Genomic DNA, 102,608 nt, shown 5'->3' with positions numbered 1-102,608 from the left:
GTGGCCGTGACGAGGTGGTCCGGCGTCTTGTAGCGGAGCGTGACGCCATCGACCTCCAGAAGAGGCTGACCCGTGTCCATCCATCCTCCCACGCGCCGCGGCTTGGGCCGCTCTCGATGCCACTGCACCGCGCTCTGTTCTTCGCGGCCCGCGTCGTGCCGCGAAGATCTCTGGAACGCACCGCAACCGCGTCCGATCTCGCAGCGACAGGTGACTGCGCGGGCGGAGTCGTGCCTCGGCCAAAACGCGGTCCGGTACCCACCGACATGAAACGCCGCAGCGGTTCTCCTCGATAATACATCATTTATAAGACTGCTGGCAACAGCAGCCTCGTCCATGGGTGGCCGTTCTACGCCTGTCCGCGCGCCGACGTAGATCGCAGGCCGCAAACCGCAGGTTGGCTAAGCTGGCACAGGCCTCCTTTGCCGGAGCGTTCGACCCCGTTCTCCGAAGGTTGCCCGGTTCAGGCCAGGACATCGACTGCATCATGTGATGGCGCATCCTAGATCTGCGCGATCGACAGCGAAAACGTCGCACGACGACTGGCGGGACCAGGAGAATCGGAAGTGACCGATGCATTCCAATCGGCCGCGTCCTACAAAAAACTTGGAAATCTTGCAGATCAGATGATCACAATGATGAGCGAGATCGGCCTTCCAAAGCGCCGCCTCCATGCCGGGCATCTTAGATTCAACACTATACACTAAAACACAATATTTTAACTGAAACACCTTCGGCCGACAGGAAGCGATACGCTCAATCGCCGACACGAAAACAGAGTCCCGATGTCCCGAGGATTTTTCAACGCGATGCCTCCGGGCTGAGAATCAGCTTCGGCGCAGCAACCCGGTTCGCGTCCATATCGGCGAAAGCGGTCGCGCCTTCGGCGAGAGGCCGTTCCTCGACCCAGTCGAGGGAGCCCAGGCGGCCATCCGCGAGGGCACCGATCACGTCGCGGAACTCCTGCATCGTGTAGCAGTAGCTGCCCGACACCACGATCTCCTGAAGCGTGATCTTGCGGACGTCGAGCCCTTCCTCCCCCGGAAGCAGCCCGATATGCACGATCACCGCCCCTGGGCCCGCGATCCGGCTGGCCTCGGCCCGCGTCGCCCGGCTGCCGACGGCATCGAGGACGAGGTCGGCGCCGTTGGGACCCGGGCCGTCGGCATCGCCCGGCGCGTGGCAGCGTGCCGTGGGGAGACCACGCGCGGCCGTGGCGCGCCGCTCGGGATTCGGCTCGATGACGGCGATATCGGCGGCACCCTGCATGGCCAGGATCAGACCGGACCCGAAACCGATCGCCCCGCCGCCCAGAACCACGCATCGCGCCCCCGCCAGAGGGCGGCCGAGAAGCCGCGCGCCCTGGTTGACGGCGTGATAGGCGACGGCGAGCGGCTCGGCGAGGGCGGCGTGGGCGATCGACAGCGTATCCGGGATCGGCACGAGGTTCTTCTCGGGGACGCAGACGTAGTCCGCGAAGGCCCCGGGGCGCGGGGGCATCGAGAGGATCTGCCGGCTCGGGCACAGGTGCGAGCGCCCGGATTCGCAGGCCGGGCAGTGTCCGCAGGTGACCAGCGGATTCACCGCCACGCGCGCGCCGGCCCGCGGACCCGCCGCGACCCGTCCGGCGGCCTCGTGGCCGAGGATCAGCGGGGCTGGGCGCCGGGCATCGTGACCGTGATAGGCGTGCATGTCCGAACCGCAGATCCCGACCGCCTCGACCCGCACCAGCACCTCGTCGGCCCCCGGCACGGGAACCGGCACGTCCTCGAGGATGAGCGCGTTCGGACCGGTGTAGACCAGCGCTTTCATCGTGGAGCCTCGAACAGACGGGCGTTCATTTGGCGGTGAATCCCCCGTCGACCGGCAGCGTCTGCCCGGTGACGTAGGCGGAGGCCTCGGAGGCGAGGAAGACCGTCGCGCCGTAGAGGTCGGTGAGTTCGCCGTTGCGGCCGCAGGCCGTTTGCGCGGCGTTGCGGGCCGCGCGCTCGGCATCGGCGAACACCGCCTGCGTCAGCGGCGTCGGGAAGAAGCCGGGCGCGATCGCGTTGCAGGTCACGCCGCGCGCCGACCACGCCTCCGCGATGGCGCGGGTGAGCTGGACCACCGCCCCCTTGGCGGCCCCGTAGGGCGCGGAGTCCGGAAAGGCCCGGTAGGATTGCAGGGAGGCGACGTTGATGATCCGACCGTATCCGCGCGCCGCCATCCCCGGCGCGAGGGCCTGGGTCAGCAGGAAGGGCGCGCGCACGTGCAGAGCCATGTGCCGGTCGAAGGCCTCCGCCGTCACGGCCGCGAAGGGCTGGCGCAGGTTCATCCCCGCGGCGTTCACGAGGATGTCGACCGGCCGGCCGTCGAGCCGCGCGACGAGGTCGGCGATGGCGTCGGGCTCCGCGAGATCGGCGGCCAGGACCTCGCTGGCGATCGCCTCCGCCCGCAGGTCCTCGGCCGCCGCCGCGAGGTCGGCCTCGCGGCGGGCGGTCAGGATCAGCCCGGCCCCGGCGAGGCCCAGCGCCCGGGCCAGCGCCAGCCCAAGCCCGGAATTGCCCCCCGTCACCAGAGCCGTCCGCCCGGTCAGGTCGAACAGGCGCGTCAGGCGGAAGGTCATGCGGTCACCGCCTCGCCGAGATCGAGGCCGTGGCCGGGGAAATACTTCGCGAGCCGGTGGTCGGCCGTGCGGGCATGGGCCTCCATGCCCTCCAGGCGCGAGATCCGGGCCGTGGCCTGGGCGATGGTCTTGCAGGCCTCCCGGTCCATGCGCTGCCACGTCAGCGGCCGGAGGAACTTGTGCACGGACAACCCGGCGGAATACCGGGCGGCATACTTGGTCGGCAGGATGTGGTTCGGGCCGGAGGTCTTGTCGCCGAAGGCGACCGTGGTCTCCTCGCCGAGGAACAGCGAACCGTAATTGCTGAGCTGCGCGAGCCACCAGTCGAGGTCGGCGGCGTGGACCTCCAGATGCTCGCTCGCGTAGCGGTCGGAGACGGCGACGATCTCCTCCCGGCTCCCGCACACCACCACCTCGCCGTAGTCGCGCCACGCGGCGGCGGCGGCGTCCCGCGCCGTGGGCGGCAAGGCGTCGATCAGCGCCGGCATCCGCGCGATCACGTCGTCCGCGAGGGCGCGCGAGGTGGTGAACAGCCAGGCGGGGCTCTCGTGCCCGTGCTCGGCCTGGCCGACGAGGTCCGAGGCCACGAGCGCCGGGTCGGCGGTCTCGTCGGCGATGATCCCCACCTCGGAGGGACCCGCGAAGACGTCGATCCCGACGCGGCCGAACAGCATCCGCTTGGCCTCGGCCACGTACTTGTTGCCCGGCCCGACGATGATGTCGGCGGGCTTGCCGGTGAACAGGCCGAAGGCCATCGCGGCGATCGCCTGGACGCCGCCCAGCGTCATGATCACGTCGGCGCCGGCCACCTGCATCGCGTAGAGCACGTAGGGGTGGATGCCCGCGCCGCGGAAGGGCGTCGAGCAGGCCACGACCGTCGGGACGCCCGCCGCCTTGGCGGTGGCCACCGACATGTAGGCCGAGGCGATGTGCGCGTAGCGCCCGGTGGGCACGTAGCACCCCGCCACGTTGCAGGGGACGAGCTTCTGGCCGGTGACGAGGCCCGGCACCAGCTCCACCGAGAAGTCCTGGACGCTGTCGCGCTGGGCCTCGGCGAAGCGCCGCACCTGTCCCGCCGCGAAGGCGATGTCCTCTTTGACGCGCTCGGGAATGTCCTTCGTGCGCCGGGCGATCTCCTCGGGGGTCACGACGATCTCGCCGGTCCACCGGTCGAGGGAACGGGCATAGTCCCGCACCGCCTCCTCGCCCCGCGCCTCGATGGCGGCGAGCATCTCCGTCACGACCTGCCGCGCCGCGTCGGTCTCGGTCTCGGGCGTCTTAGTCGCCCGCTTCGCGTAGTCGATCGTCATGATCCCTGCCTCTTCCGGATAGTGCGAATGAATGCAGACGGCGCCTCTCAAGAGAGCGAAGTCTCGGCCCACCCGGGCCCCGGGCGGAGCTCCTGACGGCGCTGCGAGGCGACCGGCCGCGCTCAGTGCGGGGCCGCCACCGCGTCGAACTCCGTGGCGAAGGCCCGGAGCTTCGGATCGGCCGCGACGCGCTTCATGAAGGCGTCGTCGATGTATCCCTTGGCATCGGGCGCCTGCGCGATGGTGCCGACCTCGGCCATGAAGGTGCCGATCCGCGAGAACCAGCCGTCGACCTGCGAGGGGCCATCCGCGCGCGCCATCGCCTTGAGCTGCGCGTCGAGGGCGTAGGTCGGGCGCAGCGCGAATTCCTGGTCGATGGCGTGGTCGGACGCCTCGACGCCGCCCTCCGCGTAGAAGCGCTTGGCCAAGTCGTGCGCCTCCTTCGGATGCGCCTTGGCCCAGCCCCAGCCCCGGAGATAGACGGCGAGGAACTTGGCGACCGCCTCCGGATGGGCCTTGGCGAAGTCGGCGCGGGTGATCAGGGCGCCGGGCACCATGGCGTCGGCGTCGGCCCCGCTGCACAGAACCTGCGCGCTGGCCTTCTCCTCCAGCGTGTAGGTGTTCGGCGCCCAGACGCCGACCACCTCGCCTGCATCGGCGATCATCGCCGAGATGATCTGCGCCTGTCCGAGGTTGACGAAGCGCATCTCGCGCGGGCCGAGGCCCCACTTCCGGAGGCAGGCGCGGGCGGCGAAATCGGCGGTGGAGTTCGTGGTGACGAGGAGCTTCTGTCCGGCGAGCTGCTTGGGATCCTTGAGGATCGCATCGTGTCGCTCGGCGCGCACCATCAGCGCGTTGGTCTTCGATTCGTCGTTGGTGAGGCCGATCGTCAGCAGGCCGAAGCGGGCCGCGCCGAGGATCGCCGGCACGGAACCGGTCCCGCCAACATCCCAGGATCCCGCCTGCGCGGCGGCGACCTGGGGTGCGCCGGCCGGGAAGACCGCGAAGGTGGGCTCGAGGTCGACCTCCTTCCACCAGCCCTTCTGCGTGGCGATGTAGAAGGGCAGCGCCCAGTAGAGCGACGGCTGATAGGACACGCCGATCCGCTCGGGCTCCGCAGCCCGCACCTGGAGGGGCGGCGCGACCGCGGGCGCCAGCGCGAAGGCGCCCGCCAGGAGCCATGCCAGCCGCCGGCCGGCCCGGTACCCGTTCCCTCGAATCTCGGTCATGTCGCCTCTCCCTCGGATCGCGGACCGTCGGCTCATCGGCCGGCCGGCTTCTCTTCGCGCAGCGATTTCCAGATGTGCGTCCGCAGGTGGATGAACGATTCGAGGTCCATCACGTCCTCGATGCGGGCGTGCTCCTCCCAGCGTTCGGTTTCGCGGACCGCCTTGACGTCGATCATCTCCTTGATGCGCCCGGGGCGCCGGGTCATGATCGCGACCCGGTCGGCGAGGTAGACGGCCTCCTCGACCCCGTGGGTGATGAACAGGACGGTGCGCGGGTTCCTGCGCGCGAGGCGGACGAGTTCCTCCTGCATCACCACGCGGGTCTGGGCGTCGAGGGCGCCGAAGGGCTCGTCCATCAGGAGCACTTCGGGCTCGAGGACGTAGGCGCGGGCGATGGCGACGCGCTGCTGCATGCCGCCGGAGAGCTGGTGCGGGTAGGCGTCGGCGTGGCTCGAGAGGCCGATCATGTCGATCGCCGCGGCGACGCGCTCCTGGCGCTCGGCGGAGGGCATGCCCTTGTTGCGGAGCCCGAACGCGATGTTCTGCGCCACGGTCTTCCACGGGAACAGCGCGAACTGCTGGAACACCACGGCGCGGTCGGGCCCCGGCTCGGTGACCGGCTTCCCGCCGACGGTGATCCGGCCGCCGGTCGGGGCTTCGAACCCGGCCACGAGGCGCAGGCAGGTTGTCTTTCCGCAACCCGAGGCGCCGACGATGGCCACGAACTCGCGGTCGGCCACGGTGAGATCGACGCCGTCAAGCGCCTTGACGTGGCTCCCGAAGCTCTTCTCGACCTGCTCGAACCGGATTGCGCTCATCGGATCACCTCAAGCCTATCCGTGATGTCGGCGGAGGCGGGTCTCGAGCGCGCGCAACGCGACGTCGATGACCACGCCGATGAGGCCGATCGCGACCATTCCGACCATCACGGTCGCGGTGGAGACGGCGCCCTGGGCCTGCACCATCATGTAGCCGACCCCCGTCGAGGCCACGATCAGCTCGGCGCCCACCAGGGATTGCCACCCCAGGCCCGCGCTGATGCGCAGGCCGGCGACGATCGAGGGCAGCGCGGCCGGCAGAAGCACCTCGGCGATCATCCGGTGGCCCGGCGTTCCGAGCATCTCGGCGGCTTCCAGCAGGCGCGCGTCGACGTAGCGGGCGCCGCGATAGGCGTTGATCAGGCAGGGCGGGAAGGCCCCCGCGAAGATGATCAGGATCGGGCCGCCGATCCCGGTGCCGAACCAGAGGGCGGCGAAGGGCACCCAGGCGATCGGGGCGATGAAGCGCAGCGCGTCGAAGATCGGCGTGACGATGTCGTCGAGGAGGCGCGACCACCCCATCATCAGGCCGAGGGGCACGCCGACCGCGGCGGCGAGCAGGTAGCCGATCAGGAACCGCTGCAGACTGGAGGCGACGTGGGCGGGGAGCGTGCCCCCCGCGAACGGCCGCTCGGTCAGGGTCGCGAAGCGCTCCGCCACGGCGACCGGTCCGGGAAGGAACAGCGGCGAGACCAGGCCGGACCGGGCGAGGAACGCCCAGAAGCCGAGGAACGCCAGGGTGCCGATGGCGCCGAGGGCCAGGCTGCGGTGCAGCGGCAGGGGCTGGCGGGAGGCGATCATGCCGCCCCCCGCAGCTGCGCCCAGCCGATCGCCCGGCGCTCGGCCATCCCCAGCAGCGCGGTGCTGCCGGCACCGAGCACGCCGACGGCCGCCATGCCGACGAGGATCATCCCTGGGTAGAGGTCCTGCTGCGCGACGTTCAGCACGTAGCCGAGCCCCGCGAGCGAGCCGACGAGCTCGGCCGCGACCAGGGTGGTCCAGCTCGCCTGGAGCGCCAGCCGCAGCCCCGTGAAGATCATCGGCGCCGCCGCCGGCGCCAGCACGTCCCAGACGAAGCGCAGACGCGGCGTGCCGAGCATCTGCGCCGCCTCGACGATCTGCGGCGGCACGCTCCGCACCCCGGCCTGGGTGGTGATCACCGCCGGGGGCAGCGCCGCGATGACGATCACCATCACCTTGGCCCCGTCGCCCAGGCCGAGCCACAGGATGGCGAGGGGGATCCAGGCGAGCGGCGGGATCGGGCGCAGCAGCAGGAAGACGGGGTTGATGAGGGCTTCGGCCGTGCGGTTCCAGCCCATCAGCAGGCCGAGGGGAACGCCGAGCGTCACCGAGACGAGAAAGCCCAAGGCAACGAGCCGCAGCGAATGCAGGACGTGGACGAGGAGCGTCGTGTCGGGATAGCCCCGAACGAAGGCTTGGACCGCCGCCGTTTCCACGTCGCTCGGCGCCGGAAACCGCCCCGCCGAGATCAGGCCGAGGCCGGTGGTCGCGACGTACCAGAAGGCGGCGATGACGACGAGCGTCGCCATGCCGACGCACATGCGGCGGCTGAACTTCACGGCGTTTCCTCGCGCAGCGATGGTCGTCTTGTCGCGACTCACCGCATGAGCATTCAATGAATGCGCTTTCATTGTGCGCGTCGGAGAAGGCTTGTCAACTCTCGGTACGATAGTCACCGCGGTGACGGCCGCACGCGCCGATGTTCTGCGGCGCACGGCTCGGCGCGGGCGTTGCGTTTTCTTGAATGCGCATTCATCACTGCGCGAAACGAGCTTCGGCCGAGAGTGACTTGCCGTGAAACGTCAGCAGCGCGCGACATTGCAGGCGGTTGCCCAACGGGCGGGCGTCTCGCCGGCGACCGCCTCGCGCGCGATGGCCGGCGCCTCGATTGTCCATCCGGACACGATCCGCCGGGTGCGCGCGGCGGCCGAAGCCCTCGGTTACCTGCCCGGTGGCCCGGCCCAGGCCCTGGCATCGGGCCGGACGTACACGATCGGAGCCATCATCCCGACGCTCGATCACTCGATCTTCGCCCGCGCGATCCAGGCCCTGCAGACGACCCTGGCCCGTAACGGCTATCAACTCCTGATCGCCGCACACGAATACTCGGCCGTGGAGGAAGGCGCCCTCGTCCGGTCCATGCTCGGTCGCGGGGTCGACGCCCTGATGCTGGTCGGCGCAGACCATCTTCCCGAGACCTGGGCACTCGTCACCGAAACGCTGATCCCGGTGGTGCTGACGTGGTCGTTCGATGACCGGCTCGACTCGATCGGCTTCGACAACGCGGCGGCCGGCTATCTCGCGGCCCGGCACCTGCTCGCGAAGGGCCACCGCCGCTTCGGCATGGTCTCGGGCTTCACCCAGGCCAACGACCGTGCGCGCCTGCGCATCGACGGCGTGAGGCGAGCCCTCGCGGCGGAGGGACTCGAGCTCTCCAACGCCCGCGTATCGCAGCAGCCCTTCTCTCTCGCCGGCGGCCGGGCGGGCCTCTTGCAACTCTTAGGTCTTGCTGAGACCCCGACGGCCGTGGTGTGCGGGAACGATCTCCTTGCCGTCGGCGTGCTTCTTGAGGCCGAGCAACGCGGCCTGAACGTTCCCCGCGATCTGTCGGTGGTCGGGATCGACAATCTCGAGATCGCGAGCCACATCGCGCCATCCCTGACAACGATCCATCTTCCGACCGCGGAGCTCGGACGGGAAGTCGCCGAGCACCTGCTAGCCCGCCTGCGCGGGGAGCTACGCGCGAGCCGGACGGAGATGCCGATCGAGCTGATTGAGCGTCGTTCGTCCGGACCGCTGTCGACGGCGCATCAATCGGCCCATCCCGTGGCTTCCGCGCGGCGTCAAACCGGTGCGCAGTGACGACGGAGTTCGCTTCCGAAGGCTGCCGTGCCTATGCCGGATCGGGCTTCGACGTCTCTGCCCTCCCGATGCGCCCCTCTTCCGCCTCGTGAATGTACCGCTGCGCGACGAGCCAACCCTTGGAAAGTACGCAGGGCAGCGTGCGGGCAATCAGTACGATCGGTCAGGACGTGACCGCGTGAACCCACCAGTCGACGACGACGCGCAAGGGCTCGGGTTTCGCTGAGCCACGCAAAGCGAAGCACCTCGCAACCAGGACATACGCGGGGATTCCCGCCCCTCCCGGGGTGTTTTCGACCGCGTCCGGGATTGGAGGCCCCGCGCGGTCTGCGGCGCGGCGGCGCCGCACCCGATACGCATCCACGATCGCTCGGGAGGCGTCGGCCGGAACGGCCGAATCATCCGGTTCGACCTGGCTCTACGGTGTCCGATCCAGCAGCCGGATCGGACAAGGGTCACGCAGGCCTTCCGGGGACCGGGCCTCCCTGTCGTTTCGCGCGGCGGGCCGTGACGACGGCATCGATGGCTCTGAGGATCTCGTGCCCGGCATCGATACGGCCGAATGCCTCGGCGATCTCAGTGGCTCGGCGGCGGAAATCTGGCTCGTCGAGCACGCGCGAAATCGACGTGCGCAGGAGGTCGACGGTCGGCATATCCGTCGCGAGATCGATCCCGACTCCCGACCAGCCGATCCGCGCGCCGACTTCAGCCTTGTCCTCGGTTCGACCCGCCGAGACGATCGGCACGCCGGCAGCGAGCGCCTGCGAGACGCTGCCATAGCCGCCATTGGTCACGAGCAGGTCCACCTTGGGCAACAGGGTGTCGAAAGGCAGGAAGCTCGCAACCCGAGCGTTGGGCGGCAGGCTTCCACGAAGGGCGTTGACGGGGCGTCCACCGGTGGTAGCGACGACGAGCAGATCGTCCCGGTCGGCGAGGGCCGCCAGAGCCGGTTCGACCAGCGATCCGAAATCGCCATTGGCGAGTGTGCCCTGCGTCACCAGAACGACGCGTTTGCCCCCGTCGAGTTCATGCCACCAGTCGGGCAGCGGCATTTCGACATGCGGGCTGGGCAGCAGACCGACAAAGCGCAGACCGGGCGGCGGCGTCCCGAAATCATACTCAAAGGGCTGGACCGTCGGCTGAAGGAAGAGGTCCGGCAGTACGACGATCGAGTGCGGGAGCGAGGCCGGCAACGGCGGCAGCCCCAGTCCTGCAAGAAGCAGATCGGTGTGCGCACGCACGGGATTGACGAAGGCCGCGTCGGTACTGGCCTTCAAGGCCGCGTAACGCAGCCGCTCGGCCTCGTCCTTGGCGGGCGGGAGCCCGACTCCTACCGGTGCGTGATCAGGCCGGTCGAGGAAGAGGAAGCTCACGTTCAGGACGGCAATCGGGGGCCGCGGTTGGATGTCCAGGAGCAGGGGCAATACACCGAGGAACAGGCTGCCGGCGATGACGACATCGGGCTGATGCTCCGCAATCAGCCGCCGCAGGCCTGCGGCCTGGCCCGGCATGCCGTTGATGAAGCGTCGCTCAAACTCGTGCCGCCACCGTTCCGGTCCGGGCGGCAAATCGGCATCCAAGTAGGCCGCGGCGCCTCCATCATTGCAGGGCGCGAAACGCAGCCCTGCTGCCTCGATCCGGGCCTGGAAGGTTTCGGCTGTGGTGAACAACACGTCGTCGCCCCGGGCACGCAGTCGGTGACCGATGGCCAGCAGCGGATTGACATGTCCCGTCAGGGCGGACGCTGCGATCAGGATCCTCATCTCGGATCTGCCTCCCTTTGGATGAGACAGACACACCAGCGCGAAGTCATGGACCCTGCCTCGAGTTGTGGCGTCCGCGTTTGGAGAAGACCGAGCGGGAACGCTGATTGCGTCGGCGCAGGCGATCAGACATGTCGGCGACGGCGATGGCACCGAGTGTCATTTCTCGAGCGCCCCCAGCGAGAATTATCGCGAATTGCCAATATGGATGTATTCAGCATCCGGGACAAACCCCTCACGATTTGGCATCCGGACCTGCGCCAGATTTTCTTTCGAAAGAACGAAATCTTCCGGGATGATGGCATTCAGGCTGAGGATATACGCCGTGACCGCATAGGTTTCGTCCGCTGTCAGGCTGCCGGGATCTGGATAGGGCATCGCTCGCCGGATGTAGTCGAACAGGCTTGTGGCGTACGGCCAGAAGCTGCCTACCGTCTTGACCGGCTTCGCAGAGGCGAGCGTACCCTGGCCGCCGACCAGCCGATCCTTGGCTCCCCCCTGCCCACCTGCGCCATGGCAGGCCGCGCAGGTCTGCTCAAAAATCACCTGTCCTCGCGCTGCCGTCCCACCGCCGATCGGCAAACCTCGACCATCGGGCCGGACGTCGATGTCCCAAAGCGCGATCTCTTCCTGGCTCGCCGCGCGACCGAATTCGGCAGCCTGCGTCGACGAAGATGCGGCCGTCACCAGGATGGTGCCGAGAACGAGGTTACGCCAAAACATTGCGCACATGCCCTGCCTCGTCGATGCCCCAGGTTTGCTGAGCGCTATAGTGGAATAGAGCATTCGTGCCGACCTGAGCGATGAAGCTGGCGCGGTCAGGCTGAACGTTGCCCTGCTCGTCCGTCGAGCGGCTCACGATCTTCGTCGGCCGGCCGTCCCACACCCAGTCGTGCTGGAAGCGGGCCTGCGCCTTCGGAAGAACCGGGCCGGTCAGGGCCGCGACGGCCCAGGTGGCGCCGCCATCGGCACTCACCTCCACCCGGGTAATCCGCCCGTGCCCGCTCCAGGCAAGCCCGGTGATCCGGTTGGAGCCGGGTTTGATCCGCATCATCCCGGAGGGCGCGGTGATGACGGAGTTGACGTCCTGCTTGAGTTGGAACTGGCGCGCTTTGCCGTCTGGCCGCAATTGCGTGTAACGCGCCGTTTCCCAACGCGTCATGAAGGGTTGATCGCCGAACTTCAGCCGCCGCAACCACTTGATGTTGAGGTTACCCTCGAAGCCCGGCAGGAACAGCCGAACCGGAAAGCCGTGCGCCGGCCTGAGCGGCTCGCCGTTCTGACCGTAAGCCAAAATCCCTTCGGCGATGATCTCGTCGGTCAGCGGGATGCTGCGCGCAACGGCAGCACCGTCGTCGCCTTCCGCAAGCATCCAAGTGGAGGCGCGGTCCACGCCGACAAGGTCGATCAAGAAGGAGAGCGGGACGCCGGTCCACTCATGCGTGCTGACGAGGCCATGCGTGTTCTGCACGGTGACGGTGTCGGGAGCGGATTTCCAGTTTTCCCATCCGTTACCCGTGCATTCCAGGAATGCGATACGCGAGATCGACGGCATCGCTCGGAGATCTTCCAGCGTTAGTACGAGCGGTTGCTTCACCATGCCGTGGACAAGCACACGGTGCTTGCTCGGGTCGAGATTGGGAACACCGGAGTGGCTGCGTTCGTAGTGAAGGTCCGTCGGGGTGATCGTTCCCACGAACTTGTCGAGCGGCGACTTCGAATTGATCGCGGCGCTCGGGTCCACGTTGCGTTGTCCCGGAGCCGCTTCGGGGATGCGGGCGATTTGCACGTAGGGTGAGCGAGGGCTGTATGCGCCGAGGTCGTCGCCGGGCCCCCGCGGCGGCACGTCCGCCAGCGTGTCGGCCGTCGCGGGAGCCGCGATGACGCCACCGGCCGTTGCGGCCGTTGCGGCCGTCGCGGTCAGGAAGCGTCTTCGTGACAGACGATCCGGGTCGGAGAACCTCTTCAGCATGGCTGCCTCCCTTGGCGTTCACCGCGGCTATCCGGTGGGACCGTGCTCCGGTCATGCTTCGGCCGTTCAGGGGGCGGCGGCCGAAGCTGAGACCGCCTCTGCGATGACCTTGCCGGCTGGCGCCAGACGTTCGGCCATCCCGGCAGGAAGGTCGTGCTTACCGTCGAGGGTCTTCGCCGCGTTGTAGACCACCAAGGCGCGACCACTCTCGTCCTCACGGACGAGAACCCGAAGGGGAAGTTCCAGCGCGAAGTCCGGGGCCGCGAGCATCAACGGCGTTCCGCCTCGCGGATTGCCGAAGACCAGGACAGTGGTCGGCGGCATAGCGAGCCCGACCGATTGAGCCGCAGAACGGTGGTCGATCACGGCAAAGATCGTGAATCCCGTGACTTCCAACGCAGATCGCAGACGCTTGAGCGTCTCTTCAAAGCCGAATGCACTCTGGATGCGGACAGCCTCCACGTCCTGATGTGTCATCTCCGCACCATCGACTTTCATGCGTGTGAGGTAATTAACGATCTTCGGGATGTCGGAGGGATCCACCGGCGCCTTGTAGGCATGGATCATCTTCTCGATCTCAGCCTGCCATTCCGTCCGCGTGAGACGAGGCTGCGTGAGCACCATGCCGGCCGAGTGGCAGGCCAAGCAGTTGCTGTTGATCGCCTCGGCCTCCTGCCCGCCCGGGAACGATCGGTCTCCCATAGGCAGTTCCACCGTCACGGAACGGAACGGCATGGGCTCCGCAGCGGAGGTTGTGGCGAGCCCGGCCAGGACTGTGGCAAGTGGCAGGATGCGCGTCACACCAGCCTCCTAGGTGGCCGTCACGGAAAGGGTTTCGACTTCGCCGCGCATGAAGCCGTTCGGGTTCCAGGTCGGCTCCAGCGGCTGGACCACGCCCTGCGCATTCGTGCAGCGGACCATCAGGCTGAGTTCGCCGACAGCCGGCATGGGCAGCACGACCTCGAAACGCCGGAAGCTGTAGCGACCCTCGTCGGTGCCGAGCCGCGCGGGCAGCCAAGTCCGCCCGCCGTCTCCGGACAGTGTCACGGCCTTGACCCCGCAATCGCCGCCGAAGGCGATGCCACGCAGCGCGAGCGGTGATCCGGCCTCGACGGTGTCGCCCGGCGCCACATTCGTCAGAAAGGCGCGCGGCACCATCCGGCTGATCGGGACGGTTGGATAGCCGGTCTCCCCAGGACGAACGCTGCCTCCGAGCGTGTCCGGGACGCGGTAGGCCGTCTTCATCCAGAATTGCTCGTCCGCCTGATCGAGCACCTCGATGTCGGAGAGCATCTTCACCCAGTAAGTTGAGTACCAGCCCGGCACAACGAGGCGCAGCGGAAAGCCGTTCAGAAGCGGAAGCTGATCGCCGTTCATGGCATAGGCGACCATTATTTCGTCGGTGCGGGCGTGATCGATGTCGAGCGACTTGCGAAAATCCGGGGCTCCCGGGACAACAGGCTCGTCCAGCCCATCGAAGCGCACCTGCGCGGCGCCGGCGCGCACCCCCGCCCGGTCGAGGATGTCCTTGAGCCTCACGCCCGTCCAACGCGCGTTGCCCATCGACCCGTGAGCCCATTGAGCGCCAGGCACCCGAGGCTCGAACAGGCCGCGCGAGTTGCCGGAGCATTGATTGACGGCAACAATTTCAACCTGCGGCAGTCGGGCGATTTCATCGAGCGAGAGCGACAGCGCGCGCTCGACGAGCCCGTACACGCGCAGTCGGAAGGCGGCGGCGTCGATCTCGGTCGGGATCACGGCCCAGTGCCAGCGCACGAAGAAGCGGTCGTTGGGGGTGAGGACGCTGTGATCAAACACCTCCAGCGGCGTCTCCAGCAATGGCGGCCGCGCGCGCTGAAGGATCATAGAGCCTTTACCCGGGAAGGCGGTGGTAAGTGCTCGCTGCCTGGGGTTACTGCGAAATGGAAGCTGGATCTCCGGTGAGGCGGTGGCGTCGATGGGCAGGCCCCCCACGGTCGCAAGGAAACTACCCAGGACGGCGCGACGGCTCAAAAACATGCTTGGGCGCGACATGACGATCGGTTCCCCGAGCTGCAATTTTCCTTGCGATCGAGCTTGGATTTAAAGGCAATACTTGATCGACAATGCGTGGCCTGTATTCGGCTTCCCATACTCGCCCCCGGGTCCGACGCCGGGGGATGGGCCTGCGAGGCGGCGACGGGGCCAAACTACGGACTTGAGCGATCCTGCGCGATCTCCGAGCGGCTCAGCCTGATGACCGAGCGGATCAATCCGGGATACTGTGATCGCTCGGCCTACCCCATAGCGGAAGCTGCCCAAAGCCGATCCCGGCCCACCGCGAAAGGATTTCTTCGGGCTTGCGGTGGGCGACCGGAGTCGAAGGCTTCGTATGATCGGCTTCAGATCGATGGTCTAAACTCACATCTTCAAATATACTTCGCCAACAAGCCGACATCGTCTCGACCGCTTCGAACATCTAGGGCGCGTAGTGCGTAAAGACAAAATCATTGTTTTTCGCTTCGCGGGCGTGGCACGGCGCGCAGGTTTTCATCAGGTCCTCGCTCGCATTGGCCTTGCCATGCTCGAATTGGCCATATCCCCAGCCACCCGTCTCCGCGTATTTCTTGGAGTCTTTGACGCTAAATTGAACATTAGTCGGTGAACCAGGAACGAAGGACTGGATTTGTCCAAAAATCGCATTGTTCTCAGGTGAAGGCACATACTCCCAAGCCAGTCGCGCGATGATCGCGCCATCCGGGAAAGGGCGCGTTCCGTCTCGATAGGCCTGTATCGCGATATCATTTCCGAGAACGGCGCGGATGTCGTTGAGGCTGCCGGCTTCGTGAGCCACACTGATCATCTGCCACTCGCGATACCCAGCAGGAAGTCTGATGCCGAAGACCGGCGACGCATTGTCGTCAGCCCCTCCGACCGCGAAGGGAGTGAAGACGCCGATGCAGGCGCCCACGACGCGGGCCCCCAACCGGATAGATGCCGTCCTCATGGCGCCCTCCTGCCCTCGGACTCAAGTACAGAACCATTCCTTCATCGAAACGCGCCCGTGGCAATTGCCAACCGGTCCGTTCCAACGGCGTCGGCAGGGCCGCCGCGCTTCAACCGAGAACGCGCCGCGCGGGTTCGTCGCGTCGGTTCCGGCAGCCCCCCGGACTCAGCGGCCGCCGATGCTGCGATCGAGGAAATCGCCGATCAGCGGCGCCATGACGTCGAGCTTGTCCTCGAGCGCGAAGTGCCCGGTATCCAGCAGATGCAGTTCGGCGTCGGGCAGGTCTCGGAGATACGGATGCGCGCCGTCGGCCGGGAAGATCGTGTCGTTCCGGCCCCAGACGATCAGCGTCGGCGGCGTGCGCTCGCGGAAGAAGGCCTGAAATTGCGGGTAGAGCGGTACGTTGGTGCCGTAATCGCGGAAGAGGTCGAGCTGAATATCCTTATTGCCCGGCCTGTCGAGGAGCACTTGGTCGTGCAGCCAGTTATCCGGATCGATCCGGGAAACGTCGGCCACGCCGTCGACATACTGAAACCTCGTCGTTTCCGGTGCGACGAGGAACTCGAGGGCCTCCCGTCGCTCGGGGGTCTCTTCGCGCCAGTAGGCCTTGATGGGATCCCAGAACGCCTTCAGCCCCTCCTCGTACGCGTTCCCGTTCTGGACGATCAGCGCGCTGACGCGATCGGGATGCTTGAGGGCGAGCCGGTAGCCGACCGGAGCACCGTAATCCATCACGTACATCGCGTAACGGTCCGCCCCCAACCGGGAGAGCAGGCCGTCGATCAGGTCGGCGTAATGCGCGAACGTGTACGCGAATGCCCGGTGATCGGGTGCGTCGCTGCCGCCGAAGCCGGGATAGTCGGGTGCGATGACGCGGTAGCGGTCGGCCAGGAGCGGGATGAGGTTGCGGAACATGTGCGACGAGGTCGGGAAGCCGTGCAACAGCAAGACGACCGGGGCCCGCGGCGGGCCCGCCTCCCGGTAGAAAATTCCCACCTCCTCGACTTTGGCGGTGCGGTAATGGATCACCGGAATGCTGGCGGGATCAATCATGCAGCCCCCTTCGCATCGAACCGTTCGGTCGAAGTTACCGTATTGTGATCGGAACCAGAATGCCTAAGCTGCGCAATCCTTGATTTCGCGGGGCGGAACAATGATCGACCGTCTCGACGCGATGCGGGTGTTCGTCGTCGCTCTGGACGAGGGGAGCCTCGCCTCCGCCGGTCGACGGCTCAATCGCTCGCCGGCCGCCGTGACCCGGGCCGTCGCCGCTCTGGAGAACCATGTCGGCGTGCGGCTGCTGCATCGGACGACACGACGGTTGCAGTTGACCGAGGCGGGCGAGCGGTACGCCGCCGTCTGCCGCCGGGTGCTGACGGACTTGGACGAAGCCGACCTCGCCGTCGCCGGGAACCGGGCTGCCCCCCGGGGCGTCCTCACCGTCACCGCGCCCGTGATGTTCGGGACACGCGTTCTACGCCCGGTCGTGGGCGCCTTCCTGAGAGCGTATCCAGCGATGCAGGTCCGCTACCTGCTGCTCAATCGGATGACGAACCTCGTCGATGAAGGCATCGATGTCGCGCTCCGGATTGCCCCCTTGCAGGAGTCCAACCAGATCGCGGTACGCATCGGCACGGTGCGCCGCGTCCTGTGTGCATCACCGACGTATCTGGCTGGCCGACCGCCGATCGAGTCCCTGTCCGATCTGGCCCATCACGCCTGCATCGGGATCGAGCCGACAAGCCCGAACGATATCTGGAGCTTCCCGCCCGCACCCGGCGGCAGGATCGCCCGCACGGTTCGCGTCAAGCCGCGCCTGATGGTCAACACCGACGAGGCCGCCGTCAGCGCGGCGGTCGACGGCGAAGGCATCGTCCGGATCTTCTCCTACAAGATCCAGCGTGAAGTCGCGGGCGGCAGCTTGGTCGTCCTGCTTCCCGCGGACGAGCCGCCGCCGGTGCCCGTGCACCTCGTCACGGTGCCCGACCGCCTATCTCTCGCCAAAGTGCGAGCCTTCATCGATTTCGCCGCTGCCCGGCTCCGGGCCAATCTCGACGGCATCGCCGCACGCCGCGAAGACCGACGCTTCGACGGAGACCCACGCGACGCCGACATCCCGCATCCCCGAGAGATGCCTCGCCAGGATGCCGCTGACCCTCTGTTCAGGTCGCCATGACGCATCGGCGGGCGGATCCGACGCCCGCCCGCGGCGTCATCGCCTCACCTGCGGGTCGTCCTGCGTGACGCGGCTGCGCAGCGTGAAGACGCCGCTGCCGGACAGGATGGCACTCCGGGCGAGGAGACGGCCGCTCTGCCAGTTGGACAGCCCCAGCTCGGGCTGGTTCAGGGCGTACTGACCGTCGACCCAGCGGGTAAATCCGTCGCCCACGAAGGGCGCGTTCACCGTTGCGTAGAAGCGGCGATGCGCCTCCGGATCCCGGCTGATCAGTGATGCGGCGAAACGCGGGCTGTGGCGATTGAACAGCGATACCGCATGGTCGAGATCATCCACGATCTTCAGGCTGACCTCGGGCGTGTCCTCCCATTCCCACTCGTGGCCGAGGTCATCCTCCGACTGGATCTCCGTGAGGGGCTCCGTGCGCGCGCCCTCGGCGCGCCGGACCCGGACGGTAGCGGTGCGCCAGCCGTGCGGCAGGACGGACTCGTCGCCCGCCACCACGTGCAGCCTGCATCCGAATCCGCGTGCCCGGCCGGCGGATTCCAGTGCCGCCAGGAAAACCGGCACCAGATCAGTCACCCGGGCGCGGTGGATGCAGCACACGTTCAGGGTGTTGCAGACCTTTCGGTCCAAGGAAGCTCCGACCGCCGCGGAGAAGCGCTCCGGATCCGCGTCGCGGTCGGCAACCATCCAGGCCCCGCCGGTTCCGTGCAGGCTGACCGCCGTGCCGGCCTGCCGGGCGACGCTTCCGAGCTGGGCGACGGCCCGCCCTGACCCACGCGCCACCGCCAGCGAGAGGCGACGGTCCGCGAAAAGCGCCCACCCGGTCGACCGTTCAGGGCTCTCGACAAGCGAGATGGCCCCCGGCGGAAGGCCGGCCTCATCGAGGGCAGGGGCGAGGGCGTGCTGCATGATCGCCTGTGCGGTGCCGAGCGCGTCGCTGCCGATGCGGAAGACGGCCGTGTTGCCGCCGCGCAAGACGCCCGCGGCATCGGCGAGCACGTTTGGGCGTCCCTCGAACACGAAGCCCACCACGCCAAGCGGCGCTGCCACCTGCTCGACCGTCCAGCCCGGATGGGCGATACATTCGACGACGCGACCGCGCAGCGTCTCGCTGTCGCGCCACGCCCGAAGGCCCGCGATCATGTCCTGCCGCATCCGGTCCGTGGCGACGAGGCGGGTCGTCGAGCGGCCACCGGACTGCGCACGCGCGACATCCTGCCGGTTCGCCTCCGCGATCGCCCCCCAGGCCGAGCGGTCTTCGAGGTGCGTGGCGAAATGATCGAAGAACTGGTCGATGGCCCGGTCCGGTACGGCCGCCATCGCCAGGAAGGCCGCGTGGGCGCGGTCCACCGCGACGGCGGCCCGTGCGATCTGAGCCGCGGGGATGTGCAGGAGGTCTCCGGTCTCCTGCAGAACCAGCAGATGATCCCCAGGCTGGAAGGCCTCCGCGATCTCCGGCGTGATCGTGGTCACGCGGTCACCGCCGAAGGGCACAGGCGTTCCCGCCACAAGGCGCGTGATGGTGGTGCTCATGGGCGCGGGGCATAGGACAAACTCGGTGCGAAGACCAAGCCGTGGCGCCGCCGAACGACGTCACCTGTTTGAACGGTGGGTGCAGGCGCGGCGCGCCAAGTGCCATGCATACGCGCTCGCCAGCCTGCCATCGAACGTGCCGGCGCGGGCACATGAGGGGCGAGGCGCTGCCTGCCCATCTGAACGACATGGCGAAGCTGACTCGCCTCCGGCTACGAAGCTCCCCTGGAGCGAGAGCCGAGTTCAACCCGCCGCAGCCGCTCAGAAACCGAGGACGCTCGCCAAGATCGGCGGGTCCCGCAGCCGAGCCGGGCTTGATCGGCAGAGGGCACAACACCGGAGGGCTGAATATCCACTCCGCCCTTCGGCAAGCTCGGCCGCCCACGAGTCTTCAACCGCATCCACCCACGGCGGTAATTTGACGGTCTTCAGAATGCATCCGCAGATATAAATCCTTTATGCCTCTATCATTGTTGCAAATCATCTTAACATATCGACCCTTAGTATCGCGACCGACAGTCATCTCCACCCTTCCATCACTCGGCGAGAACGCGGTCGATCATTGCGGTGAACGCGATGCCGGCGGGGTAGCCCCTGAGTGTGATGCTGCATTCCTCATCGCCTGCAGCGTGAGCCACCGCCTGATCGCCGCCGCCGCGCTCCATCCCTGGAGAGACCTTCCGCAGCTCGATCAGGACGGCGCGAACGACCTCACGCGCGAGCGATCCTGGCGCGAGGTCCTGACCGAACTCGGAGATGAGCGACTCCGCCACATCGCACAGTTGTTTCATGTGATCGTTCATCGAATGCCCCTCGAACCCCCACAAGTTCCCCGATGATGTCGCTCCGACTCCGACAGATTTGCCGCCCGACTGGTCGTCAGCATTGCTCGTGACCGCTGGCCGCCGTGCCGGCAACTCAGCCGACAAGAGCGGCTGCTATCCGTTCGACTCGGCCGGCCGCTTCGGGCCGGCAACAACAGGCGCGCGGGGCCGCCGGCCCGCCCCCCAGCGACACCGGGTAAAGGGGCGGTCGTCAGAGGAAAGGCCGCCCCCGGCCGCGGCGCCACGGAGGCCAACCTTCGGCTCCACGCGCACCCAAGCGTCAACTCATGCTCTCACAAAGGCGAGCAGGTCGGCGTTGAGCACGTCCGCGTTGATCGTCAGCATGCCGTGGCCATAGCCGGGATAAGTCTTCAGCGTGCCCTTGCGCAGCAGCTTGATCGACTTCGGTGCCGCCGCGACGATCGGCACGATCTGATCGTCCTCGCCGTGCAGCACCAGCGTCGGCACGCCGATCGCCTTCAAATCCTCGGTCTGGTCGGTCTCTGAGAACGCCCTGATGCCTTCGTAGTGCGCCAGGGCGGAGCCCATCATGGCTTGCCGCCACCAGTTCCGGACCACACCCTGCTGGACCTGCGCGCCATCGCGGTTGAAGCCGTAGAACGGGCCCGACGGGACGTCGAGGAAGAACCCGGCGCGGTTGTTTGCCAGCGCTCGGCGGAAGCCGTCGAATACCTCGATCGGCTGTCCTTCCGGATGAGCTGCGGTCTTCAGCATCAATGGCGGCACGGCGCTCACCAGCACCGCCTTGGCCACGCGACCCTGGGGCTCGCCGTATCGCGCGACGTAGCGTGTGGCCTCGCCGCCGCCGGTGGAGTGGCCGATATGGATGGCGTTCCTCAGATCGAGATGGGCGACCACGGCGGCGGCGTCGGCCGCATAGTGGTCCATGTCGTGCCCGTCCGAGACCTGCGCCGAGCGGCCGTGGCCGCGGCGGTCGTGGGCGACGACGCGGTAGCCGTGCTTGAGAAAGAACAACATCTGCGTGTCCCAGTCGTCCGACGAGAGCGGCCAGCCATGGTGGAACATGATCGGCTGCGCCTCCCTCGGACCCCAGTCCTTGAAGTAGATCTCGGCGCCATCCTGGGTAATGATCGTGGCCATAAAGGTTCTCCCCAATACAAAACGACGGATCAAACCCCCTCATAGACCAGACGGGTGAAAAGCGCCGGGGTGATGACGGACCGGTACCATCTCCCGTCGTGCGCCGCGGTCGGGCGGGCGGCGACGATGGCGTCTAAGGACAGGCCCCGCCTCTTCAAGGCGGCGACGTTCGCACGCACGTCCACCAACATGTCATGGAAGTCGTGCAGCTGTGCGCGGGTACCGACTGGCGCCCCATGGCCAGGGATGACGATCGTCTGGTCCGTCGTCGCAGCTATGTTCGCTTCGGCGGCCGCGATCGTCCCGTCGATGTGGCCACCCGTGGAGTAATCGATGAACGGGTACATGCCGTTCCAGAACGTGTCGCCGGTGTGCAGGATGTCGGCCTCGACGAACCGGACGGAGATGTCGCTGTCCGTGTGCGCGGCACCGTAATGCTTCAGCGTGAGCGTGCTGCCGTTCAGCGTGGTCTCGTGCTCGGACGCAAACACCTGCTTCGGCAGCGCGTTGGGCGGTGCCGCGGGGAAGTCGTGGTCCCAGTCGTCCACGCGCTGCGCGGCCATGAGGTGCTTGCGTGTCTTCTCGTGGGCGAGGATCTCCGCCCCTTCGGCGTTCAGCCAAGCGTTGCCGTCGACATGGTCGAAGTGCCAATGCGTGTTGATGAGATGGGTGATCGGCGCGTCGTCGAGGTCGTTGAGCGCCGTCAGCATCTGGGCGCGCGACACGCCGATCCCGGCGTCCACCAGCAGCTTCCCGTCCGGCCCCGTCAGAACCGCGACGTTGCCGCCGGACCCCTCCAGCACGGCGACGTTGCCGCGCAATCTGTGTACCCTGATCGGCGACCGGGCGGCATCGGCCATCATCAAGTCGACGATGCCCCGGGCCTGCGCGAACGCGGAGCGGGGTGAGAGCCAGCCGCTCGCCGCCGGCAGCGCAGTTGCGGACAGGCAGCAGAGACAGAAGCCGCGGCGTGACAGGGAGAACGCTTCTCTCGCGGCGCCGGACGCAGGTTCACGGGCAGTCATGATCTGTGCTCCGAAGATCAGGTTGTGGGGGGCTCACATCGGGGGGTGGTTCCACCCGGAAGGGCTTCCACCCGGGAGGGCTTCCACTGCGCCCCGCATCGCTGATGCGAACGCCTGGCAGGGGGGCGCTCCCGGGTCCTAGGTCCGCGATGCGGTCGCGAGGGGAGCGCCCGCCCCGGCACGGTCCACCGAGGCCTGAGCCGTGTCTTCGAGGACGGCGCGGGCCCCGTCGGCCACCACGAGCCAAGCTCCAGCCATCAGAACGACGTCCTTCAGCACGAGGCGCCCCCCGCCGGACAGGTAGGGGAAGCCGTGCTGCGCATCGCCCAGCGCCGCCACCCAGGCTTCGGGCGTCGTCGCGAGGAACGACAGCGTGACCACCGGCGTCAGAAAGGCGAGCACCGCGCCCACGAGACCCCAGCGGCGCGAGGCCAGCCCGACGAGGACCAGGAGGCCGATGGCGATCTCGACGCTCCCGAGGCCGTTCGAGAACGCGTAGGTGTCGTTCGCCGCCTGCCAAGCGCGCTCGGCGAGCTTGAGTTCGCCCTCGTGAGTGAGGTGCTGCGCGTACTGGTCGGGGTGCCTGTAGAAGAACGACATCAGCGGGCTGTTGGCCACGAACGGGGTGATGCTGTCGGCCTCGTAGGGCGCGAACTTCAACCCCCCGATCCAGATGAAGATGGTTGCGATGGCGACGCGCACGGCGTCCAGGCCGATGCGGTTTGATCTTCGCCCCGAGACGATCCCGAGGACCTGACGGATCTGTGTATTCATGACGTGACTCCTGGGTTCGAAGGGCCGGATGCTTGCCAAATCGGTGGCGTTCGACCCTCATGGACGCGAGTTGGGCGCTGCCGTTCACGGCCGGGATCGGATGCGGACAGGACCGCCTGCTTCGATGCCGCGAAGATGATCGCTGGGGCCGGGTCTCGCGATGCCGGCCCGGCGCAGGATCATGACCGCGCGGATCAAGCGCGTCGCGGAGGGGCGTCATGGCGGAGAGGATGACGGACGACACCCTGAGCGGGCTCGCGCCGCTCCTGCGCGTGCGCCCCGTGCTCGATGATGTGTGCCGCCTGGGCGGGGCCTGGACGGCCCCGCACGAAGCCGAGCCGAACGGCCACGCCTACTTCCACATCGTCACGCAGGGCTGCGCGCTGCTCGACCGCCGCGGGACCGGCCTGCTGCGGCTCGAAGCGGGCGACGTCCTGCTCCTGCCGCACGGCGACGCCCACACCACGCGCGCGGTTGAGGGCGCCGGGCATGCACACTCCGTCACCACGGTCCGGCGGATCGGCGAGTTGCGGCTGAAGACGAGTGTCGGGGTCGAGCCGGACGTCGAGTTGGTCTGCGGCCGGCTGAACTTCGAAGGTGCGCCCCAGAGCCTGATCTTGGCCGCGCTGCCCGACACGATCGTGCTGCGGGTCGGCCTGCAGCCCCTGGCCAGCCGCTACAGCCCGCTCGTCGCCGGTATCCGCTCGGAGCTGACCGATATCCGCCCCGGATCGATCGCCATCGCGAGAGATCTCGCCAGCGCGCTGTTCATCATGCTGCTGCGCGCCCACCTCGAAGCCTCCGCGTCGGCCGAGGGCCTGCTCCGGCTCATCGGGCAGCGCGTGACGGCGCAGGCGGTGCTCGCGATGGTGCGCGATCCTGTGCGCGCCTGGACGCTGGACGAGCTGGCCTCGATCGCCGCCGCCTCACGGGCGAGCCTGGTGCGCGCCTTCCGCAAGTCGGTGGACATGGCACCGCTGGAGTTCCTCGCCGACCTGCGGCTCGGGCTCGCCCGCCACCGCCTGCGGACGGACACCAGCTCACTCGACCAGATTGCGGCCGAGGTGGGCTATCAGTCCCAGGCCGCGCTCAGTCGCGCGTTCCTGCGCAAGTACGGTGTCCGTCCCGGCAGCCTGCGTCGGGATGCGGGGGCGCGGAACACGCAGGCGGAGAGCTCACAGGCCGGTTGATCCCGCCGCTCATCGGATTGCGCCGCGCCGGCATCCACGGGCCGCACCGCTCCGGCTGCCTTCTCGGCATCGAACGGGACAGCCATGGCCGCGGCCGAGCGCTGCGCCGTTCGGCCTCCAGCGAGTACAGGCAGGACGCCTGCCCTTCCGCCGTCCCCGTCAAACACGATCGCGATCGGGGGGAGGCGCGATGTGGGTTGCATCGCGTTTGGTCGTTGCGCTGCTCGCGTGCGCGGCGGCGACGACCGTTCGGGTCATGCATCAACTCGACGAAGCGACCTCCATGACGATCTTCCCCCGAGGGTGGCGCTCAGGACTGTCCAGCATCTCATGAGCTCGTCGGACCCCGGTGATCGGGAGAACGGTTCCGACGCTCGCGGTCAAACCCCCATCGTCGACCAGGCTCCCCAGTTCGGACAGCGTCGCGGAGGTCACCGCGACGAGGAAGAACCTGGCTTCCACATCGGCTCTTCGGGCCGACGCCTGATCCGGTTGAGAGACCGCCGAGACGAGTGTGCCTCCACGTCTCAGCACGGCGAATGAGCGCGCCTGAACCTCACCGCCGACAAGGTCGATCACGGCATCGACATCCTTCACGACGTCTTCGAACGCCGTCGAGCGGAAATCGACCACCTGATCGGCACCGAGGCCTTGCACATAGGCTAGGTCGGCCGAGCCTGCCGTGGCGCTGACCTTGAGGCCGCCCCGCCTGGCGAGCTGCACCGCGTAGGCGCCCACGTTCCCGGCGGCCCCGTGGATCAGCACGCTCTGCCCGCGCGCGAGGTGAGCCTGCGCGAACAGGGCTTGCCACGCCGTCACCGCGACGACCGGCATGGAGGCGGCGTGGACATGGTCCAGGCTCGGCGGCTTGGGCGCCAACATAGCGGCCTCGGCGACGGCGTAATCGGCGTAGCCGCCCGTGAAGCGCCGGTTGGTGACGCCGAAGACCGCATCGCCGACCGCGAACCCAGAGACACCCTCGCCGACGGCAGCGACCTCGCCCGAGAGGTCGGAACCGAGAGTCAGGGGAAGTGGCTGCGGGAGAACGCTCCGGCCTGCCCGTATCCAGGAATCCCATGGACCGACGCCGGCCGCGCGGACGCTCACGAGAACCTCGCCGGGACCGGGCGTGGGCACCGGGATGTCGTCGAGGCTGATGGCTTCCGGACCACCGAAGCGGTGAACGCGACAGGCTCGCATGGGCTAGGGGTCCGGCGTCGTGAGCGGATGATCGTCGGTGTCGAGGATGAAGACGGCCAGGAGCCGTGCGGGCTCGGTGTCGCTGGCGTTCTCGCTGGTGGCGTGATGCGCACCCGGGGGTTCGGAGAAACTCTCGCCGGCCCGGTAGACCCGCGCCGGCGCGTCGCCGACCTGGCTGCGGACCGCGCCGGACACCACGAAGGCGTAGACGAAGGCGGAGGCGGCATGCCTGTGCGGCGGTGATTTCGCGCCCGGAGGATAGTCGACGACCGCGCTGACCAAGCTCTTCCCCGTTACGTTGGGAATGGCGGCGCTGAAGACGGGCGTGACACGCTCGTGCCGCCCGGGCTCGGCCAGGACGCTTCGCACCTGTCCGACCAGCGCCAGCGCCGCCGACGCGACGATCACAGACTTCTTCATGACCGTGCTTCCAACTCGAACCCGTGGATACTTCCGAGCACTCCGACCACGTGCTCCGGCGTCGAGTCCATCTCGACCCCGGCCTGTCTTGGACCCCTTGCCTGGGAGCGGAGGCATCCGAGACTCCCTTCAAGACAAGCGCCGGGCCTGCGCATCGATAGGCCGGCCGAGCCTTCGCGATGCTCAGGCAGGCGGATCTTGGCACAGCCGTGCCACCGTGCGGCCCTGCCGCCGACGACGGAGGCGGGTGCAGTCTGACGCGATCCGCCTCGGCCGTGTTGTCCCGGATTGCGCTTCCTTGTTCACGGATTGCCGAGCTGAGGGCCAGCCGCCGGATGCGTCAGCCGAAGCGGAGGCGATACTCGCCCGGCGGCAGCCCAACCGACCGTCGGAATGCTCGCGTGAAGTTCGCTTGCGACGAGAAGCGGCATGCCAGGGCGATGTCCGCCAGGGACATGTGCCCGAGCCGAAGCAACGCCTTGGCGCGTTCGAGACGCCGAAGCCCGAGGTAACGGTGCGGCGGCAGGCCCGTCGCCGCCTTGAACGCGCGGATGAAGTGATACTGGCTGAGGCAGGCGACCGCCGCCAGATCGTCCACACCGATGTCGCGGTCCAAGTTGGCGTCGATGAAGTCCCGCACCCTCGAGAGCCGCATCGCGTCCAGCGCGTGCGGAAGCCCACCCCGAGCGCCAGGAGGTAGGCGATTGCCCGAATGCCGGTGCGCCAGGGACGCGGCGAGCGCCAAGGCCGCGCTCTCGACCAGCAGCTTCCCCGATGCTGTCTCGCATGCGAGTTCCGCAGCGATAGCCCAGCCGACCTCGGTGATCCACGTGTCATGGGGACCGGCCGCGTACAGGACGGTCGTGGCATCGAGGTCCGGGAACGCGTCCTCGCGCGACAGCACATGGAAGGGCTGGTGAGGCAAGTAGATGTGGAGCATCGCCGGGATTGCGGCCGTGATGCGGATGGAATCCTCCGACACGCCTTCCGGGCACAGCCAATAGGTACCGGTCGCGGCCCGGGTAGCTTGGTGGAGGCCGTTCCCGCGCCGGTGGATCACGGCGTCCGGATTGCCGCGCAGCGCCAAGGCGACGACGGTCCGATCCGAGATCATCTCGGGCAGCTCACCGGTCGAGTGCCGTCTCGTCTCGGCTGCGATCCCCGTCCATCTTCGTCCGTCCGAAGAGAGAAGAAGGTTCGCCGAGGGCAGCGCCCACCGCCCCTTGCCGATCCGGTCGTCGCTGGCTTCGCTCATGCCCCCCACTCCAGTCAGGACGGCGAAGAGCAAATTTGACACCTGTCGGAAGCCGTCACGCAAGTCTCCCGCGATCAGGCATGGCCGCCAGAGTGCCAGCTGAACGCTTCTGCCTTCAGACAATGCGGAGCGTGGCCGCTACAATCTGGCTGCGCTGGCGGCGACGCGTCGGCTGGTGTGGCGTACCTGCTCTGAAGCGGGCCTTCCGCCCCCGGGCCGGGTTCGGCCGTTCCCACTTGCCCGACGCGCTGCCGAGTTGGATCGGACTCAGCCGTTCGAGGGCATCCTGCATATGCCTTGCGCGGTGCCGACACAGGCCTGCGGACGGGCCAGGAAGCAGCGTTCTGCCGATACCCGACAGCGCACTGGCCGCGTCGGCGACGCCGCGAGATTCGTGCGTGTGCCCCGGCGTCGACATCGAAGCGCGACCGCGCGCATCCGGCCCTCACCCTCCTCCTGAGATGCGGTCAGGTCGCCTGGAAGGAGCTCTCCGGCGCGGTCCGGAGGGCGGTCGCCGCGGCCACGTTCCGGACCGTGACGGGCCGAGGCATCGTCAGCCGCGCCGGGCCGCCTCGATCGCCGCCACGTCGATCTTGCGCATGGTCATCATGGCAGCGAAGGCCCGCGTCGCCTCCTCGCCGCCGGCCGCCAGAGCAGCGGTGAGCACGCGCGGGGTGATCTGCCACGAGATGCCCCAGCGGTCCTTGCACCAACCGCAGGCGCTCTCCTGCCCGCCATGGCTCACGATCGCGTCCCAGAGGCGATCCGTCTCCGTCTGATCGTCGGTGGCGATCTGGAACGAGAAGGCCTCGCTGTGCCGGAAGACGGATCCGCCGTTCAGGCCGATGCAGGGAAGACCGGCCACCGTGAACGCGACCGTCAGCACGTCGCCCGCGCGTCCCGACGGGTAGTCGGCCGGCGCCCGGTGAACCGCCCCCATCGCGCTCTGCGGGAACGTCGCGACGTAGAAGCGCGCGGCGGCCTCGGCGTCCTTGTCGTACCAGAGGCAGATCGTGTTCTTGGCGATCATGGCGCTTCCTCGCTGGCAGAGCCGACGCCGGACATCGCCCACGGCCCGTACGGATTGCTGGCCTTCATCCAATCATGCCGCGTCCGGGCTGCAAAGGTCGGCGATCACGATCCGTGGATCGCCGCTCAAGGCGCATCGGCGCCGCGCGCGCTTCGCTCCGAGCGCGAGGACGGGCGGATTTCGCAGCAGCCCGCCGGAACGCTCCCCGAGGCCGTGTGCAGTCTGCCGGAGGCACCATCCGCCTCCGCGCGCCTCCGCACACCCCCGCTTTTTCATTAGATCAATACAAATATACCTTTCAGGGATCTGTATCATCAAAAACACACCCGGATCACGGATCCGTGATACTGGGCATACACGAACGTAATAACCCAATAGTCGTTGTTTAGAGTCGATATAATGTCGAGACCGTCCGGCCGTAGATCCGCATCGCGGGCGCCATTTTGTGCAGAATGGCTGTTGCGCGTCGGATTTGTATCGACGACGTCTATCTTCTCCATCGGGACGGCCGCGCTCGCCGAGCCCGCGCCCGCCGCGGATGTCGAACTCTCCGAACTCAGCGTGATGGGGGAGGGGCGCAGGCGCACCTTGAACAGCGACCTGTACGGGGCCGGCGGGGCCAACGGCGCCGTGCCGGGCTACGTCGCCAGCCGCAGCACGGTTGGCACGAAGACCGACACGCCCATCGTCGAGACGGCGCAGTCGGTCTCCGTCATCGGGCGCCAGCAGATCGAGGATCAGAACGCCCTGACCATCAATCAGGCCCTGCGCTACACGCCGAGCGTCACCACCGAGCAGCGGGGCGGCGCCGGCTCGACGCGCCTCGAGCAGTTCTTCATCCGCGGCTTCGCCGCCCCGATCTTCCTCGACAACATGGCGCTGCCGGGCAACCGCGACGCCTTCCCCACGGTCGATCCCTACCGCCTGGAGCGGGTCGACATCATCAAGGGGCCGGCCTCGGTCCTCTACGGGCAGTCCGGCCCGGGCGGCCTCGTCAACCTCGTCTCGAAGGTGCCGCAATTCGTCCGGCACGGCGAGATCTTCGTCCAGGGCGGCGGCTTCAGCGAGGTGCGCAGCGGCTTCGATATCGGCGGGCCGATCGAATCCGACATCCCGGGCCTCGCCGACCAGTTCGCCTACCGGGTCATCGGGCTCGGCTGGAACGGCGACGGGCCGGCCGTGACCACGAAGGTCGAGCGCGCCTTCATCAATCCCAGCATCACGTGGCGGCCCTCCGCCGACACCTCGCTCACGATCATCGGCAACTATCAGCGCGATCCGTTCTCGGGCTTCTACGGCGGCTTCCCGGCGGTCGGTACGGTGTTTCCCCGCAACTTCGGCAACGGCGTCTTCGGCCGGCTGCCGGTGAACTTCTACGACGGCGACCGCACCATCGAGCGTTCCGACCGCACCCAGGCCTCCATCGAGTACCTGTTCGACCACCGGATCACCGAGAACCTGCGCTTCCACTCGGCCGGCCGCTACCTGCGCTCGAACGGCGACTACCGCAGCGTGTTCACGACCTTCGGCGACGTCAACGGCCCGTACACGAGCGGCCCGGCCATCGGCCGCTCGGTCGGCGGCACCCAGGTCGACATCGAAGCTTACACGATGGACAACAACTTCATCGCCGATTTCGACACCGGCCCGATCGCCCACACGGCGCTGCTCGGCGTCGACCACCGGACCTTCAGCACGCGGTCGGTCACCGGGCCGTTCCCGGCGACGACGGGCCTGAACGCCCTCGCCCCCGACCACGACCTGCCGATCCGCTTCCCCGCCTTCACGTCGACCGCGCGGATCGACGCGCAGCAGACCGGCGTCTACTTCCAGGATCAGGCGAAGGTCGACCGCTTCGTCCTGACCCTCGGCGGCCGCTACGACACCGCCCGGCAGACCGGCCCGACCCGCACCTTCGCGCCGAACGGGCTGACCATCCAGGACGTGCCGGCCGAGGCCTTCACCGGCCGCGCCAGCCTGCTCTACCTGTTCGACAGCGGCATCGCCCCGTACGTCTCCTACAGCGAGGCGTTCGAGCCGATCGTCACCGGGCGGATCTTCGACGCGGCCTTCGGCTCGTCCGGGCGCATCCCCGTCCCGATCGCCAGCAACCAGTACGAGGCCGGCATCAAGTACCAGCCCCCGGGCACCGACATCCTGCTGACCACCGCGTTCTTCGACATCCGCCGCTCGAACGCGACCACCACCGACCCGGTCAATCCCGGCTTCGTCGTGCAGACCGGCGAGGTCGGCGTGCAGGGCGTCGAGTTCGAGGCGCGGGCCACCGTCGCCGAGGGTCTGAGCCTGATCGGCGGCTTCTCGCTCCTCGATATCCGCAACGTCCGCGACACCGGCTTCACCACGAACGACCTGACCCGCCGTCAGGTGCCGCTCCAGGGCCTGCGGCCGGTGCAGGTGCCGGACATGACGGCCTCGCTGTTCGTCGACTACCGCTTCACCGACGGCCCGCTGCTCGGCCTCGGCCTCGGCGGCGGCGTGCGCTACCTCGGCCCGTCCTGGGGCGATCCGGCCAACACCTTCAAGGTGCCGGAGAGCGTGCTGGTCGACGCCGTCGCCTCCTACGACATGAAGCACCTCGACCCGCGGCTCACCGGCCTCAGCGCGCAGATCAACGTGCAGAACCTCCTCGACGAGCGCTACGTGACCGGCTGCTTCACCTATTCGGGCTGCTATTACGGCCTGCCGCGCACGGTCTACGCGACCCTGCGCTACCGCTGGTGAGGCGGCCGCCGTGGGCAAGACCTTCCGGCAGTCGATGGCGTGGCTCCACGCCTGGTCGGGCCTCGTCGTCGGCTGGGTGCTGTTCGCCGTCTTCGTGACGGGCACGGCGAGCTACTACCGGGCCGAGATCTCGCAGTGGATGCGGCCCGAACTCCGCACCGACAGGACCTTCGGGCCGGCGGATCTGGCGGCGGCGGCCGAGCGCGGCGTCGCCTACCTCCAGGCGCAGGCGGGCGGCGCGCGGACGTGGTTCATCGCCCTGCCGCGGCCGGACAGGCCGGTGCTGGAGCTGTTCTGGCGGACGGGGCCGGGCCGGCCGGCCGGCCACGTCATGCTGGATCCCGACAGCGGCGCGCCGGCCGTCCTGCGGGCAACCCGGGGCGGGGATTTCCTCTACCGTTTCCACTTCGAACTGAATTTGCCGCCGCTCTGGGGGCGCTGGATCGTCGGCGCCTGCGCGCTGATCATGCTGGTGGCGCTGATCTCGGGTCTCGTGACGCACCGGCGCATCTTCGCCGACTTCTTCACCTTCCGCCGGGACAAGTCCGCCCAGCGGGGCTGGCTCGACGCGCACAACGTCACGGGTGTCCTGGCCCTGCCGTTCCACCTGATGATCACCTATACCGGGCTCGCGACCCTCATGGTGATGTACGTGCCCTGGGGGGTGAGCACGGCCTATCGCGGCGACAGCCAGCGCTACTTCGCCGAATCCGGCCAGATCACCGCGCCGCGCCCGCCCGCCGGCCTGCCCGGCACGCTGGCCCTGGTCGGGCCGATGGTGGCGCGCGCCCTGGCGATGCGGGCGGAGCCCCTGGAGCGGATCACGATCGTCAACCCGAAGGACGCGCACGCGACCGTGGTGGCGGTGTTCGAGGAGCCGCACGGCCTCTCCCACGAGCACCCGCAGATCGCCTTCGACGGGATCACCGGGGCGGTCGTGGAGGTGCGCGCGGGGGGGCTGCGGCCGGCGACCAAGACCTTCGCCACGATGGTCGGCCTGCACGAGGCGCACTTCGCCGGCCCGGCCCTGCGGATGCTGTTCTTCCTGTGCGGCCTCGCCGGCAGCGCCATGGTGGCGACGGGGCTGCTGCTGTGGACGGCGGCGCGCCTGCCCAAGGGAACCGCGGCCCGGGGCCTCGGCCTGCGCCTCGTTCAAGGCCTCAACGTCGCGACGATCGCCGGGATGCCGGCGGCGATCGCCGGGTACTTCCTGGCCAACCGGCTCCTGCCGGTCGCCCTGCCGGACCGGGCCGACTGGGAGGTCCGGACGTTCTTCGCCGTCTGGCTCCTCGTCGCCGGCACCGCCTTCCTGCGGACGCACCGGCGGGTCTGGCCCGAGACGCTGACGGTCGCGGCGGGGCTGTTCGGCGCCGTCGCGCTGGCCGACACCGGACGCGGCGCCGCCCTTCGGCTCACGGGCGACGGGCCGGGCGAGCCGGTCTTCCTCGCCTTCGACGGCGCGATGCTGGTGGTCGCCGCCCTGATCCTGTTCGCGGCCCGCACGATCGGCCGGCACGACGGACCGTCCCGCCGCGTCTCGGCGAGGGCGACCGGGGCCCCGATCTGAGCAGCACCCGCGTCGGCGGCGGCCGGTCCGGCGACGAAAGCCTGCCCCTGGTGGGAGCCGCGGCGGCAGAGTTCCTGAACGGCTCCGGGCGGAGCGCGACCGCCGACGGCGCTGCCGTCGCAGGCCGGCTCCGGGCGCCGCTACTCCGCCGCCTGTCGCGCTTCGTAGCCGAGCCGCTCGTTCAGCGCGCGGATCAGCTTGGCCGCCGCCTCGGCGATCACCGTACCGGGCGGGAAGATCGCCGCCGCGCCGGCGGCCGTCAGCGCCGCGTAATCGCCCGGCGGGATCACGCCGCCGATCGCGATCATCACGTCGTCCCGGCCCTGCTCGGTCAGCGCCGCCTTCAGCTCCGGCACCAGGGTCAGGTGGCCGGCTGCCAGCGAGGAGACGCCGACGATGTGCACGTCGTTCTCCACCGCCTGCCGGGCGGCCTCGGCCGGCGTGGCGAAGAGCGGCCCGATATCCACGTCGAAGCCGAGATCCGCGAAGGCCGAGGCGATCACCTTCTGGCCGCGGTCATGCCCGTCCTGACCCATCTTGGCGACCAGGATGCGCGGCCGGCGGCCGTCGTTCTCCTCGAACGCCTCGACCAGCGCACGGACTTCCTCGACCACTGGCGACATGCCCCCCACCTCGCGCTTGTAGACGCCGGAGATCGAGCGGATCTCGGCGCGGTGCCGGCCCCAGGCCTTCTCCAGGGCCTCCGAAATCTCGCCCACCGTCGCCTTGGCGCGGGCCGCCTCGACGGCGAGTTCCAGGAGGTTGCCGTCGCCATCGGCGGCCCGGGTCAGAGCTTCGAGTCCCGCGGCGACGGCCGCCTCGTCGCGCTCGGCGCGCAGGCGCTTGAGCTTGTCGATCTGGAGCCGGCGGACGTTGCCGTTGTCGACCCGCAGGAGCTCGATCGCCATCTCGTCGTCGGCCCGGAACTTGTTGATGCCGACGATGGTCTGGCGCCCGGAATCGATCCGCGCCTGGGCGCGGGCGGCCGCCTCCTCGATCCGCAGCTTCGGGATGCCGGCCTCGATCGCCTTGGCCATGCCGCCGAGCCCGTCGACCTCGCGGATATGCTCCCAGGCGCGCGCCACCATGTCGGCGGTGAGCTTCTCCACGTAGTAGGAGCCGCCCCAAGGATCGACGATCCGAGTGGTGCCGCTCTCCTGCTGCAGGAACAGCTGGGTGTTGCGGGCGATCCGGGCCGAGAAGTCGGTCGGCAGCGCCAGCGCCTCGTCCAGCGCGTTGGTGTGGAGCGACTGCGTCCCCCCTTGCGTCGCCGCCATCGCCTCGATGTTGGTGCGGGTGACGTTGTTGAACACGTCCTGGGCGGTGAGCGACCAGCCGCTCGTCTGCGAGTGCGTGCGCAGCGCCAGGGACTTCTCGGATTTCGGATCGAACCCCTTCACGAGCTTCGCCCAGATCAGGCGCGCGGCCCGCATCTTGGCGACCTCCATGAAGAAGTTGGTCGAGATCGCCCAGAAGAACGACAGGCGCGGGGCGAACTGGTCGATGGTCAGGCCGGCCGCGAGCCCCGCCTTGATGTACTCGACGCCGTCGGCGAGCGTGTAGGCGAGTTCCAGGTCGTTCGTCGCCCCGGCCTCCTGCATGTGGTAGCCGGAGATCGAGATCGAGTTGAACTTCGGCATGTTCTTCGACGTGTAGGCGAAGATGTCCGAGATGATCCGCATCGATCCCTTCGGGGGATAGATGTAGGTGTTGCGGACCATGAACTCCTTGAGGATGTCGTTCTGGATCGTGCCCGCGAGCTTCTGCGGCGGCACGCCCTGCTCCTCGGCGGCGACGATGTAGAGGGCGAGGATCGGCAGCACCGCGCCGTTCATCGTCATCGACACGGTCATCTCGTCGAGGGGAATGCCCGAGAACAGCGTGCGCATGTCGTAGATCGAGTCGATCGCCACGCCCGCCATGCCGACATCGCCCGAGACGCGGGGATGGTCGGAATCGTAGCCGCGGTGGGTGGCGAGGTCGAAGGCCACCGACAGGCCCTTCTGGCCGGCCGCGAGGTTCCGGCGGTAGAAGGCGTTCGAATCCTCGGCCGTGGAGAAGCCGGCATATTGCCGGATCGTCCAGGGCTGCGTGACGTACATGGTCGGGTAGGGGCCGCGCAGGAACGGCGCGATGCCGGGATACGTGTCGAGGAACTCGATGCCCTCCCGGTCCTCCGGGCCGTAATGGCCCTTCACGGGGATGCCCTCCGGCGTCATCCAGGGCTCGCCCAGCGCCGGGGTCGCGACCGCGAGCGTTTCGCCGGCGAGCGGGATTTCGGCGAAGTCCGGGATGCGGGAGGTCATGGCGTTGACTCGTTGTGGCGTTTGTCACCCCATTATAGAGACGCCCTCGGAGCGGGCTACTCCCCTGTGGTCGAGCACCACGCAGGGGCCGCGTCGAAGGGTGTTGCTCAGCGCCCTTCCGACGCCGGATCCCGGGCGCGTCCAGCCCGCAGGATATACCCCACCGCCCCCGCCAGCATCAGCGCCAGCCCGTACCACGTAATCGCGTAGACGAGGTGGTTGTTGGGGAAAGCGATCACCGTGAGGCCGCCGACCGGCAAGCCGCCGGGATTGGCCGTCGCGTCGGCATCGACGAAGTAGGGGGCGACATCGGTCAGGCCCCGGGCCGCCGCGATCGCCGTCACGTCGCGGGAGTACCAGCGGTCGTCGCCAGGGGCGTTGGAGCGCAGGAAGGCGCCCTTGGGCTCGGTCAGGCGCAGGAGCCCGGTCACCTGCGCCTCGCCCGCGACCGCCCCGGCCTGCCGGCTCGCCGGATCCCGTCGGTCGCCGGGCACGAAGCCGCGGTTGACCAAAACGAGGCTGCCGTCGGAGCGACGCAGCGGCGTCAGCACCCAGAAGCCGCCGCCCCGCTCGGTCACCGCCTGAACCAGCGTCTCGCGATCATGCAGGAAGGTACCGGAGAGCCGGACGTGCCGGTAGGCGTCGTCGGGGCCGAGGCGCGGCCATTCGGCGGGGCCGGGAGCCGGAACGGGGAGTGCGTGGACCCGGGCATCGACCCGGGCGATGAGGTCGAGCTTCCAGGCGCGCCGCTCCACCTGCCACGTGCCGAGACCGACCAGGACGACGAAGACGAGGCCGGCGCCGACGCCGAACACGACGCGTCGCAGCAAAGAATTCGGGGCCGGGGAGAGACCCAGGCCCCCCGCCGACCCCGCGGGTCTCATCTCCGGACGCGCGCTCAGCGGGCGTTGTTCATGACGTCGTGGGCATCCATCGGCATCATGTTGTGGTTGAGGTGATACATCACCCAGACCGACCCCGCGAGCATGATCACCACGAGCGTGATGGTGAAGATCAGGGCCATGAAGGTCCAGCCGCCCTCCGACTTCGTGCTCATGTGCAGGAAGTAGACGACGTGCACCACCATCTGGACGCCGCCCAGCGCCAGGATGACCAGGGTGGTGACGAGGCTGTTGTCGAGGACGTTGCCCATCACCAGCCAGAACGGGATCACCGTCAGGATCACCGACAGAACGAAACCCGTCATGTAGCTCTGGACGGTCCCGTGCCCGCCCTCGCTCTGGGCGTGCGGGTCGTGGCCGTGCCCCGCGGAGGCTCCACCGTGCCCGACGGGACCGGCCATGTGGTGCGCGTCGGCGCTCATTCGAGCACTCCCATCAGGTAGACGACGGTGAAGACCCCGATCCAGATCAAGTCGAGGAAGTGCCAGAACATCGACAGGCACATGAGCCGGCGCTTGTTCTCGACGATCAGCCCGTACTTGCGCACCTGAACCATGAGCACGACGAGCCACAGGATGCCCATGGAGACGTGCAGGCCGTGGGTCCCGACCAGGGTGTAGAACGAGGACAGGAAGGCGCTGCGCCAGGGCGGCGCGCCCTCGTGGAACAGGTGCGCGAACTCCCGGATCTCAAGGGCCACGAAGGCGACGCCGAACAGGCCGGTGATGGCGAGCCACACCTGCGTCCGCTTGATCCGGTCCCGGTCCATCTCCAGCATGGCGAAGCCGTAGGTGATGGACGAGAACAGCAGCATGGCGGTGTTCACCGCGATGCCCGGCAGGTCGAACAGGTCCTTCGGGGTCGGCCCTGCCGCGTAGCTCCGCCCGAGCACGCCGTAGGTCGCGAACAGGGTCGCGAAGATGAGACAGTCGCTCATCAGGTAGAGCCAGAACCCAAGCATGGTCGAGCCCTCGGAGTGATGGCCCTCCTCGTCGGTCTGGTAGAAGACCGGCGCCGCGGCGCCGGGGGGTGCGGTGTCTGCGTGCATCATCGGATCACGCCATCTCCAGCTCGCGCGTCCGCTGACCTTCCGTCCGACTGACGGCTTCTGCGGGAATGTAGTAGTCGCGCTTGTAATTAAAGGTGTGGGCGATCGCCACGACGAAGATCGCCAGGAAGGTCAGCGCCGCCAGCCACCACACGTACCAGATCATGGCGATGCCGAAGGTGAAGTTCAGGCCCGCCAGGATCGCCCCCGTCGCGGTGTTCTTGGGCATGTGGATCGGCCGGTAGCCCTTGAGGGGCCGGTCGAAGCCGCGGTTCTTCATGTCCCACCACGCGTCCGAATCGTGGACGACGGGCGTGAAGGCGAAGTTGTAGTCCGGCGGCGGCGAGGAGGTGGACCATTCCAGCGTCCGCCCGCCCCACGGGTCGCCGGTCAGGTCGCGCAGCTTGTCGCGGTTGCGGATCGAGACCACGAACATGACGATCTGCGAGGCGATGCCGCAGGCGATGAGCGCGGCGCCGATGGCCGCGATGACGAACCAGATCTGCAGCGAGGGGTCGTCGAAGTGCTGCATGCGCCGGGTCACGCCCATCAGGCCGAGCACGTAGAGCGGCATGAAGGCGACGTAGAACCCGGTGACCCAGAACCCGAGGGCCATCTTCCCCCAGAACTCGTCGAGCTTGAACCCGAAGGCTTTGGGGAACCAGAAGGTCACGCCGGCGAACATCCCGAACAGCACGCCGCCGATGATCACGTTGTGGAAGTGGGCGATCAGGAACAGCGAGTTGTGCAGCACGAAGTCGGCCGGGGGCACCGCGAGCAGCACGCCGGTCATGCCGCCGATCACGAAGGTGACGATGAACGCCACCACCCAGAGCATCGGCACCTCGAACCGGATCCGGCCCCGGTACATCGTGAACATCCAGTTGAAGATCTTCGCGCCGGTCGGGATCGAGATGATCATGGTCGTGATCCCGAAGAACGAGTTCACGTCCGCGCCCGAGCCCATCGTGAAGAAGTGGTGCAGCCACACGAGGTAGGCGAGGATGGTGATCACCACCAGCGCGTAGACCATCGAGGTGTAGCCGAACAGGCGCTTGCCGCAGAAGGTCGAGGTGATCTCCGAGAACACGCCGAAGGCCGGCAGGATCAGGATGTAGACCTCCGGGTGACCCCAGATCCAGATCAGGTTGAAGTACAGCATGGCGTTGCCGCCGAGGTCGTTCGTGAAGAAGTGCGTGCCGACGTAGCGGTCGAGCGACAGCATCGCGAGAACGGCCGTGAGGATCGGGAAGGCGGCCACGATCAGGATGTTGGTGCACAGCGACGACCAGACGAAGATCGGCAGCTTCATCATGGTCATGCCGGGCGCCCGCATCTTCACGATGGTGGCGATCAGGTTGATGCCCGAGAGCAGCGTCCCGATGCCGGCGATCTGCAGCGCCCAGATGTAGTAGTCGACGCCGACGCCGGGGCTCATCGCCGCCCCGGACAGGGGCGGGTAGGCGAGCCAAGTGGCCCGGGAGAACTCGCCGACGAACAGCGAGACCATCACCAGCATGCCGCCGGCCACCGTCATCCAGAAGCTGAAGTTGTTGAGGAACGGGAAGGCGACGTCGCGGGCGCCGATCTGCAGCGGCACGGCGAAGTTCATGAGCCCCGTGACGAACGGCATCGCCACGAAGAAGATCATGATCATGCCGTGGGCGGTGAAGATCTGGTCGTAGTGGTGCGGCGGCAGGAAGCCCTGCTCCGAACCGAACGCCACCGCCTGCTGCGAGCGCATCAGGATCGCGTCGGCGAAGCCGCGCAGCAGCATGACCATCGCGAAGATGCAGTACATGATGCCGATCTTCTTGTGGTCGATCGACGTGATCCAGTCACGCCACATCGGCCCCCAGAAGCGGTAGTAGGTGATGACGCCGAGCACGGTGAGCCCGACCACGGCGACCCCGGCGAACGTCGCCTGCAGGATCGGCTCGTGATAGGGGATCTGCTCGATCGTGAAGCGTCCGAACAGAAGCTGCTGCAAGTCCATATTTGCGAACATGGGATCGGCCCGTTCAGTGGGTTCGACGGCGACCGCCGGTCTTGTGCTTGATTTCCGCTCTCATGAAGAGCGGCTTTACTGATTCAGCTGCTTGGGCGCGATCTGGCCGCCCTCGCTCTGGCCCTCGCCGGAGCCCTTGCCCTGGCTGTCAGGCGACTTCTGCTCCCGGACATCCGGGTTGCCCATGTCGGGCCGCGGCCTCATGCCCTGGGGCTGCGTCTGGCCGTGCGGACCGGTTTCGGAAGCCGGCGCCGTGGCGCCCGGCCCCTCGACGCCGCGCTCGGCGAGGCGGTTGTCGTATTGCAGCCGCTTGTAGTTCGCCTCGGCCTCCGCCCCGGAGGCGCCGCCCTTGGCGTCGATCTTCACCATCTCGCCGACGCACATCTGGTCGGGCCGGGGGCACATGCCGATGATCCGGTCGTACAGGCCCTGCATGTAGGACTTGTAGTAGCGGGCCGGCTCGGCCTCGCTCGGCTCCTCGAGCTTGAGGTAGGCCTCCTGGCTCAGTTCTCCGCCCTCGGCCTTGGCCTTGGCGATCCACTGCTCGAACTTGTCGTTGGTCAGGCCGTGGAACTTGAAGAACATGTTGGAGAAGCCGGCACCGCTGTAATGCGCGGAGCGGCCCTCGGAGGCGCCCTCGCGGTTGACCACCGCGTGGAGCTGCGTCTGCATGCCGGGCATCGCGTAGACCATGCCGGCGAGCGTCGGCACGTAGAACGTGTTCATCACGTCGGTGGCGGTGATCTTGAAGCGGATCGGCCGGTCCACCGGCGCGGCGAGCTCGTTGACCGTGGCGATCCCGTATTGCGGGTAGAGGAACAGCCACTTCCAATCCATGGCGATGGCCTCGACCTCCAGCGGCACGGTGCCGGCCGGGACGTCGCGCTTCGTGTCGATCTTGCTCAGCGGCCGGAACGGATCGAGGGTGTGGGTCCCGATCCACGTCAGCGCGCCCAGCGCGATGATGATCATCAGCGGCGCCGTCCAGATCAGCACCTCGAGCTGCGTCGAGTGATGCCATTCGGGGTCGTAGACCGCATCCTCGTTGCTGGCCCGGTAGCGCCACGCGAAGATCAGCGTGAAGGCGATGACGGGCACGATGATCAGGAGCATCAGCCCGGTCGCGGCCAGCACGAGGTTGCGCTGCTGCTCGGCCACGTAGCCGGCCGGATGCATGACCACGAAGTTGCAACCGCCCAGCAGCGTCAGCAGCGGCAGGGCGAGGAGCGGCAGGAGGCGCCGCCCGCGATTGCTCCGGGGGCGTGCGGTGTCGGTCCTGTCCGGTCGATCGGTCGAAGAGGTCACAGCACGCGTCTCGTTTTCCCATGCCGCTGCCGCGGCGCTTCTGCCGTGCCGCGCGAGGCGGCGTTCCTGTCAGCCCGGCGCGCGCGGCGCAGCCCGCGCCGCGCCCGACTACATCTGGCGCATTTCCGAACGGTCGAAATACAGGGCCGCGAGGGTGCAGACCGCCCCCGACAGGAGGTAGACCCCGATCATCGCCAGCCCGTAGCGCTGGGACAGGAACAGCGCGACCAGGGGCGCGAAGCCGGCGCCGATGAGCCACGCGAAGTCCGAGGTCAGCGCCGCGCCGGTGTAGCGGTAGCGGTTGCCCAGGCGGGCAGTCACCGCGCCCGCGGTCTGGCCGTAGGCGAACCCGAGCAGCATGAAGCCGATCGTGACGTAGATGGTCTGGCCGATGGCGCTCTCGCCGAACAGGAGCGGCGCGATGATGCTGCCGACGGCGAAGAAGCCGATTAGCGAGGCGCTCATGATCAGGCAGTTGCGGCGGCCGATCTGGTCGGCGATCAGCCCCGAGGCCGCCACCGCGCCGGCGCACACGATGGCGCCGGAGAACTGCACGATCAGGAACTCGCCGGGCGAGCGGGTGGTGCTGTTCAGCGCCAGCCACGCGATCGGGAAGATCGTCACGAGGTGGAACAGCGCGAAGGCGGCCAGCGGCACGAAGGCGCCGCGGATCACGTCGCCCGCGTGGTGGCGGAACAGTTCCAGGGCGGGGACCGGGCGCAGCCGGTCGAGATCCATCATCCGGGCGAACTCGTCGGTGGCGACGAGGCGCAGCCGGGCGAACAGGGCGACCACGTTGATGGTGAAGGCGCAGTAGAACGGGAAGCGCCAGCCCCAGTCGATGAAGTCGGCCTCGTCGAGGTTGACGATGAAGAACGCGAACAGGGCGCTCGCCACCATGAAGCCCAGCGGCGCGCCGAGCTGCGGGATCATCGCGTACCATCCGCGCCGCTCCCGCGGCGCGTTCATGGCGAGCAGCGAGGCGAGCCCGTCCCAGGCGCCACCCAGCGCGAGGCCCTGCAGCACGCGGAAGCCCGCCAGGATGTAGACGGCCGAGATGCCGATGCTGTCGTAGCGCGGCAGGAAGCTGACGGCCGCCGTGGAGGCGCCGAGCAGGAACAGGGCGGTGGTGAGCTTGACGCTGCGTCCGTGGCGGCGGTCGATCGCCATGAAGATCACGGTGCCGAGCGGCCGGGCGATGAACGCAAGGGCGAAGATCGCGAAGGCGTAGAGCGTGCCCTTGAGCGGGTCGACGAAGGGAAAGAACACCTTCGGGAAGACCAGCACGCAGGCGATGCCGAACACGAAAAAGTCGAAGTACTCGGACGCGCGCCCGATCACCACGCCGATGGCGATCTCGTTCGGGTGGACCTTGTGGTCTCCCATCGCCTGCTGCGCGTCGCGCTCGAGGCCCGTGACCGTTGGGGTGTTCGCACTCATCTCTGGTTGTCGCCCTCGCCGTGCGCCCGCCGGGACGCCTTGGCCGGAACCGCCTCTTGCGGCATGTCCAGAGGTATCGCAACCGGCTCCGGACGCAAGTTCACCCACTGACGCACGCATGGCAACGCGTGGTCGCAGTCCAGCCCACGGTGCGGCAGGCCGCGCGCCGGTCACACCCGGTAATGGGCCGAATTCCGCGACAGGTTGATGTTGTAATAGGGATCTGCCCGCAATTCCGGACCCCAACGGTCCAGCATGGTGAGCACCTCACCCTCGAAGCGCTTCTGCTTCTCGGGGGTGTCCTCCGCGCCGCGGCTCTTCGACTCGTGATGGATCAGCGTGGCGAACGGCGTCCAGACGATCCGGTAGCCCGCCCGGCGGATCTTCAGGCAGAGGTCGACATCGTTGAAGGCGACCTTCAGGTCGACCGCGTCGAAGCCGCCGACCTGCGCGAACACGTCCGCCCGCATGGCGAGGCACGCCCCCGTCACCGCCGAGACCTCGTGGGCGATCACCATGCGGCAGAAATAGCCCGGATCCGTATCTGCGACGCCGAGATGGCTGTGCCCGGCGACCCCGCCGATCCCCAGCACGATGCCGCCGTGCTGGATGGTCCGGTCCGGGTAGAGGAGCTTGGCCCCGACGGCGCCGACCTCCGGCCGCACCGCCTGGCGGACCAGCTCGGTGAGCCATGCGGGTTCCAGCACCTCGATGTCGTTGTTGAGGAACAGGAGCACCGGCCCGGTCGCCGCCGCGGCCCCCCGGTTCGAGAGATCGGAGAAATTGAAGGCGCCGGGCACCTCGACGACGCGTACCCGCGGATCGTCCCGGTAGCGGGCGAACAGGGCGGCGGTCTCGGGCTCGCGGCTGTCGTTGTCGACGATCACCACCTCGATGTCGGGATAGGCCGTGGCCTCGAGCAGCCCGTCGAGGGTCACCGCCAGGAGTTCGGCCCGATCCCGGGTGGGGATGATCACCGAGACCCGGGGGGGCGGCTCAGGCAGGGGCCGGATCAGGCGGTTGAAGCCGCCGGGACCGCGCTCGGCCCGACCGCCGAAGGCCGCGGCGACCTCCGCCAGCGCGCGCAGCCGCGCGGTCTCGGCCCTGGCCAGCGACCGGTCCGAGAAGGTGCCGGAGCCCTGGGCAGCCCGCCAATGGTAGAGCACCCGCGGGATGTGGCGGATGCGCGCCGGGTCGAGCCCGGCGGTCAGGCGCAGCAGCAGGTCGTGGTCCTGGCTGCCCTCGAAGCCCGGGCGCAACCCGCCGACGGCGCGCAAGGCCGCGGTGCGCACCACCGTGAGGTGATTGATGTAGTTCTGCGCGTAGAGCAGTTCCCGATCGAAACCCGCCTTGAAATGCGGGTCGAACCGGCGCCCGCGCCCGTCGATCTTGTCCTCGTCGCTGTAGATCAGCACGAGGTCCGGGTCGCGCCGGAGCGCCCGGGCGACCTCGTAGAGGGCATCCTCGGTCAGCGCGTCGTCGTGGTCCATGAAGGCGCAGAGGACGCCGCGAGCCTGCCCCAGCGCGTCGTTGGTCGCCCGGGCGATGTGACCGTTCTCAGCTCGGGTGAGGACGCGGATGCGCGGATCGTCCGCGGCCGCCTCGGAGAGGATCCTCGGGATCGCGGGCCGCGTGGAGGCGTCGTCGACGACGCAGAGCTCCCAATGGGGGTAGAGCTGCGCCCTGAGCGACGCGAGGGCGGCCCTGAGCACCTTCGGGTCGGGATCGTGGACCGGCATCAGCACGGAGATCAGAGGCGGATCGGGCCAGGCGGCGATCTCGGCGGCGATCCCGTCCCGCTCCGGGCGGCGGAGCGCGTTCGTGCCGATCCATGCCTCGTAGCCGGTCACGCGCCGGTGGCGCAGGGCCCGGCCGAGGAAGCCCCGGGCCCGGACCTTCTTGCCGAGGATGCGCCAGCCGAGGGCCTGGGCGGTCAGTGCGGGCTCGCGCAGGAGTCCGCGCAGGGCGAGGACCGGTCGGGCGAGGCGGCGCACCGCGATCCGGCGCAGCCGGGCGGGGACCTGCCGGGACGGATCGGCCACGCGCAGCGCCGCGGTGCCCTCCGGCAGGCGGCCGATCCACGCGAAGGCGCCCGCGCCCCGTGCCTCCTGGGGCAGCAGCGCCCCCGGGCGTCCGTCCGGCCCAACGAGGCTGAGGTCGGGATTGGCGTCCCGGCCGTCGGCGGGATCGTTGAACAGGACGATCTCGACCCAGCGTCCCGCGAGCCCGGGAAGGTCGACGCGCAACCCGTCGGCGCCCGCCCGGACCGGCAGGGCGCCCCGGCCGCTCAAGGGGCCGGCGAGCTGCGCCGGGGGCAGGCGGAGCCCGGCGGCCGCGTCGGTGGCGCGCACGATCAGCTCCAGCTCTTGTCGACCGAGGCCTTCACGGCATCCGACATGGCCACGTCGAACACGACCATCTCCTCGACCGCCTTGACGGTCTTCAGGCGCTGGGCGAGCGCCTGGGTCTCGGGTGGGATCGGGGGCAGGGCCGGGATCGGCGTCGTGATGCCGAGCCGGTCGAACAAGGTCGACGCGAAGGCGGGGAACCGGGCCTTGTGGCCGACGATGCCGACCCGGGCGAGGATCTCGATCGCGGCGATGGAATTGCCCGGATGCAGCCGGTCCTCCGGCATGCGGGTCCCGAGCTGGCGGGTCAGCGGGTTGTAGAGCAGCCGGTAGGCCGGCTCCGGCAGCATGCGGAAGAAGCGCTTGAGGCTCTTCGCATCGGCGAAATCGTATTCGTCCGCGAAGGACGCGGCCTCGGCCAGCGGCCCCAGGCGCCAGCTTCGCGTGGGATCGGCGGCGTCGCCGGCCCGGGCCTTGAGCCAGCGCATGCGGGTCGCCGTCTCTATGTAGGGATCCTGGAGCAGGATCGCCGTGACCATCAGGTCCGGCGTCATGTAGTTCTCGTAGCGCGGGATGGTCACGGCGCCCGACAGGAAGGCCGAGGGTGCGGCCGAGCCGGTCAGCACGCAGGTCATGATCTCGTCCGGCAGCTTGTGGATGCCGAAATAGCAGTGCTGGAAATGGGGGAAGAGCGCCGCCTGGAGGAGGGTCTCCGGCTCGATGCCGGTGTTGATCAGCATCACGCGCAGGGGCACCTGCCCGTCGGGCGGCGCGCGGCGATAGATCAGGACGTTGGTGTCGACGTCGTAGAGTTCGACGCGGGGCAGGTTCGGCAGGCCCGGCACCTCGGCGGCGGTCAGCACGAAGGTGCATTGCCCGGTCGCGTGCCAGCCGTTGCGCTTGAACGTCTCGTCCGTGAGGCTGGCCGCGACGTCGGCCACGCGCCGTCCCTCGACGGAGACCGCGACTCGGCTGATGGCGAGGGGATTGTCCGGCACGATCCAGCCGCGGATCGAATCACCCTGATCGTGGTCGATGAAGTAGCGCATGTCCCGAAGCGTGAGGCGGCGTGCCGACGCCCTGTCGCGCGGCGCGGCCGGATGCCGAGCGGCAGGCCCATAGCGCATTTTTTCCCCGGCGTGCACCATCGCCTCCGCAAAGGGGCGGATCCCGCCCGTTGCGGCCCGCCGTGCGCAGGTTCCGCTTGCGCCCTCGCCGGCCAGCCGCTATAGGCCCCGCCCACCGGAGCCCGCACGGCTCCGGCCCGGGCGCGTAGCTCAGCGGGAGAGCACTACCTTGACAGGGTAGGCATCACTCTTCATAAGCCGTTGAGTTGTCTGGATTATTTCGATGGCTTTCAGGTTCAGCGAACTTGAACGCAGTCGATTAGGAGACGTAGCACAGCGGTAGTGCATTCCCTTGACATGGGAAAGGTCACAGGTTCGATCCCTGTCGTCTCCACCACTCCCTCAGAGATCAAGCCGCACCGTGATCAAGCCGCACCGTGCCCGCGGCGGTGCGGGAGCCCTGCCGGGCGAGTGTGGCCCCGGATTCGGCCGATAGCCGGCGCGAGGCTCCGGCCCACGACCAGGGCGAGGCCGAGCGCCCGATTCGACGCGGATGGCGCGGGGAAACCCGCCCCGCGCAGCCCCCCGCTCTCCGACCCGACCTGGTGGTGCCCACGAGGACCGGCACGGGTCCCGTCGGGCGCGGCGGCCGGACCTGCGGCACCGCGTCGGGTTCCGTCGGCAGGATCGCCGGTCATGCGATGGACCCCTGCGACGGGGCCCCGCGACGGGCCCGCGCGTCGGATCCCTGCGATCCTCCAGGGCTCGACACCGGCGCGCCGCCGGGGCGGTGCGAGCCGGTCCCGCCCGGGTCCGTCCGGGTCGGGCACCCGATCGGCGCGGCCTCACTCCTTGCGGATCGGGGCCGCCGGGGCGGTCGCTTCGGCGAGGCCGAAATCGGACAGCCTGTAGGAGAGCTGCACGAAGCCGCCGTAGCGGTCGGTCTCGAACTTGGTCGGGCTGCGCGTCGCGAGGGGGAACGTCGTCCGGCCCGAATCCGTCTGCATTCGCCAGTAGCGGCCACCGACGCCGACGCTCACCTCGGGGGTGAGATCGTACGCGGCAATGCCCTCGGCGAAGTAGCCGTCGCCACTGCCGTGCTGCGGCAGCGGGTTGATATCCTGACGCAGCCAGTGACGGTCGACCCCGTCCATCGTCACCACGGGCAGGTAGGCGCCTTCGAGGCTCAGCGTGACCCAGTCGAACCGGGCCTCGCCGATCACGCCGATCCGCAGGGCGTTCCAGCGCTGGTTCTCGCTCAGGACCCTGACCTGATCCGTCACGGCCTGCCGACCCGCGCAGATGCCGCTTCTGGCGACCTGCCGGCAGCCATCGCCGTTGAGCAGCTCGGCCTCGTGCTGGTACCCGGCGAAGCCGCCGAGGCTGAAGCCGTCCCGACGCAGGACGGTATAGCCGAGGTCGACGACACCGTAGCTGATGTCGCCGCCCCTGATCGGCGAGAGCGTCTTCGAGTACGGGTTGAGGGCGGGGGGGAAATCCTCGTCGGAGAGGCGGCCGGACGAGACCCCGCCGGCGCCGAGGAAGCCCTTGGCGAACAGGCCCGTCGGCATGTGCTCCAGCCGCGCGAAGCTCTCGCCGGACTGGGCGTCCGTACCCGCGTAGATCAGGCGGGAATTCACCTGCCCGGGGATGCGGTTGCTGCCGAGGGTGTAGCGCGGACCGCCCGAGCTGTAGAAGTAGCGCAGGCCGCCCGCGAAGGCCCAGCTGGCCGGCCCGGCCGACCCGATCGGCGGCAGGTCCGACAGCCCGTCTCCGAACCGGTAATTGAGGCCGACCCGGGTCAGGACGCCGTCCGTCGCGGTGCGGGTCCCGGCGGCGTAGCCCGTCCAGGCGCGATAGCCGGGGGTCGTGAGGACCGCGCGGCTGCCGAAATCGTAATACAGGCCCTCGGCCTTGACCGAGAGATGCGGGGTGAGCGCCTGCTCGATCCCGGCGCCGACCGCGTAGCCGAGACGCAGATCGCCGGACCGGCCGTCGAAGAGCTCGGTGGGCCTGAACGTCCTGTCGAAGGTCAGGTTGTTGTCGGTCCGGATCTGTCCGAGGGCGAGGCCGCCGGTGGCGTGGACGAGGGTCCGGTCGACGGCGAAGCCGAGCCTGCCGCGGATCGTTGTGAGATTGTCCAGCCGCTGCCCGGAATGGGCGACGCTGGCGGGGTAGAAGCCGCCGCCCTGGGCCGGGAAGCGGCCCTCCCAGCGATCGTAGCCCCACAGGCGGGTGATCTGGTGGTCCGCGGCGGCGCCGGCCGGGATGCCCGCGGCAGATCCGCGGCGAGCGCGGTGTGCGACAGCAGACTGCAGAGAAGACCGGATCCTATGGTTCGACGCACGAATACCCCCCAGCTGCGCGCCACCGAAGCCTGAGACCGACCATCTCCCGGCGGCCGCGATGTTAAGATTGTATTAAAGTTTCAATCACAACAATCTTTCACCGGTCAGCGCGCGGTGGGTCTACCTGTAACCTCGAGAAAAATGATTCGGAAGTCTCGCTGCGGGGCCGTATTGAACTGAAATTTCTGGATCTATTACTTCGGGACGGCGGCGTGAGCAAAACAGGCGGATTGGATAGCAGTCAAACGCGACGGAGCGCGGGCGTGACGCTGAAAAGCCGGCGATTCACGTTCCCGCTTGTCCCCCGCCGGCCCCCGGGATTCGCCCATTTCACCCACCGATGTTGCATTCCTGCATCACCGGCGGGCGACACCGTTCGGTGACGGGCCGCCATCGCGGCGTAGCGAGACGGGTGCGCAATTCGGTCGTCGCCGTCCCGCTCGGTCCCGGCGCCGCCGCGCCGGACCGGATCGAGCGCCACGCCCTGCGCTACCGCAGAGCGCGGCGCATGATGCGTCGCGGGATGCAGCGCTGGATGATGCACCGCATGCCGTGCCGTCGGTCCCGGCCCGGAGTCCGGTCTTTCTGCGGCCGGCTTCCAGCCCCGGCGGAGCGGTCGCCAGGCCTTGGTGCGCGATCGAACCATCCGGCGCGCAGAGCGTTTCAAGCCACCAATCAGGCACCGCGCGGACGCCTCGGTTGCAGCCACGTGTGGACCGGGGCGGCCCGATCTGGGGGAGTTCCGCGGGGTGCTTCAAGGAGGGCAGTACGATGAAGGCGTTTCTGGCGGCCGCCGCCGTGACTCTCGGCATTCTGGGCGCGCTCAGCCCGGTCTTGGCGCAGCCGCGCGGACCGGACTATGAGGATTACGGTTATCGCGACCGGGGATACCGGGATCGCGGCGATTACGACGACCGCGGCCGCGGCTATCGGGATCGGGACGATTATCGCGGTCGTGCCAACTACGGCTTCGATGAGCGCGAATACCTGCGCTGCAATCCGGACGTCCGCCGCGCCGTAGCAGCCGGGCAGATGGAGTCCGGCGCCGCCCATTACCGGGTCTTCGGGCGCCGCGAAGGCCGCCGCCTGAGCTGCTGAGCCGAGACACGGGCGCCCGGACGGTCCGGGCGCCCGCCTGCATCAGCCAGGCCCAGTCGATTGACGCGCGGCCCCGGAACAGCGTCGCGGTCGTTGTCGACCTCGCCAAGTCACAGCCGCTTACTCCCGCGATCGACGCGAACCCGTGATCCGGGCCTCCGACACCTGCCTCGACACCGGCATCGTCCGGGTCCCCCCTTGCCGCCGCGAACCTGAACTTCAGCGAGCGCGACTGTGGATCACGTTCGGCACCTGAGGCCGAGACGACCGACCGGATACGTCGAGCTTCGGTCGTGAATGCTGTGATCTGCGTCGGCGTCAACCTTAATAGCCTCCTTTCATTGCTGATATAGAGCGCAATTATTAGTGTGAGATGGCTTGATTGGCCTGCACGGCGGTGAAGCGCTGCGGCTTCAAACCATGAGCGACCTGCCATGCCATCACCCGGATCGTCCGCCGGCCGCGTCCAACGGGTCCTGTCGGCATTCGGTGGCCGAGCACGGGGAGCGCACACGCGCAGCTTGGCGGAGCGTCTCGCGGAGCATGGCGGCATCGGGCCGGGATTTCACCTCCTCCGGCACGCCCTGTCCGTCGTCATTCTCGCGCACCATTGCCGCGTCGCGGTCCTCGGCGGGACCAGTCCGGCTCAGGTCGCTCTCGAGGGAACCGCGGCGGGCGCCGCGACGGCGATCGGCCACTCCAAGGTGCTGGGCGGGTTCCTCCAGCCGGGCGTGTTCGCCCTGGTGGGCATGTTCTTCGCCCTCAGTGGCTTCCTGATCGCCGGGAGCGCGCTGAGGAGCGGCAAGGTCGGACCGTTCCTGGCCAACCGGTGCTTCCGCATCGTGCCCGCCCTCACCGTCGAGGTGACGCTCTCGGCCCTCGTGCTGGGCCCGTTCTTCACGACGCTGCCGCTGAGGCAGTACTTCTCGGATCCGATGCTGCTGCAGTACTTCGGAAACATCGTCGGGCACGTCGCCCTCGAGTTGCCGGGCGTCTTCCAGCACAATCCATGGCCCTCCGTCGTCAACGTCAATCTCTGGACGCTGCCGCCCGAGTTCTGGTGCTACCTGATCATGCTCGCCCTGATGGTCGGCGGCGTCCTCGCGACGCCGGTCCGGTTCACCCTGGCGGTCGCCGGCCTCGCCGTGGTCGCGCTGGGCCTCGGCCTGTACGATCCGGTGCGCTTCACGGTGCGGCACGACAACACCCACTTCACCACGTGGTACATCGTGCTGATGTTCTTCTTCGGCGTGGCGATGTACCTGAACGCCCGGCGCGTACCCGTCAGCGTCCCGCTCTTCCTGGCGTGCGGGGCCGGATATTATGTCCTGATGCTGGCCGATCTGCTCGGTGCCGTGAGCGGGATCCTGCTGACCTACTGCATGGTGTATATCGGCATGCAGAGCTTCGCTTGGTTCGACCGCTGGGTGAAGAAGGACCTATCCTATGGCATTTACCTGTACGGTTTCCCGCTGACGCAGGCCGTCGTCGCCCTCCTGCTCCCCCAGTTGGGCGACCTCCCGAAGGGAGTGTCCTTCGCGGTGATCTTCCCGTTGGTTCTGGTCCTGACCGGGTCCTTCGCTTCACTCTCGTGGGACTACATCGAGAAGCCGGCCCTCAGGCTTCGGCACCTCTGGGTGCGCAAGCCTCGCCATCAGGCCGCGATCGCCTGACCGGCCGGACCACCCCGGTCGAGCCGGATGCCGCCCCTGCAGGGGCCGCACGCCTTCGGGACGACAACTCGCTCCGAGTCCGCGCTGCCGCATCCTGCTCGCGCGAGAGAACGGGCCGCTGCTCAGGCCCGAGACCCTGTGCCGCTCCGCGCCCAACTGGTGGCTGGCGGGATCGCGGATCTGAGCGTCGCCGTAGCCTGCAACCGCCCAGCGCCGGGCGAGGAACATCGCGCTGGCTGCGCGTGCGGGTCGGGACGAAGCCCCGCCGCGCCCTGGCAGGGATGACGAACCGTGACGCGCGCGAAACACGCTCTGTCCTGCCCGTACGTGGCGGGCCGCACAGGTTCGCCGCAACGTCGCAGGTCGAGACATCGCGCATGAGCGCGCCTCCTGAGATGATCTGTACGGCACTGGTCCATCGGGGGCGCTTCGAAGGCACGCCCGGGCCGTGCGAGGCCTCGCTGTCGAGGAAGGCGGCGACTGTCCGACCGGTGGCTGTGCGGAGTCGGTGAGACGCTCAGAAGCGCGTCGGGCTACCCCTCGAAGAGCGGCAGTGGCGCCGATGCGAGAGCGGGTGAAAGAGCCGACGAGGGGGCCGACGAGGGGCTGAACCGGGTTCCTGTGCGGCGCGCCGCGGCCGCCGAACCGGAGGCCGACCGGGCCCGGGAGCGCAGGCCCGGCAGTCGCGTCCCGAGCGAGGACAGGGCGGCGGGCGCCACCGCCCGCGCGACCGTCGACCGGACCGTCCTGATCGCTGGCGACGGGACCGGACCGGACCGGGCCGAACCGCGGGGTCCCGGCCGCCTCCAGGCGGGCGGTCTCGGCGACGCGGTGCAGGCCGCCCGCGATCCGGCGTCCGGGGGCCGGGGCGCTCAACATCGACGACCGGGCTCGCCTTCCGGCGGCCGGTGACCGACCGGCCCGCGCCGGGGAACCGGCCGGATGACAGATGTCACGGCCACGACCGGCCCGGCCCTCCTGGCGGGGGCGGCCTGTCACGGCCGGCGCGGCCCGCGCGGCGGCGGGCCGCAGCGGTGGGCGGCGCACCGCGCGGCGGCGGCAGGACCGGGTGCTCCGAAGCGGTTCGCGCGGAGGCCGCACGATCCCGGCAAGGGATCCGCAACCATCGGCCCGCAGAGTCATCCGGATGGGGCCGCGGGTGCCCCGGGCGCGGTTCGCGCCGGTCGAATGGATCCGGACGCGCCGATGCCCCCAGACGTGCCTTCTCCGGACTGCGCGGGAAGCGACCAGGGGCCGTGGGACGGGGTCTTCGGGTTCGGTCAGTGGCGCCTCGATGCGTGCACCCGGCGCGTGACCCGCTCGGCGAGCCTGTCGCGCGTCCTAGGGGACCCGCCCGCGGAGCGCAGCCTCTCCGTGGACGCGCATTTCGACTGCTACCACCCGGACGACCGCGCCGCCGTTGTCGCACGGGTCGAGAACCTCCTGTCCGGTCGCTCGCCCCCGCACCCGTACCAGGCGCGGGCCCGCATCCTGCGCCCGGACGGCACCGGCTGCGACGCGATCATCCAGGGGCTGCCCGAACTCGGGCCCGACGGTACGGTGGTGGCGCTGCACGGGCTCCTGCTCGACGTGACCGACCTCGTGCAGTCCGAGCAGCGCGCGCACGCCACCGACACGCTCCTGCGCGGCACTCTGGACAGCATGGACCATGGCCTCGTGATCCTCGACGCCGCCCAGCGGGTCCGGGTGTTCAACCGGAGCGCCGCGGCGCTGCTGGACCTGCCGGAGGATGTCCTGCGCGCGGGCGTGGCTTTCCCCGACATCCACGCCTACCAGCGCGCCCGGGGCGACTTCGCGGCGGATTCCGGCCTGCCGCTGGGCTCGGCCGGCCGCGACCTGCGGGCGCTTCCGCCGGCCTTCGACTGGCGCCTGCCCGGCGGGATCATCCTGGAGGTCCGGCGCTCGGGCCTGGCCGATGGCGGCGCGGTCCTCACCTTCGGCGACGTCACCCAGATCCGGATCGCCGAGCGGGCTCTGGAGGAGAGCGAGCGCCACTACCGGCTGCTGGCCGAGAACACCACCGACATCATCATCTGGTCCGACCTGACAACCTGCCGCCGCTACGTCTCGCCGGCCGTGCGCGCGGTCCTCGGCTACGCGCCCGAGGCGCTGATCGGCACGCAGCCCCTCGACTTCGTCCACCCCGAGGACGTGGCGTCCTACCGCGCGGTCCTCGACGGCCTCACCAGCGGCCGCACCGCGCAGGCCCTGACCTGCCAGCGCTACCGCCACCGGGACGGTCACTGGGTCTGGCTGGAGATCTCCTTCAGCCTGACGCAAGACCCGGCGACCGGCGCGCCGGACGGCTACGTGGCCAGCCTGCGCGACGTGAGCGGCCGCAAGGCCGCGGAGGCGGCGCTGCGCCTGAGCGAGGCGCGCTACCGGGCCCTCGCGGACGCGCTGCCCCAGCTCGTGTGGATCGCCGGCCTGGAGACCGGCGACGCCACCTACGTCAACCGCCGCTTCGCGGATTACTACGGCCCGATCGGGCCCTCGCGCGCCGCCCGGATCGCCCGCAACCACCCCGACGACGCGGAGCGGATGGAGCGCTGGTGGTCCGAGGCGCGGACGCGCCACGACGCCTGCGAGGTCGAGGGTCGGCTGCGGCGGCACGACGGGGCCTATCGCTGGCACAAGCTCGTGCTCCTGCCGATCCGGCAGGGCGAGACCCTGATCGGCATGCTCGGCACCGCCCTCGACATCGACGAGATCGTGACGGCGCGCCGCGCCGTCGAGGAGGCGAGCAGCCTGCTGCTCCTCGCCCAGAAGGCCGCCGACGCCGGCACGTGGCACCTCGACGTCGACAGCGGCCATATCGACTGGTCCCCGGGCAGCGCGCGCCTGCACGGGATCGAGACCGACCGGGAGTACCGCATCGATACGCGGACCTGGCTCACCCTGATCGACCGCGAGGACGGCGCGCGGGCCCTGCGGACCGCCGCGGCGGCCGCCGAGACCGGGGAAACCTTCACCATCGAGTTCCGGGTCCCGACCCCGGAGGGCGGGACGCGCTGGATCAACGGGGTCGGGCGCGGCGTGCCCGGGCCGGACGGCCGGACGCGGCGGATGCTGGGCCTCAACATCGACGTGACCGCCCGCAAGGCCGCGGAGGCGGCGCTGATCGCCGCCAAGGCCGCGGCCGATGCCGCGCGCCTGGAGGCCGAGCGGGCGAGCGCGGCCAAGAGCGAGTTCCTAGCCGCCATGAGCCACGAGATCCGCACGCCGCTCAACGGCGTGATCGGCTACGCCGACCTGCTGCTCGACGAGCCGGATCTCGGCCCGGCGGCGCGCCGGCACGCCGACCGCATCCGCGGCGCCGGCGCCGCGCTCCTGACGGTGGTCAACGACGTCCTCGACTTCTCGAAGGTCGAGGCCGGGCAGATCGAGATCGTGCCCCGGCCCTTCGCCCTCGCGGCGCTCATCGACAACGCCGTCTCGATCGTGCGCCCGTCGGCCGAGCGCAAGGGACTCGCGCTGGCCATCGCGTGCGCGGCCGGCCTGCCCGCCTGGGTCCGGGGCGACGAGGACCGGCTCCGGCAAATCCTCCTGAATCTCCTCAACAACGCCGTGAAGTTCACCCCGGCGGGCCGCATCGACCTGTCGGTCGAGGCCGGCCCGGCCGGGCAGGAGGGGGGCGCCGGGACGCTGCGCTTCGCGATCCGCGACACCGGGATCGGCATCCCGGCCGACAAGTGCGACCGGCTGTTCCGGCGCTTCTCGCAGGTCGACGGCTCCGTCAGCCGTCAGTACGGCGGCACCGGCCTGGGGCTTGCCATCTCGAAATCCCTGATCGAACTCATGGGCGGGACGATCGGGGTCGCGAGCGTCGCGGGGCAGGGCTCGACCTTCTGGTTCGCGGCGCCGCTCCCCGCCACCACCCCGGAGGGACGGTGCGAGCCGGCGTCGGCGACCGCCATCCGCGCCACGGGCCGGCGCCTGCTCCTGGCGGAGGACGTGCCGCTGAACCAGGACCTCGCCCGGACGATCCTGGAAGGGGCTGGGCACGCGGTGGACGTGGTCGGCGACGGCGTCGCGGCCGTGGCGGCGGTGCAAGCCCAGGCCTACGACCTCGTTCTGATGGACGTGCAGATGCCGGTGATGGACGGCCTCACGGCCACCCGGCGGATCCGCGCGCTCGGCGGCCCCGCCGGACGCGTGCCGGTCCTGGCCCTGACGGCGAACGTCCTGCCACAGCAGGTGGCGGATCTCCGCGCCGCCGGGCTCGACGACCACGTGGGCAAGCCGTTCCGCACGGGGGCACTGCTCGCGGCGGTCGACCGCTGGGCGGGCCGCAGTGTGCCGCCGAGCGAGCCGGCGCAGGATCCGGCGGCGTCCATCGACCGCGCCGTGCTGGACGAGATGACCGACATGGTCGGCCGCGCGCGGATGGGCGATCTCCTGGGAATGCTGGCGAAGGAACTCGCCCAGCGGTTCGGGGCGGATCTCGGGGCCGACGGTCCCGCGGCCGGCCGCGAGCGGCTGATGCTGGACGCGCACGCGATGGTGTCGGCGGCCGGCATGGTCGGGTTCGTGGCCCTCGCCGAGACCTGCCGGGCGGTCGAGGCCGCCTGCCGGGCCGGCGACGACGTCGCCCCGCTGCTCGACGCGCTCCAGGCCCAGGCCGGCCGGACGATCACCGAGATCGCCGCCCTGCGCGCGGCCTGACGGGCGGGCCCGTTCACCGCGCGGCCGCCTGTCGCCGGCCGGCGGACGCGGCCCGCAGCAGCGGCCACCCCGCACCGGCGTCCCGGCGTCCCGGCGTGCCGCGGAGGCTCGCCCCGGATCCGGACCGCGCGGGCGGGCCGCAGCCGGGCCTGTGGGCGGCGACGGAACCGGGTCGCGTCCCAGGCCGGGCAACGCATCGGCGAAGATCACGCAAGATGATCTTCCCGCGGCGACGGCGGCACCCGGACGAACAGCATGATATACAGTGCAAATTATCGCCTTCGATGTCATACCGTCTTGATGAAAAATATTTGCCGCTCAATCGGCACCCAAAGACGCCATGGTCGCCGACTGCCGCGTTGATCGTCTTAACCTTGGCTTTGTACTAAATATATTGCGAATAAAATTTATATTGATTATTGGCGCAATCCACTCTAAAGATTCGAAACTGACTGAACTTTGCCCCACGGACAGTCGCATGTACGACTTTAGCTGGCACCAGAGGCACAGTGCGAAGACGGTTGCTTCCGCAGCGGCCGCTCTCTCGGTCATACGGGAGATTTTTGACCCGAAATCCATCCTCGATATTGGATGCGGCGACGGCATCTGGCTGGAGAAGGCGTCGGATCTGGGGTTCCGGGAGGTCAAAGGCGTCGACGGCCCCTGGACGAACGTCGAGGCGTTGCGGATCGCAGCCGACGATTTCGTGACCTACGACCTCGAGACGAGCATCGATCTGGCGCGGCGGTTCGATATCGCGATCAGCCTCGAGGTCGCCGAGCATGTGTCGCCGGAATCGGCCGATATCATGGTCGACAATCTCGTCAGGCACAGCGACGTCATACTCTTCGGAGCCGCGATCCCGTACCAGGGTGGGTTTCGCCATATCAATGAGAGGTGGCAATCCTGGTGGGCGGACAGGTTTGCCCAGCGCGGATATCGGTATTTCGACGTCATCAGGCCGCAGATCTGGCATCGAGACGACGTACATTTCTGGTACAAACAGAACATCCTCGTCTACGTCGATGGCGAGAGCACGGAACGCGTCGGAACGTTCGAGGACTACGTCTCGCGCAGGCGGCTGGGCGCCTATCCCCTGGATATCGTTCACCCGGAGAAATACGAGGCCGCGGCGTCGTACAGGGAGATCGCCTTCAGGCCGCTGATCCGCGAACTCCCGTCCGGAGTCGTGAACAAGCTGAGACTCATGCTGCTGGGAAAGACCTAGGCCGAAGCCGCGCGGCGGCCCCCGTTCGCCGCTGCGGCACCCCCGGGGCCCGCGGCCGTCCCGACCTTTCAAAGAGGATCGCGAACGGGTTCCGTAGAGCGCCGCGGCAAAATCCCCGCCCTACAATTGCCAATCTATTCACATTATAGCCTCAAATTGACGCTCTAACTGCAATACCTTAATCTAGTTGACGGTTACTCGTGACAATCCTTCGCTACATACTACTGGGCTTTTCTGCCCTGGCGACGCTGGCCGTACTGGTGTTCTGGACCGTCTCCGGTCGCGCCTCCGACATCGCGCTGTTTATCCTGCTGGCGTTCCTGATCGCGAATACCTTCTATGTCTTCGCATCGCGTCCGTCCCTGAAAACGAGCGACCTTCTCGCGCGCGTGTCGACCAGCCTGGCCCTCGCGTCACTGGAACTACAGCATCAGGCGCAGGAGGCACAGGGCCGGGAAGTCGAGACGGAGAAGCGACGCCTGGCCGAAACCGAGCATCACCAATATAAGCTTCAGGTCGCGAAGGACATGCTGCAGCACCTGCGCGCAAAGCTGCCGCAAGACCGGAAGGACCAGGCGAATCTTCCCCAGATCACGCATCAGGCGCGGTCCGACACGGGTGCACTCCCGCTGCCGCCTCCGGCTGCCCCCGCCCCGGAAACCGTCCGCCCCCCGAACGGCCGCGACGCGGCGGAGAAGCCGACCCAGCCGGCCCCCCCGGTGAGCCCGGCGCCTGCCGCCGCCCTGGTCGGCTGAGGCGGGCGCAGACGCCGCAGGGTCGGCCGCCGCAGGATCGCCCCCGAGATCTGGATCCGGCCGGACCGCGACGAACGCGTCCTCCGTCCCAGGCATCCTGCGCCCCGGAACGCCTGCGTCCTAGACGTCCCGCGTCTTCCGGGCAGACAGGATCAGTCGCTGGCGACCGCGCATCCTGCCGAAGGTCCAGGACAGGGCGCCGACCGTCGGCCGGTCCGCCCGCGCGATCACCGCCGTGGCGCGCCGCGAGATGTCGTGGATCGTCCGCTCCAGCGCGGGCGGCAGGATCACGCCCTGCCGCCTGAGGCCGCTCACGGCGGTCGACAGGGCGTCGCTCTGGTCCCTCCCGATGGTCCGCCCGGCGATCAGCTCGGCGCGCACCTGATCCGCGAGCGCCGTCGTGAGGCGCAGGACTTCCGACAGGGCCGCCGAGACATCCGCGTCCGTGGCAGACGGTCCGTCCTTCGGTTCGTCCATCGGACCGCTCCCTCAGGACCGCTTCATGGCGCCGAGGGCCTGCGTCAGGTTCACCACGACATCGTGGCCCTGAGAAGCACCCGCGGCGCCCGCGGAGACGGCCTTGGCCTCTTCCACCCGCCTGGCCACCTCCATCACGACGTGCTCCACCGAGGGCGGCCACGGCACGCCGTTGTCGAGCAGCATCCGCGCCGCCCGAACCAGCATCCGGAACTGCTCCGGCGGGATCGGCGTGGCCGCCGCGTGCTGTTCGAGGATGCGGTCAGCGATCGCCGCCGCCAGTCCGGCGACCTCGAACATCTTGTTGGACGGATCGCCTTCCTCGGTCATCTCAGGTCGCCCTTCGCCTTCAGGTGCTCGGTGGGGATCCGGCCGATGGCCTCGCGGGGTGAAGGCCACCGGATGCATCTTGGATGCGAAGCGCGTCGAGGGCTACTGCCCTTCGGCGAGGAGACCCGCCGTCATCGGCCTCGATGCGGCGCGGCAACCGACACGTCGCCGGTCGCGCCGCAAGCCGAAGCGTCGTCGGGGCCCGAGGCATCCACGCCCTCTCGTCAGCTCTGAGGGGTAATGAACGTCCGAGAGGGCATGGATGGTCAGCAATCGTGCCGACACCCTGAGAATAACTCAGGTTAGGACGTTTGCCGCTCACAAATCTGAGAACATTCATGTCCGCCCGGTTCGTCCGGAGGAAGCCCGCCTGCCGGATGCGGCGGGCGGTCGTCGCGCGCCGTGGCCGCGGCCCGGAATTCTCCGGGCGAAGCGGCCGACCTGACGCCGCGTGCCGGACGGAGGGCCCCGGGCGGCACGGCCGACCTGCGATCCGGGATACAGACACGGGACGCGCATACTTGTAGACACGCGTGTAGACACGATTCGATCGCGCGCGATCTCGGATCGAAGCGGCGAAAATCGGGTTTTGGCGGGCTCCCGGGCCTCGCGCAGCGCCGCCTATCGCGGGCGACGGGATCGGGAGACGTCTCGGATGGATCACGCGCACGACGTCGTCTCCGAGGCCGCCCTGGTCGCGGCCCTGGAAGCCTCGGGCGGCGTCGGCTTCTGGATGTGGGACATCCTCCGGGACGAGGCGCGGGCGGATCCGGTCAGCGCCCTGCTGTTCAACATCAGCCCCGCCCGGTCGCGCGCGGGCGTCAGCCTGTCCGAGATCCTCAAGGCCATCCACCCGGACGATCAGGCGCACATCTCGCAGGTCATCCTGGACTGCGTTCAGACCGGCGGCTCCTACACGGCCGAGTACCGCGTGTGCTCGCCGGAGGGCCAGCTGCGGTGGCTGTTCACCCGCGGGCACTTCTACCTCGACCAGGATGGCCGGTCCACCACCGGCCGGGGGGTGATCGTCGAGATCACGGACAGCAAGTCCGCCGGTGCGGCCTTCGCGATCCGCGACGGCGCCACGATCGACGACGCCCTCAACCGGACCGCCGACCTGTGCCTCTCGCTGCACAACATGGTCTCGCAGTTCGGTGACGCGCCCCTGGTGGCGCTGACCGAGACCCTGCTGCTCGAGATCGGCCGGCGCTTGGCGGACCGCGAGCGGGCCGCGCGGACCGGCTCCCTGCACTGACCGGCGCGCCCCAGCCGCACTCCAGCCGCATCCCGGTCACCGTCCGGCAGCCCCGCCCCTGCGACCATCCTGCCGGAACTTGGCCGTGCGACGTCTGCGTTCCCTGGTTGAACGAGCCACCTGGCTCGCAACCGAGATGAGGTGACCCCATGGCCTTGGACGCACGCGAGATCTACGTCACGGCCCTGAAGAATACCCACGCCCTCGAGATGCAGGCGTTGCAGATCATGGAGCGCCAGGTCGAGCGCCTGGAGCGCTATCCCGAGATGGAGCAGGCGCTCCGCCGCCACATCGAGGAGACGCACGGCCAGCGCCATCGCCTGGAGGAGGCGCTCCAGAGCCTGGGCGACAGCCCCTCGGCCCTCAAGGAGGGCTTTCTGGGCTTCGTCGGCAACATGATGGCGTTGGGCCACGCGCCGGCCCAGGACGAGATCCTGAAGAACACCTACGCCAACCATGCGTTCGAGAATTTCGAGATCGCGGCCTACGAGTCGCTGCTCACCATCGGCGACGCGGCCGGCCAGCAGGGCCACCGCACGGCCTTCCAGCAATCGCTGAAGGAGGAGCAGACCATGGCCGAGGCGGTGCGCAACCTGATCCGGCCGACCACGGAGCGCTACCTGCAATTGACCACCGCCGGCGAGAAGGCGGACCGCTAGGAGCCGCGCCGCCGAAGACGGGCGGCGCGGGACCTCTTGTCCCTCCGGCGCGGCACCGCGACCGGACTGGTCGCCCCGTCGACACCCTGTCCCCGCCGGGGAGCACCCCGGCGGACCGGAGGGGTTGGCGACCCCGCGGGCCGGCACCTCTTCACCGCAGGAACAACCCCGATCCTGGCCCGATTTCGCGATTATGAGCACGGATAGCGGTCACTTGACGGGCAATCACGGATCCAATCACGGATCGGAGGGCGGGGCCTCCGCGCAGCCCCTGGGGGAGCGTTGCGTGCATCTGTGCGTGGACATGCAGCGCATGTTCGCCGAGCCCACGGATTGGCAGACCCCGTGGATGACGCGGGTCCTGCCGCACGTGTCCCGCCTCGCCGCGGCGCATCCGGCGCGGACCATCTTCACCCGCTACATCCCCGCCGGACGGCCTGGGGAGGGCCGCGGCACCTGGGCGACCTACTCGAAGCGATGGGCGTCGATGACCCGGGAACACCTCGCCCCCGAGATGATCGACCTCGTCCCGGACCTCGCGCGGCTGACCCCGCCCGCGGAGGTGATCGACAAGGGCGTCTACTCGCCCTGGCTCAACACGGACCTCGACGCGCGCCTGCAGGCGCGGGGCGTCGACACCCTCATCGTCACCGGCGCGGAGACGGATGTCTGCGTCCTGGCCGCGGTGCTCGGCGGCGTGGACCGCGGCTACCGCATCGTACTGGCCACCGACGGCCTCTGCAGTTCCTGCGACGAGGCGCACGACGCGCTGCTGCTGATGTACCGGATGCGCTATGGGCATCAGGTCCAGACGATGACCACCGCCGAGATCCTCGATTGCTGGCAGTGAGCGGACCGGGACCCACGCGCGGAGCATTCGGCCGGCCAGCGCCAAGCTTCGCGGGCGTATGGTCAAGCTCACGCCAGAACAGGCCGCGCGGTCTCGTCTCTCGGCTGGTCGCCGGCACGCCGGTCTCCACCAGATCGTGTGCGAAAAACAGTCGCTCCGGGTGAACCGCCGGCGAGCGCGGCCGTTATGTCTCCAAACACGGTTTCGGAGGATAGATCATGGCCAAGCACGAGATCCTCGGCTACTTCGAGCACCGTCGTGACGGAGCCTGGATCTGTGTCCGTCCCTTCACACTGACGACGCGCGACGCCAGCGTCGACATCCGCCAAGGCATGCGCTTCGACTACGGCAAGCGGATCGGCGGCGTCGACCTCGCCGAATACCTCGAGCGGCTCGGCTCGCAGTTCGGCTCCTGAGCCGTCCTCTCCGCGGGCTCGGAGCGGCGCCGGACGCGGGTCCGGCGCCGTTCGTCGTTCAGGCCCCGCCCCACTGCATCGTCAGCCCGCCATCGACCACCAGGGTGTGGCCGGTGACGTAATCGGCCGCGTCCGAGGCGAGGTAGAGGATCGCCCGGGCGATCTCCTCCGGCCGCCCGGCCCGGTGCCACGGGATCCGCTCCAGCGACTGCTCGAGCACCTCCGGCTTCTCGAAGCGGTCCGCCGTCATCGGCGTCTCGATCAGGCCCGGCGCCACGTTGTTGACGTTGATCCGGTCCTCGGCAAGTTCCCGCGACAGGGAGCGGCACAGGGAGCCCAGGCCGGCCTTCGACATGCCGTAGGGCGCGCTCTCCGGCGTCGGCAGGTGCTGGGCCACCGACGACACGAACACGATCTTGCCGTTCCCGCCCTGCGCCTTGCGCATCTTGATGAACGGCCGCGCGCAGAACAGCGGCCCCATGAGGTTCACCCGCAGGATCCGCTCCAGCAGCGCGTCGTCCATCTCGGCGACCGGCACGCCGCTCATGGCCTGGCCGGCATTGGCCACCAGGAGGTCGAGGGTGCCGAACTCGCTGCCGATCCGGTCGAAAGCGGCCGTGACGGCGGCCGGGTCGCCGACGTCGAGCTGGAGCACCAGCGCCCGGCGCCCGGCGGCCTCGACCCGGCCGGCGGTCTCGCGGATGCCGGCCTCGTCGGTGTGGTAGGTGATCGCCACGTCGGCGCCGGCGCGGGCCAGCAGCTCCGCGGTCGCCTGCCCGATGCCGGAATCGGCCCCGGTGACGAGGGCACGGGTATCGGTGAAGCTCATCGCTGGTCCCTCTCAGGCGCACCGCGGTCGCGGCCGGATGCGGGGGCAATCGGTGCCGCCGGGGCCGGTTCCAGGCGTGCGCACCGGCCGCAGGCGGAACCCGATCCGGGGTTGGCGCCTTTGACGCTCCGCGCCCGCATGCCCTAGGGAGGACGCATGTCCCTCGACGACACGATCCCCCTGCCCACGGAGGAGTGCGCCCCCGACACCCGCAGCCGCATCCTCGCGGCGGCCGACACGTATTTTCGCGAGATCGGCTACCAGAAGACGACGGTCGCCGACATCGCCCGGACGCTGAAGATGAGCCCCGCCAACGTCTACCGCTTCTTCGACTCGAAGAAGGCGATCAACGAGGCGGTGCTGGAGCGCCTGATCGGGGAGAGCGAGGCGGTGATCTCGGAGATCGCCGACCGCCCCGGCCTCGACGCCACCGCGCGCCTCGCGGCGGCGATCGAGACCCTGCACCGCGACTGCACCCGGCGCTGCGAAGCCTTTCCCCGCCTGCACGAGATGATCGAGGCGGCGATGGCGGAGAGCTGGGAGGTCTGCCGCCACCATGTCGCCCGGATCACCGCCGGATTCGAACGGATCATCCGCGACGGGGTGGCGCGCGGCGCCTTCGAGGCCGACGACCCCGCCCAGGCGGCGGCCTGCATCCACACCGCCATCGCCCGCTACACCCATCCGCTGCTGGTGGGTGCCTCGCCCCTTCAGCCGGCACCGTCCGTGGAGGTCATGACGGCGTTCCTGCTGCGGAGCCTCGCGCCGGCAGGGCGGCGGGCGTAGCCCTCCCGGGAGGCCGGGCCGCGCCCGCGGCGCCGCGGGCTACTCGGAGGCCGGTCCCGCGTCCGGCGCCGGCTCGGAGGCGCTGGGCTGCGGGCCGTCATAGCCCTCGATCACCAGGATCTCGGCCTCCACGCCGCCGCGCTGCTTGGCCTTGGCGGCCTGGTAGAGGTCGGAGTTCCAGCAGGCGAGGGCGTCGGCGTAGGTCGGGAACTCGATCACCACGTTGCGCGACCGGGCCTGCCCCATCACCGCCTCGTGGGCGCCGCCGCGCACGAGGAAGCGGCCGCCGAACTTCGCGAAGGCGACGCCGTTGGCCGCCACGTAGTCCTTGTAGGCCTCCGCGTCGCGGACATCGATCCGCGCGATCCAGTAGCCCTTCGTCATGCCGCGTCTCCTCTGATGCGCAACGAAGTGGATCCGATCCGCGCGAAGGCAATGCCCGGTCAGGCGAGGTCCGCCACGATCGCCTGCGCCACCGCGCGGGGATCCGCCGCGCCGGTGATCGGGCGACCGACCACCACGTGGTCGATCCCGGCCGTGCGGGCGGCGGCCGGCGTCATCACCCGCTTCTGGTCGCCGGCTTCTGCGCCCGCCGGGCGGATGCCCGGGGTGACGATCAGCCGGCCCGGCCCGACGATCCGCCGGACCGAGGCCGCCTCGGCGGCCGAGCAGACCAGGCCGTCGAGGCCGATCTCGGCGGCCTGGGCGGCGCGCCGGGCGACGAGCTCCGCCACCGGTAGGGCATAGCCGGCCTCCGCGGCGTCGGCATCGTCGTAGGAGGTGAGCACCGTCACGGCGAGGATCTTCAGGCCCGCGCCCCGGCCGCGCAGGGCCGCCCGCATGGTCTGGGGATAGGCGTGGACGGTGAGGAAGGTGGCGCCCGAGCCCGAGGCCGCGCGCACGCCCTCCTCGACGGTGTTGCCGATGTCGTGAAGCTTCAGGTCGAGGAAGACCTTCAGGCCGCGCGCCGCCAGCCGCTCGGCGAGGGCGAGGCCGCCCGCGTAGCCCAGCTGGTAGCCGATCTTGTAGACGGTCGCGGCGTCGCCGATCCGGTCGATCAGCGCCTCGGCCTCGGGCACGCCGGGCAGGTCCAGGGCCACGATCAGGCGGTGGCGGGGGTCGGCAGGGTCGGTCATCGGGGCGTCCTTCGGGAGTCGCGGCACGGATCACGGGCCGGCGATCCCTGTCAATGCGGCCCCGGGACGGCCGCCGGGTCTCAGACCCGCTCGGCCGCCCCCGGCCGGGCCGCCCGGCGTTCCCCGCCCGGCGCCGCGTCCCATGCGCGCCGGCCGGGACCGCCGGCCGCGCAGGCGGCGCGCATCGCAACCGGCGGGCACCGGGACGGGCGACCGCGGGTCTCGGTGCCCGCCCGGCCCGCCGGGCGGCCGCGGGCGCATTCCGGCCCATCGCGCGCGCGCCGATCCGGGGCTGTCGGACACCGCCTGCCGATCCCCGCGGGAGAAGCCGGCATTCGCGATCTCGCCGGCGACGGGCTCAGGGATCACCCGCCATCACCCGCGCCACCTCGGCCCGCAGCACCGGCAGCAGCTCCGCCGCGAACCAGGGCTCGCGCTTGAGCCAGCCGTTGTTGCGCCAGGACGGGTGGGGCAGGGGCAGCACCCGCGGGCGGCGCGGCTCGGACAGGATCTCCCGCCAGCGCCGCACCGTGCCGGTCAGCCCGCCCTCCATCCGCCCCAGGTGCCAGGCTTGCGCGTACTGGCCGATCACCAGGATCAATTCGAGGTGTGGCAGGCCGGAGACGAGTTCCGCCCGCCAAGTTTCGGCGCATTCCCGGCGGGGCGGCCGGTCGCCGCCCTTGGCGTCGAGGCCCGGGAAGCACGCGCCCATCGGCACGATGGCGACCCGGGTAGCGTCGTAGAATTGCGCGGCGTCGAGCCCCAGCCAGGACCGCAGCCGCACGCCCGAGGGATCGGTGAAGGGCTGCCCGGTGCGGTGCGCGCGCGTTCCGGGGGCCTGGCTGGCGATGCAGAGACGGGCCGTGGCCGAGCCCTGCACGATCGGCCGGGGTTCCTGGGGCAGGGGCGGGCCGTAGCGCGGGGCGTCCCGGCAGAGGCGGCAGGCGCGCAGGCGCGCGGCGGTGTCGTCGAACGGCATGACCCGGAGATGGCGCGTCGGCGCGCAAAAAAGAAACGGCGCGGTGTTGCGCCGCGCCGTCTTCAGTCGGGTCTCTTGCCTTGGGGGGAAGGCCCCACCGTCCTACGCCGATCCGCGCCCGCGGAACGTGCGATTCCTCACGCGCCCTTCACCCCGGACAGGTCCAGCGGCAGCGAGCGCAGGCGCCGGCCGGTGGCGGCGAAGACCGCGTTGGCGATCGCCGGCCCCAGGACGGGGACGCCCGGCTCGCCGATGCCGGTGGGCGCCACCTGGCTCGGCACGATGTGCACCTCCACCCGGGGCATCTCGCTCATCCGGGTCGGCTCGTAGGCGTCGAAATTGTGCTCCTGCACCCGCCCGTCCTTGAGGGTGATGCGGTTCCGGAGCACCGCCGACAGGGCGAAGCCCACCGCGCCCTCGACCTGCGCGCGGATCACGTCCGGATTCACCGGCACGCCGACATCCACCGCCGCCACGATCCGGTTCACCCGGATGGCCCCATCCTGCGCGGTCACGTCGGCCACCATGGCGACGTAGGAGCCGAAGGATTCGTGGACCGCCACCCCGAGGCCGCGACCCTGGTCCTGCGGCTTGTTCGCCCAGCCGGCCTTGTCGGCGGCGAGCTTGAGGACGCCGGACAGGCGCGGCGCCTGGGTCAGGAGGGAGAGCCGGTAGGCCACCGAATCGACGTCGGCGGCGTGGGCCAGCTCGTCGATCATCACCTCCATCACGTGGGCGGTGTGGGTGTGGCCGACCGAGCGCCACCACAGGACCGGCACGCCCTCGCGGCCGTTATGGACGCCGAACCGGTAGGCCGGCAGCGCGTAGGGCGTGTCGGAGGCGCCCTCCACGGTGGTGGAGTCGATGCCGTTCTTGACGATCATCGCCTCGAAGGGCGAGCCGATCATGATCGACTTGCCGACCATGACGTGGTCCCAGCCGACCACCGCGCCCTTGCCGTCGATTCCGGCCCGGACCTTGTGCAGCACGGTCGGGCGGTAATAGCCGCCGGCCATGTCGTCCTCGCGGGTCCAGACGAGGTGGACCGGAGCCTTCTCGCCCGACGCCTTGAAGACGGCGGCGGCCTCCGCGAGGTAGTCGGCGGTCGGGGTCGCCCGGCGCCCGAAGGAGCCGCCGGCCCAGTTGCTGTGCAGCCGCACCCGGTCGGACGTCACCCCGAGGATCGCCGCCATCGTGGCCTGCTCGACGGTCTGGAACTGGAAGCCCGCGTAGACGTCGTAGCCGCCGTCGGCCGCCCGCTCGATCGTGGCGTTGAGCGGCTCCATCGCCGCGTGGGCGAGGTACGGGAAGGTGAACTCGGCCTCGACGACCTTGGCGGCGCCCTTCAGCGCCGCCTGCGGGTCGCCGCGCTCGGAGGCCGTCAGGCCGGGGCCCTTGGCCCGCTCCCGGTACTCGGCCAGGATCGCGTCGGACGAGCGGGTCTCGGCGGTGCTGTCGTCCCAGGCGACCGTGAGCGCCTCGCGGCCCTTCATGGCCGACCACGTGTCGCGGGCGATCACCGCCACGCCGGTCGGCACCTGCACCACGTCGAGCACGCCCGCGACCGTGCGGGCGGCGGCGGCGTCGAAGGACTTCACGGTGGCGCCGAAGCGCGGCGCCCGGGCCACCACCGCGGTGACTTGGTTCGGGCGGCGGATGTCGAGGGAGTAGATCGCCGTGCCGTCGGTCTTGGCCACGGAGTCGAGGCGCGGGATCATCCGACCGATCAGCCGCCACTCGCTCGGGTCCTTGAGCCGCGGCTCCGAGGGCACCGGCAGGGAGGCCGCGGAGGCCGCCAGCTCCCCGAACCGGGCCTGCCGGCCGGACGGCTCGTGGCGGACCACGCCCTCGGCCACGGTGATCTGCGACACCGGCACCTTCCAGCGGAAGGCCGCCTCGGCCATCAGCATCTCGCGGGCGGCGGCACCCGCCTTGCGCAGCTGGAACCAGGAATTGGCCACCGCGGTGGAGCCGCCGGTGCCCTGGATCGGTCCCATCAGGCTGTTGTTGTAGAGCGTCGCGTCCGCGGGGGCGAACTCGGTGCGGACCTTCGCCCAGTCGGCGCCGAGCTCGTCGGCCAGGATCGTGGCCAGCCCGGTGGTGTTCCCCTGGCCCATGTCGAGGTGCTTGATCACCACCGTCACGGTGTCGTCCGCGCCGATGCGCACGAAGGCGTTGGGCTGGGCCTTCACGTCGGCGAGGTTCGGGCCGGACGCCGCGCGGGCGGATTTCGGGTCGAGGCGGAAGGCGACCACGAGGGCGCCGGCGCCGGCCAGCAGGCCGCGGCGGCTGGGCCGGGCGGGGAGGGGATTCGGTCGACGGGCATTCAGCATGGCGGCGAGGCTCCGGTCGGGACCGCGGGGCAGGGCGGGGGAAAGTGGGCGCCGGGACGGATCAGGCGAGGCTGCGCGCGGCTTCGTGAATCGCCGCGCGGATGCGCTGGTAGGTGCCGCAGCGGCAGATGTTGCCGTCCATGGCGCCGTCGATGTCGGCGTCGCTCGGCGTGGCGTTGCCCGAGAGCAGGCCGATCGCCGACATGATCTGGCCGGACTGGCAGTAGCCGCACTGGACGACGTCGAGCTTGCGCCACGCGGCCTGCACGGCCTCCGCCACCCGGCCCGATACGCCCTCGATGGTGGTCACCTGCGCGGCGCCGACATCGCCGACCTTCGTCTGGCAGGCGCGGACCGGCTGGCCGTCGAGGTGGACCGTGCAGGCGCCGCACTGCGCGATGCCGCAGCCGTACTTGGTGCCGGTGGCGTCGAGCCGGTCCCGCAGCACCCAGAGCAGCGGCATGTCGGGGTCGGCGTCGATCGCGTGCGTGACGCCGTTGACGGTGAGATTCGGCATGGTCGGCGACCCCTTACACGACGCGTGCGCCCGGGCGTCCCGGTTCACGGTCCGCGGCCTCGATCGGGCATCGCGGTCGGCGGTGCAACCGTAGCGTTCACCCCGGCCCGCGCGATGTGCGGGACCGCACGCCGGCCCGAGCGACGCGGCACCCTTGAGACAGCCTCGCAACAGCCAGATTGCTTAAGATCCAACGGATACCGGCAGCCGCTTCTTAACACATCCGCCGCATCCTCACGGAGCGATTCCGAGCCCACACCCCTTCCGAGTTTCAAGACGCGATGTCCGATCTCACCGTCGAGATGGTTCAGCGCGGTCGCGGCCCCTCGACGGAAGAGGCGGCGCGCCGCCGCGGGGTCGCCCGCGAGATCCGCTCGGCCCGTGAGAAGCTGACCTCGCAGACCGGCCTGGAGCGGGCCTTCGACTACGAGCTGCTGCGCCACTACGCCGAGCACCGGACCGGGGCGGGGATCCCGCTGGTCCTGTTCGCGGGGGTCCTCGCCCTGGCCGCAACGGTCTGGATCACGCCGCCGGTGGCGGCGGTCTGGGCCCTCGGCGTGGTCCTGATGATCTCGCTCAACACCACCTTGAGCCGCCGCTTCCTGCGCGCCGACCCGGCGACGAGCCCGCTCGCCCGGTGGCGCCGCCGCTTCCTGATCGGCGAGGTGCTCCAGAGCCTGTCGTGGTCGGCCATGATCGGGCTGGGCGCCACCGGGGGGTGGACCTTCGCGCTGTTCGGACTCGTCATCGCCTCCGCGGTCACCACCATGCTGGCCGCCACGGTGCCGCTGGCGGCCATCGCCGCCCTGGTCCCGCTGGCGCTGGCCACGGCCTCGCTCTCCGCCTTCCCGGGCGAGATGAACGCGCTGATGCTCGTGGCCATGGCCGGCGGCGCGCAGCTCTTCTTCCTCGGCCTGTCCCGCCGCCTCTACGCCTCCACGGTGGGTGCCCTGCGCTCCCGCGCCGAGAAGGACGCGGTGTTCGGCGAGCTGGAGCAGGCCAAGGCCAATTCCGACGAGGCCCGCCGGCGGGCCGAGGAGGCGAACCTCGCCAAGTCGCGCTTCCTCGCCACCATGAGCCACGAGCTGCGCACGCCGCTCAACGCCATCCTGGGCTTCTCGGAGGTGATGAAGAACGAGGTGTTCGGCACCCACACGGCGCCCTCCTACCGGGAATACTCGAACGACATCCACGACAGCGGGATGCACCTCCTGAACCTGATCAACGAGATCCTCGACCTCTCCCGCATCGAGGCCGGGCGCTACGAGCTCAACGAGGAGGCGGTGCAGCTCGCCCACATCGTGGAGGAGTGCCGCCACATGATGGGCCTGCGCGCCAAGGCGAAGAACCAGACCTTCCACGGCCTCGTCGACGATTCGCTGCCGCGGCTCTGGGCGGACGAGCGGGCGCTGCGCCAGATCGTGCTCAACCTCCTGTCGAACGCCGTGAAGTTCACGCCGCCCGAAGGCGAGATCTGGCTGAAGGTCGGCTGGACCGCCTCGGGCGGGCAGTACGTGTCGGTGAAGGACAGCGGCCCCGGGATCCCGGAGGACGAACTCGGCACGGTCCTGTCCTCCTTCGGCCGCGGCTCCCTGGCGATCAAGACCGCCGAGCAGGGCTCGGGCCTGGGGCTTCCGATCGTCAAGGGCTTGGTCGAGCTGCACGGCGGGCGGTTCAAGCTGACCTCGAAGCCCCGGGAGGGCACCGAGGTGGTGGTGACGCTGCCGGCCACCCGGGTGATGGACACGCTGCCGGCGGTCGAGGTCGACGAGGAGCTGGTGCCGGCCCGGGGCTCCTTCGACCGGGCGGCGTGACGGCGGATCCCCGGGGAAGCGCGGTGCGCCACCGGCACGCGCCCGCCCTCCCCGCGGCGAGCCGGGACGCTCACGCGTCGGGCGCCGCGGTCAGCGCGGGCGCATCGGGTAGGGTGTACCTCCGCCGGCCCCTGCGGAGGGGGCGGGCGCGCGAACGCGGCGCCCGCGTTACAGCCCGCCCAGGGCGCACACCCGGGCCCACTCGGCCTCGGTTACGGGCTGAACGGACAGGCGGGAATTGTTCACCAGCACCATGTCGGCGAGCGCCGGATCGGCCTTGATCGCGTCGAGCGTCACCGGCCGCGGCAGCGCCTGCACGGCCCGCACGTCGACCATGCCGAAGCGGCCGGTCTCGTCGGTGTGATCGGGGTAGTAGGGCCGGATCACCGCCACGATGCCGACCACCGCCTTGCCCTCGTTCGAGTGGTAGAAGAAGCCCCGCTCGCCCACCGTCATGGCCATGAGCTGCTTCTTGGCGAGGTGGTTGCGCACGCCGTTCCAGAACGTCCCGGCCTCGCCGGCCGCAACCTGCTGATCCCACGACCAGGTCGCGGGCTCCGATTTGAACAGCCAGTACGCCATCGCTGAGACCCCCGGGGCCGCCCGGACCCGGCGGCGCGCCCGCCATAGCGCAGCTTCGCCCCCGAGGGACAGGCCGCGGAGACGGCCCCGGACCAAGCCCCGGCATCGGCACCGGCACGCGGGGCGGCCGAACCCTATTAAGCAAGATCAAGCCCAGTCGTTGTTTGGATATTAAATTCTATCACAGAACATAGACCCTCATACGTCTCCTAGCGGAAGCTCATTGTCCACATGTTGACCGTCATCGGTTGCTTCGTCGGCGATCACAACGTCTGGCTGGTAGCGCTGGCGGGGCTCGTCTGCGCGCTGGCGAGCGCCACCGCGATGGAGCTTCTGACCCATGCCGTCCGGGCCGGCGGCCGCAGCCGCTTCACGTGGCTGGCGGTCGCGGCGGCTGCGGGCGGATCCGGCATCTGGGCGACGCACTTCCTGGCGATGCTCGCCTTCGAGCCGGGACTGCCCTCCGGCTACGGCCTCGGCCTGACCCTTCTGTCCTACGCGGACGCCGTCGCGATCACCGGACTCGGCTTCGCCCTCGCCACGACCGGCGGCCGGGTCCGGGCGGCGATCGGGGGCGCGGTCGCGGGCGGCGGCATCGCCGCGATGCACTACACCGGCATGGCCGCCTACCAAGTGCCGGGCCACCTCCTCTGGAACCCCGCGCTGGTCGTCGTCTCGGTGGGCCTCGGGGCCGCGCTCGGGGCCGCCGCCCTGGTGGTCGGGCTGTCCTCCGACGGGGTCCGGGGCCGCTGCCTCGGCGCCGCCCTGCTGATCCTGGCGATCTGCGGCCATCACTTCACCGGCATGGGCGCGGTGACCCTCCTGCCCGATCCGGCCGTCACGATCCCGGAGAGCGCGATCCGGACCGATTGGCTCGCCGCCGCCGTGGCCGTGGCGAGCTGCCTGATCCTGCTCATGGCCGGGGCCGCCCTCCTGATCGACCTGCGCGAGCGCCGGCGCGCCGCGTTCGAGCGCGAGCGCCTGCTCAGCCTCGCCAACGCGGCCGTGGAGGGGCTGGTGGTGTGCCGCGCCGGACAGATCGTCAGCGCCAACGAGGCCTTCGCCCGGCTGGCCGGCGCCGAGGCGGCCAGCTTGGCGGGAACGGGCCTCGCCGCGTACCTCCCGGGCCTCGTGGCCGGGTCGGGAACGCCCGACCAGCCCCTGGAGGCCGAGCTCGTCCAGGTGGGCGGCACCACCATCCCGGTGGAGGTGATCATGCGCCCGGTGGCCGAGTACGGCCGCCAGCCGCACCACGCCGTGGCGGTGCGCGACCTGCGCGCCCGGCGCCGGGCCGAGAGCGAGATCCACTACCTCGCCCACCACGACGCGCTCACGGGGCTGGCCAACCGCACGAGCTTCCACGCCCGCCTGGAGCGGGCGATGCGCGCCGCTGACGGCCAGGGCACCCGGCTCGCCGTGCTGTGCCTCGACCTCGACCGGTTCAAGGAGGTCAACGACCTGTTCGGCCACGCGGCCGGCGACGCGATGCTGCGCGACCTCGCCCTGCGGGTCGGCGGCCTGCTCGACGGCAACCAGCTGATGGCGCGGCTCGGCGGCGACGAGTTCGCCATCCTGACGCCGCAGGGTCCGGGATCCGCGGACGGGACCGCCGAGCGGCTGGCCGAGCGGATCCTGACGACCCTGGCGGCGGTGCCGGCGGCCTCCGGCCCGGTGATCGCCACCAGCATCGGCATCGCGGTTTATCCCGACGACGCCCCGGACCAGCGCGCCCTCCTGAGCTACGCAGACGCCGCCCTGTACCGGGCCAAGAACGAGGGGCGCGGCACCTGCCGCCGCTACGACGCCAGCATGGGCGCGCAGATCCGCGACCGGCGGATGCTGGAGCACGACCTGCGCCACGCGGTGGCCAGGAGCGAGCTCCATCTCGTCTACCAGCCGCAGACCCAGATCGGGACCGGCGCGGTGACGGGATTCGAGGCGCTGCTGCGCTGGGTCCATCCGGAGCGCGGCACGATCTCGCCGGCCGTGTTCGTGCCGATCGCCGAGGAAACCGGGGCCATCCTGGAGATCGGCGCCTGGGTGCTGCGGGAGGCCTGCCGCACGGCCGCCGGCTGGACCCAGCCCCTGGCGATCGCCGTCAACGTCTCGGCGGTGCAGCTCCACAACCCGCACTTCGTGCAGTTCGTCCACGGCACCCTGTTCGAGACCGGCCTGAAGGCCGACCGCCTGGAGATCGAGATCACCGAGACCGCGCTGATCCGGGATCCGGGCCGGGCGCTGCTCACCCTGCGCCAGCTCAAGGCCCTGGGCGTCCAGATCGCCATGGACGATTTCGGAACCGGCTATTCCTCGCTCTCGAACCTGCGCTCCTTCCCGTTCGACCGGATCAAGATCGACGGCTCGTTCATCAAGGCGGTCCACACCAACCCCCAGGGAGCCGCGATCGTGCGCTCGGTGCTGGGCCTGGGCCGCGGCCTCGGGCTCTCCGTGGTGGCCGAGGGTGTCGAGACGGCCGACGAGCTGTCCTTCCTGGCCCAGGAGAACTGCACCTCCGCCCAGGGATACCTGCTGGGTCGCCCCGCCCCGATCGAGCGCTTCACCGCCCATACCCACGGCGCCCAGGTCCAGGGCGCCCAGGTCCAGGGCGCCCAGCTCCAGGGCGCCCAGCCGGGTCGGACGGCCGCGGTGGCGTGAGCGACCGGGGCCCGCCAGACGCCTAATCGGTCTCGCCGCGCAGCGGCCGGGCCAGCAGCCCCGCGACCACGTCGTCGACCCCGGCCGCGCCCGCCACGATCGCCGCGACGGCCTGCGCCACCGGCATCTCGACCCCCTTCGCGGCGGCGAGGCCCGCCAGCGCCGCCGCGGTGAACGCGCCCTCGGCGAGCTTGCCGCCGGCGGCCTCGTCCGGGCTCGCCCCGGCGCCGAGCCGCTGGCCGAAGGCGAAGTTGCGCGATTGCGGCGAGGAGGCGGTCAGCACGAGGTCGCCGAGGCCCGAGAGCCCCATCAGCGTCTCGGCCCGGCCCCCGAAGGTGCGGGCGAAGCGCATCAGCTCCGCGAAGGCCCGGGCGATCAGCGCCGCCCGGGCGCTCTCGCCGAGGCCCCGCCCGGCCACGATGCCGCACGCGATGGCCAGCACGTTCTTGCCGGCGCCGCCGATCTCGACGCCGCGCACGTCGTCGGTGTGATAGAGCCGGAAGCTCGGACCGGACAGCAGGCCGCTCAGGGCCGCGGCGAGGCCGGGATCGGAAGCCGCCAGGGTCACCGCGGTGGGCAGGCCCCGGGCGACGTCGGCCGCGAAGCTCGGACCCGACAGGACGGCGACGGGCGTTCCCGGCGGCAGGGTCTCCGCGGCGACCGCGCTCATGAAGCTGTCGCTGCCGCGCTCGATCCCCTTGGCGCAGAGGATCACCGGACCGGCCGTGGCCAGGGGGTCGCGCAGAGTCTCCAGCACGCCGCGCACGGTCTGGGCGGGCACGACCAGCAGGGTCGCCCGGGCGTCGGCGAGCCTGTGCGGATCGGCGGTCGCCGCGATGCCCGGATGCAGCGGGACGCCCGGCAGGTAGCGCGGGTTCTCGCGGTCCGCCTGGAGGGCGGCCGCAGCCGTCGCGTCGCGCAGCCAGAGGGTCACGGGGTGGCCGGCCCCGGCGGCGGCGTTGGCCAGCGCCGTCCCCCAGGCCCCGCCGCCGACGACGTTGATCGCGGTCTCAGCGCTCATGCCGCTTCCTCCCTGTCCGCGCCGTCGAGCCGGTAGAGCACGTGTTCGCGCAGCGGCCCCTCCGGCACGGCCGGATGCGGAAACGTCCCGGACGGCGCCATGCCGAGGCGCTCCATCACGGCCCGCGACCGGACGTTGCCGACCGCCGTGAAAGCCACGACGGCGCGGATGCCGCAGCGCCCGGCGAGATCGGCCAGGGCCAGCCGCGCGGCACGGGTGGCGAGGCCCCGCCCCCAGGCCTCCCGCGCCAGGCGCCAAGCCAGCTCGACCGTACTGCCCGGCCGGTCGCCGCCCGGGAAGGGCAGGGGCCGCAGGATCCGCATCGCGCCCGCGAAGCCGACGAACCGGCCGTCATGCTCCAGCGCCCAGGGGCCGAACCCGTCCGCCACGAAGCGCCGGTCGAGGAGACCGGCCTCGGCGGCGCTCTCGGCCCCGGTCCGGGGGCGCGCGAAATGGGCCATCACCGCCGGGTCGGCGTTGAGCGCCGCGAACGGCGCCGCGTCCTCCGGCCGCCAGCGGCTCAGGATCAGGCCCCCGTCTCGGATGGCGGGCACCGGGGCGGGCGGGATCTTGCCGCGCCACGCGAGCGACCGCCGGTTCAGGAGCGCGAGATCCGCGTGGCCGGCCAGCACCGCCTCGCCGAGCGCGATCGCCGTCTCGAGCTGATCGAGGGGCAGGGTGGCGTGGGCGGGCGGGCGCACCTGGTCGCGCCAGGGACCGCCGCAGGCGTGGTCCAGGAGGATGCGGCCGAAGCAGTGATCGAGCCGCACCGGCCAGTCCGGCCGGGCGGCCTCGGGCAGGCGCCGCTCCACCAAGTCGCGCCAGTGCGCGCGCCGCGCCGCCGCGCTCATCCGGCCGGCACCGCCGCGCGGTCCGGGGCGGCCGCCAGCGGCCAGCGGGGCCGGGCGGGCGCGGTGAGATCGTCCACCAGCCCGAGGCGCAGGCGCTCCAGCCCGGCCCAGGCGATCATCGCGCCGTTGTCGCCGCAGAGCGGCAGGGGCGGCGCCACGAAGCTCAGGCCCGCCTCGCCGGCCAGCGCGGCCAGCGCCCGCCGGACGGCACCGTTGGCGGCCACGCCCCCCGCCGCCACCAGGGCGGTCGGCCGCCCGGCCGCGTCCGAGAAGGCCCGCAGGGCGACTCGGGTGCGGTCCACCACCACGTCGACCACGGCAGCCTGGAAGCTCGCGCAGAGGTCGGCGACGTCGCGCTCGGCCAGCGGTGCGATCTTCTCGGCCTCGATCCGCAGGGCGGTCTTGAGGCCCGAGAGGGAGAAGTCGGCCTCGCGGCGGCCGAGCATCGGCCGGGGCAGGGCGAAGCGCTCGGGGTCGCCGGCCTCGGCCATGCGCTCGACCTCGGGGCCGCCCGGATAGCCGAGGCCGAGGAGCTTGGCGGCCTTGTCGAAGGCCTCGCCGATGGCGTCGTCGATGGTAGAGCCGAGGCGCACGTAGTCGCCGACGCCGCGCACGGCGACGAGCTGGGTGTGGCCGCCCGAGACCAGCAGCAAGAGGTAGGGGAAGGCGATGCCGTCGGTGAGCCGCGCCGTGAGGGCGTGCGCCTCCAGGTGGTTGACGGCGAGCAGGGGCTTGCGGGTCACGAGCGCCAGGGTCTTGGCGGTGACGAGACCCACCAGCACGCCGCCGATCAGCCCCGGTCCGGCCGCCACCGCGATGCCGTCGAGGTCGCGGAACCCGGTTCCGGCCCGTTCGAGGGCGCGGGCGATCAGCCGGTCGAGCACCTCCACGTGGGCGCGGGCGGCGATCTCCGGCACGACGCCGCCGTACGCGGCGTGCTCGGCGATCTGGCTCAGCACCTCGTTGGAGCGGATCTGACCGATCCCGTCCGCGTCGACCGACACCACGGCGGCCGCGGTCTCGTCGCAGGTGGTCTCGATGCCGAGGACGGTCTTCTGCACGGGCGGAACTCCTTGTCGGGACCACATTCTATCCGCCGACGGTCGCGGCGCGAAGGCAGAGAGGAGGCGGCGTCGAGGAGGCGTCGAGGAGCCGGCGCGCGGCGTCGGGGCCCTATCCCGGTCGCCCCCTGAGGGCCGGAGCGCGGCCTCGGAGGAGGCCTCCGGAGCGCGCGGGGAGCGCGCGGGGGAGCGCCTTTGGAACGCCCTTGGAGCGCGCCACGATCGCGCGGCCGGAGGGCGCCTTCGCGGCGGCTCCGTCGCGCCGCGGGATGAGGGGACCGGATGGGATGTCCCCGCCCGCCCCGGGCAGCCGGCCCGTGAACCCCGCCGCCTCAGTCGACCGCGACCATCACGTCGGAGGCCTTGATCACCGCGTAGGCGGGGCCGCCCGCGACGAGCTTGAGGGCTTCGACCGCCTCGTTGGTGATCGAGGCGGTGACCACCTGGCCGGGGCTGACCTCGATCTTGACGTGGGACGTCGTGGCCCCCTTGTCCACCGAGACGACGGTTCCCTTGAGGACGTTGCGCGCGCTGATCTTCATGATGATCCGCCAAGCTTCCCTGGGCCGCACCGGGCGACCTCGGGCGGGTCTCCTACAGCATGGCGGCGCCCAGCGCGACCACCTCAGCGCGGATCGTCCTCCGGCTCGTCGGCCTCGACGGCGGCCTCCTCGGGGATCGGCGCGGCGCCCCAGGCGGCGAGGGCGGCGTTAAGATCGTCGAGGACGAAGTGGCGGGCGCTGTCCCGGTCGTACCCGTCGGCCAGCAGGTCGTCGTAATCGGTGAAGACGTGGCGCGCGTAGGCCACGAGGGCGAGGCGCGCCGCGGTCTCGGGTGCGGCCCGGCGCAGGCCCGGGCTCGCCAGCGCCCGGTCGAGGGCGGCGTCGGCCTCGAAGGCCGGCAGGCGCGGGGCGAGGCGGGCCAGCGCATCGGCGACGGCCTCGCGGCGGTTCGGGGGCGGGCCGCTCACCGGGGGGGCGCCGAGGCCGCGGCGGTCCCGCACACGCACCGCATGATTTCAGGACCGCGATCGGCTAGGGTCGGGCCCGGATGGGGCGGGGCAGGCAATGGGTCCTCGCCGGGGAGATCAGGTCCATGGCAGTTCTTCGTCACGCGCTGATTCTGGGCCTTCTGCTCGGGGCGGCGCCGGCCCTGGCCCAGAGCCCGGCCCCGAATCCGGGCGTCGGCGCATCCCCGTCCACGGCCACGTCTCCGACGGCCTCTCCGTCCGCCCCTCCGGCCGGCGGCCGGCGCATCACCGCCACCGGTCAGACCAAGCCGCCCGGCACCGGCGCGGCGCTCCCCCCCCACACCGTCAACGAGGCCGAGATGATCAAGGCCCAGAAGGCCGCCGAGGCCCGCTCGAAGGCTTGGGACAGCAAGATGCGCAACACGATGGGCTCGATCTGCCACGGGTGCTGAGGCCTTCGCGCCGTCCCGGTCCCGGGCCGGTACCCTGGAAACACGAAGGGGCCGCCCGAACGGGCAGCCCCTTCATCGACGTCGCCGTCGATGCAAGCTCAGCGGGAGTAGAACTCGATGACGAGGTTCGGCTCCATCTGCACCGGGTAGGGCACCTCGGACAGGCTGGGGATGCGGGTGACGCGGGCGGTCATCTTGGCGTGGTCGGCCTCGATGTAGTCCGGCACGTCGCGCTCGGAGAGCTGGGTCGCCACGATGACGATCTCGAGCTGGCGGGACGATTCCTTGACCTCGATGAGGTCGCCGGCCTTCACCTGATAGCTCGGGATGTTGACGCGGACGCCGTTCACCTTGACGTGCCCGTGGTTGACGAACTGGCGCGCCGCGAACGGGGTCGCGACGAACTTCGCCCGGTAGACCACGGCGTCGAGGCGGCGCTCGAGCAGGCCGACGAGGTTCTCGCCGGAATCGCCGCGCAGGCGGATCGCCTCGGCGTAGTAGCGGCGGAACTGCTTCTCGGTGATGTTGCCGTAGTAGCCCTTGAGCTTCTGCTTGGCGCGCAGCTGCGTGCCGAAGTCGCTCATCTTGCCCTTGCGGCGCTGGCCGTGCTGGCCGGGGCCGTACTCGCGGCGGTTGACGGGGCTCTTCGGGCGGCCCCAGATGTTCTGGCCCATGCGGCGGTCGAGCTTGTGCTTGGCCTGAATCCGCTTCGACATGTTTCGCGTCCTCTCGTGACGAGAATGAGGAACGCGCCCTCCTTTTCCCGGACGTTCAGGTCCGGGACGACAGGGCGGGAGGATCCCGCCCACGGGTGCGCGTGAAAACGCGATGGGGCCCCGTGCGGAGCCCCATCGACGGCCGGGTGTTTAGGGGACGGGGGCGCCGCGGTCAACCATGGGAGGTCGGATGGACGAGCCAGCCACGATCCGGCGCGGCGCGCCCGCGGACGCGGACGCGATCCGGTCGCTGGTGGCGGCAGCCTACGCCAAGTGGATCCCGGTGATCGGCCGGCTGCCGATCCCGATGCGGGCGGATTACGCGCAGGCGGTGCTCGAGCACCGCTTCGACCTGCTGCCCGTTGGCCCGAACCGCGCAGGCCCAGGTCTCGCAGGCCCAGGTCTCGCAGGCCCGGATCTCGCAGGCCCGGATCTCGCAGGTTCGGATCTCGCGGGCCTGATCGAGACGAAGGCGGAGGTCGACCACCTGCTGGTTGTCAACGTGGCGGTGCACCCGGCCTTCCAGGGCCGGGGCTTCGGCGTCGCGCTGATGGCGCGGGCGGACGCCCTCGCGGCCGAGGCGGGGCTCGCGCGGCTGCGCCTCTACACCAACAAGAAGTACACGGCGAACCTGCGCCTCTACGGGGCCCTCGGCTACCGGGTGGAGCGGGAGGAGCCCTACGACGGACCGGGCCGGCCCCGGGACGACGACGTCACCGTGCACATGGTGAAGGATCTGGCGTGAGGGACCCGGCGTGAGGGACCCGGCGTGAGGGACCCGGCGTGAGGGACCTGGCGTCAGGACTTGGCGCAGCGCCCCCACACCCGGCCTTCCTCAGGTCACGACGCTCGGCTCGGCCCGGCCGGTCCGCGGCGCGATCTCGGCGATCGCGCCGGCGGCGGCCGCCACCGGGGCCAGAACCTCGGCCACGGGCCGGTCGAGCCGGTCCGGCGCGTTCTCGTAGCGCTCCAGGTAGACCCGCAGCGTCGCCCCGGCGGTGCCCGTGCCCGAGAGGCGGAACACCGCCCGCGCGTCCTCGGCGAAGCCGATGCGGATGCCCTGGCGCTCGGTGAGCGAGCCGTCCACCGGATCGCGGTAGGCGAACTCGTCGGCGGTCGACACCGTGAGGTCGCCGATCCGCGTACCCGGCAGCCCGGCGAGCTTCTCGCGCAGCGCGTCCATTAGGCCGTTGGCGGCGTCCGAATCCACCTCCTCGTAGTCGTGGCGCGCGTAGTAGTCGCGTCCGTGGGTGCGCCAATGCGCCCGCACCAGGGCGTCGGCGCGCTCGCCGGTGGCCGCCAGGATGTTGAGCCAGAGCAGCACCGCCCAGAGCCCGTCCTTCTCGCGGACGTGGTTCGAGCCGGTGCCGGCGCTCTCCTCGCCGCAGAGGGTGATGAGGCCCGCATCCAGCAGGTTGCCGAAGAACTTCCAGCCGGTGGGCGTCTCGTAGGCCTTGATGCCGAGGGCGGCCGCGACCCGGTCAGCGGCGCGGCTCGTCGGCATGGAGCGGGCGACCCCCGAGAGCCCGCCCGCGTAGCCCGGTGCCCGATGGGCGTGAGCGGCCAGCAGGGCGAGGCTGTCGCTCGGCGTCACGAACAGCCCCGGGGCCACGATCATGTTGCGGTCGCCGTCGCCGTCCGAGGCGGCGCCGAAATCCGGCGCGTCCGGCCCCTGCATCAGGTCGAACAGGTCGTGGCAATGGACCGGATTGGGATCCGGGTGGTGGCCGCCGAAATCCTCCTTCGGGACCGCGTTGACCACCGTGCCGGCGGGCGCGCCCAGCATCCCTTCGAGGATCGCCGTCGCGTAGGGGCCGGTCACCGCGCTCATGGCGTCGAAGCGCATCCGGAAGCCGGAGGCGAACAGGCGCGACACCGCGTCGAAGTCGATGAGCGTGCGCATCAGCTCGGCGTAGTCGGCCACCGGGTCGATCACCGTCACCGTCATGGCGCCGAGGCGGGTGTCGCCGAGCCGGTCGAGGTCGAGGTCCGGGGCCTCCACGAGGCGGTACTCCGTCAGCGCCTTGGCGCGCGCGAAGATCGCGTCGGTGACGGATTCGGGCGCCGGGCCGCCGTTGGCGGCGTTGAACTTGATGCCGAAATCGCCGTCCGGCCCGCCCGGGTTGTGGCTCGCCGACAGGACGATGCCGCCGAGCGCCTTCGATTTCCGGATCACGCAGGAGGCGGCCGGCGTCGAGAGCAGGCCGCCGCGCCCGACCAGGACCCGGCCGAAGCCGTTGCCGGCGGCGAGGCGCAGGGTCTTCTGCACGACCTCGCGGTTGAGGAACCGGCCGTCGCCGCCCAGCACCAGGGTCGCGCCGTCCCTGTCGGGCAGGGTGTCGAAGATCGCCTGGACGAAGTTCTCGACGTAGTTCGGCTGCCGGAACACCGGCACCTTCTTGCGCAGGCCGGACGTGCCCGGCTTCTGGTCGGGGAAGGGCGTGGTCGCGACGCGGGTCGGAGTCGTCATGAGCGGGCGTCTCCCGGGATTTCCCGCCTCAATGCCCGTCCGCGGGCGCGGCGTCACCAGCCCCCGGCGACGGGGGCGGGCTTTTTTCACGGGGTTTCCGCCGGATCGGGCGACGGAAGCCGCCTCCTGTCCGCTGGTCCGCGCCGCGGGGCGTTGCGCCGGCCGGCGCCCGCCGGTTCTATCGAACGAGCCGCCCGACAAGGCGGGCCGGAGGACATCATGGCGGACAGACCAATGCGGACGGATCCGAACGGGGCGCGGCCGGGCCGGGGCCTCGCCCGGCGCGAGCTGGTCGGGGCGCTCGCCGCAGGGGCGGCGGTCGCGGCCACGGCATCGGCCATCGCGGCCCCGGCCACCGCGGCCCCGGCCGCCCGGCTGGCGACGGAGGAGTTCCGCCTGCCTTGGAGCGAGCCCGGGGTCGAGATCTACGTGCGCAACAAGCGCCCGGCCGGCACGGACCGGTTCCCGGGGGACCGGATCCTGCTCTACGTGCACGGCTCCACCTACCCGTCCTCGACGGCCTTCGACCTGCCGCTCGGCGGGCTGTCGGCGATGGACTACCTCGCGGGCCTCGGCTTCGACGTGTACTGCATCGACCTGCCGGGCTACGGCCTGTCCGGGCGCCCGGCCGCCATGGACGCGCCGCCCGCCGACAACCCGCCGCTGATACGCACGCCGGACGCCGCCAAGGTGGTGGGGCAGGTCGTCGACTTCATCCGGAAGCGGCGCAACGTCGAGAAGATCGACCTGATGGGCTGGTCCTGGGGGACCTCCACCATGGGGCTCTACACCAGCACCCACAACGACACGGTCAACCGCCTCGTCCTCTACGCGCCGCAATGGCTGGCGCGCACGCCCGGCCTGATCGGCGGTGGCGGGCCCGTGGGGGCCTATCGCAGCGTCAGTCGGGACAGCGCCCGGGCGCGCTGGCTGACGGGGTGCCCGAGGACAAGAAGGCCGACCTGATCCCGGCGGGGTGGTTCGAGCAATGGGCCGACGCGACCTTCGCCACGGACCAAGTCGGGGCGAAGCAGTCGCCGCCGGTCCTGCGGGCGCCGAACGGCACGGTCGCCGACAAGGACGCCTACTGGGCGGCGGGCAAGCCGCTCTACGACCCGGGCGAGATCCGCGTGCCGGTGCTGATCATCCACGCCGAGTGGGACGCCGACCTGCCGAGCTACCAGGCGCAGGAATACTTCACCAAGCTGACGCACGCCCCCTACAAGCGCTTCGTCGAGCTGGGGGAGGGCACCCACACGGTGATGATGGAGAAGAACCGCATGCAGTTCCTCCACGAGGTCGGCGCCTTCCTCACGGAGGCGGACCCGCAGGCGCTGAACTAGAGCCGCGCCGAGAGCCACGGTCCACGACACGGGGCCGGGGCGGCCGGGGGCGGTCCTCCAATCCCACGTCCTCATCCCGACTCATCCCAAGAGGCCGCCGCGCGGCCACCTCGGGCCGAGGGGGACGGGCGGAAGCCCCCGATCAGCCTGCCGCAGGGCGGTGTCGTGTAGCGCGCGCTGCACTCGTGTGCTGCACGGATGTGCGCCACGCGGGCGCGGCTCCCGGTCCTTAGTTTCGGCGCCCCCCGACGGGTCGACCGCCGGCGGTCGCGGACCGGGTCTTGGATCGGGTCGCGGACCGGATCTTGGACCGGGTCGCGGCCTCAGCGCGTCCCCGAGCCCGGTTCGCCCCCCTGCGGGGGCGCCGCGACGTGGATGAGGTCCCGGATCCGCCCGGCGAGCGCCTCCATGGCGAAGGGCTTCGTCAGCACCTGCATGCCGGGATCGAGCTGCCCGCTTCCCACCGCCGCGTTCTCAGCGTAGCCGGTGATGAACAGGACCTTGAGGCCGGGACGCCGGGCGCGGCCGGCATCGGCGATCTGCCGGCCGTTCATGCCGCCCGGCAGGCCGACATCCGTCACCAGGAGGTCGATGCGCACGTCCGATTGCAGCACCTTCAGCCCGGCGACGCTGTCGGCGGCCTCGATCGCCGTGTAGCCGAGATCCTCCAGCACCTCGGTGACCAGCATCCGCACGGACGGCTCGTCGTCCACGATCAGGACCGTCTCGCCCTGCACGGCGCGCGCCGCCTCGGTGAGCGTGCCCACGGGGTCGTCCGGGTCGCTCTCGCCGTCGTGGCGCGGCAGGTAGAGGCAGACGGTCGTGCCCTGGCCGACCTCCGAGTAGATCCGCACCTGCCCGCCCGACTGCCGGGCGAAGCCGTAGATCATCGAGAGGCCGAGGCCGGTGCCCTGGCCGATCGGCTTGGTGGTGAAGAACGGCTCGAACACCCGGGCGACCACCTCGGGGGGCATGCCGGTGCCGGTGTCGGTCACGCAGAGCGAGAGGTACTGGCCCTCGGGGACCTCGTGCTTGATCGCGGCCGGGCGGTCGAGCCACGTGTTGGCCGTCTCGATCGTGATGCGGCCGCCGTCCGGCATGGCGTCGCGGGCGTTGATGCAGAGGTTGAGCAGCGCGTTCTCGAGCTGACCCGGATCGATCAGAGCGGGCCACAGGCCGGCGGCGCCGACCACCTCCAGCGCGATCGCCGGACCGATGGTGCGCCGGATCAGCTCCTCCATGTCCACCACGAGGCGGTTGACGTTGGTCGGCTTGGGATCGAGCGTCTGGCGGCGCGAGAAGGCGAGCAGGCGGTGGGTGAGCGCGGCGGCGCGCTTGGCCGCGCCCTGGGCCACCGTCATGTAGCGGTCGAGGTCGCCGAAACGGCCCTGCGCCATCCGGGCCTGCATCAGCTCCAGGCTCCCGGAGATGCCGGCGAGCAAGTTGTTGAAGTCGTGGGCGAGCCCGCCGGTGAGCTGGCCCACCGCCTCCATCTTCTGCGCCTGGCGCAGGGCCTCCTCGGCCTGCATCAGCTCCGCCGTCCGGGCGGCGACGCGCTGCTCCAGGGTCTCGTTGAGGGCGCGCAGCTCCGCGGCCGCCCGGTCGCGCTCGGCCGCGATGGCGCGCCGTTCCTCGACGTCGATGAGGACGCCGGGGAAGCGCAGGGGCGTGCCGTCCGGACCGTGGTCGACCCGGCCGTTCGCCTCCAGCCAGTAGTACTTCCCGTCCGCGCGCCGCGTCCGGTACTGGTGGGCATAGGCGCCGCCTCGGGCGATGGCCTCGGCGATGGCGCTGGCCAGCCCCCCCTGGTCGTCGGGATGCACGGTCGCGACGATCTGGGCCAGCGGGATGCCGTCCCGGCCGAGGGTCGGGTCGAGGTCGAAGGCGCGGGCGAAGGCCTCGTCCACGGAGAAGCGGTCGGTCGGCAGGTCCCAGTGCCAGGTGCCGATGATCGCGCCGGCCGCCAGGGCGAGCTGAACGCGCTCCACGTTGGCGCGCGCCAGCGCCTCGCTCACCCGCAGGCGCTCCTCCGCGGTCCGCCGCCCGGTGACGTCGTTGAAGATGATGGCGATCTGCCGCTCGGCCGGGTCGCCGACGGGGACGGCCCGGACGTCGAACCAGCGCGCGAACGCCTTCGCGTAGCTCTCGAAGGTGGCGGGCTCCCGGGTCTTGGCGACGCGCCCGTAGGTCTCGAACCAGAAGGGCTCCAGGTCGGGGGCGAACTCGGTGACCCACTTGCCCCGCAGGTTGACGCCGGCCTCGCGCTCGAAGGCGGGATTGGCCTCGAGGAAGCGGTAGTCGACCGGCCGGTCGTCGGCGTCGAACTTGACCTCGACGATGGCGAAGGCCGCCTCGATGGTCTCCAGGATCGTCCGGAAGCGCTCGTCGCTGCGCGCGAGGGCGTCGCGGGTCCGGCGCTGTTCGGTGACGTCGCGCGCCACCCCGGAGAACCGCACCGGCCGGCCGGAGGGGTCGCGCTCGATCTCGCCCTTGCGGGCGATCCAGCGCAGGGCGCCGATATCCGGACGGCGGATGCGATACTCGACGTCCCGGGGCGGATCGCCCCGGCGCCGGGTCTCGGCCGTGGAGATCAGGTGCCGGTCCTCGGGGATGATCAGCCCTTCGAAGGCCGTCGAGGCATAGGCCTGCGCCTCCGGGAGCCCGTAGAGGCGGCAGAATTCCGGGGTCGGCGTGAGCACGTTGTCGGCGAGGTCGATGGTGAACAGCCCGACGCCGCCGGCCTCCTGGGCCTGGCGCAGGCGCCCCTCGGCATTCGCCAGGGCCTTGGCGGCCCCGTGCTCCCCGGCGCGGGTCCGCCGCATCCCCAGGAGGGTGCAGACCTGCCGACCGAGCGCCCGCAGGTCGTCCGCCTGCCCGGCCGTGAGCCCTTCGGGACGGGGCACGCGGTCGATCACGCAGAGGGAGCCGAGGACCGCGCCCTCCAGCGTCCGCAGCGGCACGCCGGCGTAGAAGCGCAGGCCCTGCGCCTGCGCGACCAGCGGGTTCGCCGCGGTCCGGGGGTCGGCGGCGAGGTCCGGGATGACGAGGAGGTCGGGCTCGGTCAGCACGAACCTGCAGACCGAGGCGCCGAGATCCGTCTCGCGCGGTGGGAACCCGATCCGCGCCTTGAACCATTGCCGGTCGGCCGCCACGAGGCTGATGAGGGCGATGGGCGCGGCGCACAGGCGCGTGGCCAGGCGCACGATGTCGTCGAAGGTGTCCTCGGACCCGCTGTCCAGGATGTCGTGCGCGGCGAGGGCGGCGAGCCGGCCCGGATCGGCGACGGCGTCAGGGGTCAGGATCGGGGTCATGACCCGCTAGACCGGACCGCGCGCGGTCAGCGGTCCTTCCGCGGCCGCCCGCGCTCCGAGCCCCCGGCGATCCCACCCGCGGCCCGGGGTCAGGCCGACGGGGCCGCTGGCTCCCGTGCGGCACCCCGAGGCGACCCGGGTCGCGTCGGCGGGTTCCAGCTCCCGGGTGCGAGGGGCGCAGGGGACGGACGTCATGGGCATGGGATGCCCTCGCACGATCGGACGAGGCTATCAATACGCGTGAGCCGCGGCTGCGGGGAGCGCTCCCCCCTTGTTCCCACCGTGATTCGGAGCCGGGCCCGAAGCGCCTTCCGGCCCTTCGCCCGCCGGAGGACGACGCGGCGGCGCCCGGTGTAACGCGCCCGCGTGGATCGGCGTTCGGACAGTCACCGCCACGACCGACCGTCGGGTGATCAAGCTGTCTGGTCCAGCCCCGATGACAACGTCATCGGACCCGGGGCACCGCACTGCGGCAAACCAATCCCCGCACGGAAGAAGACTTCTCGGCGGGCCGCCCCGAAGTCGCTGCGACGGCCGCATCAGGTTTGCGCGCCGAGAGCGCGGCGGATGGATATCCGATCCGGCACGATCGTCGATCCAGAACCAGATCATCGCGCATGCGGGGCCGCATTCATCCCGGCATCGGGCGGCCAGTTCGACGGAGGCACTGCTTCCCGGCAAAGCAAACCGCCCGGTCCGCGCTCGTCACGTATGTTGTGCCACCGTCGCGAAGGATTCCTCCGCGCCGCAGAGTGGATTTATATTACGTCGCAGCGCGCTGCGATGCCTCACAGCATCGTCACCGTCTTCCACCCTGTTCGTCCGTATCAGCGCCACCTTACTTAGTTCTTCGTTGCCAATATCATTCTCGTACTGCGGCTCTCTGCTGCCCCTGAGCTGAATGATGCACTGCAATAATCGAGAGAGCGGCTGCGGCACAACATGCAGCACGGGCCTTTGCCTCTTCCCAGATCCTATCAAACTGCGTAAGTAACAACTCGGAAACAAATCAAAAGCGGCGACGGGGGAGGGATATGGTTTTCATCTTGATCGCGGCCATAGGACTGGTCACGGCCCGCTGGCTCAACTGGTACAGCGTCGTCGCGATCGCGATGATCCTGGCCGTGGCCGTGGGAATCGAGGGCGCCGTCCATGCCCGGCCCTTCGCGAAGGTCCTGAAGCGCTGCTTCGAGATGAACGCGACGTTCCAGGGCGCCTACCTCGCCCAGGCGCTCTGCCTCGCCTACGCCCCCAACCTGCTCGGGCGGTTCGGCAAGTAAGGCCCCGGCGCGAACCCCGGGACCTCCGCGGGAGCGAGGTTGCAATAGATTTCCAAACGGCTAAGCTCCTGCGTAAGTACTACGGAGGAGGGCGCCCATGAAATCAGTCCATCCGCAGGACCAGGATCGTCTGGAATCGCCGATTCCATCGACGGTGATCCACCCGCCGCAGGCCGACGAACTGCTCCAGGAGCAGATGCGACGCCAGCACAACGCGCGCGCCCGGCAGCGCGCCGCACGGCATACCCGCGCCGTCCGCCCACCGCTGTGAGGGCCGCGCCGTGCTCGACTCCCTGCTCCTCGTCTCTGCCCTGATCGCGATCGTCGGAACCGCGATCCGGCTCGGCCTCGCGGCGGCCGTGCCGGCCGTCCGGCCGCGCCGCGTCGAGTGGGACGATCCCGCCGAGAGGGAGCGCTGAGGCGGACCACGCCCCGGGCGTTCGGGCGCGGCGCCGGTGAGGCGGCGGGCGTCAGGCGGGCGGGCGCGCGTCCCGGACGATGCGCACGGGCCTGACTGCGCGCGCGGCGACCGCGCCCTCGACCCATCCGCGGGCGGCCTCGGCCGAGGGATGATCGGTGAAGGCGGCGGGTCGCGGCGGCCATTCCGAGCCGGCCTGGACGAGGTAGCCGCGCACGCCGCCCGCCCGCGGTCCGACGTAGCCGAAGACCTTGCCGGTCGCGTCGACGAGGTCGCTGCAGTGGACGGGACCGGCGGTCCAGCGGAGATCAGGCATCGTCACGCCCCGGATGCTTCACGGTGAACGCGGGTCCCGCGACATCACGGGCATGCCCCGTCCGCGCACGACACTCAATCCGCATCGGGATCCCGAACGCTCACGCGGCCGCCTCCCCCGCCGCGGACCCGGTCCAGCCGGCACCCCGATCCTGCACGACGTGGCCCGGGGAAACCTCCCGGTAGAGCCGCTCCGGCGGCACGTAGTCCGGCGCCCGGATCGGACTGCGGATCTCGTCGTCCGGCAGGGCGTGGCGCTCGCCCCGCCGGGCCGGATCCGGGACGGGCACGGCGGCCAGCAGCTTCCTCGTGTAGGGGTGCTGCGGATCGCCGAAGACCGCGGCCCGGGGGCCGATCTCCACGATCTCGCCGAGATACATCACGGCGACCCGGTGGCTCACCCGCTCGACCACCGCCATGTCGTGCGAGATGAACAGGTAGGCGAGGCCGAGTTCCGCCTGGAGGTCGAGCATCAGGTTCACGACCTGCGCCTTCACCGAGACGTCCAGCGCTGAAACCGCCTCGTCGGCGACGATCAGCCGAGGGTTCAGGGCGAGGGCCCGGGCGATGCAGATGCGCTGCCGCTGGCCGCCGGAGAACTCGTGCGGGAAGCGCCCGGCCGTCTCGGGGCCGAGGCCGACCCGGGCCAGCAGGTCCTCGGCCCGCCGCCTTGCCTCGCGGGGCGCCGCGAGGCGGTTGATCAGCAGCGGCTCCGCCACCGCGGCGCCGACGCTCATGCGCGGGTCGAGGCTGGCGAACGGGTCCTGGAAGATCATCTGCATGCGCTGGCGGCGGGCGCGCAGGGCCTTCGGATCGAGGCCGATGATGTCCTCGCCGTCGAGCAGGACCGAGCCCGAGAGCGGCTCGACGAGGCGCAGGATCGCGCGGCCGGTGGTGGACTTGCCGCAGCCGGACTCGCCGACGAGCGCCAGGGTCTCGCCGGCCGCGATGCTGAACGAGACCCCCTCCACCGCGTGGACGCGGCCGGTCACGCGGCCGAGGAGGCCGGAGCGGATGTCGAACCGGGTGGTCAGGTCGCGCACCTCCAGCACCGGGCGCTCGGCGGCCTGGACGGTGTCGGGGGTCTCGGGCGTCGGCGCCGCCAGGCCGGTCGTCCGGTCGACCACCGGGAAGCGCATCGGGCGGGCCCGGCCCGCCATCGTCCCGAGGCGCGGGACCGCGGCGAGGAGCGACCGCGTGTAGGGCTCGACGGGGGCCTCGAAGATCCGCGCGGTCGGCCCGGCCTCCACGGCGCGGCCCCGGTACATCACCACGGTGCGGTCGGCGATCTCGGCGACCACGCCCATGTCGTGGGTGATGAACAGGACCGACATCCCCTCCTCGTCCTGCAGGCTCTTGATGAGGTCGAGGATCTGGGCCTGGATCGTGACGTCCAGCGCGGTGGTCGGCTCGTCGGCGATGAGGAGCTTCGGCCGGCAGGCGAGCGCCATGGCGATCATGACCCGCTGGCGCATGCCGCCGGAGAAGCGGTGCGGGTACTCGTGCAGGCGCGACCGGGCGGCCGGGATCCGGACCTTGTCGAGGAGCCGGAGCGCCTCCGCCTCGGCGGCGGACCGCGACAGGCCCCGGTGCCGGATCAGCGCCTCGGCGATCTGGAAGCCGATGGTCAGGACCGGGTTCAGGGAGGTCATCGGCTCCTGGAAGATCATGGCGATGGCATCGCCGCGCACCCGCCGCATCTCGGCCTCGGGGGCGGCGAGCAGTTCGCGGCCCGCGAAGCGCACGCGGCCGCCGATGCGGCTCGCGTCCCGCGGCAGGAGGCGCAGGATCGACAGGGCGCTGACGCTCTTGCCCGAGCCGGATTCGCCCACCAGCGCCACGGTCTCGCGCGGGCCCACGTCGAAGGAGACGCCGTGCACGACCTCGCGCCAGCGCCCGTCCGAGCGGAAGGACACGGTGAGGTCGGAGACCGAGAGGATCGGGTCCACCGGATCTGCCATCACTAGAGAACCCGCCGCGGGTCGAGGGCGTCGCGCAGGCCGTCGCCGATGAAGTTGATCGACAGCACCGTGAGGAAGATCGCGCCCCCCGGGAACAGCGCCCAGTGCGGCGCGACGTCGAGATGGTCCTTGGCGTCGAACAGCAGCCGCCCCCAGGTCGGGATGTCGGGGGGGAAGCCGAGGCCGAGGAAGGACAGCGTCGATTCCGCGATGATCGCCGCCGAGACTTCGATGCTGGCCGCCACGATCACCGGCCCCAGCGCGTTCGGCAGGATGTGGCGCCGCACGAGATGCGCGGCGGTGGCCCCCTGCGAGCGGGCGGCCTCCACGAACTCCTTCTCGCGCAGAGACAGGAACTGTGCCCGCACCAGCCGGGCGACCGGCATCCAGCGCAGGCCCCCGATCACCGCGACGATCATCAGGAACACCCCGCCCTGGCTGCCGAACACGGCCTTCAGGCTGTCGCGGAACAGGTAGATCACGAGGAGCAGCAGCGGCAGCTGCGGCAGGGACAGGAACAAGTCGGTCAGCCACATCAGCACCGGGTCGAGGAGGCGGCGCGACATGCCGGCCAGCGCCCCGACCAGCACCCCGATCAGGCTCGCCACCGCCATGGCGGCGAAGCCGACCGCCAGGGAGATCCGGCCGCCGTAGATCATCCGGGCGAGCAGGTCCTGGCCGAGATCGTCGGTCCCGAACGGGTGGTCCCAGGACGGGCCCTGGAGCTGGGCGGCGAAGTCGATGTCGTCGATGGCGACCGGCCAGAGGAAGCCGCCGAACACCACGCCGCCAACGAGCAGCGCCAGCACGCCGACGCTCGCCAGCGCCAGCCGGTGCCGCCGGAAGCGCCGCCACGTCTCCCGCCCGGGCGAGGCCGGCGGGCGGGCGAGGGCAGGCGCCTCATCGGAGGGCGATGCGAGGGTCGAGCCAGCCATAGAGCAGGTCCGCGACGAGGTTGAACAGGATGACGAGGCCGGCGAACACGAAGGTCACGGCCATCACCACCGGCGTGTCGTTGGCCAGCATGGCGTCGATCAGCAGCGAGCCGATGCCGGGGATCCGGAAGATCTGCTCGGTGACGATGGCGCCGCCGAACACCGCGGGGATCTGGAGGGCGACGAGCGTCACCACCGGGATCAGGGCGTTGCGGGCGATGTGCCGGCGGGTGACCGTGCCCTCGGTCAGGCCCTTGGCGCGGGCCGTGGTGACGTAGTCGAGGCGGGCGACGTCCAGCGCCGAGGCGCGGACGTAGCGGGTATAGGAGGCGGCCTGGAAGAAGCCCAGCACCGCCACCGGCATGATCGCCTGCCGGACATTCGCCCAGATCCAGGGCAGGCCGGTCCCCGGCAGGTCGGCCTGGTAGACGAAGGGCAGCCAGCCGAGCTTGATCGAGAACAGCAGGATGAACAGCAGGCCGGTGAAGAAGGTCGGCAGGGAGAAGCCCACGAAGGCCAGCGTGTTGGCGACCTGGTCGGCCAGGGAGTAGGGCCGGCGGGCGGCGGTGAGGCCCACCGGCACCGCGATCAGCAGCGCCAGCACCTGCGAGGAGCCGACCACGAACAGGGTCGTCGGCAGCCGCTGGAGGATCAGGGCAGCGACGTTCACCCGGCTGGCGAAGGAGAAGCCCCAGTCCCCCTGCAGCATGGCGGTCAGCCAGTGCAGGTAGCGGGTGAAGATCGGATCATCGAGGCCGAACTTGACGCGGAGCGCCGCCCGCACCTCGGGCGGCACGTTCGGGTTGCTGGCGAGCTCGCCGAACGGGTCGCCCGGCGCCAGCGCCAGGACGGTGAACAGGATCAGGCTGATGCCCAGCAGGCTCGGGATCGCGATCAGGAGACGACGCAGGATGTAGGCGCCCATTGTTGTGCCTCGATTCTCGGCGCTCGCCTCCCGCTCAGGCCTCCCTGTACCATTCGGGCAGGAACGACAGGTCGTTGTCCCAGCCGCTGCGGGGCGCCGTGAGCGTGGCGCCCACCGCCGAGACTTCGGCGCGGTGGATCAGCGGCAGCACGTTCTCGGAGACCGCGAGGTCGTTGCATTTGATCAGGAGCGCGGCGCGCTTGACCGGGTCGAGCTCGCTCTGGGCGGCGTTGTAGGCCGCGTCGTAGGCGTCGCTGCGCCAGCGCACGACGTTGCGGCCCTGCCACTTGTTGGCCTTCTGGGCCACCTCCCAGGAGGCGTACATGAGCAGCCAGATCGCCGGATCGGCCTGCGTCATGCTGTAGGCGTACATTTCCATGTCGGCGTAGAAATGCGTGCAGGTGTCGGGATTGGCCGGGTCGGAGGAGAAGAACACCGAGCCGGTCACCGATTTCAGCTCGATCTCGATGCCGGCCTTCGCGGCGGCCTGCTTGATGATCGCCTGGGTCTTCTGGCGCGGGGCGTTGATCGAGGTCTGGAACAGCAGCTTGAGCCTCTTGCCGTCCTTGGCGCGGATGCCGTCCGGGCCCTTCCTCCAGCCGGCCTCGTCCAGGAGCGCGTTGGCCTTGGCCGGGTCGAAGGCGAACTTCGTGTCCCTGGAGACGAAGCGCTCCGGGCCGTTCACCGTGTTGGCGGTGGGCTTGCCGGTGCGGCCGTAGATGTAGGTCTGGATCGACTTGCGGTCGACGAGCAGGTTGATCGCCTGGGCCACCTTCGGGTCGGAGAAGGCGGGGTGCTTGGTGGTGATCGAGGCGCGCTCGCCGTCGACCTCGACGTTCGGATCGGTGGCGTTGAGCAGCAGGAACTCGAGCTTGCCGCCGTAGACCACGTCGACCCGGCCCTTGCCGCCGGTCTCCAGGCGCTTCAGGACCTCGTCCTCGATCAGCATGTTCCAGGCGTAGTCGTACTCGCCGGTCTGGAGCACCGCGCGGGCGGCCGAGACCGCGTCGCCGCCGCCCTTCATCTCGATGGTGTCGAAGTAGGGCCGGTTCGGCAGGTGATAAGCGGGGTTGCGCTCCCCGCGGACGATGTCGCCGGGCCGGAACTCCACGAACCGGTACGGGCCGGTGCCCACGGGGGCGAGGTTCTGGGGCGCGTCCCGGGACTTGGCGCCGCTGTAGGGCCCGAACAGGTGCTTGGGCAGCACCATCCCGACGATGCCCACGAAGGCGTCGCACCAGTAGGGCGTTGGCTTGTCGAACAGGACTCGGACGCTGAGGTCGTCGATCTTCTCGACCTTGCAATCCTTGTAGGAGCCGGCCGACACCGCCGCGGTGGCGGGGTCGCGGGCGTACTCCCAGGTGAAGACGAGGTCGTCGGCGGTGAGCGGCTTGCCGTCGTGCCACGTCACGCCGGACTTCAAGGTCCAGACCACCGAGCGGCCGTCCGCGGCGAGCGCCCCGTTCTCCTTGGACGGGATCGTGGCGGCCAGCACCGGCGCGAGGTTGCCGTCCGGGTCCCAGGCGGCGAGCGGCTCGTAGAAGATCCGCGAGGCGTCCTGGTCCTTGGTGCCGATGGCGAAATGCGGGTTGATCAGCGTCGGTGCCTGCCACCAGAGCAGCTTGAGCGCGCCGCCGCCGCCGGCCTTGGCGGGCTTGTAGCCGGCCCGCATGTCGGCCGCCATCGCCACGCCGTTGCCGGCGAGCATCAGACCGGCCATCGGCGCGCTGAGGCCGACCGCCACCATGCGCTGCACGAAGGCGCGCCGCGACAGGCGGCCGTCCTTCACCCGCCCGATGAGGCCGCGCAGATCCCGTTCGTCCATTTGATTTCCTGGTTGCCGCCGTGACGGGCACAGCATCATTCTGGTGGCGGCCTTGGCAAGGGGCGGGCCAGTGACGCTTCAACCGAAACGTGTCGCCAGACGCCCGATCCCCATGGTTTCCTGGCGCCGACCCTGCAACAGGACCGCCGACGCGCCCTTTCGGAGGCTCTTCCCATGGACAACCGCAACGCCGTGTGGCGCCACGTCGACGGGCAGGCGGAGCGGCTGATCGCCCTGTCCGAGCGGGTCTGGAGCCTGCCGGAGGTCTGCTACACCGAAGCTCGCTCCTGCGCCGAGCACGTCGCCGAGCTGCGCCACCAGGGTTTCCGGGTCACGGAAGCGGTCGCCGGAATCCCCACCGCCGTGATGGGCGAGGCCGGGGCGGGCGGGCCGGTCATCGCCTTCCTCGGCGAGTACGACGCGCTTCCCGGCCTGTCGCAGGAGGCGGGCGTCGCCGAGCACCGGCCGGTCGAGGCGGGGGGCCACGGCCACGGCTGCGGCCACAACCTCCTCGGGGCGGCGGCTTTGCTCGCCGCCACCGCCGTGAAGGACTGGCTCGCCGAGACCGGCACGCCCGGCCGCGTGCGCTACTACGGCTGTCCGGCGGAGGAGGGCGGCGCCGCCAAGGCCTTCATGGTCCGCGCCGGCGCCTTCGCGGAGGCCGACATCGCGATCTCCTGGCATCCGGGCAGCTTCTGGGAGGTGGCGCCGCCGGTGGCGCTCGCCAACACCCGGGCGGACTTCGTCTTCACCGGGCGCACCGCCCACGCGGCGGCCGCGCCCCATCTCGGGCGCTCGGCCCTCGACGCCGTCGAGCTGATGAGCGTCGGCGTGAACTACATGCGCGAGCACATGCCGTCCGACGCGCGGGTCCACTACGCCTATCTCGACGCCGGCGGCATCGCCCCGAACGTCGTCCAGGCCGGCGCGACGGTGCGCTACTCGATCCGGGCTCGCGACCTGCCGGGCATGCTGGCGCTGGTCGAGCGGGTGAAGAAGATCGCGCAAGGCGCCGCCCTGATGACCGAGACCGCGGTGGAGGTCCGGATCGTCAGCGCGGTGTCGAACCTCGTGGGCAACGAGCCCCTGGAGCGGGCGCTCCACGGGGTGATGGAGGAGCTCGGGCCGCCCCATTTCGATGCCGCCGACCGGGCCTTCGCCGACGAGATCCGGGCGACCCTGACCGACGGCGACATCGATGCCGTGTTTCGCGCCATCGGGATGCCGCGGACCGAGGCACCGCTCGCGGATTTCCTCGTGCCCCTCGACGCGCCGCGCAATCCGGCGGTGGGCTCCACCGATGTCGGCGACGTGAGCTGGGTGGTGCCGACCGTCCAGGCCCACGCACCCACGGTGGCGATCGGCACGCCGTTCCACACCTGGCAGGTGGTGGCGCAGGGGCGGACCCCGGCGGCCCACAAGGCGATGGTGCAGGTCGCCAAGGCGATGGCCGCCACCGGCACCCGTGCGCTGACCGACGCGGCCCTGCGCGACGCCGCCAGGGCGGACCTCGCCCGCCGGGTCGGTGCCGCCGGCTACGTCTCGCCGCTGCCGCCGGAGGTGGAGCCGCCCCTGCGCATGTCGCTGACCTGAACCGCCCCGGGCGACGGCTCGACGCGGGCCCGGGCCGCCCCTATACGCCGCCGGCGGAAGAGGCCGTCACCGGCGTGCCCCGGTCCGCGGAGGGATCCGGCATGGCGGAGAGCGTGGCAATCGTCGGCCTGGGCTATGTCGGGCTCCCCCTCGCCCTGGCCTTCGGCCGGACCCGGCCGACGATCGGCTTCGAGCGCTCCGCCGCCAAGGTCGCGGCCTACCGCGACGGCGTCGACCCGGCCGGCGAGATCAGCGCGGAGGCGTTCCGGGCCGCCGGCCACCTGACGGTCACCGACGATCCGGCCCGGCTGGGGGAGGCGGACGTCATCATCGTCACGGTCCCGACCCCGGTCGACGCGGCGCAGTGCCCGGATTTCGACCTGCTGGTCACGGCCTCGGCGCTGGTCGGGCGGCACATGCGTCCCGGCACGACCGTGGTGTTCGAGTCCACCGTCTATCCCGGCGCCACCGAGGAGATCTGCGTCCCCGAACTGGAGCGGCATTCGGGCCTGCGCTGGAAGAGGGACTTCTCCGTCGGCTACTCCCCCGAGCGGATCAATCCGGGCGACGTGGAGCACAGCCTCGGCAAGGTGGTGAAGGTCATCTCCGGCGACACCCCCGAGACCCTGGCGCGGCTCAAGGACCTCTACGGGACGATCGTCGATGCGGGCCTCCACGCCGCCGCCTCGATCCGGGTCGCGGAGGCCGCCAAAGTCATCGAGAACACCCAGCGCGACCTGAACATCGCGCTCATGAACGAGCTGTCGCTGATCTTCGACAAGCTCGACCTCGATACCCTCGAGGTGCTCGAGGCGGCCGGGACCAAGTGGAACTTCCTGCCGTTCCGGCCCGGGCTCGTCGGCGGCCACTGCATCGGGGTCGATCCCTACTACCTGACCCACAAGGCCGCGATGATCGGCTACCACCCGCAGGTGATCCTGGCGGGGCGGCGGATCAACGACAGCATGGCCGCCCACGTCGCCCGCGGGACGGTGAAGCGGATCGTCCGCCGCGGCGGCGCCGGAAACGCGCGGGTCGTCGTGCTGGGCCTGACCTTCAAGGAGAACTGCGCGGACCTGCGCAACTCGAAGGTCGCCGACCTCGTCCGGGAACTGGCCGCGTTCGGCTGCGCCGTCTCGGTCCACGATCCCCGGGCCAGCGCGGCGGAGGCGGAGGCCGAGCACGGCCTCGCCCTGGTCGACTGGGACGACCTGCCGGGGGACGCGGACGCCGTCGTGATCGCGGTGCCGCACCGGGACTATGCCCTGATGGCGCCGGACGAGATCACCGCGCGGCTGAAGCCCGGGGGGCTGGTCGTCGACGTGAAGTCGCTCCACGACCGGGCAACCTTCACGCGGCTGGGCTACGAGGTCTGGCGGCTGTAAGGCCGGCCGGAACAAGGATGGAGGCACGCCATGCACGAGACGACCGACGGGTCCGAGCCCGCCGCGGAGATCGCCGCCCGGCACGCCCGCTACCCCGATGCGCGCATCCGCGCGATCCTCAACGCCGCGCGCACGATCGCCCTGGTGGGCGCCTCGGCGAACCCGGCCCGCCCGAGCTGGATCGTGCTGAAGTATCTCCTCGACCGGGGCTACGCGGTGACGCCGGTCAATCCGGGCATCGCCGGCCAGGACCTGCTCGGGCGCCGGGTCGCCGCCTCCCTCGCGGAGGTGCAGGCGTCCCTCGCCGGGCAGCCGATCGACATGGTCGAGATCTTCCGCAACTCCGCCGCGGCGGGCCCGCTGGTGGACGAGGCGCTGGCCCTCGACCCGTTGCCGACGGTGATCTGGATGCAGCTCGGCGTGCGCGACGACGCGGCGGCCGGACGGGCCGAGGCGCGCGGGCTCACGGTGATCATGAACCGCTGTCCCAAGATCGAGTACGGGCGCCTGTCGGGCGAGATCGGCTGGACCGGGGTCAACTCCCGCATCCTCAGCGCGAAGAAGCCCGTGCTCGCCGGCCGGGGCGTCCAGAGGCTCACCATCGCCGAGCGCGGCCGGCGGAGCGACTGACCTGCGGTATCCTGATACCGCAGATTGGAAGTCATTCTCAGCGCTCGTCTTTTTGCGTTTTCGATTTTCTCTGTTGACCCGCCCTCCCGGTCCGGCTATCCACCCGGCACCGCCGCCGCGTGCATTCCACGCGGCGGCTCGTTTTTCGGCACCCCGATGCCTGAATGCCCCGACCCGTCGGGGCCGGATCCGTCGGAACCCCTGGGATTTGGCTATGAAGACCACCTCGCTGAAGCCCGCCGAGGTCGACAAGAAGTGGATCGTGATCGACGCGGAGGGCCTCGTGGTGGGCCGTCTCGCATCGATCGTGGCGATGCGCCTGCGCGGCAAGCACAAGGCCGCCTACACGCCCCACGTCGATTGCGGCGACAACGTCATCGTCATCAACGCCGAGAAGGTGAAGTTCACCGGGCGTAAGTACAGCCAGAAAAGCTACTTCTACCACACCGGCTATCCGGGCGGCATCAAGGAGCGGACGGCCAAGTTCATCCTCGAAGGCCGGTTCCCCGAGCGCGTGGTCGAGAAGGCCGTCGAGCGCATGCTGCCCCGCGGCCCGCTCTTCCGTCAGATCCTCAGCAACCTCCGCGTCTACAAGGGCACCGAGCACCCGCACGAGGCCCAGCAGCCGCAGGCGCTCGACGTCGGCGCCCTCAACCGCAAGAACGTGAGCGCTTGATCATGGCGACCCTGCAGTCCCTCGCCGACCTCAACCGGTCGAACACCGGCGCGGTCGATCCGGCCAACGAGGCCCCCGTGCACGTCCAGAAGCTGGACGCTCAAGGGCGCGCCTACGCCACCGGCAAGCGCAAGGACGCGGTCGCCCGCGTCTGGATCAAACCCGGCAACGGCACGGTCACGATCAACAAGCGCCCCGTGGAGGTCTACTTCGCCCGGCCGGTGCTGCGCATGATCCTGCGCCAGCCGCTGGAGATCGCCGGCCGCATCGACCAGTACGACATCAACGTCACGGTGGCGGGCGGCGGCCTCTCCGGCCAGGCCGGCGCCGTGCGGCACGGGCTCTCGAAGGCGCTGACCTACTACGAGCCGGAGCTGCGCGCGCCCCTGAAGCGCGAAGGCTTCCTGACCCGCGACGCCCGCGTGGTCGAGCGCAAGAAGTACGGCCGCAAGAAGGCCCGCCGCAGCTTCCAGTTCTCCAAGCGTTAAGACACCCGGTCACACCGGTGTCACGGAGAGGGCGGCTCCTGCGGGGCCGCCCTTTCGCGTTTCCGGCTGCCGCGCAGCCGTTGACAGCATGGTGCACCGCGCTCACGTGATCGGCGCGTGCGGTGCCGAACTCGGGCGATAGGTCGAATCGGAAGGACGAGCGGATCATGGCTGGCGAAGGCGCGACGAAGCCCACCGTGTTCATCGACGGCGAGGCCGGCACCACCGGCCTCGGCATCCGCGAGCGCCTGGAGCGCGACGGCCGGGTCGCCCTGCGCAGCATCGCGCCCGCGCACAGGAAGGATCCGGAGGCCAAGCGCGCGCTGCTCGCCGGGGTCGACCTCGTCGTGCTCTGCCTGCCGGACGAAGCCGCCCGGGAGACGGTGGCGCTCGCCGACGGACTGCCCGGCGGCGGCCCGCGCGTCCTCGACGCCAGCACCGCCCACCGGGTCGCGGAGGGCTGGACCTACGGCTTCCCGGAGATGACTCGGGAACAGGGGGCCGCGGTCGCCCGCGCCCGGCGCGTGGCCAATCCCGGCTGCTACCCGACCGGCGGCATCGCGCTCCTGCGCCCGCTCGTGGCGGGCGGCCTGATCCCGGCCGATCACCCGATCAGCGTCAACGCGGTCAGCGGCTACAGCGGCGGCGGCAAGAGCATGATCGAGGCCTACGAGCAGGGCACGGCGCCCCCGTTCCAGCTCTACGGCCTCGGCTTCGCCCACAAGCATGTGCCCGAGCTGCAGCGCTACAGCGGGCTGACGCGGCGGCCGATCTTCGTGCCGTCCGTGGGCAGTTTCCGGCAGGGCATGCTGGTGAGCGTGCCGCTCCACCTCAACACCCTGCCGGGCAAGCCCGCGGCGGGCGACCTAGAGGCGGCGCTGCGCGACTGGTACGCCGGGGAGCCGCTGGTGCAGGTGGTGCCGGGCGCCGCCACCGGCGCGCACAGGGAGAAGATCGAACCGGAGGACCTCAACGACACCGACCGGCTGGAGCTGCGGGTGTTCGGCTCGTCCGACCACGGGCAGGCGGTGCTGGTGGCGCGCCTCGACAACCTCGGCAAGGGCGCCTCGGGTGCGGCAGTGCAGAACCTCGGGCTGATGCTCGGGCTCGACGCCTGAGCGGGCGGGGTCAGATCAGATCGGTGCGCCACGTGACACCGGTGCGGATCACCTTCGCCGGCACCCCGGCGGCCATGACGTTGGCTGGGAAGGTGCCGCGCACGAGCGAATGTGCCCCGATGAAGGATCCGTCGCCGATCGTCGTGCCCTTCAGCACCGTCGAGCGCGCACCGATCCAAACGCGGTGGCCGATCAAGATCGGTCGCGCCGGATTGATCCGCTTGCCGGTCTCCACGTCGATGACCGAGTGCATGTCGCTCACCGACACCGTCACCTCGTCAGCGATCAGGCAATTATGACCGAAGGTGATCTCGGCCGATTCATGCGCTGAGATTTGCGCATTTCCGACAAATGAGGTGAATTCCGCGATGATCAGCTTGGTCGGCGCGACGATGTGCATCCGGGCCTTGGCCAAGCGCACGTGATCGCCGATATGGACCGCCGCGTCGGATCCGCAGTGAAGATAGATATCGTCACTGTTCGAATTCTTTCCAATGATGATGTGGTTGTTGCTGCGTTCGAAGAAGATGGTTCCATTCTGCGTTGCGAGAAAATCATCCGACGTGTCGATCTGATTGTTATGGCCGAGGTCGACGATCTTGATGGGCATGCTTGTTCGATCTCAGCTTGCAGGACCAGGCGCGAGCCGTTTGGACGCCATCGTTCGGAGCGCGCGATCGCGAACATCGGTCGGATCGCGCCTGATATCGCATCGAGCGACGCAGCCTGTCCATGTGGAGCTGCCTGGTGCACGGCGCACCGAAGCCCACGCCTCGACCTCAGCGCCGGCCTCTCTTAGAGACGGCTCGCGGATTCGGAACGACGCATCGGCGTGCGGGACGGTGCGGGATGTTCTGCTTGTGTCGCCGTTTGCGACTGAAGCCTGCCAACGTGGTTGGCGGCATTGCCGGGTAGGCTCGATCGCGATCAAGCCGACATGAGACGTTGGCTGGGAAACATGGAACGTAGTCGATGGTAGGCGAACAGGTATCTCATCGCGATCTTGTCGAACTCGCTCCGAATGGCGCGTGGACGATCGTGGATCAGGTTGGCGCCTCGCCCTCGGACGCCTCCGGGAGCGACGCCTGGCGGCAGATTGACTTGGGTCTCCGTTTCCCGATCCATTCCGTTCAGTTCGAGACGACGCGGGACGCCGTCTCCGCGGATACACTCGAAGCTCGGCTCGCCTTCTCCGATGACGGTGAGACGTGGTCGTCTCCCGAAGTCGTCTCACAAGCGCCAAGCGCGGCTTCTACTTCGTTGATCGCGGTCGCTCCGGGCGAGGCGAGTTGGGCTCGCTACATCCGTGTCTTCGCCACCGCGGCTGATCCGCACGATGCACGCGCCGCACGCGTCTGGACCGAGCGGGCCGCCTTCGATCTCATCGTTTGGCGCAAGCTCATGAACGCGGATTTTGATCTTGTCTCCGAGCACCCGGGCGTCGATGTCTATAGGGGATACCGCCTGCTCGGCCATCCGGAGCAGCGAGGACTGTCGATCGTCGGCATCGATCTCTACGAGAACGGTGCCTTCGGCAACTTCATCATTCAATGCTTGCTCGCGATCGGGATCTGCAAAGCGCTCAAGCTCAAGTACATCAAGTTATCCATCATGGACCGGAGCGAGGTCCTCAACTACAACGAACCCCGGGAGATCGGCGGCATCACCTTCATTCCGGCCTCGCATCCGTTGCCGACGGATGGGTACTTCCTGTCCGGCATGTTCTTCGACGTCAAGATTCAGAAACTCGCGGGCGAGCTAGAACAAAAGCAGTCACGCCACATCATCACGAACTACATCCGCCCACTGTTCAACCGGCTTCCCACGAGCTTTCCGGAAAAACCCGACGATCAGCTCCTCATCCACATTCGCTCTGGCGACATCTTCAGCACTTGGGTGGCCCCCCACTATCCGCAGCCGCCGCTGGCCTTCTACAAGCTCGTCATCCAACGCCTCCTCACAGAAAAGCGAATCTCGTCGATCAAGATGGTCTTCGAGAACCGCCTGAATCCTGTGATTTCAGAATTGGAGGCTTACATCGTGGAAACCGGCATTCCGCTCACGACGCAAAGTGGGGCACTCGCCGACGACGTTGCCGCGCTGGTGAACGGCCGCTACCTCGTATTCGGCCTCGGCACATTCGGACCGGGCGTGTGTCATCTATCCGAACACGTCGAGGAAGTATTTTTCTTCGCCTCGGGCTGGCCCCAGCATTTTCGGGGTATTCCCACGATCGGGAAGATCGTCGAGGTTCTCGACACTACGGGCGAGTACACCAAGGTCGGCGAGTGGGATAACTCCCGAGAGCGCCGTCAATTGATGATTGACTACCCGATCGAGAAGCTCGCCTTCGACGATCAGGTTGGTTAGCGACGGGCCGCATGCATTCACGCCGCACCCTCACCATCATGACCGGCTCACAAGTGGTGTGAGGAAGACGCCACCCGGACCGCCGCCGACAAATCGCTAAGGGGGTAATCGCCGCCAGTCGCGCGTTTCCGTGATTAGCGGCCCGGGCACGGCGGCGGGGTCAGCCGCCGCAACCTTGCCGAAGAAGCGAAAGTCGGTGACAAGCCCTCAGCCGATCAGCAGGAGGATCCAGTTGGCGAGGGAGGACGGAGCGCCCGAGGCACTATGCGTCAACGCCTACGCGACGCACCGCGCCGAGGTGCTGATGGTTCAGCGCCGCAGGCTGCGCGGACGCCACAAGACGCTGGTCAGCTTCGCCGCGAAGTACCACTACGTCGAGAGCCAGCGCCGGCTTGCAGCCGCGGCGGCGGGTACGGGTGACTTCGACACGGTAGAGAACTGGTCGCCCGACCGGTTGCGCCAGACGGCATTTTACCGAGAGCACCGGGAGATCCTCGACCGTTCGCGTGGCGCGGGAAACTGGGCCTGGAAGCCCTATATTATCGCCGAGGCGCTGGAGAAGCGTCGCGACGGCGACTTCATCGTCTTCAGCGACACGGGGATGCAGGCAGTGGGCGAGGATCCGCTGCCGCCGGTGGCGCCGCTCCTGAGCTGGCTCGCTGGGTCCGAGTGCCGGGTCGCGGTCGGCGTGCTGCACGGCCGGCCGCAGCGGGTTTGGACCAAGCGCGATTGCTTCGTGCTCATGGACTGCGACACGGAGCGCTACTGGAACGCTGACCAGATCCAGGCCTCGTGGATCGCCTTCATGGTGAGCCCGGCCACGCGCCATCTGGTCGCCGAGTGGCTGCGCTACGCGCGTGATCCCAGGGTCGTCACCGACATCCCCAATCAGCTGGGCCTCCCGGATTTCGACGGGTTCATCGACCACCGCTTCGACCAGAGCATCCTGTCGAACCTGGTCTACAAGCTCGATCTAGAGATCCCGGCGCTGCGCGAGCCGTCGAAGCGGATCCGGACGTTGATCGACGAACTCGAGCTGGACGCGCTGGTCTGGGCGCGCCCGTCGCAGAACATCGCGCTGGGCAAGGCTTGGCGCGCCAGCTCCGCCTCCCCCTGGTCGGGGACGACCGGCACCTACGGCGAGCGCACCACCGGCGACCCGTCGTTCTTCTTCCACACGGGCCTCGACCGCAATCCGTGGTGCGTCCTCGACCTCGGCGCGGTCGAGCGCGTCTCGGAGATCCGGATCTACAACCGCTGGGGGCAGCCCAGCGAGCGGGCGCAGTTGATGCGGATCTGGCTGGGCGAGACGGAAGACGATTATCGCCTCGTCTTCGATGCCGTGGACGCCCATTGCCATCCTGGGTTGCCCCTCCACCTGCGGTTCGACAACGTCCGGTTCCGCTATCTCAAGGTCGATCTCGACGAGGAGCAGCATCTGCACCTCGACGGGATCGAGATCTTCGCCGCGCGCTGAGGCTGCACGACGATGCCGGAGGCAGACAAGCCGCTGTTCCCGTTCGGGCCGATCCTGTTCTTCGGCGATTCGGTGACGATGGGGTTGACGGCCGAGACGCCGGCGCTGTTCTCCGGGCCGCAGACGGTGCCCCGGGGAATCATCGGGCAGTCGACGCGCGACATGGCGCGGCGCCTGCGCTCCGACATCGCCGCCTACGGGGCGAAGGGCCTGCACCTGATCGCCGGTCGCGACGACATCCTCGGCCGGGGTCATTCAGTCACGTGCGCGGCCATCGTGGCCGACATTGCCGCCATGCTGCGGGACGCGAGCGACCTCTACGTGCGGACCTGGGTCGGCTCGATCCCGCCGGTGGATCCGGGCGCGCCGGATGCGGCCGGGTTGCCGGTCGCGCTCATCGGGCAGGTCAACGCGTGGCTGCGCGACCACGCCGCTGACTGCGGTGCAGACTTCATCGACTACGATGCCGTCCTGGCCACCGAGACGGGAGCGCTCAGGCCCGATCTTACCGAGGACGGCGTACGCCTCAACGGGGCCGGCTACGCGGCGCTCCGCCAGGCGATGATGGCGGCTCTAACGGCCCCGGGGGTCGACCAGCTCTGGCCCCCGGCGGAGAGCGAGGATGCCGCGCAGAGACGCAAGTTCTTGCACCATTTCGGCTATCTCGATTCGAACACGCGCTACCCGAGCCCGTTCATCCAGTTCGCCGGCAAACCCGGTGCAAGCCATTACGGGGTGCCGTTCGATGCCCACGGCT

The 102,608-nt window shown here is 69.9% G+C and carries 89 protein-coding genes, 1 tRNA gene and 1 pseudogene; 35 read left to right on the top strand and 56 right to left on the bottom strand.

Annotated elements, in window-relative coordinates; all coding sequences use genetic code 11:
* Window positions 1-801 precede the first annotated feature (801 nt).
* The 7 genes from MFF58_RS18500 to MFF58_RS18470 all read right to left on the bottom strand — a co-directional run bounded on the left by MFF58_RS18500 (window position 802) and on the right by MFF58_RS18470 (window position 7,542).
* On the bottom strand, window positions 802-1,812 hold the full coding sequence (locus MFF58_RS18500; protein WP_238290283.1) for an alcohol dehydrogenase catalytic domain-containing protein: 1,011 nt from the start codon (window positions 1,810-1,812) through the stop codon (window positions 802-804).
* A 25-nt stretch (window positions 1,813-1,837) separates the two neighbouring features.
* Window positions 1,838-2,605, bottom strand: a complete 768-nt coding sequence (locus tag MFF58_RS18495) for an SDR family oxidoreductase (RefSeq protein ID WP_238290282.1) — start codon at window positions 2,603-2,605, stop codon at window positions 1,838-1,840.
* Window positions 2,602-3,915 (bottom strand): sulfopropanediol 3-dehydrogenase, encoded by a 1,314-nt coding sequence (gene hpsN / locus MFF58_RS18490; RefSeq protein ID WP_238290281.1) that lies wholly within the window; start codon window positions 3,913-3,915, stop codon window positions 2,602-2,604. The genes MFF58_RS18495 and hpsN overlap by 4 nt, the downstream gene beginning before the upstream one ends.
* 122 nt (window positions 3,916-4,037) lie before the next feature.
* Window positions 4,038-5,144, bottom strand: a complete 1,107-nt coding sequence (locus tag MFF58_RS18485) for an ABC transporter substrate-binding protein (protein WP_238290279.1) — start codon at window positions 5,142-5,144, stop codon at window positions 4,038-4,040.
* Between the two features lie 32 nt (window positions 5,145-5,176).
* A complete protein-coding gene (locus MFF58_RS18480) occupies window positions 5,177-5,962 on the bottom strand; it encodes an ABC transporter ATP-binding protein (RefSeq protein WP_238290278.1) in 786 nt (261 codons plus the stop codon).
* 15 nt (window positions 5,963-5,977) lie between these two features.
* The gene (locus MFF58_RS18475; protein WP_238290277.1) at window positions 5,978-6,763 is read right to left on the bottom strand and encodes an ABC transporter permease; all 786 of its coding nucleotides are present in this window, start codon (window positions 6,761-6,763) and stop codon (window positions 5,978-5,980) included.
* On the bottom strand, window positions 6,760-7,542 hold the full coding sequence (locus MFF58_RS18470; protein WP_238290276.1) for an ABC transporter permease: 783 nt from the start codon (window positions 7,540-7,542) through the stop codon (window positions 6,760-6,762). The genes MFF58_RS18475 and MFF58_RS18470 overlap by 4 nt, the downstream gene beginning before the upstream one ends.
* Before the next feature lie 235 nt (window positions 7,543-7,777).
* On the opposite strand from MFF58_RS18470, the gene MFF58_RS18465 reads away from it, so the two are divergent.
* On the top strand, window positions 7,778-8,845 hold the full coding sequence (locus tag MFF58_RS18465) for a LacI family DNA-binding transcriptional regulator (RefSeq protein WP_238290275.1): 1,068 nt from the start codon (window positions 7,778-7,780) through the stop codon (window positions 8,843-8,845).
* Window positions 8,846-9,300: 455 nt separating this feature from the next.
* On the opposite strand, the gene MFF58_RS18460 is transcribed toward MFF58_RS18465, so the two are convergent.
* From MFF58_RS18460 to MFF58_RS18430, 7 genes are all read right to left on the bottom strand, one after another.
* Window positions 9,301-10,608 carry a glycosyltransferase gene (locus MFF58_RS18460; RefSeq protein WP_238290274.1) on the bottom strand — a complete coding sequence of 436 codons (1,308 nt, stop codon included), beginning with the start codon at window positions 10,606-10,608 and terminating at the stop codon, window positions 9,301-9,303.
* Between the two features lie 186 nt (window positions 10,609-10,794).
* Window positions 10,795-11,331, bottom strand: a complete 537-nt coding sequence (locus tag MFF58_RS18455; protein WP_238290273.1) for a c-type cytochrome — start codon at window positions 11,329-11,331, stop codon at window positions 10,795-10,797.
* Window positions 11,318-12,580 (bottom strand): sulfite dehydrogenase, encoded by a 1,263-nt coding sequence (soxC, locus tag MFF58_RS18450; protein WP_238290272.1) that lies wholly within the window; start codon window positions 12,578-12,580, stop codon window positions 11,318-11,320. Before soxC ends, MFF58_RS18455 begins: the two co-directional genes overlap by 14 nt.
* 66 nt (window positions 12,581-12,646) lie before the next feature.
* Window positions 12,647-13,381, bottom strand: a complete 735-nt coding sequence (locus MFF58_RS18445; RefSeq protein WP_238290271.1) for a DUF302 domain-containing protein — start codon at window positions 13,379-13,381, stop codon at window positions 12,647-12,649.
* A gap of 9 nt (window positions 13,382-13,390) precedes the next feature.
* Window positions 13,391-14,614 carry a molybdopterin-dependent oxidoreductase gene (locus MFF58_RS18440; RefSeq protein ID WP_238290270.1) on the bottom strand — a complete coding sequence of 408 codons (1,224 nt, stop codon included), beginning with the start codon at window positions 14,612-14,614 and terminating at the stop codon, window positions 13,391-13,393.
* A 424-nt stretch (window positions 14,615-15,038) separates the two neighbouring features.
* Complete coding sequence (locus tag MFF58_RS18435) at window positions 15,039-15,566, bottom strand: cytochrome P460 family protein (RefSeq protein ID WP_238290269.1); 528 nt, start codon at window positions 15,564-15,566, stop codon at window positions 15,039-15,041.
* Window positions 15,567-15,731: 165 nt separating this feature from the next.
* Complete coding sequence (locus MFF58_RS18430) at window positions 15,732-16,619, bottom strand: alpha/beta fold hydrolase (RefSeq protein ID WP_238290268.1); 888 nt, start codon at window positions 16,617-16,619, stop codon at window positions 15,732-15,734.
* A 100-nt stretch (window positions 16,620-16,719) separates the two neighbouring features.
* On the opposite strand from MFF58_RS18430, the gene MFF58_RS18425 reads away from it, so the two are divergent.
* On the top strand, window positions 16,720-17,742 hold the full coding sequence (locus MFF58_RS18425) for a LysR family transcriptional regulator (RefSeq protein ID WP_238290267.1): 1,023 nt from the start codon (window positions 16,720-16,722) through the stop codon (window positions 17,740-17,742).
* 36 nt (window positions 17,743-17,778) lie between these two features.
* Here the strand turns inward: MFF58_RS18425 and MFF58_RS18420 are convergent, their stop codons facing one another.
* From MFF58_RS18420 to rclC, 5 genes are all read right to left on the bottom strand, one after another.
* A complete protein-coding gene (locus MFF58_RS18420; RefSeq protein ID WP_238290266.1) occupies window positions 17,779-19,221 on the bottom strand; it encodes an aldehyde dehydrogenase family protein in 1,443 nt (480 codons plus the stop codon).
* A gap of 596 nt (window positions 19,222-19,817) precedes the next feature.
* Entirely contained in the window at window positions 19,818-20,084 is a 267-nt protein-coding gene (locus tag MFF58_RS18415; RefSeq protein ID WP_238290264.1) for a hypothetical protein, read from the bottom strand.
* Window positions 20,085-20,390: 306 nt separating this feature from the next.
* Complete coding sequence (locus tag MFF58_RS18410) at window positions 20,391-21,227, bottom strand: alpha/beta fold hydrolase (protein ID WP_238290262.1); 837 nt, start codon at window positions 21,225-21,227, stop codon at window positions 20,391-20,393.
* A gap of 29 nt (window positions 21,228-21,256) precedes the next feature.
* The gene (locus MFF58_RS18405; RefSeq protein ID WP_238290260.1) at window positions 21,257-22,252 is read right to left on the bottom strand and encodes an MBL fold metallo-hydrolase; all 996 of its coding nucleotides are present in this window, start codon (window positions 22,250-22,252) and stop codon (window positions 21,257-21,259) included.
* A 138-nt stretch (window positions 22,253-22,390) separates the two neighbouring features.
* Window positions 22,391-23,026 carry a reactive chlorine resistance membrane protein RclC gene (rclC, locus tag MFF58_RS18400; RefSeq protein ID WP_279602843.1) on the bottom strand — a complete coding sequence of 212 codons (636 nt, stop codon included), beginning with the start codon at window positions 23,024-23,026 and terminating at the stop codon, window positions 22,391-22,393.
* Window positions 23,027-23,244: 218 nt separating this feature from the next.
* Here rclC and MFF58_RS18395 point away from each other — a divergent pair, with 218 nt between their 5' ends.
* Window positions 23,245-24,216, top strand: a complete 972-nt coding sequence (locus tag MFF58_RS18395) for a cupin domain-containing protein (RefSeq protein ID WP_238290259.1) — start codon at window positions 23,245-23,247, stop codon at window positions 24,214-24,216.
* Between the two features lie 261 nt (window positions 24,217-24,477).
* On the opposite strand, the gene MFF58_RS18390 is transcribed toward MFF58_RS18395, so the two are convergent.
* From MFF58_RS18390 to MFF58_RS18375, 4 genes are all read right to left on the bottom strand, one after another.
* On the bottom strand, window positions 24,478-25,416 hold the full coding sequence (locus tag MFF58_RS18390; protein ID WP_238290257.1) for an NADP-dependent oxidoreductase: 939 nt from the start codon (window positions 25,414-25,416) through the stop codon (window positions 24,478-24,480).
* Window positions 25,417-25,419: 3 nt separating this feature from the next.
* The gene (locus MFF58_RS18385; RefSeq protein WP_238290255.1) at window positions 25,420-25,836 is read right to left on the bottom strand and encodes a cupin domain-containing protein; all 417 of its coding nucleotides are present in this window, start codon (window positions 25,834-25,836) and stop codon (window positions 25,420-25,422) included.
* A 340-nt stretch (window positions 25,837-26,176) separates the two neighbouring features.
* Window positions 26,177-27,091, bottom strand: a complete 915-nt coding sequence (locus MFF58_RS18380) for an AraC family transcriptional regulator (protein ID WP_238290253.1) — start codon at window positions 27,089-27,091, stop codon at window positions 26,177-26,179.
* A gap of 553 nt (window positions 27,092-27,644) precedes the next feature.
* Window positions 27,645-28,118 carry a VOC family protein gene (locus MFF58_RS18375; protein WP_238290286.1) on the bottom strand — a complete coding sequence of 158 codons (474 nt, stop codon included), beginning with the start codon at window positions 28,116-28,118 and terminating at the stop codon, window positions 27,645-27,647.
* A gap of 402 nt (window positions 28,119-28,520) precedes the next feature.
* Here MFF58_RS18375 and MFF58_RS18370 point away from each other — a divergent pair, with 402 nt between their 5' ends.
* Window positions 28,521-30,863, top strand: a complete 2,343-nt coding sequence (locus tag MFF58_RS18370) for a TonB-dependent siderophore receptor (RefSeq protein WP_238290251.1) — start codon at window positions 28,521-28,523, stop codon at window positions 30,861-30,863.
* A 10-nt stretch (window positions 30,864-30,873) separates the two neighbouring features.
* Window positions 30,874-32,430, top strand: coding sequence for a PepSY-associated TM helix domain-containing protein (locus MFF58_RS18365; protein ID WP_238290250.1), 1,557 nt, complete (start codon window positions 30,874-30,876; stop codon window positions 32,428-32,430).
* A gap of 140 nt (window positions 32,431-32,570) precedes the next feature.
* Here MFF58_RS18365 and scpA read toward each other — a convergent pair whose 3' ends face one another.
* The 9 genes from scpA to MFF58_RS18320 all read right to left on the bottom strand — a co-directional run bounded on the left by scpA (window position 32,571) and on the right by MFF58_RS18320 (window position 44,836).
* On the bottom strand, window positions 32,571-34,736 hold the full coding sequence (gene scpA / locus MFF58_RS18360; RefSeq protein ID WP_238290249.1) for a methylmalonyl-CoA mutase: 2,166 nt from the start codon (window positions 34,734-34,736) through the stop codon (window positions 32,571-32,573).
* Window positions 34,737-34,843: 107 nt separating this feature from the next.
* Window positions 34,844-35,620 carry an SURF1 family protein gene (locus tag MFF58_RS18355; protein ID WP_373323357.1) on the bottom strand — a complete coding sequence of 259 codons (777 nt, stop codon included), beginning with the start codon at window positions 35,618-35,620 and terminating at the stop codon, window positions 34,844-34,846.
* Between the two features lie 14 nt (window positions 35,621-35,634).
* Window positions 35,635-36,060 (bottom strand): cytochrome o ubiquinol oxidase subunit IV, encoded by a 426-nt coding sequence (gene cyoD, locus MFF58_RS18350; RefSeq protein ID WP_238290247.1) that lies wholly within the window; start codon window positions 36,058-36,060, stop codon window positions 35,635-35,637.
* The gene (cyoC, locus tag MFF58_RS18345) at window positions 36,057-36,689 is read right to left on the bottom strand and encodes a cytochrome o ubiquinol oxidase subunit III (protein WP_238290246.1); all 633 of its coding nucleotides are present in this window, start codon (window positions 36,687-36,689) and stop codon (window positions 36,057-36,059) included. Before cyoC ends, cyoD begins: the two co-directional genes overlap by 4 nt.
* Window positions 36,690-36,693: 4 nt before the next feature.
* Entirely contained in the window at window positions 36,694-38,694 is a 2,001-nt protein-coding gene (gene cyoB, locus MFF58_RS18340) for a cytochrome o ubiquinol oxidase subunit I (RefSeq protein WP_238290245.1), read from the bottom strand.
* A 75-nt stretch (window positions 38,695-38,769) separates the two neighbouring features.
* Window positions 38,770-39,999 carry a ubiquinol oxidase subunit II gene (gene cyoA / locus MFF58_RS18335; protein ID WP_238290244.1) on the bottom strand — a complete coding sequence of 410 codons (1,230 nt, stop codon included), beginning with the start codon at window positions 39,997-39,999 and terminating at the stop codon, window positions 38,770-38,772.
* A 108-nt stretch (window positions 40,000-40,107) separates the two neighbouring features.
* Window positions 40,108-41,439: an MFS transporter gene (locus MFF58_RS18330; protein ID WP_238290243.1), complete on the bottom strand. Its 1,332-nt coding sequence runs from the start codon at window positions 41,437-41,439 to the stop codon at window positions 40,108-40,110.
* 170 nt (window positions 41,440-41,609) lie between these two features.
* Window positions 41,610-43,790, bottom strand: a complete 2,181-nt coding sequence (locus tag MFF58_RS18325) for a glycosyltransferase family 2 protein (protein WP_373323356.1) — start codon at window positions 43,788-43,790, stop codon at window positions 41,610-41,612.
* 2 nt (window positions 43,791-43,792) lie between these two features.
* Window positions 43,793-44,836 (bottom strand): hypothetical protein, encoded by a 1,044-nt coding sequence (locus tag MFF58_RS18320; RefSeq protein WP_238290241.1) that lies wholly within the window; start codon window positions 44,834-44,836, stop codon window positions 43,793-43,795.
* A 340-nt stretch (window positions 44,837-45,176) separates the two neighbouring features.
* Between MFF58_RS18320 and MFF58_RS18315 the strand changes: the two genes are divergently transcribed.
* A tRNA-Val gene (locus MFF58_RS18315) sits at window positions 45,177-45,251 on the top strand.
* Between the two features lie 448 nt (window positions 45,252-45,699).
* Here the strand turns inward: MFF58_RS18315 and MFF58_RS18310 are convergent.
* Window positions 45,700-46,494, bottom strand: a complete 795-nt coding sequence (locus MFF58_RS18310) for an omptin family outer membrane protease (RefSeq protein ID WP_238290240.1) — start codon at window positions 46,492-46,494, stop codon at window positions 45,700-45,702.
* A 285-nt stretch (window positions 46,495-46,779) separates the two neighbouring features.
* Here MFF58_RS18310 and MFF58_RS32475 point away from each other — a divergent pair, with 285 nt between their 5' ends.
* The 7 genes from MFF58_RS32475 to MFF58_RS18275 all read left to right on the top strand — a co-directional run bounded on the left by MFF58_RS32475 (window position 46,780) and on the right by MFF58_RS18275 (window position 56,642).
* Window positions 46,780-47,235: a hypothetical protein gene (locus tag MFF58_RS32475; RefSeq protein WP_308445455.1), complete on the top strand. Its 456-nt coding sequence runs from the start codon at window positions 46,780-46,782 to the stop codon at window positions 47,233-47,235.
* Between the two features lie 738 nt (window positions 47,236-47,973).
* Entirely contained in the window at window positions 47,974-48,300 is a 327-nt protein-coding gene (locus tag MFF58_RS18300; protein ID WP_238290239.1) for a hypothetical protein, read from the top strand.
* A 521-nt stretch (window positions 48,301-48,821) separates the two neighbouring features.
* Window positions 48,822-49,973 carry an acyltransferase family protein gene (locus tag MFF58_RS18295; protein ID WP_238290238.1) on the top strand — a complete coding sequence of 384 codons (1,152 nt, stop codon included), beginning with the start codon at window positions 48,822-48,824 and terminating at the stop codon, window positions 49,971-49,973.
* 621 nt (window positions 49,974-50,594) lie between these two features.
* Entirely contained in the window at window positions 50,595-50,885 is a 291-nt protein-coding gene (locus MFF58_RS18290; protein WP_238290237.1) for a hypothetical protein, read from the top strand.
* A gap of 294 nt (window positions 50,886-51,179) precedes the next feature.
* Window positions 51,180-54,659: a PAS domain S-box protein gene (locus MFF58_RS18285; protein WP_238290236.1), complete on the top strand. Its 3,480-nt coding sequence runs from the start codon at window positions 51,180-51,182 to the stop codon at window positions 54,657-54,659.
* Between the two features lie 478 nt (window positions 54,660-55,137).
* On the top strand, window positions 55,138-55,887 hold the full coding sequence (locus MFF58_RS18280; protein WP_238290235.1) for a methyltransferase domain-containing protein: 750 nt from the start codon (window positions 55,138-55,140) through the stop codon (window positions 55,885-55,887).
* A gap of 200 nt (window positions 55,888-56,087) precedes the next feature.
* Entirely contained in the window at window positions 56,088-56,642 is a 555-nt protein-coding gene (locus MFF58_RS18275) for a hypothetical protein (RefSeq protein WP_238290234.1), read from the top strand.
* Between the two features lie 120 nt (window positions 56,643-56,762).
* Here the strand turns inward: MFF58_RS18275 and MFF58_RS18270 are convergent, their stop codons facing one another.
* The gene (locus tag MFF58_RS18270; protein WP_238290233.1) at window positions 56,763-57,119 is read right to left on the bottom strand and encodes a hypothetical protein; all 357 of its coding nucleotides are present in this window, start codon (window positions 57,117-57,119) and stop codon (window positions 56,763-56,765) included.
* Window positions 57,120-57,131: 12 nt separating this feature from the next.
* Window positions 57,132-57,449: a hypothetical protein gene (locus MFF58_RS18265; protein ID WP_238290232.1), complete on the bottom strand. Its 318-nt coding sequence runs from the start codon at window positions 57,447-57,449 to the stop codon at window positions 57,132-57,134.
* 655 nt (window positions 57,450-58,104) lie between these two features.
* Between MFF58_RS18265 and MFF58_RS18260 the strand changes: the two genes are divergently transcribed.
* From MFF58_RS18260 to MFF58_RS18245, 4 genes are all read left to right on the top strand, one after another.
* Window positions 58,105-58,704 (top strand): PAS domain-containing protein, encoded by a 600-nt coding sequence (locus tag MFF58_RS18260; protein ID WP_238290231.1) that lies wholly within the window; start codon window positions 58,105-58,107, stop codon window positions 58,702-58,704.
* Between the two features lie 149 nt (window positions 58,705-58,853).
* Entirely contained in the window at window positions 58,854-59,363 is a 510-nt protein-coding gene (locus MFF58_RS18255) for a ferritin-like domain-containing protein (RefSeq protein ID WP_238290230.1), read from the top strand.
* Between the two features lie 286 nt (window positions 59,364-59,649).
* The gene (locus tag MFF58_RS18250; RefSeq protein ID WP_283206450.1) at window positions 59,650-60,213 is read left to right on the top strand and encodes a cysteine hydrolase family protein; all 564 of its coding nucleotides are present in this window, start codon (window positions 59,650-59,652) and stop codon (window positions 60,211-60,213) included.
* A 218-nt stretch (window positions 60,214-60,431) separates the two neighbouring features.
* Window positions 60,432-60,629, top strand: a complete 198-nt coding sequence (locus tag MFF58_RS18245; RefSeq protein ID WP_238290229.1) for a hypothetical protein — start codon at window positions 60,432-60,434, stop codon at window positions 60,627-60,629.
* Window positions 60,630-60,687: 58 nt separating this feature from the next.
* On the opposite strand, the gene MFF58_RS18240 is transcribed toward MFF58_RS18245, so the two are convergent.
* Complete coding sequence (locus tag MFF58_RS18240; protein WP_238290228.1) at window positions 60,688-61,458, bottom strand: SDR family NAD(P)-dependent oxidoreductase; 771 nt, start codon at window positions 61,456-61,458, stop codon at window positions 60,688-60,690.
* A 156-nt stretch (window positions 61,459-61,614) separates the two neighbouring features.
* Between MFF58_RS18240 and MFF58_RS18235 the strand changes: the two genes are divergently transcribed.
* Entirely contained in the window at window positions 61,615-62,244 is a 630-nt protein-coding gene (locus MFF58_RS18235) for a TetR/AcrR family transcriptional regulator (RefSeq protein ID WP_238290227.1), read from the top strand.
* Window positions 62,245-62,283: 39 nt separating this feature from the next.
* On the opposite strand, the gene MFF58_RS18230 is transcribed toward MFF58_RS18235, so the two are convergent.
* From MFF58_RS18230 to MFF58_RS18210, 5 genes are all read right to left on the bottom strand, one after another.
* Entirely contained in the window at window positions 62,284-62,628 is a 345-nt protein-coding gene (locus tag MFF58_RS18230; protein ID WP_238290226.1) for a DUF1330 domain-containing protein, read from the bottom strand.
* 59 nt (window positions 62,629-62,687) lie between these two features.
* The gene (gene pyrF / locus MFF58_RS18225; RefSeq protein ID WP_238290225.1) at window positions 62,688-63,380 is read right to left on the bottom strand and encodes an orotidine-5'-phosphate decarboxylase; all 693 of its coding nucleotides are present in this window, start codon (window positions 63,378-63,380) and stop codon (window positions 62,688-62,690) included.
* Between the two features lie 358 nt (window positions 63,381-63,738).
* On the bottom strand, window positions 63,739-64,359 hold the full coding sequence (locus tag MFF58_RS18220) for a uracil-DNA glycosylase family protein (RefSeq protein ID WP_238290223.1): 621 nt from the start codon (window positions 64,357-64,359) through the stop codon (window positions 63,739-63,741).
* 137 nt (window positions 64,360-64,496) lie between these two features.
* Entirely contained in the window at window positions 64,497-66,692 is a 2,196-nt protein-coding gene (locus MFF58_RS18215; protein ID WP_238290221.1) for a xanthine dehydrogenase family protein molybdopterin-binding subunit, read from the bottom strand.
* 61 nt (window positions 66,693-66,753) lie between these two features.
* Window positions 66,754-67,209, bottom strand: coding sequence for a (2Fe-2S)-binding protein (locus tag MFF58_RS18210; protein ID WP_238290219.1), 456 nt, complete (start codon window positions 67,207-67,209; stop codon window positions 66,754-66,756).
* 281 nt (window positions 67,210-67,490) lie between these two features.
* On the opposite strand from MFF58_RS18210, the gene MFF58_RS18205 reads away from it, so the two are divergent.
* Window positions 67,491-69,023 carry an ATP-binding protein gene (locus MFF58_RS18205; RefSeq protein WP_238290218.1) on the top strand — a complete coding sequence of 511 codons (1,533 nt, stop codon included), beginning with the start codon at window positions 67,491-67,493 and terminating at the stop codon, window positions 69,021-69,023.
* Between the two features lie 168 nt (window positions 69,024-69,191).
* Here MFF58_RS18205 and MFF58_RS18200 read toward each other — a convergent pair whose 3' ends face one another.
* Window positions 69,192-69,605 carry an EVE domain-containing protein gene (locus MFF58_RS18200; protein ID WP_238290217.1) on the bottom strand — a complete coding sequence of 138 codons (414 nt, stop codon included), beginning with the start codon at window positions 69,603-69,605 and terminating at the stop codon, window positions 69,192-69,194.
* A 231-nt stretch (window positions 69,606-69,836) separates the two neighbouring features.
* On the opposite strand from MFF58_RS18200, the gene MFF58_RS18195 reads away from it, so the two are divergent.
* Complete coding sequence (locus MFF58_RS18195; protein WP_238290216.1) at window positions 69,837-72,260, top strand: EAL domain-containing protein; 2,424 nt, start codon at window positions 69,837-69,839, stop codon at window positions 72,258-72,260.
* 22 nt (window positions 72,261-72,282) lie between these two features.
* Here the strand turns inward: MFF58_RS18195 and MFF58_RS18190 are convergent, their stop codons facing one another.
* The 5 genes from MFF58_RS18190 to MFF58_RS18170 all read right to left on the bottom strand — a co-directional run bounded on the left by MFF58_RS18190 (window position 72,283) and on the right by MFF58_RS18170 (window position 76,163).
* Window positions 72,283-73,281: an NAD(P)H-dependent glycerol-3-phosphate dehydrogenase gene (locus tag MFF58_RS18190; RefSeq protein ID WP_238290215.1), complete on the bottom strand. Its 999-nt coding sequence runs from the start codon at window positions 73,279-73,281 to the stop codon at window positions 72,283-72,285.
* Entirely contained in the window at window positions 73,278-74,132 is an 855-nt protein-coding gene (locus MFF58_RS18185) for a GNAT family N-acetyltransferase (protein WP_238290214.1), read from the bottom strand. Before MFF58_RS18185 ends, MFF58_RS18190 begins: the two co-directional genes overlap by 4 nt.
* On the bottom strand, window positions 74,129-75,220 hold the full coding sequence (gene tsaD, locus MFF58_RS18180; RefSeq protein WP_238290213.1) for a tRNA (adenosine(37)-N6)-threonylcarbamoyltransferase complex transferase subunit TsaD: 1,092 nt from the start codon (window positions 75,218-75,220) through the stop codon (window positions 74,129-74,131). Before tsaD ends, MFF58_RS18185 begins: the two co-directional genes overlap by 4 nt.
* A gap of 305 nt (window positions 75,221-75,525) precedes the next feature.
* Complete coding sequence (locus MFF58_RS18175) at window positions 75,526-75,735, bottom strand: TOBE domain-containing protein (RefSeq protein ID WP_238290211.1); 210 nt, start codon at window positions 75,733-75,735, stop codon at window positions 75,526-75,528.
* Window positions 75,736-75,818: 83 nt separating this feature from the next.
* A complete protein-coding gene (locus tag MFF58_RS18170) occupies window positions 75,819-76,163 on the bottom strand; it encodes a DUF2293 domain-containing protein (protein WP_238290210.1) in 345 nt (114 codons plus the stop codon).
* Window positions 76,164-76,288: 125 nt separating this feature from the next.
* Between MFF58_RS18170 and MFF58_RS18165 the strand changes: the two genes are divergently transcribed.
* Entirely contained in the window at window positions 76,289-76,615 is a 327-nt protein-coding gene (locus MFF58_RS18165; protein ID WP_238290209.1) for a hypothetical protein, read from the top strand.
* A gap of 98 nt (window positions 76,616-76,713) precedes the next feature.
* Here MFF58_RS18165 and rpsD read toward each other — a convergent pair whose 3' ends face one another.
* The gene (gene rpsD / locus MFF58_RS18160; RefSeq protein ID WP_010686187.1) at window positions 76,714-77,331 is read right to left on the bottom strand and encodes a 30S ribosomal protein S4; all 618 of its coding nucleotides are present in this window, start codon (window positions 77,329-77,331) and stop codon (window positions 76,714-76,716) included.
* Between the two features lie 190 nt (window positions 77,332-77,521).
* Between rpsD and MFF58_RS18155 the strand changes: the two genes are divergently transcribed.
* A complete protein-coding gene (locus MFF58_RS18155) occupies window positions 77,522-78,076 on the top strand; it encodes a GNAT family N-acetyltransferase (RefSeq protein ID WP_238290208.1) in 555 nt (184 codons plus the stop codon).
* Between the two features lie 90 nt (window positions 78,077-78,166).
* Here MFF58_RS18155 and MFF58_RS18150 read toward each other — a convergent pair whose 3' ends face one another.
* Window positions 78,167-79,801 (bottom strand): alpha-D-glucose phosphate-specific phosphoglucomutase, encoded by a 1,635-nt coding sequence (locus tag MFF58_RS18150; RefSeq protein WP_238290207.1) that lies wholly within the window; start codon window positions 79,799-79,801, stop codon window positions 78,167-78,169.
* 219 nt (window positions 79,802-80,020) lie between these two features.
* On the opposite strand from MFF58_RS18150, the pseudogene MFF58_RS18145 reads away from it, so the two are divergent.
* Window positions 80,021-81,144: pseudogene (locus tag MFF58_RS18145) on the top strand (alpha/beta hydrolase).
* 323 nt (window positions 81,145-81,467) lie between these two features.
* Here the strand turns inward: MFF58_RS18145 and MFF58_RS18135 are convergent.
* Window positions 81,468-84,455, bottom strand: coding sequence for a PAS domain-containing protein (locus MFF58_RS18135; protein WP_238290203.1), 2,988 nt, complete (start codon window positions 84,453-84,455; stop codon window positions 81,468-81,470).
* A 1,034-nt stretch (window positions 84,456-85,489) separates the two neighbouring features.
* Between MFF58_RS18135 and MFF58_RS18130 the strand changes: the two genes are divergently transcribed.
* From MFF58_RS18130 to MFF58_RS18120, 3 genes are all read left to right on the top strand, one after another.
* On the top strand, window positions 85,490-85,735 hold the full coding sequence (locus MFF58_RS18130; protein ID WP_238290201.1) for a hypothetical protein: 246 nt from the start codon (window positions 85,490-85,492) through the stop codon (window positions 85,733-85,735).
* A 97-nt stretch (window positions 85,736-85,832) separates the two neighbouring features.
* Entirely contained in the window at window positions 85,833-86,006 is a 174-nt protein-coding gene (locus MFF58_RS18125; protein ID WP_238290199.1) for a hypothetical protein, read from the top strand.
* A 10-nt stretch (window positions 86,007-86,016) separates the two neighbouring features.
* Complete coding sequence (locus MFF58_RS18120; RefSeq protein ID WP_238290198.1) at window positions 86,017-86,154, top strand: hypothetical protein; 138 nt, start codon at window positions 86,017-86,019, stop codon at window positions 86,152-86,154.
* Window positions 86,155-86,205: 51 nt separating this feature from the next.
* Here the strand turns inward: MFF58_RS18120 and MFF58_RS18115 are convergent, their stop codons facing one another.
* From MFF58_RS18115 to MFF58_RS18095, 5 genes are all read right to left on the bottom strand, one after another.
* The gene (locus MFF58_RS18115) at window positions 86,206-86,469 is read right to left on the bottom strand and encodes a hypothetical protein (RefSeq protein ID WP_238290196.1); all 264 of its coding nucleotides are present in this window, start codon (window positions 86,467-86,469) and stop codon (window positions 86,206-86,208) included.
* Window positions 86,470-86,569: 100 nt separating this feature from the next.
* Window positions 86,570-88,429 (bottom strand): ABC transporter ATP-binding protein, encoded by a 1,860-nt coding sequence (locus MFF58_RS18110; protein ID WP_238290195.1) that lies wholly within the window; start codon window positions 88,427-88,429, stop codon window positions 86,570-86,572.
* Between the two features lie 2 nt (window positions 88,430-88,431).
* Window positions 88,432-89,364: an ABC transporter permease gene (locus MFF58_RS18105; protein ID WP_238290194.1), complete on the bottom strand. Its 933-nt coding sequence runs from the start codon at window positions 89,362-89,364 to the stop codon at window positions 88,432-88,434.
* The gene (locus MFF58_RS18100; RefSeq protein WP_238290193.1) at window positions 89,330-90,289 is read right to left on the bottom strand and encodes an ABC transporter permease; all 960 of its coding nucleotides are present in this window, start codon (window positions 90,287-90,289) and stop codon (window positions 89,330-89,332) included. Before MFF58_RS18100 ends, MFF58_RS18105 begins: the two co-directional genes overlap by 35 nt.
* Window positions 90,290-90,323: 34 nt before the next feature.
* Window positions 90,324-92,114 carry a peptide ABC transporter substrate-binding protein gene (locus tag MFF58_RS18095; protein ID WP_238290192.1) on the bottom strand — a complete coding sequence of 597 codons (1,791 nt, stop codon included), beginning with the start codon at window positions 92,112-92,114 and terminating at the stop codon, window positions 90,324-90,326.
* A 174-nt stretch (window positions 92,115-92,288) separates the two neighbouring features.
* Between MFF58_RS18095 and MFF58_RS18090 the strand changes: the two genes are divergently transcribed.
* The 6 genes from MFF58_RS18090 to argC all read left to right on the top strand — a co-directional run bounded on the left by MFF58_RS18090 (window position 92,289) and on the right by argC (window position 98,004).
* Window positions 92,289-93,707, top strand: a complete 1,419-nt coding sequence (locus tag MFF58_RS18090; RefSeq protein ID WP_238290191.1) for an amidohydrolase — start codon at window positions 92,289-92,291, stop codon at window positions 93,705-93,707.
* A 101-nt stretch (window positions 93,708-93,808) separates the two neighbouring features.
* Window positions 93,809-95,092: a nucleotide sugar dehydrogenase gene (locus MFF58_RS18085; protein WP_238290190.1), complete on the top strand. Its 1,284-nt coding sequence runs from the start codon at window positions 93,809-93,811 to the stop codon at window positions 95,090-95,092.
* A gap of 30 nt (window positions 95,093-95,122) precedes the next feature.
* On the top strand, window positions 95,123-95,722 hold the full coding sequence (locus MFF58_RS18080; RefSeq protein ID WP_238290189.1) for a CoA-binding protein: 600 nt from the start codon (window positions 95,123-95,125) through the stop codon (window positions 95,720-95,722).
* 214 nt (window positions 95,723-95,936) lie between these two features.
* The gene (gene rplM / locus MFF58_RS18075) at window positions 95,937-96,398 is read left to right on the top strand and encodes a 50S ribosomal protein L13 (protein WP_238290188.1); all 462 of its coding nucleotides are present in this window, start codon (window positions 95,937-95,939) and stop codon (window positions 96,396-96,398) included.
* A 2-nt stretch (window positions 96,399-96,400) separates the two neighbouring features.
* On the top strand, window positions 96,401-96,886 hold the full coding sequence (rpsI, locus tag MFF58_RS18070; protein ID WP_238290187.1) for a 30S ribosomal protein S9: 486 nt from the start codon (window positions 96,401-96,403) through the stop codon (window positions 96,884-96,886).
* Window positions 96,887-97,053: 167 nt separating this feature from the next.
* Window positions 97,054-98,004 carry an N-acetyl-gamma-glutamyl-phosphate reductase gene (gene argC, locus MFF58_RS18065; RefSeq protein WP_238290185.1) on the top strand — a complete coding sequence of 317 codons (951 nt, stop codon included), beginning with the start codon at window positions 97,054-97,056 and terminating at the stop codon, window positions 98,002-98,004.
* Between the two features lie 10 nt (window positions 98,005-98,014).
* On the opposite strand, the gene MFF58_RS18060 is transcribed toward argC, so the two are convergent.
* Window positions 98,015-98,614: an acyltransferase gene (locus MFF58_RS18060; protein WP_238290183.1), complete on the bottom strand. Its 600-nt coding sequence runs from the start codon at window positions 98,612-98,614 to the stop codon at window positions 98,015-98,017.
* A gap of 362 nt (window positions 98,615-98,976) precedes the next feature.
* Between MFF58_RS18060 and MFF58_RS18055 the strand changes: the two genes are divergently transcribed.
* The 3 genes from MFF58_RS18055 to MFF58_RS18045 form a co-directional block, all read left to right on the top strand.
* A complete protein-coding gene (locus MFF58_RS18055) occupies window positions 98,977-100,374 on the top strand; it encodes a discoidin domain-containing protein (RefSeq protein WP_238290182.1) in 1,398 nt (465 codons plus the stop codon).
* A gap of 232 nt (window positions 100,375-100,606) precedes the next feature.
* Complete coding sequence (locus tag MFF58_RS18050; protein WP_238290181.1) at window positions 100,607-101,851, top strand: hypothetical protein; 1,245 nt, start codon at window positions 100,607-100,609, stop codon at window positions 101,849-101,851.
* A gap of 12 nt (window positions 101,852-101,863) precedes the next feature.
* On the top strand, window positions 101,864-102,608 hold a 745-nt coding region (locus MFF58_RS18045; protein WP_238290180.1), incomplete at its 3' end, for a GDSL-type esterase/lipase family protein.

This window comes from Methylobacterium longum (assembly GCF_022179385.1).
In the GTDB taxonomy this organism is placed as follows: Bacteria; Pseudomonadota; Alphaproteobacteria; order Rhizobiales; family Beijerinckiaceae; genus Methylobacterium; species Methylobacterium longum.
Note: the sequence above shows the minus strand (reverse complement) of the source record. Positions and strands in the feature narration are given on the sequence as shown.

What these genes read in the sequence shown, in the direction of transcription:
- MFF58_RS18355 (WP_373323357.1), bottom strand. Translation starts at nt 35,620, where the DNA reads ATGAGACCCGCGGGGTCGGCGGGGGGCCTGGGTCTCTCCCCGGCCCCG.
- MFF58_RS18485 (WP_238290279.1), bottom strand. Translation starts at nt 5,144, where the DNA reads ATGACCGAGATTCGAGGGAACGGGTACCGGGCCGGCCGGCGGCTGGCA.
- MFF58_RS18495 (WP_238290282.1), bottom strand. Translation starts at nt 2,605, where the DNA reads ATGACCTTCCGCCTGACGCGCCTGTTCGACCTGACCGGGCGGACGGCT.
- MFF58_RS18480 (WP_238290278.1), bottom strand. Translation starts at nt 5,962, where the DNA reads ATGAGCGCAATCCGGTTCGAGCAGGTCGAGAAGAGCTTCGGGAGCCAC.
- MFF58_RS18385 (WP_238290255.1), bottom strand. Translation starts at nt 25,836, where the DNA reads ATGAAGAAGTCTGTGATCGTCGCGTCGGCGGCGCTGGCGCTGGTCGGA.
- MFF58_RS18090 (WP_238290191.1), top strand. Translation starts at nt 92,289, where the DNA reads ATGGACAACCGCAACGCCGTGTGGCGCCACGTCGACGGGCAGGCGGAG.
- MFF58_RS18205 (WP_238290218.1), top strand. Translation starts at nt 67,491, where the DNA reads ATGTCCGATCTCACCGTCGAGATGGTTCAGCGCGGTCGCGGCCCCTCG.
- MFF58_RS18095 (WP_238290192.1), bottom strand. Translation starts at nt 92,114, where the DNA reads ATGGACGAACGGGATCTGCGCGGCCTCATCGGGCGGGTGAAGGACGGC.
- MFF58_RS18430 (WP_238290268.1), bottom strand. Translation starts at nt 16,619, where the DNA reads ATGATTGATCCCGCCAGCATTCCGGTGATCCATTACCGCACCGCCAAA.
- cyoD (WP_238290247.1), bottom strand. Translation starts at nt 36,060, where the DNA reads ATGAGCGCCGACGCGCACCACATGGCCGGTCCCGTCGGGCACGGTGGA.
- MFF58_RS18085 (WP_238290190.1), top strand. Translation starts at nt 93,809, where the DNA reads ATGGCGGAGAGCGTGGCAATCGTCGGCCTGGGCTATGTCGGGCTCCCC.
- MFF58_RS18135 (WP_238290203.1), bottom strand. Translation starts at nt 84,455, where the DNA reads ATGACCCCGATCCTGACCCCTGACGCCGTCGCCGATCCGGGCCGGCTC.
- MFF58_RS18110 (WP_238290195.1), bottom strand. Translation starts at nt 88,429, where the DNA reads ATGGCAGATCCGGTGGACCCGATCCTCTCGGTCTCCGACCTCACCGTG.
- tsaD (WP_238290213.1), bottom strand. Translation starts at nt 75,220, where the DNA reads ATGTGGTCCCGACAAGGAGTTCCGCCCGTGCAGAAGACCGTCCTCGGC.
- MFF58_RS18390 (WP_238290257.1), bottom strand. Translation starts at nt 25,416, where the DNA reads ATGCGAGCCTGTCGCGTTCACCGCTTCGGTGGTCCGGAAGCCATCAGC.
- MFF58_RS18265 (WP_238290232.1), bottom strand. Translation starts at nt 57,449, where the DNA reads ATGACCGAGGAAGGCGATCCGTCCAACAAGATGTTCGAGGTCGCCGGA.
- hpsN (WP_238290281.1), bottom strand. Translation starts at nt 3,915, where the DNA reads ATGACGATCGACTACGCGAAGCGGGCGACTAAGACGCCCGAGACCGAG.
- argC (WP_238290185.1), top strand. Translation starts at nt 97,054, where the DNA reads ATGGCTGGCGAAGGCGCGACGAAGCCCACCGTGTTCATCGACGGCGAG.
- MFF58_RS18415 (WP_238290264.1), bottom strand. Translation starts at nt 20,084, where the DNA reads ATGAACGATCACATGAAACAACTGTGCGATGTGGCGGAGTCGCTCATC.
- MFF58_RS18475 (WP_238290277.1), bottom strand. Translation starts at nt 6,763, where the DNA reads ATGATCGCCTCCCGCCAGCCCCTGCCGCTGCACCGCAGCCTGGCCCTC.
- MFF58_RS18330 (WP_238290243.1), bottom strand. Translation starts at nt 41,439, where the DNA reads ATGAGTGCGAACACCCCAACGGTCACGGGCCTCGAGCGCGACGCGCAG.
- MFF58_RS18280 (WP_238290235.1), top strand. Translation starts at nt 55,138, where the DNA reads ATGTACGACTTTAGCTGGCACCAGAGGCACAGTGCGAAGACGGTTGCT.
- rclC (WP_279602843.1), bottom strand. Translation starts at nt 23,026, where the DNA reads ATGAATACACAGATCCGTCAGGTCCTCGGGATCGTCTCGGGGCGAAGA.
- MFF58_RS18455 (WP_238290273.1), bottom strand. Translation starts at nt 11,331, where the DNA reads ATGTTTTGGCGTAACCTCGTTCTCGGCACCATCCTGGTGACGGCCGCA.
- MFF58_RS18055 (WP_238290182.1), top strand. Translation starts at nt 98,977, where the DNA reads ATGGTAGGCGAACAGGTATCTCATCGCGATCTTGTCGAACTCGCTCCG.
- MFF58_RS18380 (WP_238290253.1), bottom strand. Translation starts at nt 27,091, where the DNA reads ATGAGCGAAGCCAGCGACGACCGGATCGGCAAGGGGCGGTGGGCGCTG.
- scpA (WP_238290249.1), bottom strand. Translation starts at nt 34,736, where the DNA reads ATGACCTCCCGCATCCCGGACTTCGCCGAAATCCCGCTCGCCGGCGAA.
- MFF58_RS18060 (WP_238290183.1), bottom strand. Translation starts at nt 98,614, where the DNA reads ATGCCCATCAAGATCGTCGACCTCGGCCATAACAATCAGATCGACACG.
- rplM (WP_238290188.1), top strand. Translation starts at nt 95,937, where the DNA reads ATGAAGACCACCTCGCTGAAGCCCGCCGAGGTCGACAAGAAGTGGATC.
- MFF58_RS18175 (WP_238290211.1), bottom strand. Translation starts at nt 75,735, where the DNA reads ATGAAGATCAGCGCGCGCAACGTCCTCAAGGGAACCGTCGTCTCGGTG.
- MFF58_RS18100 (WP_238290193.1), bottom strand. Translation starts at nt 90,289, where the DNA reads ATGGGCGCCTACATCCTGCGTCGTCTCCTGATCGCGATCCCGAGCCTG.
- MFF58_RS18425 (WP_238290267.1), top strand. Translation starts at nt 16,720, where the DNA reads ATGATCGACCGTCTCGACGCGATGCGGGTGTTCGTCGTCGCTCTGGAC.
- MFF58_RS18435 (WP_238290269.1), bottom strand. Translation starts at nt 15,566, where the DNA reads ATGAGGACGGCATCTATCCGGTTGGGGGCCCGCGTCGTGGGCGCCTGC.
- rpsI (WP_238290187.1), top strand. Translation starts at nt 96,401, where the DNA reads ATGGCGACCCTGCAGTCCCTCGCCGACCTCAACCGGTCGAACACCGGC.
- MFF58_RS18245 (WP_238290229.1), top strand. Translation starts at nt 60,432, where the DNA reads ATGGCCAAGCACGAGATCCTCGGCTACTTCGAGCACCGTCGTGACGGA.
- MFF58_RS18115 (WP_238290196.1), bottom strand. Translation starts at nt 86,469, where the DNA reads ATGCCTGATCTCCGCTGGACCGCCGGTCCCGTCCACTGCAGCGACCTC.
- MFF58_RS18405 (WP_238290260.1), bottom strand. Translation starts at nt 22,252, where the DNA reads ATGACTGCCCGTGAACCTGCGTCCGGCGCCGCGAGAGAAGCGTTCTCC.
- MFF58_RS18285 (WP_238290236.1), top strand. Translation starts at nt 51,180, where the DNA reads ATGCCCCCAGACGTGCCTTCTCCGGACTGCGCGGGAAGCGACCAGGGG.
- MFF58_RS18125 (WP_238290199.1), top strand. Translation starts at nt 85,833, where the DNA reads ATGAAATCAGTCCATCCGCAGGACCAGGATCGTCTGGAATCGCCGATT.
- MFF58_RS18395 (WP_238290259.1), top strand. Translation starts at nt 23,245, where the DNA reads ATGGCGGAGAGGATGACGGACGACACCCTGAGCGGGCTCGCGCCGCTC.
- pyrF (WP_238290225.1), bottom strand. Translation starts at nt 63,380, where the DNA reads ATGACCGACCCTGCCGACCCCCGCCACCGCCTGATCGTGGCCCTGGAC.
- MFF58_RS18230 (WP_238290226.1), bottom strand. Translation starts at nt 62,628, where the DNA reads ATGACGAAGGGCTACTGGATCGCGCGGATCGATGTCCGCGACGCGGAG.
- MFF58_RS32475 (WP_308445455.1), top strand. Translation starts at nt 46,780, where the DNA reads ATGCGGGGTGAGCGCCTGCTCGATCCCGGCGCCGACCGCGTAGCCGAG.
- MFF58_RS18155 (WP_238290208.1), top strand. Translation starts at nt 77,522, where the DNA reads ATGGACGAGCCAGCCACGATCCGGCGCGGCGCGCCCGCGGACGCGGAC.
- MFF58_RS18240 (WP_238290228.1), bottom strand. Translation starts at nt 61,458, where the DNA reads ATGAGCTTCACCGATACCCGTGCCCTCGTCACCGGGGCCGATTCCGGC.
- MFF58_RS18255 (WP_238290230.1), top strand. Translation starts at nt 58,854, where the DNA reads ATGGCCTTGGACGCACGCGAGATCTACGTCACGGCCCTGAAGAATACC.
- MFF58_RS18105 (WP_238290194.1), bottom strand. Translation starts at nt 89,364, where the DNA reads ATGGCTGGCTCGACCCTCGCATCGCCCTCCGATGAGGCGCCTGCCCTC.
- MFF58_RS18185 (WP_238290214.1), bottom strand. Translation starts at nt 74,132, where the DNA reads ATGAGCGCGGCGGCGCGGCGCGCGCACTGGCGCGACTTGGTGGAGCGG.
- MFF58_RS18130 (WP_238290201.1), top strand. Translation starts at nt 85,490, where the DNA reads ATGGTTTTCATCTTGATCGCGGCCATAGGACTGGTCACGGCCCGCTGG.
- MFF58_RS18215 (WP_238290221.1), bottom strand. Translation starts at nt 66,692, where the DNA reads ATGCTGAATGCCCGTCGACCGAATCCCCTCCCCGCCCGGCCCAGCCGC.
- MFF58_RS18300 (WP_238290239.1), top strand. Translation starts at nt 47,974, where the DNA reads ATGAAGGCGTTTCTGGCGGCCGCCGCCGTGACTCTCGGCATTCTGGGC.
- MFF58_RS18195 (WP_238290216.1), top strand. Translation starts at nt 69,837, where the DNA reads ATGTTGACCGTCATCGGTTGCTTCGTCGGCGATCACAACGTCTGGCTG.
- MFF58_RS18440 (WP_238290270.1), bottom strand. Translation starts at nt 14,614, where the DNA reads ATGTCGCGCCCAAGCATGTTTTTGAGCCGTCGCGCCGTCCTGGGTAGT.
- MFF58_RS18500 (WP_238290283.1), bottom strand. Translation starts at nt 1,812, where the DNA reads ATGAAAGCGCTGGTCTACACCGGTCCGAACGCGCTCATCCTCGAGGAC.
- MFF58_RS18080 (WP_238290189.1), top strand. Translation starts at nt 95,123, where the DNA reads ATGCACGAGACGACCGACGGGTCCGAGCCCGCCGCGGAGATCGCCGCC.
- MFF58_RS18150 (WP_238290207.1), bottom strand. Translation starts at nt 79,801, where the DNA reads ATGACGACTCCGACCCGCGTCGCGACCACGCCCTTCCCCGACCAGAAG.
- rpsD (WP_010686187.1), bottom strand. Translation starts at nt 77,331, where the DNA reads ATGTCGAAGCGGATTCAGGCCAAGCACAAGCTCGACCGCCGCATGGGC.
- MFF58_RS18370 (WP_238290251.1), top strand. Translation starts at nt 28,521, where the DNA reads ATGTCGAGACCGTCCGGCCGTAGATCCGCATCGCGGGCGCCATTTTGT.
- MFF58_RS18165 (WP_238290209.1), top strand. Translation starts at nt 76,289, where the DNA reads ATGGCAGTTCTTCGTCACGCGCTGATTCTGGGCCTTCTGCTCGGGGCG.
- cyoC (WP_238290246.1), bottom strand. Translation starts at nt 36,689, where the DNA reads ATGATGCACGCAGACACCGCACCCCCCGGCGCCGCGGCGCCGGTCTTC.
- MFF58_RS18270 (WP_238290233.1), bottom strand. Translation starts at nt 57,119, where the DNA reads ATGGACGAACCGAAGGACGGACCGTCTGCCACGGACGCGGATGTCTCG.
- MFF58_RS18460 (WP_238290274.1), bottom strand. Translation starts at nt 10,608, where the DNA reads ATGAGGATCCTGATCGCAGCGTCCGCCCTGACGGGACATGTCAATCCG.
- cyoB (WP_238290245.1), bottom strand. Translation starts at nt 38,694, where the DNA reads ATGTTCGCAAATATGGACTTGCAGCAGCTTCTGTTCGGACGCTTCACG.
- MFF58_RS18260 (WP_238290231.1), top strand. Translation starts at nt 58,105, where the DNA reads ATGGATCACGCGCACGACGTCGTCTCCGAGGCCGCCCTGGTCGCGGCC.
- MFF58_RS18235 (WP_238290227.1), top strand. Translation starts at nt 61,615, where the DNA reads ATGTCCCTCGACGACACGATCCCCCTGCCCACGGAGGAGTGCGCCCCC.
- MFF58_RS18210 (WP_238290219.1), bottom strand. Translation starts at nt 67,209, where the DNA reads ATGCCGAATCTCACCGTCAACGGCGTCACGCACGCGATCGACGCCGAC.
- MFF58_RS18320 (WP_238290241.1), bottom strand. Translation starts at nt 44,836, where the DNA reads ATGCGCTACTTCATCGACCACGATCAGGGTGATTCGATCCGCGGCTGG.
- MFF58_RS18190 (WP_238290215.1), bottom strand. Translation starts at nt 73,281, where the DNA reads ATGAGCGCTGAGACCGCGATCAACGTCGTCGGCGGCGGGGCCTGGGGG.
- MFF58_RS18410 (WP_238290262.1), bottom strand. Translation starts at nt 21,227, where the DNA reads ATGGCCACGATCATTACCCAGGATGGCGCCGAGATCTACTTCAAGGAC.
- MFF58_RS18220 (WP_238290223.1), bottom strand. Translation starts at nt 64,359, where the DNA reads ATGCCGTTCGACGACACCGCCGCGCGCCTGCGCGCCTGCCGCCTCTGC.
- soxC (WP_238290272.1), bottom strand. Translation starts at nt 12,580, where the DNA reads ATGCTGAAGAGGTTCTCCGACCCGGATCGTCTGTCACGAAGACGCTTC.
- MFF58_RS18200 (WP_238290217.1), bottom strand. Translation starts at nt 69,605, where the DNA reads ATGGCGTACTGGCTGTTCAAATCGGAGCCCGCGACCTGGTCGTGGGAT.